The sequence below is a fragment of the Pseudoduganella albidiflava genome (assembly GCF_004322755.1).
In the GTDB taxonomy this organism is placed as follows: domain Bacteria; phylum Pseudomonadota; class Gammaproteobacteria; order Burkholderiales; family Burkholderiaceae_D; genus Rugamonas; species Rugamonas albidiflava.
This window is the reverse complement of record NZ_CP036401.1, coordinates 1541516-1656858: the sequence shown is the minus strand read 5'-3', so window position 1 is coordinate 1656858 and position 115343 is coordinate 1541516. Positions and strand designations below refer to the sequence as shown.

Below are 115343 nucleotides of genomic sequence, written 5' to 3'. Positions count from 1 at the left end.
CGATTACCTCGCCGGCCGCGCGCAGCCGTCCGATGCCGCGCTGCTGCCCGAACCGCAGCGCGCCGTGCTGGCCGCCCCGTCCGACACCGCCGCCGCCGCGGCCGTGAAAGGCATCGCCGACCCGCTGTCGCAACTGGTCGCCGCCGGCGCCCTGTTCAAGGCCAACCGCGCCACGCCGGAGCTGGTGGCCCAGGCCATCGCCACGTCTTCCGACCAGGGCTGGCGCCGCCCGCTGCTGGCCTGGCTGAACGTGCAGGCCCTGCGCGCCGACAAGGCCGGCGACCCCACCGAAGCCGAACGCATCCGCCGGCGCATCGCGCTGGTCGAAGGCCAGCCCCGCTAACCTCCCCCAACAGCCCAGCCCGCTGGTTGTTTTACAATTTCCCAAAACCGGGGTCAGACCCCGGTTTCAGGCAACATTTCCCAAAACCGGGGTCAGACCCCGGTTTCAGGCAACATTTCTCGGCAGGGCCCCGAGGTTTCAGCGGAGCAACCGGGCGACGGCGGCGCGGGCGTCGGCGGCGAGTGCGCGCAGGTCGAGGCCGGGGATGGCGTCGTGTTCGACGACCGGTTTGCCGGCCACGGTAAGCAGGCGCAGCGCCGGGCGGCCGCCGGAGGCGACGGGACCGATGGCGATGTCGTGCAGCCCGAAGTAGCGCGGGTCGTCGAGCGAGTAGACGGCGATGTCGGCGGCCATGCCCACCTCCAGCGTGCCCAGGCCATCGAGGCCGAGCACCTGCGCGCCGCCGCGGGTGCCCCAGCGCACCACGTCTTCGATGGAAGCGGCGTCGGCACCGCCTTCGAAGGTGCCGCCGCGGTGCACGGGCCGCGCATCCTGTCCGCCGCGTGCGCGCTGCATCAGCCAGGCGGCGTGGGTCTCGGAGATCATGTCGGCTGCCTCGTTGGATGCGGCGCCGTCGACGCCGATCGAGATCGCGGCGCCGGCCGCTTCCAGCTGGCGGATCGGCGCGATGCCGCTGCCGAGGCGCCCGTTGCTCTGCGGGCAGTGCGCGACGCCGGTGCCGGTGGCGCCCAGCAGCGCGATTTCCTCCTCATCCAGCTTGACCAGGTGGGCGAACCAGACATCGCTGCCCAGCCAGTCCTGTTCGGCGGCGAAGCGTACCGGCGTGGTGCCGTGCTTGCCGTGGGCCGCGTTCTGGTACTCGACGGTCTCGGACAGATGGCTGTGCAGCCGGATGCCCAGCCGCCGCGCCTCGGCCGCCACGGTGCGCAGCTCGGGCGGCGTCATCGAATACAGCGGCGTGGTCGGCGCCATCACCACGCGGCGCATCGCATCCGGCGCGGGATCGTGCCAGCGTTGCGTGATGCGCTCCATGTCGGCCAGGTAGCCATCCAGCGTTTCCGGCCGCAGGCAGGCCGGCAGGTCCGCTTCCAGCTGGCGCGTCTGCGTGGCGCCGCCGCGGCACAGCACGAAGCGCATGCCCAGCCGCTCCGCCTCCTCGAACAGGATCGCCGAGCCGTCGAACGGCATGCCGGGCCAGTACAGGTAATTATGGTCGGCCACCGTGGCGCAGCCGGAGCGCAGCAGCTCGACGAGCCCGATGCGTGCGGCGAGGCGGAACAGATCTTCGTCGAATGCCGCGCGGAAGCGGTAGGGCGTGGCGGCCAGCCAGGCCGTCAGCGGCAGGTCGATGCCGGCCGCGTCGCCCTTCAGCAGCGATTGAAACAAATGGTGGTGCGTATTCACCCACGCCGGATAGACGACGCAGCCGGTGGCGTCGACCACGCGCTCGCCGGGCAGCGGCGCGAGCCGGCCCAGCGCCGCGATGCGGCCGTTGGCGACGCGGATGTCCGGGCCGGCATGGCGCGCCGCCTCGCCTTGCAATCCGGTGACGATCGCACCGGCGTCCCTGATCAGTAAATCGTTCATCGGTTCTCCTGTTCAAAGGTCCAGCACCAGCAGCGGCGTCCGGGAACGCGAGCAGCATGGCAGGAAGCGGTCGCCCTGCGCCCGCTCGGTATCGGTGAGATAGCAATCCTGGTGATCCGGCTCGCCTTCCAGCACGGTGGTGAGGCAGCTGCCGCACACGCCCTGCCGGCACGAGACCGGAATCGCCACACCATGCTCCGCCAGGCAGTCGACGACACTCTGCCCGGCCGGCACGGCGATCGTCTTGCCGGTACTGGCCACGCGCACATGGAACGAGGACGGCGACGACGACACGTCCATCGCTGCGCCGGCGTTGGCGAAGTGCTCCACGTGGATGCGCTCCGCCGCCATGCCATGCGCCAGCGCCGCCTGCTTCACCATCGCAATGAAGCCGGCCGGCCCGCACACGTACAGGTGCAGGTCCGTACAGGCACCCGCACCGGCCAGCAGCGCCGGCAGATCGAAGCGCTGCGAAGCGGGTCCGTCATCCGCATGCACGTGTACACAGTGCGCGAACGGTGCCTCGCGCAAGCGCCCGGCGAAGGCGGCGGCGTCCATCGAACGCACACAATAATGCAGGGCGAACTGCCGGTCGAGTATGTTCAGTCGTTCCGCCATCGACAGTAATGGCGTGATGCCGATGCCGCCGGCAACCAGCAGCGAGCGCCGTGCGCCGGTATCGAGCTCGAAGGCGTTGCGCGGCATGCCGAGCGTGACGAGCGCACCCTCTTCCAGCGCATGCATGGCCCGCGAGCCGGCGCCTTCCTGCAGCAGCACCGCGATCACGTACCGCGATGTGTCGCGCGGGTCGTTGCACAGCGAGTATTGGCGCACGACGCCACCCGGCAGGTGCACGTCGACGTGGGCCCCGGCCGTGAACGGCGGCAGTGCCGCGCCGTCCGGATCGCGCAGCTCGAAGGCCTGGACGCCCTCCGCCTCGCGCCATGTACGGGCCACCCGCACCGTGAAGGTCGCGTTCATGCCTCGGCCTCGCTTTCATGCCAGTGCTTCAGCGAGAAGCGCGCCAGCGCCGACATCAAAGCGAACAGCAGCACGCCGGTCACGGTGATCATGAACAGCGCCGCGAACAGCCGCGGAATATTCAGCTCGAAGCCGGCCTGCAGGATCTGGTAGGCCAGCCCGGTGCTGCTGCCGCCCGTGCCGGCGACGAATTCGGCCACCACGGCGCCGATCAGCGCCAGCCCGCTGGCGATGCGCAGTCCGCCGAAGAAGCTGGGCAAGGCGCTCGGCACGCGCAGCCGCACCAGCACCTGCCAGCGCGTGGCGCGGTTCAGCCGGAACAGGTTCAGCAAGCCGGGATTCACGCTGCGCAGGCCCAGCACCGTGTTCGAGATGATCGGGAACACGGCCATCATCGTGGCGCAGATGGTCAGCGCGGCGGCCGGCGTCTTGACCCAGATGATGATCAGCGGCGCGATCGCCACGACCGGCGTGACCTGCAGCAGGATCGCATACGGGAACAGGCAGGCTTCCAGCAGCTTGCTCTGCACGAACAGGAACGCCACCAGCACGCCCACCACCGTGGCCAGCGCGAAGGCGAAGAACGTGATGCGCAGCGTGACCAGCAGCGCGTCGAACAGCAGCGACCAGTCGTCCAGCAGCGTGCCGGCGATCGCGGCCGGCGACGGCACCAGGTAGACCGGCACCTGCAGCGTCACGCAGACGGCCTGCCACAGCGCCAGCAAGACCAGGCCGAGCGCCAGCGGCGCGAGGGCGCGGCGCACGCGCGCATCGTCGATCAGGGGTTTTTTCAGCATCGCGGTTCTCCCTCAGTGGTGGCCATTCGCCTCGACCAGCAGGTCGGACAGCTGCTTGCAGTACGCCATGAATTGCGGCGAGATGCGAAACTCGTCATCGCGCACGCGTGGCCCGTCGATCGGCACGTCGGCGATCACCCGGCCGGGCCGCGCCGCCATCACCACCACGCGCGACGACAGGTAGACCGCCTCGTAGATGCTGTGTGTGACGAACACCACCGTCAGGTCGCGCCGCGCCCACAGTTCACGCAGGTCGGCATCGAGCCGGTTGCGGGTGAATTCGTCCAGGGCGCCGAACGGCTCGTCCATCAGCAGCAGGTTCGGCTCGGTGGCCAGCGCCCGCGCGATCGACGCGCGCATCTGCATGCCGCCCGACAGTTCGCGCGGGTAGACGTGGCCGAACTTCGCCAGTCCCACCAGGTCCAGCGCCTGTTCCACGCGCGGCGCCGCCTGGTCGCGCGGCACGCCCTTCAGGTCGAGCGGCAGCCGCACATTGTCGGCCACCTTCGCCCATGGCATCAGCGTGGCTTCCTGGAACACCATCGCCAGCGTTCGGTCCGGCGTGTCGACGGTGGCCATGCCCTCGCCCCACCAGCGCACATGGCCGGCCGACGGGCTTTCCAGCCCGGCGAACATCTTCAGCAGCGTGCTCTTGCCACAGCCGGATGGCCCCAGCAGCGACACGAACTCGCCGCGCCCGATGCGCAGCTTCACCGGGTCCAGCGCGCGGGTGCCGTTCGGGTAGGTTTTTTCCACGCCATTCGCGTACAGCACCGCCGGCTCGGGGGAGACCGCGGGCGCGGCCGGCGCCAGCAAAGGATCGTCGTCGCGTTTCATCATGCCTCCGGCGGGTTGTGCACTTCGCTTTCGCCATGCCGGCTCAAGAGGTCCATCAGCATGCGGCGCATCATCAGGCCCGGCTTGTCGGACTCCATGTGGAATTCGACGCGGCGGCGCGTGTCGACGCAGGCATCGGGATCGGTGGCTTCCAGGATGTCGCGGTCTTCCGACGTGATCGGACGGTCCCAGTCGATCAGTTCCTGCGTCGAGCAGGCTTCCTCGCTGTCGTTGCGGTACAGCCATTGCACCAGCATCAGCCTGCCGTCGTCGATCGGCGTGGCGCAGTTGTAGATGATGTGATGGATGCTTGACGCCGGGTACACGCAGCCGAAGCGCCGCGAGAACGGCATGTACCAGCGGTTGGTCAGGTGCCGCTCGGTGACCGGCTCGGTGGTGCCGGTGATGCGGAAGCTCGCCTCCGGATTGCGCACCGGCACGTGGGTCTCCGCTTCGAAACCCCAGTCGTTCGGCCGGAACTCGTATTTCGCCGGCACCGGATTGTCGATCATGCCGAAGTTCGCCTTGTGCACGAAGCTGAAGTGCGAATTGTCGAAGGAGTTTTCCATCACGCGCAGCGGCGACGTCTTCCATTCTTCGTAGAACTGCAGGATGCGCCGGTAGCCCGGCGCGCCCTCTTCCGGAAAGTACGGGATCGGCTGCAGCGGGTCTTCCAGCGCCACCCATACATAGCCATAGCGCTCGTCGCAGTGGTAGGCCGTGACGCGCGCGCCGGCCGGAATGCCGGTGTCGGGGCTTTGCGGGATGCGCACGCAGGTACCCGAGCAGTCATAGGTCCAGCCGTGGTAGCCGCAGACGATGTTGCCGTTCTCGACGAAGCCTTTCGACAGCTTCGCGGTGCGGTGGCAGCAGCGGTCGCGCAGCGCGGCCGGCTTGCCGTCCTTACCCTTCCATACGACGATGTTCTCGCCCAGCAGCGTAAATGGCTGCGGGCCGGCGTCCAGCGCGGACATCGGCATCAGCGCGTACCAGAATTTACGCAAGACTTTTTGTTGGGTGACGAGCATGGTTGACTCCTGTTACAAGGGTGGGCCGGCGTGCCGGAATGGTCGCCTTCGCCCGGGCATGGTCGAATGACATGCGGTATTGCGGTATTGCGGTATTGCGGTATTGCGGTATTGCGTTATTGCGTTATTGCGGTGGCTGGCGCGATTCAGGGCAGCACTTTCAAATCCCTGACGAACTGCGTGGTGTAGGCCTGTTTCCAGTCGGTTTCCTTCTTCAGCAGGCCGGCCGACACCATGAAGTCGTAGGTGCGCCGCCAGCGCGCATCGGTCATCGTGCCGATGCCCTGCGTGGCGGCGTCGCCGCCGGTCACGAAGGCGTACTCCTTCAGCTTGCCCACCGCATAGGCCAGCTGGTCGTCCTTCATGTTCGGGTTTTCCTGCTTGATCAGCGCATTGGCCGGCGCCGGGTTGGCCAGGTAGCTCTTCCAGCCTTCCATCGAGGCGCGCACGAAGCGGGCGACCAGCTCCGGCTTTTCCCTGACCAGCTTCTGCATGGCGACCACGGTGGTGCCGTAGGGCGGGTAGCCGTCGTTGGCGAACAGGTAGAAATTGGTCTTCGCGCCGGCCTTGGCGGCCTGGAACAGCTCGGACGACGGGTAGGCCTGCTGGGCGAAATCGGGATCGGCCAGGAACGGCTGCAGGTTGAACGTGTACGGCCGCCCCTGCGCCTCGGTCAGGCCGTATTTCGCCTTCAGCCACGGCCACCAGGTGGTGCGGCCGGACGTCGACACCAGCACCGTCTTGCCGTTCTTCAGGCCGGCCAGTCCCTTCACGTCGGTGTGCGTCATCATGCCTTGCGCATCGGTCTGGAAGCTGGCCGCGACAGTGGTGGCGGGAATGCCCTGCTCCACGCTTTTCAGTACCTGCAGGTCGTAGCCCATGAAGAAGTCGGCCTGGCCGCTGGCCAGCAGCTGCATGCCGTTCACCTGCGGGCCACCCATCCGGATGGTCACATCGAGGCCGCGCTTGCGGTAGATGCCCTCGGCTACGGCCTGATAGAAGCCGCCATGTTCGGCCTGGGCATACCAGGAGGTGAGGAAGGTGACCTTGTCGGCTGCGGCGGCATTGCCGGCCATGGCGCCGAATGCGGTGACGAGGCAGAACGCCAGCGCTGCGCGGCGCGCCGGTTGCCGGACTGGGATGGATTTCATGGGCACTCTCTGGGGTTGGAAAGGCGGAAGGACGCAATGCGGAACGCAGCCGGTCGCCTGCCGGAAGAAGGGCATGCGCGGCAATGCATTGCGGGGAGATGAAACCGGGAGGAATGCCGCGTGGCCGCGGCGGATCATGCCAAGGGGGCTGGCGAAAATGGGACTGGCGAAAAACGGGCTGGCGAAAATCGGGCTGACAAAACGGTGCGGCATGGCGTTCTCTCTTGAGGTCTGTAAAAAACCAGATGCACGTCCCGTCGGGGACGTGTCCACAAGAGCAATGCCCCATGTTTTCCGCCGGCGACATTGCGTCGCTGGAAAACACTAGCCGCTTCTACTCATACAGCAGGTAATGCAAACGCCGTGCCAGCGCGCCGTGCCAGTGTTTCAGGGCTGGCTGGCTGCCGGCCGGGCGATCCGGGCGCCAGCGGCGCACCATCGTGGAGCACGAGGGCGCCAGTGGAGCACCAGCGCGGATGAAGCGCGTCCTTATTGTGCAACTTGTTGTGCAGCTTGCCGTGCAGCCTCTTTCCCAGCCTACGACTGCTTGGCGGTGGCTTCGCGCAGCTTGTCCTTCTTGCTCTTGCGCTTGCCCTTGACGCCGCCGTTCGGGTCGCCGGCCAGCGACGTGGCGGCTGCCGCGACGGCCTCCTCCGAGGGTTCGAAGCCGGCGATGCGCTCGCGCGGCACGCGCTTGCCCTGGCGCTTCTCGATCAGCCGGAAGTGCGCCTCGGCGTCCGGCGTGATGAAGCTGACGGCCGTGCCGCTGGCGCCGGCGCGGCCGGTGCGGCCGATGCGGTGCGTGTAGTCGGCCGCGGCGCGCGGCAGGTCGTAGTTGACCACCACCGGCAGCTGCGCGATGTCGATGCCGCGCGCCGCCACGTCGGTGGCGACCAGCACCGTCATGCGGCCGGCCTTGAAGTCGGCCAGCACTTCGCTGCGCGCGCCCTGGCTGAAGTCGCCGTGGAAGGTTTCCGCCGCGATGCCGTTGCGGCGCAGCTTGTCGGCCACGTGCTCGGAGGCGTACTTGGTGGCGACGAATACCAGCACCTGCCGCCAGCCGTGTTCCTTGAGCAGGTGCCTGAGCAGCTGCAGGCGGCGCGGCCCATCCACTTCGATGGCGCGCTGGGCGATGTCCGGCTCGTGCGCCGCCTCGTTGTCCACCTGGGCGCGTTCGGGATCGTGCAGCAGCGACGTGGCGAGCGACTGCACGGCGGACGGGAAGGTGGCGGAGAAGAACAGGTTCTGGCGCTTCGCCGGCAGCAGCGCGAGGATTTCCGCGATCTCGTCGGCAAAGCCCATGTCGAGCAGCTTGTCCGCCTCGTCCAGCACCAGCGTGGCGACGCCGTCGAGCTTGACCGCGTTATGGCGTGCCAGGTCGAGCAGGCGGCCCGGCGTGGCGACGATGATGTCGGTACCGCCGCGCAGCGCCATCATCTGCGGATTGATCGACACGCCGCCGAACGCGATCGATACCTTGATGGTCGATGGCAGGTGCTGCACCAGCGCGCGGATCGCGTCGCCCACCTGGGCGGCCAGTTCGCGCGTGGGCACCAGCACCAGGCCATGCACGCCGCGGCGCGTGCCATGCCGCGCCAGCAGCGCATGCAGCATCGGCAACGCGAACGCCGCAGTCTTGCCGGAACCGGTCTGCGCCGCGCCCAGCACATCCCTCCCTTTCAGCGCGGCGGGAATGGCGGCCGACTGGATGGCGGTCGGGGTGTCGTAGCCGATGGCGGCCACGGCATCGAGCAGGGCGGGCGCGAGGCCCAGGGAAGCGAAGGACATGGAGAGACAGGCAGGTGGATGAGCGCGCAGTATAAAGCACGCGGCCGGCCGGCCCGCCGCGCGGCGATCCGGTGGCCGGTTTTTCGTTTTCGCTTTTTCGCTTATTCGCTTTTTCGCTTACATGCCCACGTCGCCGTACGGGCCGGCGATGACGACCACGTAGCCATCCAGGTCGCGCAGCCAGATCTCGCGGTGCTGCGCGTTGCGGTTTTCCTTCGGGCCTTCCAGCACCGCGGCCCTGGCGTCGGCGGCGCGGTCGACGGCATCGTCGAAATCGTCGGTCCAGAACCACAGCAGCACGCCGTTGCCGTACGGCCGGCATTCGGGGTCGCCGATGTGCGCGTGGTGATGCGCATCCCAGCGGTGCAGCTGCAGGATCATGCGGCCGTCGAACGTCAGTTGTTCATACTCGCCGCCGCCGTGGGCACTCTTGCAGCCCAGTACGGCCTGGTACCAGCGGCTGGACGCCGCCACGTCGGCGACGGCGATCAGGGGTTGCGCTTGCATGGACACCTCCCGTGAAGTTGAGGCCACAGCATAGCACCGGGCAGCCCGGCCGCGCGGCCCGTTTCGCGGGCCGCGGACCTGTGCATCAGTCCTGCCCCTACGCGTGCCGCGCCGCTGGTACGTGCCGCACCTTCGCCACATCGCGCACCGGCAGCCACTGCACGATGCCCCACGCCAGCTCGGGCACGATGAACAGCCACAGCATGGGCATGCCGGTCTGCGCCAGCGTCCAGGCCATCCACAGGCTGAAGCCGAAACGGCCGATGCCGTCGTAGCGGCCGAAACGTGGCTGCGGGTCGCCGATGCGCAGGATGGACCACAACAGCACCACGGTGCCCATCAGGCAGCCGAACAGCACGTGCACGGGGGCGAAGGCGGGCAATGGCGCGCCGCCCAGTGCCGTGTTGATGGCGGAAAGGTGCCCGTGCACCACGGCGAATGTCCATGGCGTGGCGAACGGTGCGGTGACGAGCAGGTCGTAGATGCCGCTGGCGCGGACGATGCGTGAATATGTCGCGGTGTGCATGAGGGCTCCTCGAAGATGGTCACCCGATGCTAAAGGCTGGAGTACACTCCAGGGTCAAGCATTTTCCGCATGGAGGGCTGGTGAAGATAGGCGACATCGCGCAGGCGACCGGCATCAGCCGGGATACGCTGCGCTTCTATGAAAAACGCGGTCTCCTGACGGCGCGCCGCAGCGGCAACGGCTACCGCGACTACCCGCCCGAGGCGGTGCAATGGCTGACCTATATCCGCACCGCGCAGTCGCTCGGCTTCACGCTGGCCGAGATCGAAGCCGACCTGCCGCTGCTGGCCGACCCGGGCGGCTCGCCGGAAGCGATCCGCGCCGCAATGCGTACCAAGCTGGGGGAAATCGACCGGCGCATCGAGGGCCTGGCAGCCTTGCGCGCGGACCTGGCCGCGCGGCTCGATGACGCGGGCGACTGCCCCCTGCGGCCCGCGGCCGGCGCGGCGACGATGAACGACGCAGTGGTCCCCCGGCCGGGCACCGGTTCCTGACGGCGGCCATGGTCACCGCTACCTTCCGCTTCGACGCCGCCCTGGACTTTTTCCTGCCGCGCGGCCAGCACGGGCAAGCGGTCGTCACGCCATGCGCGCGCGCCGCCACGGTCAAGCACATGGTCGAAGCACTGGGCGTGCCGCACACGGAGGTGGGCGAGGTGCGCGTCAACGGCCACCCTGCCCCGCTCGACCTGCTGCTGGAGGATGGCGACGACGTCGTGGTGCCGCCGGCACCGCCGATGGACCTGGCGCCGGCCGAGGCACGCTTCGTGGCCGACGCTCACCTGGGCGGGCTGGCCCGGCTGCTGCGCATGGCCGGCTTCGACACGCTGTACGACAACGATATCGACGACGCCGAGGTGGAAGCCTTCGCGGAACACGGCGGGCGCATCGCGCTGACCCGCGACCGGGAACTGCTGAAGCGCCGCGGCGTACTGCGCGGCGCCTACGTGCGGGCGCTGAAGCCGGAACAGCAGTTGCGCGAAGTAATGGCGCGCTTCGGCTTGCGCGAGGCGATGCGCCCGTTTTCGCTGTGCCTGGCCTGCAACGTGCCGCTGCGGCCGCGCGCGAAGAGCGACGTGCTGGACCGGCTGCCGCCCTCGGTGCGGGACAGCCAGGACACATTCCTCGGCTGCCCGCGCTGCGGCGGCGTGTTCTGGCAAGGCTCGCACTGGCGGCGCATGCGCGCGCTGCTGGACGGCGTGCGGTGACGGACAGGGGCCGGGCCCCGCCGCGCCGGCAGCGGGCGCGCCGGCCACACGCGGGCTATAATGGCCGGCTGACCGTTCATGCATCACCAGAAAACACGCGCAGCCGTGCGCCTTCCTGAGACCCGACGTGAATCCCGACGTGAATCCATTACTCGACAAGCTGCACCCGTATCCGTTTGAAAAACTGCGCCAGCTGTTCAGCGGCGTGACGCCCGATCCTGCCTGGCGCGCCATCAGCCTGGGCATCGGCGAGCCGAAGCACCCGACACCGCAGTTCATCTGCCAGGCGCTGGCCGACAACCTGTCCGGCCTGGCCGTGTATCCCGCCACCGCCGGCTCGGATGCCCTGCGCGGCACGATCGCCGCGTGGCTGGAGCACCGCTATGGCCTGCCGCCGCTGAACCCGGCAACGCAGGTGCTGCCGGTGAACGGTTCGCGCGAAGCCCTGTTCGCATTCGCGCAGGCGGTGATCGATCCCGCCGCGGACGCCGGCCACAAGGCGCTGGTGGTGTGCCCGAACCCGTTCTACCAGATCTACGAAGGCGCGGCGTTCCTGGCTGGCGCCGAGCCGTACTTCGTGAATTCGGACCCGGCGCGCAATTTCGGCTGCGACTACGACAGCGTGCCGGCGGAAGTGTGGCAGCGCGTGCAGTTGCTGTACCTGTGCTCGCCCGGCAACCCGACCGGCGCCGTGCTGTCGCTGACGGACTGGGAAAACCTGTTCGCGCTGTCCGAACGCCATGATTTCATCATCGCCGCCGACGAGTGCTATTCCGAGATCTACCATGGCGACGAGCCGCCGCTGGGCGCGTTGCAGGCCGCCCACATGCTGGGCCTGTCCACGGTCGACAAGCCGTATGCGCGGCTGGTGGTGTTCTCCAGCCTGTCGAAACGTTCCAACGTGCCGGGCCTGCGCTCGGGCTTCGTGGCCGGCGACGCCGACGTACTGAAGAAATTCCTGCTGTACCGTACCTACCACGGCGGCGCCATGAGCCCGCCGGTGCAGGCCGCATCGATCGCGGCGTGGAACGACGAGTCCCACGTCGCGGAAAACCGCGCCCAATACCGCGCGAAGTTCGATGCCATCACGCCGCTGCTGGCCGAAGTGCTCGACGTGGCACTGCCGGACGCCGGCTTCTACCTGTGGGCCGACGTCAGCCGCACCGGCCTGTCGGACACCGAGTTCGCGCGTCGCCTGTACGCCGAATATAATGTCACGGTCCTGCCGGGCAGCTACCTGGCGCGCGAAGCCCACGGCAGCAATCCCGGCCGCAACCGCATCCGGATGGCGCTCGTGGCGGAAACGGCCGAAGGGCTGGAAGCCGCGCAGCGCATCGTCCGCTTCTGCAAATCCCTCTCTACTGAAGACGCATCATGACTCAACAACTCCAGCAAATCATCGAACAGGCATGGGATAACCGCGCCGAAATCAATCCGTCGAACGCCAGCGCCGAAGTGCGCGACGCGGTCAACCACGTGCTGGCCGGCCTGGACGACGGCAGCCTGCGCGTGGCGCAGAAGGATACCGGCACCTGGGTGGTGAACCAGTGGATCAAGAAGGCCGTGCTGCTGTCGTTCCGCCTCGAGAACAACGTGGTGCTGCCATCGGACGGCACCATGCAGTTCTACGACAAGGTACCGACCAAGTTCGCCAATTACACGCCGGAAGATTTCGCCAAGGGCGGCTTCCGCGTGGTGCCGCCGGCCGTGGCCCGCCGCGGTTCGTTCATCGGCAAGAACGTGGTGCTGATGCCTTCCTACGTGAATATCGGCGCCTACGTCGACGAAGGCGCGATGGTCGATACCTGGGCCACGGTCGGTTCGTGCGCGCAGATCGGCAAGAACGTGCACCTGTCCGGCGGCGTGGGCATCGGCGGCGTGCTGGAACCGATGCAGGCCAACCCGACGATCATCGAGGACAACTGCTTCATCGGCGCCCGTTCCGAGATCGTCGAAGGCGTGATCGTCGAAGAAAACTCGGTGATCTCGATGGGCGTGTACATCGGCCAGTCGACCAAGATCTACGACCGCGCCACCGGCGAAGTGAGCTACGGCCGCATCCCTTCCGGCTCCGTGGTGGTCTCCGGCTCGCTGCCGTCGGCCGACGGCAAGTACAGCCTGTACTGCGCGGTGATCGTCAAGCGCGTGGATGCGCAGACCCGCGCCAAGACCGGCATCAACGAGCTGCTGCGCGGGGTTTAAGTCTTTTCACCCAACGGCAAATACTGGGGTCAGACCCGCCGGGTCTGACCCCGGATCTTGCTTCTGGGGTTACTTCTGGCTGATCTGCCCATTGACCTTGAAGGTTCCCGCCATGATGGACCGCCTGTTCCAGCTGATGAAAGAGAAGAACGCGTCGGACATGTTCTTCGCGGTGAATTCGCCGGTGCACCTGAAGATCAACGGCAACCTCATTCCGGTCAACCAGCAGAAGCTGGAACCGGAAAACATCGATGCCCTGCTGGCGGAGGTCTGCACGCCGGCGCAACTGAAGGAACTGGCGCAGACCAATGAACTGAACATGGGTATCCCGGTCGCCAGCCTGGGGCGCTTCCGCCTGTCGGCCTTCCGGCAGCGGGGCACCATCTCCGCCGTGTTCCGCTACGTGCCGGCCACCATCCCGGCACTGGAAGAGCTGAGCCTGCCGCCCATCCTGGCCGAACTGATCATGGAAAAGCGCGGGCTGATGCTGGTGGTGGGCTCGACCGGTTCGGGCAAGTCGACCACGATCGCGGCGATGCTGGACCACCGCAACGAACTGCGTTCCGGCCATATCCTCACGCTGGAAGACCCGATCGAGTACCTTTTCAAGAACAAGAAGGCGATCGTCAACCAGCGCGAGATCGGCAGCGATGCCAGCGATTTCGGCACCGCGCTGCGCAACTCGATGCGCCAGGCGCCGGACTGCATCCTGATCGGCGAGATCCGCGACCGCGAAACGATGGCCGCGGCGCTGGCCTATGCGCAATCGGGCCACCTGGTGCTGGCAACGCTGCACGCCAACAACAGCTACAACGCGCTGAACCGCATCATCAGCTTCTATCCGATCGAGAACCGCCCTGCCCTGCTGCAGGACCTGGCGTCGACCATCCGCGCCATCGTGTCGCAGCGGCTGGTCCGCTCCAGCGGCGGCGGCACCCGCACGCCTGCCGTCGAAGTGATGGTCAACACGCGCTACGTGTCGGACCTGATCGAGAAAGGGGAAATCGGCCAGCTCAAGGAAGCGCTGGACCGCAGCCTGTCGCCCGGCTCGCAATCGTTCGAGCAGGCGCTGTACAAGCTGGTGAAGGATGGCCGCATCACGCAGGAAGAAGCGCTGGCCAACGCCGATTCGGCCACCAACCTGCTGTGGCTCCTGAACAATGGACCCGACAGCCGGCAGGCCGATGCCGAGGCGGAGCGCAAGGCGGCTCCGCCCGAGGCGTCGTTTACCGAATTTACGCTGAACGGCTGACGGCGCTGCCCTTGCGGCGGCGTGCCAGCGCGACGATGCCAAGACCTGCGGCGAGCATGCCGCAGGTGGCCGGTTCGGGCACGGGACTCAGCAACACATTGCCGCAGCCATGGCCCAGCTGCCAGTTGCATCCCCATGCGAGAACCTGGCCCGCGTCGTTGACGTCGACGGCAAACTCGATCCGCCAGCCGGGGCCCGCCAGTTCAGCCAAGGCATAGGAGGCTTCCGGCGTTGCCAGCATCGCTACCGTGCCGTCCCGGTTCCTGCCGAGCATGTATCCTTCCGCCATGCTGGAGACAATGGCGAAGTCGCCCGTGGGTCGCCAGGCAGAGCGCTCGATGATCATGCGCGGTACCAGATTGCCGGCCGCGTCCGTTTCCCAGCGGGTGCCGAGCAATTCGCCGTTCGGCCCGATGCCGTGGATGCCAGGACCATACAGCGTATCGAGATCGATCATCGTACCGCCGCTGTAAAGGAAGGTGTGCCATTCGCCCGCGGCGGTAAAGGAAGTACCCAGCACTTCGCCTGCCTCGCTGATGCCATGGGCCTCGCTTCTCGCGCCGCCCAGCGTGCCCAGATCCTGCATGCCGCCGTCGGGCGTGTACAGGAAGGCGCGCGCCTCACCCGCGGCATTCCAGGATGTACCGACCACGGCGCCCGCATTGTTGATGGCACTGGCACCGCTGCTCAGGCCGCCCAGCGTGCCGAGGTCGCGGGTTTTCCCGTCCGCATGCACGAACGCATGCGACCTTCCGTCAAGGTGGGTGGCATAACCCGTGACTACGCCGGCATCGTTCACGGCGGCGCCGTAGACATCCGGGCCGCCGAAGCCATCGATCGCCACGACGCCGGACCGGGTGGAAAGCGAACTGGTGTAATGGCCATCCACGTAGAGATTGTTCAGTACCGCGCCGTTGTTGTTGAGGTCAGTCGGGGCGTGTGCCGCCCCGAGAAATTCGGCCTTGTAGATCGGCGTTGCCGCGCCAGCCCACGCATGCGCGGCGAGCAACAATGCCAGACACAGTTTGTTCATCGTCGTCCTCGCAGTTCGTAAATGAAGAAATTCACCGTTACCGCACTGCCATCCTTGCCGGCCAGCCGGACGGAGCCAACGGCGCTCCGCCCGCGGCTTCTTTTCCGGAACTATGCCGACCGGCTGGCGGCGGCGCCTTTCCGGCGGCGCGCCAGGGCGACGACGCCCAGGCCGGCGGCCAGCATGCCATACGTGGCCGGTTCGGGCACGGGGCTCAGCAGGACGGTGGCACAGCTGCCGCTATCCCAGCTGCAGCCGTACGCGAGGATCTGCCCGCTGTCGTTGACACCATGGGCGTCGAGGAACGTCCATTGGCCTTCCGTGAAGCTATCGAGACTCCAGTAGCCGTCCGCCGTGGCCAGCATCGTGCCGGTGCCATAGTTGTTGGTACCGACCATATAGCCGTTCGACATGTCGCTCGGTATCGCCAGGTTGTAGTTCCATTCGCCAGCCGGGGACCAGGCGGAGTTGTACAGTTCCAGGCTCCACTGGTTGCGCGTCGAGTCGTACGAGGTGCCGTACAGTTCGCCGTTCGCTCCCAGGCCGGACAGGTTGCCGCCCCAGTCATGGATATCGGTCATGACGCCGTCCTTGTACAGGAACTTGTGCCATTCGCCGCTCTCGGTCTGCGCGCTGCCCAGGATTTCGCCGGTGTCGGCCACGTCGAGGATCCTGCTCTGTGCACCGCCCAGCGTGCCGATATCGCGCATGCCGCCATCAGCGGTGTAGATGAAGCCGCGGGTGCCGCCGCCGGCAACGTCCGAGGTGCCGACCACCAGCCCGGCATTGTTGACCGCCACCGCTGAGCTGTTCAGCCCGCCGAGCGTGCCGATGTCGCGCATGGTGCCGTTTGCATAGACGAAGGCATGGGTGGCAGTGTTGCCCGCCAGGGATGAACTTCCCACGACGGTGCCGGCGTCGTTCAGCTCGAAACCTTCCACCTTGGTGCCTCCGAGCGAGCCCAGGTGGACGGAACCGGTCGTGGTCATCAGCCATGCCTGGGAGGCGCCGCCCGTCTCCAGCCCCAGGAGAGCGACGCCACTGTTATTGATATCGGCTCCCCTTCCCGCCGGGCCGTCGACGAGTACATCGAGCCGGTATTTCGGTACTTCCGCCTGCGCCGCGATGGGCAGCATGGCAAACAGCATGGCGAGCAGCTTCCTGGTCATGTTCTTGTCCTCTGTCTGGGTAGTTTTTGATTACTGGATGCGGTTGCGATACCGCAGCCAGGAGACTAATACAAACCCAGTATCCATGCAATTTTGATAATAACTATCAAACAACAAGCAACACTCTCCTGCCCGGGGCTCGCCGGCGGCGCCCGCCGGAAGACGACCGGCTATAATGGCGGACTTCGTTTTGTCCTAGCCTTCGCGCTCCCCGGTTCATGATCACTCTCTACGGCATCCCCAACTGCGACACGGTGAAGAAAGCCCGCGTCTGGCTGGCCGACCAGCAACAGGATTTCACCTTCCACGATTTCAAGAAGCAGGGCCTCGATGCCGCCACCGTGCAGCACTGGCTGAAGCACGTGGACTGGGAAATCCTCGTCAACAAAAAAGGCACGACGTGGCGCGGCCTGCCGGACGAGCGCAAGGCCGCCGTGCTGGATGCGGCCAGCGCCACCGCGCTGATGCTGGAAAACCCGTCCGTGATCAAGCGCCCCGTGCTGCAAACCGCCACCACGTGCCACGTGGGATTCAAGCCGGAGCAGTATGCCGAGATCTTCAACCATTAAAACGCCATGACCGAATCCCGTACCCTCGCGCTGACTGAAAAACTGATCGGCCGCTCATCCGTCACCCCCGAGGACAAAGGCTGCCAGGAGCAGCTGATCGCCCTGCTCGAGCCGCTCGGTTTCCGTTGCGAGACGATCGTTTCCGGCGACGTGACGAACCTGTGGGCGCGCCGCGGCACCGAACAGCCGGTGTTCGTGTTCGCCGGCCACACCGACGTGGTGCCGACCGGCCCGGTCGAGCAATGGACGTCGGAACCGTTCTTCCCCACCATCCGCGACGGCAAGCTGTATGGCCGCGGCGCGGCGGACATGAAGACGTCGATCGCCGCGATGGTGGTGGCCTGCGAGGAATTCATCGCCGCCCATCCGGACCACAAGGGTTCGATCGCCTTCCTGCTGACCAGCGACGAGGAAGGTCCGGCCACCGACGGCACCGTCATCGTCTGCAACAAGCTCAAGGAGCGCGGCGAAGCGATCGACTACTGCGTGGTCGGCGAACCCACCTCCAGCGCGCAGCTGGGCGACATGATCAAGAACGGCCGCCGTGGTTCGATGTCCGGCTGCCTGACGATCAAGGGCATCCAGGGCCACATCGCCTATCCGCAACTGGCCAGGAACCCGATCCACCAGGCCGCGCCGGCGCTGGCCGACCTGGTGGCCGAGGTGTGGGACGAAGGCAACGAGTACTATCTGCCTACGTCGTGGCAGATGTCGAACGTGAAGGCCGGCACCGGCGCGAACAACGTGATCCCCGGCCAGATGGTGATCGACTTCAACTTCCGCTTCTCGACCGCCAGCACGGCCGAAGGCCTGCAGCAGCGGGTCCATGCGATCCTCGACCGGCACGGCCTCGAGTACGACCTGAAATGGACCATTTCCGGCTACCCGTTCCTGACGCCGCGCGGCACGCTGTCGACGGCGCTCTGCGAGGCGATCAGGAGCGAGACCGGCATCGAGACGGAACTGTCGACCACGGGCGGCACGTCCGACGGCCGCTTCATCGCGCAGATCTGCCCCCAGGTGATCGAATTCGGCCCGCCGAACGGCAGCATCCACAAGATCGACGAGCATGTCGAAGTGCGCTTCATCGATCCGCTGAAGAACATCTATCGCCGCACGCTTGAAAACCTGCTCACCTGACCTGCTCGCCCGAGCTCCGGCATAAAGGAAGAACCTACCATGACGACCATCTTTGCCACGCCGCGCGACCTGCTGCGCTACGCGACCACCCGCTTCAACACGGAAAAGCTGTTCTTCGGCCACGGCAGCGCCGAGGCCTTCGACGAGGCGGCCTACCTGCTCCTGCACACGCTCAAGCTGCCGCTGGACAAGCTCGATCCCTTCCTGGACGCGCGCCTGCTGCCGGAGGAAATCCAGCGCGTGCTGGACGTGATCGAACGCCGCGCCACCGAGCGCGTGCCGGCCGCCTACATCACCAACGAGGCGTGGCTGGGCACTTACCAGTTCTACGTGGACGAGCGCACCATCGTGCCGCGCTCCTACATCGCCGAACTGATCCCCGATTACTTCGCGCCTTGGGTCAACAACCCGGAAGGCGTGGCCAACGTGCTGGAATTGTGCACCGGCTCCGGCTGCCTGGCGATCATGATGGCCGACGCGTTCCCGGACGCCCAGGTCGATGCCGTCGACATTTCGCCGGATGCGCTGGAAGTGGCGCGCCGCAATGTCGAGACGTACCAGCTGGCGGACCGCGTGAACCTGATCCAGTCGGACCTGTATGCCAGCGTGCCGCTGAAAAAATACGACCTGATCGTCACCAACCCGCCCTACGTGAACTCCGGTTCGATGGCGCGGCTGCCGCAGGAATACCGCCACGAGCCGCAGATCGCGCTGGACGGCGGCGTCGACGGCATGGACCTGGTGCGCCGCATCGTGGCCGGCGCCGCCGAACGGCTCACGGACGACGGCTTGCTGATCGTCGAGATCGGCAACGAGAAGGCGTTCGCGGAAGCGGCCTTCGGCGACATGGGCCTGACATGGCTGACCACCAGCCAGGGCGATGACATGGTTTTCCTGCTGACCGCCGACCAGTTGAAGCTTTAATCGACTTCCGTACATGCGAACGATCCTGCCTGCCCCATGGGCGCAGGCCGGACACCGGGGTCTTCCCGACCACCGACCAATTGAAGCTTTGAAAATCTAGAATGATTCGTCTCGAACAAGTAAGCCTGATGCGCGGCGTGAAGCCGCTGCTGGAAAACGTCGACCTGACGCTGAACCCCGGCGACAAGATCGGCCTGATCGGCGCCAACGGCGCCGGCAAGTCCAGCCTGTTCGCGATGCTGCGCAACGAGCTGCATCCGGACCAGGGCAACATCGATTTCCCCGCCAGGTGGCGCATGGCCTACGTGGCGCAGGAAACGCCGCCGCTGCAGCGCAACGCGCTCGACTACGCGATCGATGGCGACGTCAACCTGCGCAAGCTGCAGGCCGAGCTGGAGCGGCTGGAAGCGCTGCCCGACTCCGCCGAGCAGGGCCTGGAGCTGGGCAATGTGCACGTGGCGCTGGCCGATGCGGATGCCTACACGGTGCAGTCGCGCGGCGAACAGCTGCTGCTGGGCCTGGGCTTCACGCTGGACCAGATGCAGCAGCCGGTGGCCAGCTTCTCCGGCGGCTGGCGCATGCGCCTGAACCTGGCCCAGGCGCTGATGTGCCCTTCCGACCTGCTGCTGCTCGATGAACCGACCAACCACCTGGACCTGGATGCCATCATCTGGCTCGAGGACTGGCTGAAGCGCTATGCCGGCACGCTGATCATCATTTCGCACGACCGCGATTTCCTCGACGAGATCGTCAACGTGATCGTGCATATCGACGACCGCAAGCTGAAGCGCTACTCCGGCAATTACTCCAGTTTCGAGCGCCAGCGCGCCGCGCAGATGGTGCTGATGGCGGGCACCGCCGAGAAGCAGGCGCGCAAGAAGGCCCACCTGGAATCGTTCATCGAGCGCTTCAAGGCCAAGGCATCGAAGGCAAGGCAGGCACAGAGCCGCATGAAGGCGCTGGCCAAGATGGAAGAGCTGGCGCCGCTGCGCGCCGCCGCCGAGTTCTCGTTTGAATTCCGCGAGCCGCTGTCCGCGCCGAATCCGCTGCTGGTGCTGGAAGACGTGGATGCCGGCTACCGCAGCGAGGATCCGGCCACCTACGAGGTCAAGGAAAAGACCATCGTCCACGGCATCAACTTCAGCCTGCAGACGGGCCAGCGCATCGGCCTGCTCGGCGTGAACGGCGCCGGCAAGTCGACGCTGATCAAGACCGTTGCGGGCGAGCTGGCGCCGCTGGCCGGCACCGCGACCACGGGCAAGGGGCTGATCATCGGCTACTTCGCCCAGCACCAGGTGGAGATGCTGCGGCACGATGAGTCGCCGCTGTGGCACCTGGCAAAGATCGCGCCGACGGTGCGCGAACAGGAGCTGCGCAACTTCCTGGGCGGCTTCAATTTCCCGGGCACCATGGTGACCAGCCCGATCGCGCCGTTCTCCGGTGGCGAGAAGGCGCGCCTGGCGCTGGCGCTGATCGTGTGGCAGCGCCCGAACCTGCTGCTGCTCGATGAACCAACCAACCACCTGGACCTGGAAACGCGCGAAGCGCTGACGGAAGCGCTGGCCCAGTTCGAAGGCACGCTGGTGGTGGTATCGCACGACCGCCACTTGCTGCGGGCGACGACCGACCAGTTCATCATCGTGGCCGACGGCATGCTGCAGCCGTTCGACGGCGACCTGGACGACTACAAGGACTGGCTGTTCAAGACCAAGCTGGGCAAGGGCACCGACGTGCTGCCGGCCGCCGGCAAGGAACACAAGACGGCTTATCCCTCCACGTCGCCGGTGGCGCCGCCACCGGCCGCGCCGGCCGTCGACAAGCGCGAGCAGAAGCGCCTGGAAGCGGAACAGCGCCAGCGCCTGGCCGCGCAACGCAAGCCGATCGAGAACAAGATCAAGCGGCTGGAAGAACAGATCGCCAAGCGCAATGGGCAGAAGGCGGAAGTCGATGCGCAGTTGCAGGATCCGGCGATCTACGAGGCGGCCAACAAGCCGAAGCTGAAGACGCTGCTGGCGGACCAGGCGTTCTATGCGAAAGACCTGGCGCAGCTGGAAGAAGAGTGGCTGGGCTTGCAGGAACAGCTCGAAGCGCTGGCCGCCTGACCGCACCGCGCGGCCCGCGTGGCATGAGAAAAGCGCCGCCCTCGGGCGGCGCTTATTTTCACCGCCCCCGTCACGCGGCGGCGTCCAGCCTGTCGTCGCTGGCGCGGCGGATGGCCATCAGCTTGTCGATGTCGACGACGATCAGCCGGCGCTGGCCGGCGTGGGCGATTCCCAGCAGGTAATCGACATTCAGGCTGGCTTGCGCATCCAGGTTCGGAATCGGCCGGATATCGCCGCTGGCCAGGGTGACGAGGTCGGTCACGCCGTCGGTCACCATGCCCATCACGCAGGTGGACAGCTTCAGGATGATCACGTCGGTGCGCGGATCGTGCACCGGCGGCCGCGGGGCGAAGGCGATGCGCATGTCGACGATCGGCATGATGACGCCGCGCGAGACAGCCACGCCGCTGATGATTTCACCGTCCGCCGCGAAGCGCTCCAGTGCCCGCAACGGCCGCAGCTCCTGCACGTTGCGGTAGTCCAGTGCGTATTCCAGTCCACCGAGGCGGAAAGTCAGGTACTGCCGCGCCTCGGCATCGCCTTGCGCGCCGCCATCCTGCTTCGGCGCTTCGCGGCCCTTCAGCGCTTGCGGCGCCTTGTCCGCCGCCGTTATGTGTTGGGGTTGCATGGTAATCCTTTCATCCGTCTTGCGGTAAATTCAGGCAAGTTCCATGCTAAGGTCGCCTCGAGTGACCGCGTTGAGAACGCTCAATGTTTCCTGTTAGGATTATTCGCAACGGGGCTCCTGCTTGTCTCATGGCGTCGATGATTATTGCGTCGATCATTACTGCGCCGATGATGACTGCACCGACGACCACTCGATCGGCCCCTCGGCCGCGTGCAGCACCGGCGCATGGTTCCAGGGCGCCGCCCTCAGTCGTTCCTTGATGTCCTTCGGCGCCAGCTCATAGGGCGGCCCGGCGTCCGGGTGGTACAGCATGGTGCGCAGGACCGTGTCGCCATCGACGCGCTTGACCTTGCACGAGGCCGGGATGGCGATCTCGCTGCGGCGCCGGCGTGCCGTTTCCAGCTGCTCCTGGAATGCGTCGTGCCGGGCGCGTGCGGCGTTGCTGGCTCGCAACAGCTGGGCAAGCTCGGTCAGCGCCGGCTCGACCTGTCCGGCCATCTTCTTGTACAGCGCCTGCTGGGCGGCGGTGAGCGTGACCTGCTTCGCGCGCACGTGGGCGGACAGCGCCAGGTAGCTGCGCACTTCCTGCCGGACGGCGATGGCGTCGGACGCGGCGCGGTGCGCGCTGGCCTGCGCCGCGCAGTCGCTGGCGCGGGCCGCCAGATCGGCGATGGCCTCGTCGTAGCGCCGCGTATCGGGCACCAGCGCGAACAGCAGCATCTCGCTGCCCTTGCGGGGTCCGGCGCCGGAAAGCGTCATGTTGCGGCCGGCCACCGCGCAACCGCTGGCGCTGCCGATCGCCACTTCGTCGGCAAGGATCTCGCAATTGGCCGCCTCGCCGATGGTGACCCTGGCCGCGGTGATCACGCAGTTCTGCGCCTTGCGCACCGTGATCTCGCCGCCCTTCGCCTGCAGGACCGCGTTCGACGCCGTGCCGCCGACACGGATCGCGCCGGCGGCATTGACGATGGTGCCACCCATCAGGTTGCGCTTGAGGTGCACGGTGCCGCCACGCGATGCGATGCGGCCGAACACGTCGCCGTGGATCGTGATGCTGCCGCCTTCGACGACGCGGTTTTCCTGCACCTCGCCGAATTCCTCGTAGTCGCCGCTCAGTTGCAGGTTGCCGGTGGTGCGCACGCTGACGCCGTCGCGGCTGATGATCTTCTGCCCGATCGACAGGCGACCGCTCTTCGTGTCGACATTGATGAAACCTTCGACGGCGGACACCAGGTAGTCGTGGCCGTCGGCGTGCTCGATCACGGTGCCGTCGCCAGCCACGCGGGTCAGTTCGAGATCCTTGCCGGGGGCCGCTTCCACCGGCACGCCGGTCAGCTTGAAGCCGCGCGTTCCCATGGTGCGCGGTTCCTTGCGCAGCAGCCGCACCTGCGCCTTCACCTGCGGAAAGCGGTTCTGGAAGGTGTGCAGGTCGAGGCGGCCGTTGCCCAGGTCGCGCGGTGCGTTGGAGCGGTGCAGGTGTTCCGATACCTCGACGAAGGCCGCATCGCGCCCCGGCACCGGGTCGAGGGGCCGCGCCACCACGCGGCGCCCGGGCCTTGCGGCGGAGATCCCTTCCCGCACGGCGCCGGCATCGATGCCGAAACGGATACCCTTGACCCACATGTCGGCCACGAATTCGTCGAAGACCAGGGTGGCCGGCCGCGGTTCGCCTTCGCCGGTATCGATGAACACGGGTTCGAAGAGGTAGTCGGCGGCACCGGCGGCATACTTGACGGCCTTGTAGAGCGCCCGGCGGGCCGGCGGAAACGGCACGATGGCGTCGGCGACCCGCACCAGCGGCTGGCCCTGCAGCGCGGCCGGCAGCTGGGGCCCGGCCCCGTACAGCATGCGCAGGAACGTGCCGTAGTCCAGCCCCACCAGGCAGGCGCCGGACAGGAACACGTCGCCGGCCGCCGCCTGCAGGACCGGTGGCGGCACATCGGTGCGCATCCACACGCCATCGTCGCGCTGGACGATGGGCGCTTCCTCTTCGCCGGCTGGCAAGCCGGTCAGTTCCGTGCTGTTTTCCACTGGCATCCCCATATTGCGCAACGTCAATAAATGCAAATGGGTAATTTATAAGGTCTGCCGAGGACCGATTTGATCGGGCGCAAGGCCGGGCGCCGGGTGTGTCGGAAAAGCCTTACCGGGAACTGTCTTGATGGCTGCGCCGCGGGGTAAAGGACAGGCAACAGGCACGGAAAGAAACACCAAATGCAAAAGGCGCTGTTCGCGTTGAATAGCCTTGCCGGCGGTCACGAAACTTTTTTGCATGCCGAGCGCGACAGGAGCCGACGACCCTAGGCTGGCACCACGGCAACGCGCAACCATTGCCGCGGTGCCGTCAGCTCGGCGGCATCGAGCACACGTAGCCAGCCGGTGTAACTGGCCAGGTAGCGGCTCGCCACGCCATTGAACCGGCGCAGCCAGGTCTTGAAGCGGCTATGCCATCCGTTGACGCCCTGGATATGGACTGCACCGCGCGCTCGGATTCCGGCACGCACATTGATTGCTTCGTGCGTGATGCCGGCCTGCTTCGCGAAAGCCTGGTACGCCTTGGCGGCATCGGTGACGAGCAGGACATCGGGCGCCAGCACGGGCTTCAGGTGTTGCATCAACTGGCCGGCGCTGACCGGGCCGCGGCCGGTCACGAAGTCACACGTTTGCCGGTTGCGGTCACGAGCCACGAGGATGCAGTCCAGCTCGTTGCTGATGCCGCGCCGGCTGGCCTTGCCGCCCCGTTTACGGGGCGGCCGATCCAGGTGTCGTGAACCCTTCTGTGATTCCAGATGGTAGGTTTCATCGGCCTCGACGATGCCAGACAGCTGCGGACGGGGCGCCCGGAGCAAGGCGGCGATGAAACGGTGGCGCCATCGAAAGCTGGTCGACTTGGCTACCGCCACGCGGCTGGCCGCTGAACGCACGGGTGTCGACTCGATCAGGCATTGCAGGTATTGCAGCCACTTGTCGCGCAGGCGCAGACGGGCCAGCGGTGTACCGGTCAACGCATTGAAGCTGCGCCGGCACGCCACGCACCGATAGCGCTGCAAGCCACTGACCTGTCCGCAGCGGTGGGACCGCTGGCATCCGCAATGGGGACATGGCGGCCTCCCGGCGGCTTCCTCGATCAGGCGATGGCATTGGCCTGGCTGCGAGACGCTGGCCAGGAAGCGCTGCAACAACGTGATCTGATCTTCTGAAAGCTGTTGCTGCATCAACGCTTCGATCAGTACTCGCACATCCGCCGTGCCCATGTCGCCTCCTGATATACATGAAGTATCTCAACAGGAAGTCAGACCGTGATTCCGGCGGGAAGTTCCCCTAATTACCGCGCACAGCGCCATGCAAAACGGGCCGCTCATCTGCATGAGCGGCCCGTTGGGAGGGGATCCGGCGTACCGGCGGGTCAGCGCTTCGGCGTGTTGGAATACACTTCCATGCCGGCTTCATTGATCTGGCGACGCAGGTCGCGGCGTTCGTCGGCTGTCATGCGGCTCATGCGGCGCGACATTTCCGCGTTGTTGGCGCTTTCCTGCATCAGACGGCGCTGCTCTTCGGCGCGCGCCTCGAACGAGCGCGATTCAAGGGAGCGCGATTCGGCGTTGCCCCAGCGGGGTTCGCGGCGCTGCTGTTGCTGGGCCTGGTCGTCGCGCCGTGGCGGTCCATCGTTCGGACCGGCATGGACAATGGATGGCAACACGCCACAGACCGCGAACACGAGGGACGCGATCGCGGCGCGCGCGCACTGCGCGCTTGCCCTGCTCCGATCGTGTGCCTGCTTGCTCATGCGAATATCCTCGTTCGTGTCTGGTAACCTGTACCCGATGGACGAAGTGTATGCCCCTTTACCCCCAGGCATAAGGGTGATTGGGTAAAGTTTGTAACACTTTGTAATGGGTACTGCCGTGCGCGCCGCCCAGCGCGTTAAGACGTTACCATAGCGACATGCTTCTGACAATTCCGACAGCAATATGACCACATCGACCGACACCGGCAACAACGGCACCCCCTCCTCCACCAGCACTTCCCATGGCGGCCACCAGGCCAAGATCATGGTCGTGGACGACGACGTCCGCCTGCGCGACCTGCTGCGCCGCTACCTGACCGAACAGGGTTTCAATGTGTTTACCGCGGAAAACGCCACCGCGATGAACAAGCTGTGGCTGCGCGAGCGCTACGACCTGCTGGTACTGGACCTGATGCTGCCGGGAGAGGATGGCCTGTCGATCTGCCGCCGCCTGCGCGGCGCCGGCGACCAGACGCCGATCATCATGCTGACCGCCAAGGGCGAGGACGTGGACCGTATCGTCGGCCTGGAAATGGGCGCCGACGACTACCTGCCGAAGCCGTTCAACCCGCGCGAACTGGTGGCCCGCATCGGCGCGGTGCTGCGCCGCAAGGCCCCCGACGAAATCCCCGGCGCGCCATCGGAAACCCCGCAGACTTTCGAGTTCGGCCAGTTCGTGCTGGACCTGGGCACCCGCACCCTGAAGAAGAATGGCGAAACGGTGCCGCTGACCACCGGCGAATTCTCGGTCCTGAAAGTATTTGCCCGCCATGCGCGCCAGCCGCTGTCGCGCGAGAAGCTGATGGAACTGGCGCGCGGCCGCGAATACGAAGTCTTCGACCGTTCGCTGGACGTGCAGATCTCGCGCCTGCGCAAGCTGATCGAGCCGGACCCTTCCAGCCCGCTGTACATCCAGACCGTGTGGGGCCTGGGCTACGTGTTCATCCCGGAGGGACAGCCGCGCTGATGCGTGCCGTTCGATGAAGTTCCGACCTTTAAGTCTGGCCCGCCTGAAGAGCGGGCTGTTCTGGCGTACCTTCCTGCTGCTCGGCGTGCTGACGACGCTGTCGATGGCGTCGTGGACCGGCATGATCAGCTGGGTCCAGCGCGGGCCGCAGGCGCAGCAGCTGGCCGCCCAGGTGATCTCGGTGGTCACCATCACGCGTGCCGCGCTGACCCACTCCGCCCCCGAATTGCGCACCGAACTGCTGTTCGAACTCGTGTCGAACGAAGGCATCCGCGTCTTCCTGCTGGAAGAAAACGACGAAGTCGACCCACCGCCGGACATCGCGCTGATGCCGGACATCGAACGGCTCGTCAAGGCCAAGCTGGGCAAGAGCACCCGCTTCTCGGCGCGCGTGAACGGCATGCGCGGCTTCTGGGTCAGTTTCAATATCGGCGAAGACGCCTACTGGCTGATGCTCGAGCGCGAACGCATTCCCTGGCTGACGGGGATCCAGTGGCTCGGCTGGGCGGCTGTCGTCTCCCTCGTGTCGCTGCTGGGCGCGGCGGCCATTTCCAGCCTCGTCAATGCGCCGCTGCGCCGGCTCACGGCGGCGTTCCGCGCCATCGCGCAGGGCCGCCATCCGGAGCCGCTGCCGGAAAAAGGGCCGCAGGAAATCCGGCAGGCCAACCGCAGCTTCAACCAGATGGTGGACGACCTGCAGCAGGTGGAATCGGACCGCGCCGTGATCCTGGCCGGCATCTCGCACGACCTGCGCACGCCGCTCACGCGCATGCAGCTGGAAGTGGAGATGGCGGACCTGGCGCCGGATGCCCGCGATGGCATGAAGTCCGACCTGGCGCAGATGGACGCGATCATCGCCCAGTTCCTCGATTACGCGAAACCGACCGAATCGTCCACCTTCGTGCCGATCGACGTGACGGCCATGCTGGAGGAAGTGGCGCATGAAGTCTCCCGCCTGCCGGACGTGAAGGTCACCACCGACATCTCGTGCGCCGCCCAGATCAGGGGCAACATCACCGACCTGAAGCGGGTGTTCCATAACCTGATCGAGAATGCCCGTCGCTACGGCAAGACGCCCGGCACCGACCTTGCCGAGATCGATATCCGCTGCACCATCAAGGGCATGCACACGGCCCGGCGGGTGGTGATCGACGTGCAGGACCATGGCGTGGGCGTGCCGGAAGAGCGGATGGCCGAGTTGCTGAAACCGTTCACCCGGCTCGACGAAGCGCGCAGCCAGGCCAACGGCGCCGGCCTCGGCCTGGCCATCGTCGAGCGCGTGCTGCAACGGCATGGCGCGGAACTACAGCTGAGCAATCGGGACGGCGGCGGGCTGTCGATCCAGATCAGCATGGAAGCGGCCTAGGCGCCTGCGCGCAGGCTACTGACAGCACCTGTCAGTGGCCTGCGCCATCATGGCGGCCGCACGTGCCCACGCGCGGCCGGCCGGCGCCACGAAAAAAAATTCAGCAGCTTGTCGATCTGGCGTTTCGCCGTCCGTCGTGGGAGTATGGGAACGCGGTTCGTGTTCCTTAACCACCATCGAGGAGATAGCCATGAACGAAGCTCAAAAAATCCCTGCCGACATGCCCAGCGTGACGCCGCACCTGGTCTGCCGCGGCGCCGCCGACGCGATCGAGTTCTACAAGAAAGCCTTCGGCGCCATCGAACTGGTGCGCATGCCGGTGCCCGATGGCGGCGGCAAGCTGATGCATGCAATGATCCGGATCGGCGATTCGCCGGTAATGCTGGTCGACGAGTTTCCCGACTGGAACAGCATTGGCCCGCAGGACTTGCCCAACTCCCCCGTCACGCTGCATTACAACGTCGCCGATGTCGATGCCGCGTTCCGGCGCGCGGTCGAAGCGGGCGGCAAGGCCGTGATGGAACCGCAGGACATGTTCTGGGGCGACCGCTACGGCGTGCTGCGCGACCCGTTCGGCCACAACTGGTCGCTGGCCACGCATATCCGCGACGTCAGTCCCGAAGAGGCGCTGGAAGCGTCGAAGACGGCCATGCCCTGCCCCGAAGTCGCCCAGTAAGGAGAGCGCCATGCGATTCATGATCATCGTGAAAGCGTCCGCCGCCAGCGAAGCGGGCAAGATGCCCTCCACCGAACTGCTCGAAGCGATGGGCAAATACAACGAGGAGCTCGTCAATGCCGGTGTGATGCTGGCCGGCGAGGGCCTGCATCCCAGCTCGAAGGGCGTGCGCATCCGCTACCACGGCAAGGAGCGCACCGTGATCGACGGCCCCTTCGCCGAAACCAAGGAGCTGGTTGCGGGATTCTGGCTGATTCAGGTAAAGTCGCGCGAAGAGGCGATCGAGTGGCTCAAGCGCGCGCCGATGGAAGACGGCGATGAAGTCGAGATCCGCCAGGTCTTCGAGGCGGAGGATTTCGGCGCCGAATTCACGCCGGAACTGCGCGAACAGGAGGACCTGCTGCGCGAGCGCCTGGCGGCAGATCCGGCCTGATTTTTCCTGGACCGACGTAGAGGAGAACGGGATGCATTTCATGGTGATACGGCGCGCCGACGCCGCTTCGGAGAGCGCTGATTTTCCAGCCGCGCCGCTGGCCGCCAACCTGGCTAGCGCGGTGCCCGGCGCCCGCTGGCTGCATCCCGGTAGCGAGGCAGCGCGCCTGCACCGCCGCGCCGGCGCCTGGACGATCGAACACGGTCCGTTCCCCGCCGGCGAACTGGCGGCCGGCTTCGCCATCATCGACGTGCCATCGAAGGAAGCGGCGATCGCCTGGGCCCTGCAATGGCCCACCGCCGATGCCGAGGGCGGCGCGGTGCTGGAAGTACGTGAAACCGGCTGTTCCGGCGGCTGCGCCGGCATCGACACGCAATCGCCGCCCCAGCTGACGCCCTATGCCGTGCTGTTGCGCTCCAGCCCCGGCCTGGAAGCGGACGACATGCCGCCGCCTGAAGTCATCGCCCGCATGAATGCGCGCAACGCGCACGATGCCCAGGCCGGCGTGCTGCTGGCGGGCGATGGCCTGAAACCCACGGCGAAAGGCGCGCGCGTCAAGTTCAAGGGCGGCCGGCCGACGGTCGTCGACGGCCCGTTCACCGAGATCAAGGAACTCATCGCCGGCTTCTGGCTGATCCAGGCCGCCAGCCGCGCCGACGCCATCGCATGGGTGGAAAGCTATCCGTTCCCCTGGCCCGAAGTGAGCCTGGAATTGCGCGCGGTGGCCGCTCCGCCTCCCGGCCCGGCCGCGCATTGAACGAGCGGGTCCATCGCACCGTCGAGGCGGTGTGGCGCATCGAATCGGCGAAGATCATCGCCGCGCTGGCGCGCCTGCTGCGCGACGTCGGCCTGGCCGAGGAAATGGCGCAGGAGGCGCTGGTCGCCGCCCTGGAAACCTGGCCGGCCAGCTTTCCGGACACGGGCACGCCGGACAATCCGGCGGCATGGCTGATGGCCACCGCGAAAAACCGCGCGCTCGACCACCTGCGCCACCGCAAGCTGGCGCAGGACCGCGAACCGCAGCTCACCTATGAAATCGAAAACCTGCTCGAGGATGCCGCGCACAACCAGGAGCAGGCGCTGGACCGGGCGCTGGACGACCGCATCGGCGACGACCTGCTGCGCCTCGTCTTCATCGCCTGCCACCCGGTGCTGCCGACCGAAGGGCGGGTGGCGCTCACCTTGCGGCTGCTGGGCGGCCTGACGACGGATGAAATCGCGCGCGCCTTCCTGGTGCCCGAGCCCACGGTGGCGCAGCGCATCGTGCGTGCCAAGCGCACGCTGGCGGAAGCACGCGTGCGCTTCGAGGTGCCCGTGGGGCAGGAACTGGTCCAGCGGCTGTCTTCCGTCCTGCAAGTGATCTACCTGATCTACAACGAAGGCTATTCGGCCAGCGCCGGCACCGACTGGATGCGGCCCGCGCTGTGCGACGAGGCGCTGCGCCTGGGCCGCATCCTGGCTGGCCTGGCGCCCCACGAACCGGAAGTGCATGGCCTGGTGGCGCTGATGGAAATCCAGTCGTCGCGCGCCCGCGCCCGCCTGGCGCCGGATGGCTCGCCGGTGCTGTTGCTCGACCAGGACCGCGCGCGCTGGGACCAGATGCTGATCCGCCGCGGCCTCGCCGCCCTGGAGCGTGCGAGCCAGCCCGGTAAAAGCCTGGGACCGTACGGGCTGCAGGCCGCGATCGCCGCCTGCCATGCGCGTGCCCGCAAGGCGGCCGACACGGACTGGGAACGCATCGCCGCGCTGTATGACGGCCTGGCCCAGCTGGCGCCGTCGCCGGTGGTGGAGCTGAACCGGGCGGTAGCGGTGGCGATGGCCTTCGGCCCCGCCGCCGGCCTCGAAGTAGCCGACACGCTGGTCGACGAACCGGCGCTGCGCAACTACCACCTGCTGCCCAGCGTGCGCGGCGACTTCCTGTTCAAGCTGGGCCGGCTGGACGAGGCGCGCGCCGAATTCCTGCGCGCCGCGGAACTGACGCAGAACGAACGCGAACGCACGCTGCTGGTATCGCGCGCGGCGGCCTGTCCGGTGCTGGCGGCGAACGCCGGTCGGGACCCCGGATGAGCGCCCTTACTATGGGATGTCGCGCACGCTTTCGCCGCGCGTGCGCAGGTAGCGTGGCAGGGTATCGGCCAGCTGCAGCCAGCGCAGGTGGCTCTGCATATAGGTATGGTCGCCGGGCGGCACCAGCTCCGGGTCGTCCAGGCTGGCCGTGGTGACATCGAGTTCGCCCCGGCAGCGCGCATCCTCGAACGTGACCTGGGTGCCGCAACCGGCACAGAAGCCCCGCTGCACGCCGGCGCTCGACGCATAATAAGCCAGGCTGCCGGCCGTGAACTGCAGGCCGGCGCGGGGCACTGAAAACCATGCCACGCACGGCGCGCCGCTGGCGCGGCGGCACATGGTGCAGTGGCACAGCGTGCTGTTGAACGGTTCGGCCGTGACCAGGTAGCGCACGGCACCGCAGAAGCAGCCTCCCTGGTGCATCGCCCTCTCCTTCCAGGCCGTGTTCCAGCCTCTTGTTCCAGCCTCTTGTTCCAGCCCTGTTCCAGCCCTGTCTTGAAGCTGTCCTAGCCCTGTCCCGGCCCTGTTCCGGCGCTGTCCTGGTCCTGTTCGAGCAGCTTGGTCAACAGCAGCTCGGTGGAGCCGTAGCCGTACAGCGAATCGCTTTCCAGGCCCGCCGTTTCATACGGCACCGATACTTCGCGTTCCGGCTTGGCGGGATCGTCCGCATAGGTGGCCTGCCAGGCGCGCTTCAGCGCGTCCGAACGGCGGATGAACACCGGCACCGGCCAGTCGTTGCGTTCGAAATGCCCGGCTTCGCCCAGCACCGGCCAGCGGCCGTTGGCCAGCGCCATGTCGCCGGTGCGGATCGCCTTGACGGCGTCGCCCGCCTTCAGGCCCTGCACATCGGCCAGCGTGGGCATGGTGGCCCGTTTCGGTCCGAACAGATAGGCCAGCATGATCTTCCCCTGGGGCGACATGCGGGCAACGAGCCCGGCCGCGTAGCCGCCGTTGATCAGCGGAACGGCAAACCAGCTTCCTTCGTGGTACGGCTGCTTCATTCGATTCTCATTATGTGGACTGCCTTACATGTTCTCGTCGTAGCGGTATTGGGCCGCGATCGGGCCGGCCTTGAACAGCGCATCGCGCAATTCCTTGTCCAGCTTCGGGTCGCGCCGGCGCGCCCACTCGATCAGCATGGCCACGTGCTTGCGGGCACTGTCGCGCTGGCTGGCCAGCACGAGCTTCAGTTCCGGGTCGGTGCAGGCCGCGCAACGCTGGTTCGCCATGTCCAGCGCGCCCAGCCGGTCGATCAGCGACGTCAGCGCGCGATGCATGTCGAGGACCTGGGCATCCAGGCTCTCGCGGTTTTCAACGACATGTTCCTGCGTCATGGCGCCCTCCTGTCGGCGTGGCATGGAAAACCGGTATTGTCGGTCGGAGTCCATGTTTCCACAAGTATAACAATGGCGCCGGACGGATGGCGCACGACATTGCATTCAAATGTGATAAGCTTCCGCCTTCGCTAGGGGTCCTGGGCATGCTTGCATGATCCGGGTGAGAGATACCCTTCGTACCTGATCTGGATAATGCCAGCGAAGGAAAGCGCAGTACGGTGCTCGTCACTCTCCCCCTCGGAGCCGGTCGCAGCACTTCCCGGGTGTGCTCCTCGCTGGTTCGATAACGAACGAGAACGACAACAGCACCTCGATGAACAAGACCACTTTCGCCGTATCCGCCGCCGCGCTGGCCATCGCGCAGGCTTTCCCCGCACTTGCCCAGCAGGGCACGACCGGCACCAGTGAACCCGCGATGACGGAAATCGTCATCACCGCGGTGCGCGGGACCGCGGAAAGCGCTTCCGTCGCCGGCTTCTCGGAACGGCCCCTGCTGCTGACGCCCGCCTCCGTCAGCGTGATCACGCGCGAGCAGATGCAGGCGCTGAACATCCGCTCCACCACGGACGCGGCGCGCTACGATGCCAGCATCAGCGACGCCTACAACGCGGTCGGCTACGCCGAACAGTTCTCGATCCGCGGCTTCAAGCTGGACAATGCGAACAGCTACCGCAAGGATGGCCTGGCGATTTCGGCGGATACCCAGATCCCGTTGGAAAACAAGGAGCGCTTCGAAGTGCAGAAGGGCCTGGCCGGTATCACGGCAGGCATCGCGGCACCGGGCGGCGTGGTGAACTATGTGACGAAACGTCCCACCAACACCACGCTGCGCTCGGTGCTGTTCGAAGTGAGCGAACGGGGCAGCCTGCTGGGCACCGTCGACCTGGGCGGCCGCTTCGAGGACCGCCGCTTCGGCTACCGCATCAACCTGGCCGGCGAACGGCTGCGCTCCTACGTGGAGGGCGCGGATGGCCGGCGCAGCTTCGTTTCCGGCGCGTTCGACTGGCAGATTTCCCCGCAGGCCCTGCTGCAGGTCGATGCCGACTACCAGAAGAAATCGCAGGTGTCGGCGCCCGGCTTCCAGCTGATCAATAACGTCTCGCTGCCGGTGGTGGATCCCGCCACGCTGCTGAACGACCAGCCATGGAGCTACCCGGTGGCCACCGAAAGCATGAACTTCGGCGCGCGCTTCCAGTACCAGCTGGCGCCGGACTGGAAACTGGAAGTGAAGGCGAACCGCCACGTGTTCAAGCGCGACGACTACACCGCCTTCCCGTACGGCTGCTCGGCCCAGGAACTGTACCCGGGCTTCTGCGGCAATGGCGACTACGACGTGTACGACTACCGCAGCCTGGGCGAACAGAAGAAGCCGCTGGCCGCGCAGGCCATGCTGCAGGGCCGCTTCGCCACCGGCACGCTGTCGCACGAGCTGTCCACCGGCTTCGCCTACTACGGCAACAAGGAAAGCTGGGGCGAGGATGTCTATGAATACGCCGGCACCAGCAACATCTACCATCCGGTAGTGGTGCCGCCGCGCAGCGACCTGTCGACCGGCCCCGCATCCGTGCAGCGCAAGGACAACGAACGCGCCCTGTTCGTGCAGGACATCGTGAACCTCACCGGCGAACTGGCGCTGCATGCCGGCGCGCGCTACGTGAAACTGAAGCGCGACGAAGCCGGCGTGGCGCCGAGCAGCGCCAACTTCTGGCTGCCGAACGTGTCGCTGGTCTACAGCCCGCGCAGCGACGTGGCGCTGTATGCCAGCTACGCGCGCGGCCTGCAGCACGGCGGCATCGCGCCGCTGCAGACGGTCAACGAAAACCGCGCGCTGGCGCCGTCGACGTCGAAGCAGGTGGAGATCGGCGCCAAGGCGCTGGTCGGCGGCATCAGCTATGCCGCCGCGCTGTTCCAGATCGAGAAAGGCCTGGAATACATCGATGCCACCAATACCTTCGTGCGCAATGGCGAGGCGCAGCACCGCGGCGTCGAGTTCTCGGCACAGGGCAAGGCCACGCGCGAGCTGACGGTCGGCGTCTCGCTGGCCGCCTTGAGCACAAAACAGGGCGGCACCGGCCAGGCCATCTACGACGGCAAGCGCGTGACCAACGTGCCGGCCATCCGCTCCACCGTCTTCGCCGAGTACGCCCTGTCGCCGGCATTCAAGGTGAACGGCGACTGGCAGTTCGCCGGCAAGAAGGCGTTCGACGAAGAGAACCGGGTATTCGTGCCGAAGTACCACCTGCTGAACCTGGGCATTTCCTACGTGACGCGCGTGAACGGCATGCCGCTGATGCTGCGCGCGCAGGTGCGCAACGCGCTCGACAAGTTCTACTGGCGCGACGTGACGCCGGACCTGGGCGGCTACCTGATACCCGGCCTGGGCCGCACGTTCCGGGTATCGGCGCAGCTGGACTTCTGACGGCTCCCTCGCCTGAGCCCGCGCCAGGGCTCAGGCGCTGCCAAGCACCTCTTCCACCTGCCGCAGCCGCTGCGCCAGCGGTCCGCTGATGCGCACGTGGGCGATCGCGCGGGCGGCCAGTTCCTCCGACAGGATCGCGTTCACGGCGGCGCTCTGGTCTTCCGGTTCGCGCTGCAGGCCGTCCGGCTTCCACGGCATGTCCGGCGCGCAGACGAACGTGACGTCGTAGCCGCGCGCAGCCACCAGCGCCGCCAGGCGCGGGTCGATGCGGCCGAAGTAGTGGCGGCTGTACACGGCCGTCATCAGCGGCGTGGTGTCGCAGAACAGGAAGCGGCTGGCCCGTACCATGGCGAGGTCTTCGCGCGCTGACTGGGTTTCGGCGATATGCAGCTGGTCGGCTTCGACCGGCACGCGCTGGCGCTGTTCGACGAACTCGCGCAGGTATTCGGGCACCCACACATCGCGATAGTGCCCGGCCAGCGCCTGGGCCAGCGTGGTCTTGCCGGATGAAGCGCTGCCGACGATCGCGATGCGCATCGTCCTCATCGCAGCACCATCGCTTCGCTGGCGCGCTGTTCGGCCAGCATCGACTTGCGCCACGCCAGCAGGCCGATCGCCGCCATCGCCACGAAGAGCCCGTACAGCAGCGCGGTCAGCATCAGGCCCTTGTGCACGTAAAGCGCCACGTACAGCACGTCGACGATGATCCACACGTGCCAGTTCTCCAGTTTTTTCCGCGACAGCAGCAACTGGCCCACCAGGCTGCCGGCCGTGAGGAAGCCGTCCGCGAACGGCACGTCGGTATCGGTGAACGTCATCAGGAACCACGCCAGCGCGGCGAATCCCGCGAGCCAGCCCAGCGCCGCGACCGCCCTGCCCCGCCACGCCAGCTGCGTGACCGGCAGCCGCGCATGCGTGTCGTCGCCGTGCAGCCACTGGTACCAGCCCCACACCGAGACGGTGATGAACACCAGCTGCAAGCCCATGTCGCCATACAGCTTCGCCTGGAAGAACACCACGCCGTACAGCGCGGAAGACAGGATCGCGAACAGCCATGCCCAGTGGTTCTGGCGGATGTTCAGCCAGACGGTGGCGATCGACAGCACAAAGGACAGCAGTTCGAGCGGCGTGGTGGACAGGCCAAGGAGGTTGAGGGTTTCGTTCATGAGGCAGCGCTCTGGAGGACGGCGGATTATGCCATGGGGGTGGTCGCGGGGCCAGACCGGTCGAGGCCGGCGGATGGCTGCCCGCGCGGATCGGACTGAATTCTCACCAATTATTGCATATTGTCAACATGTGTAACTTGCGGGACAATAGCCATTTCCAGATCGCTCCTCATGCACCGCCACCTTCGCCTCTTGCCCGGCTTGCCCGCCCTGTTTGCCCTGCTCGCCCTGCCCGCCATCGCCCAGACCATCGCGCCGATCCCCATCTTGTCCTTCGTCAAGCAGGAACAGTTCTCCCAGCCCCGCCTGTCCCCCGACGGCAAGCACCTGGCCGTCACGGTGCGCATGCCGATCGGCAAGCGCGAAGTACCGACCATGACGTTCTACAGCCTGCCGGACCTGAAGATCGAAAGCGTGGTGCGGCTGCCGGCGTTCCAGGTGCCCCTTGCCTACCACTGGGTCAGCAATACCAGGCTGGTGGTGCGCAAGGGCCGCGAGGAAGGGTCGCGCGAAATCCCCACGTCGTACGGCGAAGTGATGGCGATGGATTTCGACGGCAAGAAGCAGGAATACCTGTACGGCTACGAGCGTTTCGAAAATTCCGCCCGCTCCAGTGCCTATACCGACGACTATGGCTCGGCATCCATCGCCGATATCCCCGCCAGCCTGAACGGCCGCGTTTTCCTCTCATCCCACCTGTGGCAGACCGACTTCAGCGAACTGCTCGACGTCGACACCCTGAAGGGCAAGCGCCGCTCGATCGCGCGCGTGCCCTTCAAGAATTTCGATTTCAACGTGCAGACCGATGGCCAGCCACGCTTCGCCAAGGGCTACGACGACGAAGCGCATTTCACGCTGCTGCGGCGCGACGGCGACAGTGAATCGTGGTCGCGGGTGCCGCGGGAAAAAACCGGCACGCTGCTCGATCCATTCGCGTTCTCCCGGGACGACCGCGAATTCATGGCATGGCATGCCGAGCGCGGTGGCCCGCAAGTCGTGGTGCGCGAGGAACTTGCGACCGGAACGCGCCGTGTCGTCGCATCGCACGCGGAAGGATCGGTCGACAACGCCATGTTCGGTACCAGCCGCTACCTGCCCATCGCCGCCTTCAGCGCCGTCGGCAAGCCGCAGGTGCGCTATCTCGAACCGGACAGCAATGCCGACGTCGCGCTGCACAAACAGCTTGCCGCCCAGTTCCCCGGCGACGTGGTGCGTTTCATCGATGCCACGGAAGATGGTGGCAAGATCCTGTTCGTGGTGCAGAGCGACCGCGATCCCGGCACCTATTACCTGTTCGACCGCCAGCGCGGCAGCGCGGACATGCTGTTCGCGGCGATGGAAGCGCTGGAACCGGACCAGATGGCGGAACGCAAGCCCGTGTCGTTCAAGGCGCGCGACGGCTTGCAACTGCACGGCTACCTGACCATGCCGCGCCAGCCGGCGGCCGGCAAGTTGCCGCTGGTGCTGATCCCGCACGGCGGGCCGCACGGCCCTTACGACAGCTGGTATTTCGACACCGATGCGCAATTCCTCGCGAACCGCGGCTATGCGGTACTGCAGGTGAATTTCCGCGGGTCCGGCGGCCGTGGTGAAAACTTCAAGGCGGCGGGCTACCGGCAGTGGCGCGGCCGGATCATGGATGACCTGGTCGACGGCGTGCAGTGGGCAGTGGCCAACGCCGGTATCGATGACAAGCGCATGTGCGTCTTCGGCGCCAGCTTCGGCGCCTATGCCGCCCTCACGCTGGCTTCGCGGGACCCAGGGCTGTTCAAGTGCGCGATCGGCTACGCCGGCGTCTACGACATCAAGCTGTTCTTCGAGGATGACCAGACCAAGCGCTCGAAAAGCCGCGCCAGCATCTATCGCCGCTATGTCGGCGACGACGTCAAGGAACTGGACCGCATCTCGCCGGCACTGCACGCCGATACCATCAAGGCACCGGTGCTGCTGATCCACGGCGGCAAGGACGCGATCGCACCGAAGGAACACGCATTCCGCATGCGCGATGCACTGGCCAGGGCAGGAAGCCCACCCGACTGGTACTACGTGGATTACGAATGGCATGGCTTCTACGACACCGAAAACCAGGTCGAGGTCTACCGCCGTCTCGAAGCCTTCCTGGCGAAACACATCGGTAAGTAAGAGTAGACTGCATCCTCGCCTTCGGAGGACCGCATGCCATTCGACCTCGCCCGCTTCACCACCGCCCAGGACCGCGTCTACCACGACGTGGTGCGCGAACTGCGTGCCGGCCGCAAGACAAGCCACTGGATGTGGTTCATCTTCCCGCAGCTGAAGGAACTGGGCCGCTCGGACACCGCGCAGTTCTACGGCATCGCCTCGCTGGACGAGGCGCGCGCCTATCTCGGTCATCCGGTACTGGGCGCCAGGCTGCGCGAATGCACCCTGCTCGTCAACGCCCATGCGGGCACGCCGGCCGATGTCATCCTGGGGCACGTCGATGCGCTGAAATTCCGTTCGTCGATGACGCTGTTTTCCAGCGCGGCTCCCGGCGAAGCCTGCTTCGCCACCGCGCTGGCGGCGTTCTACGACGGCAAGCCGGACCAGGCCACGCTGGGCCTGCTGGACACATGAAAAAAGCCGCCATCCTCGCGGATGGCGGCCTGCCCTGAGCGCCGCGGCGCTTACTTGCGCGGATTGTTCTTCGGATACCTGATCGTCATTTCCTTCAGCAGGTTGTCGGCACCGTCGACCTCCTTCATCACCCACAGCATGTAGCGCACGTCGAGGTGGATCGCGCGCGTGATGGCGGTGTCGAAGTACCAGTCCTTGGTGATCGATTCATACGTGGAATCGAAGTTCAGCCCGATCAGTTCGCCGCGCTTGTTGACGATCGCCGAACCGGAGTTGCCGCCGGTGGTGTCGGCGCTGGACAGGAAGTTCACCGGCACGGTGCCCAGCACCGGGTCCTTGAACTGGCCGTAGCGCTTCGCCTTCACCGCGTCCAGCAGCGGCTGCGGCGCGTTGAACGGGTCCTTGCCGGTGTGTTTCTCGACGATGCCTTCCACCGTGGTGAACGGGCCTTTCGTAATGCCATCCTTCGGCGAGTACGAATCCACGGTACCGTAGGTGACGCGCAAGGTCGAGTTGGCATCCGGGTACACCGGCTTGCCCTGCGACTTCTTCCACGCGATCACGGCGCTCATGTATTGCGGAATCACCTTCTCCAGGTTGCCTTCCGATTCCTTCGAGCGCTCTTCCAGCGCCAGCGCGGACGCGTGCATCTTCACGGCCAGCTGCATGAACGGGTCATCCGACCGTTCCAGCGTGGCGGCATCGGCATCGAGCAATGCCAGGCGGGTCTTCGTGTCGCCCAGCTTGCTCTTCCGGTACAGCGCCGGCACATCGCCCACGGCGGGCAGCAGCGCATCCAGGCCTTGCGGGTGGAACGGGGCCGGCAGTTTCGCGTAGCGCTGCAGGCCGGCGGTGAAGCGGGCCTGGTCGACACTGTCCACGTACGACTGCTCCAGGCGGGCCAGCCGGGCCTTGATCATCGCCAGGTCGCGGTCCTGGTAGCCGGATTCGCGCTGCGCATCGGGCTTCCTGCGCTCCAGCGCCAGGCGGTACAGGGTGCGGGCCGACTTGAACAGGTCGGAGTTGGTGGCCACGTTCCAGCCGAAGGTCTGCTGTTCCAGCGCCATGTCGGCGGCGATCGCCGCATCCAGCTCCGGCAGCATCGACGCCGACACGTTCGCCTGCCTTCCATACCAGGCGCGGAATTCGGCATCCTGCACGTCCTTGATGGCGGCGATGTCCTTGCGCGCGAAGCCATCGAGCAGCCCCTGCGTCTTCTTCATCCGGTTGTTGATCGATTTCGCCACCGAGGCGTAGCGCACTTCGTCGTTCTTGTTCTGCTTCGTGGCCGCCGCGATCGTGTCCAGGTCGGCCTGGTATTCGGCCACCATGGCCGGATACGAGGTGTCGCGCGCGAAGCGGATCTCGGCCGGCAGCTTGTAGCGGCTGGTGCGGCCAGGGTAGCCGGCCAGCAGGATCGGGTCGCCCGCCTTCAGGCCTTCGGCCGACACCACCAGGAAGTCCTTCGACTTGTACGGCACGTTGTCCGGCGAAGGATCGGCCGGGCGGCCGTCCTTGCCCACGTAGGCGCGCAGGAACGAATAGTCGCCCGTGTGGCGCGGCCACTCGTAGTTGTCGATGTCGCCGCCGTAGTTGCCGACCATGTCCGCCGGCGCGTAGACCAGGCGCACGTCGCGGATCATCATCTGGCGGATGCGGTAGTACTCCAGGCCGCGGTGGAACGCCGGTACCGAGCAGCGGTAGGACTTGTCGGTCTCGCATTCGGCGGTCAGCGCCTTGATGCGGCTCTCGATCGCTTCGTGGCGCGCCTTGCCGCCCGTGTTTTCCAGCCCTTTCAGCACGCGGTCGGTCACGTTCTCGACCTTCTCGGTCACGTACACGAGCGCATTCGGACCACCCGGCAGTTCCTCGGCGCGCGTCTTCGCCAGGAAGCCATTCACGATGTAGTTCTTCTCCGCCGTGGAATTGCGCTGGATCGAGCCATAGGCGCAATGGTGGTTGGTGACCACCAGGCCATCCGGCGACACGAACGATGCCGAGCAGCCGCCCAGCGACACGATGGCGCTCATCGGGTGCTTCGTCAGGTCGGCGATCCTTTCGGCGGGGATCTGGATGCCGATGCGCTTCAGTTCCGATTTCAGTTGCGGCAGCTGGTGGGGTTGCCACTGGCCTTCGTCGCCGTGTGCGACACCGAAGGCGGCCAGCAGAGCGGCCGGCAGGACTAGTTTTTTGAACAAGATATGTTCCCCTGGGGTTGATGAAAAGCCGGGGAAGTATAGGTAAAAAAACGGTGACAGGCACTATTTTTTCACCCAACGGCAGAAGCGGGGGTCAGACCCGCCGGGTCTGACCCCTGGGATCGTTTTTGGGGCGGGTTTTACTGCTGTAGCCCTCCAACGTCCCATCCGCCGCCTAGAGACTGGATCAGCGCCACAGCCGTGGTCTGCCGGTCCGCCTGCACCTGGATCAGCGCCCGCCGGGCGGACAGCGCGGTGACCTGCGCGCTGACCACTTCCGTGTAGTTCACCTGCCCGGCCCGGTAGCGGTTTTCCATCTGCTGCTCGACCTGGTCGGCCGCTTCGGAGGCTTGCCGGCGCAGTTCCTGCTGCTGGGCCAGCGCGCGGGTGGCGGCCAGCTGGTCTTCCACGTCGGCGAAGGCGGCCAGCACGGTCTGCCGGTAGCGGGCGATGGCGGCGTCGCGCGCGGCCCTGGTCTGCTCGACGCGGGCGGCGATGGCGCCGGCATCGAACAGGGTTTGCGCGGCCGACAGGCCCAGCGACCACAGGCTGTTCGACGCGCTGAACAGGCCGCCCACCTGGCTGTTGCCGTAACCGTAAGAGGCCGACAGGTTCAGCGACGGGAAGTAGGCCGAGCGGGCGATGCCGATGTTTTCGTTGGCGGCGGCCACGTCCCGCTCGGCGGCGGCGATGTCCGGCCGGCGCTGCAGCAAGGTGGACGGCACGCCGAGCGGCACCTCCGGCACCACCACGCTCCACGAGGCCGGCGCCAGCGAGAACTCGGCCGGAGCCTTGCCCAGCAGGACGGCGATGGCATGCTCGTACACGGCGCGCTGGCGGATCACGGTCAGCTGGTCGGCGCGCGCGTTGAACAGCTGCGTCTGCGCCTGCAGCAGGTCGGACTTGGCGGTGACGCCGGCGCTCACGCGGTTCTGGGTAATCTGCAGCACGCGTTCGTAGCCTTGCACCGTGGTGTCGAGGATCTGCTTTTCCACGTCGGCCTGGCGCAGGCCGATATAGTTGGCCACCAGCTCGCCCTGGGCGGACAAGCGCGCCGCGGCCAGGTCCGCCGCGCTGGCCTGGGCACTGGCCTGCGCGCCCGTCACGCCGGCCCGCAGGCTGCCCCACAGGTCCGGCTCCCAGCTGCCGCCGATATCGACCCGGTAGTTGTTCGACGGCCGGGTGTCGCCACCGCCCGACCGGCTGCCCGAGCCGTTCAGCGCCACCGTGGGGAACAGGGCAGCGCGCTGCTCGGCCACCACGGCGCGCGCCTGGGCATACTGCGCGGCCGCCAGCGCCACGTTCTGGTTGTTCACCTCCAGCGAGGCGGCCAGCTCGTTCAGGACCGGATCGCCGAACAGCATCCACCACGGGCCGCGCTCCAGCGCATCGGCGGGCGCCGCCGGTGTCCAGCCCTCGGCTTCCTTGTAGGTGGCCGGCGCGGCCGCCGCCGGCACCTCGTATTTCGGGCCGACGGCGCAGCCGCACAGCGCGGCGGCGAGAGCGAGGGTGGACAGGCGATGCATCATGGTGGTCTTCATGTGGTCAGGGGCGCGTCGCCGGCGCCGGCGCGGCTCAGGTTGCGTTCTTCGGGGTGGCGGGTGCGCAGCTTGTCGAGCACGATGTAGACGACCGGCGTCGTCAGCAGCGTCAGCAGCTGGCTGGCGATCAGGCCGCCGATGATGGCGATGCCCAGCGGCTGGCGCAGCTCGGAGCCTTCGCCGAAGCCGATCGCCAGCGGCAAGGCGCCCAGCGCGGCGGCCAGGGTGGTCATCAGGATCGGGCGGAAGCGCAGCAGGCAAGCCTCGCGCACCGCGTCGAGGGCGCTCAGCCCGCGCGCCCGCTCCGCCTCCAGCGCGAAGTCGATGATCAGGATGGCGTTCTTCTTGACGATGCCGATCAACAGGAACACGCCGATCAGCGCGATGATCGAGAATTCCATGCGGAACAGCAGCAGCGCCAGCACGGCGCCGACCCCGGCCGATGGCAGCGTGGACAGCACCGTAACCGGATGCACCAGGCTTTCGTACAGGATGCCCAGCACGATGTAGATGACGACGATCGCGGCCAGGATCAGCAAGGGTTGCTGCTTGTTCGATTCCTCCGCCTGCCTGGCCTGGCCCTCGAAGCTGCCGCGCACATTGTTCGGCATGGCGATATCGGCCTCGGCCTGCTTCACCGCTTCCTGCGCCTGGCTCAGCGTGAATCCTTCGCCCAGGTTGAACGAGATCGTCGTCGCCAGCTCGCCATCCTGGTGGTTGACCGAGGTGGGCGTGGCGCTTTCGGCGAACGAGGCGATGCCGGACAGCGGCACCATCGCCGAGCGCGCGGTCGACAGTGCCGCGCCGGTCGACGAGTCGCGCTGGCCCTGCGCATTGTTGGCCGATGCGTTGCTGCCGCCGGAAGTCGCGGAAGTGTCGGTGCCAGTGCCCGTCTCCACCGTCTCCGCGGCCTTGCCCGGCACATACACATCGCGCAGTGCCTCGGGACTCTGCGCATATTCCGGCGCCACTTCCATCACCACCTTGTACTGGTTCAGCTCATCGTAGATGGTCGCCACCTGCCGCTGGCCGAAGGCGTTGTACAGCGAGTTGGTCACGTCGCGCATCGTCATGCCGAAGCGCGCCGTGGTTTCCTTGTCGATGGTGACGAAGGTTTCCACGCCGTTGTCCTGCTGGTCGGTATCCACGTCCGTCATTTCCGGCGCGTTCTTCATCGCGTCGGCCAGCTTGACCGCCCAGTTCTTCAGGTCTTCGCGGTTATCGCTCTTCAGCGTGTACTGGTAGGTGGAATTGCTGGAACGCCCGCCCATGCGCAAATCCTGCACGGGATTCAGGAACAGCTGCACGCCGGTCACCTTCGCCAGCTGCGGGCGCAGCCGGTCGATCACGGCCTGGCCGGCCACGTCGCGCTGGTCCGCCGGCTTCAGGTTGACGAACATGAAACCGCCGCCGGCGCGCGATCCGCCCGTGAAGCCGACCACCGTGTCGACAGCCGGATCCTTGCGGATGATGTCCACCAGCTGCCGCAGTTTCTGTTGCATGGCCTGGAACGAGATGCTCTGGTCGGCGCGGATGCCGCCGTTGATCTGCCCGGTATCCTGGCGCGGGAAGAAGCCCTTCGGCGCGGCCGCGAACAGGTACACGTTGAGCGCCACCACGAAGCCCAGGATCAGCATCACCAGCCAGACGCTGTGCAGCGCCCAGTCCAGCGCATGCGCATACACCCGCTGCATCCAGTCGAAACCGGCTTCGAACGCACGCGAGATGCGGCCCGGCGGCTTGCGGTCCTTCTCGGCGCGCAGCAGCCAGGCGCACATCATCGGCGTCGTCGTCAGCGAGATCACCAGCGAAATCATCACCGCGGCCGACAGCGTCACCGCGAACTCGCGGAACAGCCGGCCCACCTGCCCGCCCATGAACAGCAGCGGGATGAACACGGCCACCAGCGACAGGCTGATCGACAGCACGGTGAAGCCCACCTCGCGCGCGCCCAGCAGCGCCGCCTTGAAACGGTCCATGCCGCTCTCGACGTGGCGCGCGGTATTTTCCAGCACCACGATGGCATCGTCGACCACGAAGCCGGTGGCCACCGTCAGCGCCATCAGCGACAGGTTGTTCAGCGAAAAACCCAGCATGTACATCACGCCGAAGGTGCCCAGCAGCGACACCACCGTGGCGATGGCGGGAATGATGGTGGCCCGCACGCTGCGCAGGAAGGCGCTGACCACCAGCACCACCAGCACCACCGACAGCACCAGCGTGAACTCGACTTCGTGCAGCGACGAACGGATCGAAGTCGTGCTGTCCGACGCGACGGAGACTGTGATGTCCTGCGGCAGCTGGGCGCGCAGCTGCGGCAGCAGCGCGCGCACGCTGTCCACGGTCTCGATGATGTTGGCGCCCGGCTGGCGGGTGATCAGCACGATCACCGCCGGCTGGCCGTTGAACAGCCCCAGGGTATTCTTGTTCTCCGGGCCATCTTCCACGGTGGCCACGTCGCGCAGGCGGATCGCCGCGTTGTTGCGCCAGGCGACCACGAGGTCGCGGTAGTCGGCCGCGGTCCGCCCGCCGGTCGCCATGCCGGGCGCGGCATAGATCTGCAGGCGCCGGCCTTCGCTTTCGATGGCGCCGCGCGGCCGGTTGGCGTTGGTGGCCTGGATCGCGGCGCGCACGTCCTCGGTGGACACGCCATACTGGTTCAGCGCGAACGGCAGCAGTTCGATGCGCACCGCCGGCAGCGAGCCGCCGCCGATCTCCACGTCGCCCACGCCCTTCACCTGCGCCAGCTTCTGCTGCACGATGTTCGACACGGCTTCATAGATCTGGCCCGGCCGCCGCGTCGGCGATGTCAGCGCCAGGATGATCACCGGCGAATCCGATGGATTCATCTTGCGGTATGTCGGGTTGCTCTTCAGCGTGGCTGGCAGGTCGGCGCGCGAAGCATTGATCGCCGCCTGCACCTCGCGGGCGGCGGAGTCGATCTTGCGGTTCAGGTCGAACTGCAGGTTGATGCGCGTCGAGCCGGACGACGAGTTCGACGTCATTTCGTTGACGCCGGCGATCACCCCCAGCCGGCGCTCGAGCGGCGTGGCCACGCTGCTGGCCATCGTGTCCGGGCTGGCGCCCGGCAGGTTGGCCGACACGGAGATGGCCGGGAAATCGACCTGCGGCAGCGGCGACACCGGCAGCACGAAGAACGCGGCAATGCCGGCCAGCGCCAGGCCGATCGTCAGCAGGACGGTGGCGATCGGGCGCCGGACGAACGGTTCGGACAGGTTCACGATGCCGCTCCGCCAGGATTCCGGTCACCCGCGGAGAGCTCGGGCTTCCGGCCGAAACGCTGCGCCAGCCGGTCGAAGCCCAGATAGATCACGGGCGTGGTGTACAGCGTCAGCAACTGGCTCAGCAGCAACCCGCCGAAGATGGCCAGGCCCAGCGGCCGGCGCAGCTCGGCGCCCTCGCCCCAGCCGAACATCAGCGGCACGGCGGCGAACAGCGCGGCCAGCGTCGTCATCAGGATCGGGCGGAAGCGCAGCAGCGCCGCCTGGTGGATCGCTTCCCGTGGTGATTTCCCGTCCTCGCGCTCGGCCTCGATGGCGAAGTCGATCATCATGATGGCGTTCTTCTTGACGATGCCGATCAGCAGGATGATGCCGATGATGCCGATCACGCCCAGGTCCTGGCCGGAGACCATCAGCGCCAGCAGGGCCCCCACCCCGGCCGACGGCAGCGTCGACAGGATGGTCAGCGGGTGGATATAGCTTTCGTACAGCACGCCCAGCACGATGTACACGCAGACCACGGCGGCCAGGATCAGCCACAGCTGGTTGGTCAGCGAGGCCTGGTAGGCGCCGGCGGCGCCCAGGAACGTCATCGTGACGGAACCGGGCAGGCCGATCTCGCTGGCCGCTTCGCGGATCGCCTCCACCGCGCGGCCCAGCGATACGCCATCGGCCGTGTCGAAGCCCAGCGTGGTGGCCGGGTACTGGGCCACGTGCGTGATCTGCAGCGGTGCCGGCCGTTCGGTGATGGTCGCCACGGCCGACAGCGGCGTGGGCTTGCCGCCGCCGGTGCGGATCTGCAGGTCGCCCAGCGACTGCGGTGTCGACAGCATGCCGGGCGCCGCTTCCAGGATCACCCGGTACTGGTTCGTCTCGGTGAAGATGGTGGACACGATGCGCTGGCCGAACGCGCTGTAGAGCGCATCGTCGATGGCCGATGCCGTGATGGACAGGCGCGAAGCGGTATCGCGGTCGATGTCGATGTAGGCGGCGGCCCCGGTGGCGCCGGCATCGGACACCACGTTGCGCAGCTGCGCCTTTTTCGCCATCTGCACGGCGAGCCTGTTGGCCCATTCGTTGACGGTGGCGGTGTCGGCACCCTCGATCGACACGCGGAACTGCGTGGGGCCGCTCTCGGCGTCGATGGTCAGGTCCTGCGTCGGCTGCAGGTAGATGCGCACGCCGGCCACGTTGGACACGCGCTGGCGCAGCCGCTCCATCAGCTCGCCCTGCTCGCCCCGGTCTTCCTTCAGGTTGATCAGCATGCGGCCGGTATGCAGCATCGTGTTGTTGGCGGCATCGACACCGACGATGGAGCTGAGCGACTGCACTTCCGGATCCTCCAGGATCGCCCTGGCGGCCTGCTGCTGCAGCTCGGCCATGCGGGCGTACGACACGGCCTGCGCCGTTTCGATGCGCGCCTGCAGCTGGCCGGTGTCCTGGGTGGGGAACAGGCCCTTCGGGATCAGCATGTACAGCACCGCCGTCAGCACCAGCGTGCCGAGGGCGACCAGCAGCGTCAGGCCCTGGCGCAGCAGCACCCACTGCAGCGAGCGGTCGTAGTGGTGGATCACCCGGTCGAAGAAGCGCTGCACGCGCGCGCCGAAGCTGTTCGGGTCGTCGTCCTTGTGCGAGGTCAGCCAGCGCGCCGACATCATCGGCACCAGCGTCAGCGACACCACGGCCGAGATCAGGATCGTGATCGACAGCGTGACGGCGAATTCGCGGAACAGCCGGCCCACCACGTCGCCCATGAACAGCAGCGGAATCAGCACGGCGATCAGCGATACCGTCAGCGAGATGATGGTGAAGCCGATCTGCTTCGCCCCCTTCAACGCGGCGGCCATCGGCGTTTCGCCTTCCTCGATGTAGCGGGCGATGTTCTCGATCATCACGATCGCGTCGTCCACCACGAAGCCGGTGGCGATCGTCAGCGCCATCAGCGACAGGTTGTTCAGGCTGTAGCCCATCAGGTACATCACGCCGCAGGTGCCGATCAGCGAGATGGGCACCGCCAGGCTGGCGATCACCGTGGCGCGCACGCTGTGCAGGAAAAGGAAGATCACCAGCACCACCAGCACCACGGCCAGCAGCAGTTCCAGCTGCACGTGGTGCACGGAACCGCGGATGCCGGTGGTGCGGTCGGACAGCACGTCCACCCGCAGCGCGCTCGGCAGGCCGGCCTGCAGCTCGGGCAGGCGCTGCTTGATCGCATCCACGGTGGCGATCACGTTGGCGCCGGGCTGGCGCTGCACGTTCAGGATGATGGCCGGTTTCATGTTGGCCCAGGCACCCAGCTTGATGTTCTCGGCCGAATCGACGACCCGCGCCACGTCGGTCAGCCGCACCGGCGCGCCGTTCTTGTAGGCGACGATCAGGCTTTTATAGTCGCTGGCGGTCAGCAGCTGGTCATTGGCGTTGATCGTGAACGCGCGCGTGGGACCGTCGAACGACCCTTTGGCGCTGTTCGAATTGGCATTGCCGATCGCGGTGCGCAGCGTGTCGAGGCCGAGGCCGTAGCTGGCCAGCGCCAGCGTATCGGCCTGGATGCGCACCGCGGGGCGCTGGCCGCCGGACAGGCTGACCAGGCCCACGCCCGAGACCTGGCTGATCTTCAGGGCCAGGCGCGTGTTGACGATGTTCTGCACTTCCGTCAGCGGCATCGTGTCCGACGTGATGGCCAGCGTGAGCACCGGCGCGTCGGCCGGGTTGACCTTGGCGTACACGGGCGGCGCCGGCAGGTCGGTGGGCAGCAGCGAGCTGCCGGCGTTGATGGCGGCCTGCACTTCCTGCTCGGCCACGTCGAGCGTCTGGCCCAGGCCGAACTGCAGGGTGATGATCGAGACGCCGGCCGCGCTGTTGGAACTCATGCGCTGCAGGCCGGACATCTGGCCGAACTGGCGTTCCAGCGGCGCCGTCACGGTCTGCGCCATCACTTCCGGGCTGGCGCCCGGGTACAGCGTCTGCACCTGGATGGTGGGGAAATCGACCTGCGGCAGCGCCGACAGCGGCAGGAACTTGAAGCCCACCAGGCCGGCCAGCATGATCGCCAGCATCAGCAGCGAGGTCGCCACCGGCCGGCGGATGAAGGGTGCCGATGGGCTCATCGTGCCGGTGCCGGCTGTTCGCGGCGTTCGCTGGCGCGCTGGCCACCGCTCATGCCGGCGGCGGTACTGGTGCCGTCCGCGGCGCTCGGCGCGCTGCGCCCGCCCGCTTCCGGCATCGAACGTTCGGGCGCTTCTCCCTGCGTGGCGCGGCGGTCCTGCATCTTTGCCGCATCGCTGCCCACCGCGCCTGGCGCCACATCGGGTGCGCCGGCCGGCCGGTTATCGGCCTGCGCCCCTGCCTGTGCCCCCGCCTCGCCGCCCTGGGCGCCCTGCCGCTGGCCGGCGTTGCGCCCCTGTCCCGCACCGCGCTGGCCCGGCTTGTCGCCCGGCAGCGTCACGTTGGCGCCTTCCTTCAGGCGGTCGGCCCCCTCGGTGATGACTTTCTCGCCGACCTTCAGGCCGGTAACGACCTGCACCTTGTCCACCGTCGCCTGGCCGCGCTTGACCGGCCGCATCGTCACCGTGCGGTCATCCTTCAGCACCCATACGTAGTCGCCATCGGTGCCGTGGCGCAGCGCCGTCACCGGCACCAGCACGGCATTGGCGATGGTGCGCATTTCCAGGCGCACGTTGACGAACTGGCTGGGGAACAGCGTCATCCTGTCGTTGTCGAAGCGGGCCTTGGCCATCACGGTACCGGTCGACGTGTCGACCTGGTTGTCCAGCGCGGCAAAGCGGCCGCTGGCCAGCACCTCGGTGCGGGTGCGGTCGAAGGCCTGCGCGACCAGCGTGGCGCCGGTGGAGGCACGGCTCATGATGTCCGGCACGCGGTCCTGCGGCACGGCGAATTCCACGTCGATCGGCGATTGCTGCGTGATCACGGCGATGCCGCTGGCATCGCTGCTCGACACGAGGTTGCCCACGTCGACCACGCGCAGGCCCACGCGGCCGGTGATCGGGGCCACCACCTTCGTGTAGCCCAGATTGAGTCTTGCCGTGCCTTCGGCGGCGCGGTCCGTCATCACCGTGCCTTCCAGCTGTTTCACCAGGGCGGCCTGGGTGTCGACGTCCTGCCGGGCGATCGAATCCTGCGCCAGCAGCGTGCGGTAGCGCTCCAGCGTCAGGCGGGCGTTTTCCAGCTGCGCCTCGTCGCGCTGGCGCTGGCCGGTGGCTTGCAGCAGCGCCATCTCGAACTGGCGCGGGTCGATCTGCGCCAGCACCTGGCCCGCTTTCACGAGCTGGCCTTCCTTGAACAGCACCTTTTGCAGGATGCCCGATACCTGCGGCCGCACCGTGGTGGTGGCGGCCGCCGTCACCGTGCCGAGCGCATCGAGCGTGACCGGCAGGTTGGCCTGCTCGGCCGTGGCGACGCCGACCGTGGTCGCCATGCCGCCGCGGCGCCCGCCCGGTCCGCCCGGACCGCCGGGGCCGCCAGGACCACCCATGCCCGGCCCGCCGGGGCCGCCAGGGCCGCCTTCGGCCGGCCGGTGCGTGAGGTACCACGCCAGCCAGCCGATGGCGACAATGGCGAGCAGGGCAATCAGGGTTCCAAGGATGCGGGTACGGCGGCGGGGTTTGTGGGGGTTCGTGAGCGCTGCTGGCGAGGTCATCGCTGATCCTTGTGGCTGTTCAGTAGAGTAACTATGCTTATCAAATCGACTCTATCACAGCGACTTCGGCGCCTTGTTTCGCTTTGCTTACATTTACACGCTGAAACACGCTGAAACGGCGGGAGGCTGGGGATCGCACCGGCACGCATGCCGGTGGAAATGCTGAACTGACGGGGTTTGCGCGGTGCCGGCCGCGCCGTGGGGAATGCCGGCGGTCGTTACAAACTGGCTACAAATCTCCGCGCCACGCTCATGCGCGCGACAGCAGCCGGGCATAGTTCTGCGGGGCGGCGACACCGGCCATCACCGCATTCGTGAAGGCGGAACCCATCAGTGTCATGGCCTCCTGGTTGGCGCCGACGATGTCGGCAAGTGAGCGCTGCTGGATATCGACGGCATTCCTGGCCAGTGCGGCCATGCAATCCTGCGACGCGTTGGCGATGGCGCGCGCGGCGTGTTCCTGGACGATGCGCATGGAGCTCATCCATATTTCCTGGGTGGTCGACTGCAGCGAGTGCGAATAGGCATTCCCGAGCTGGGCAAAGATGTTCAGGAAGTCCGCGCCCTGGCCGGCAGGCGCAAATGCAGGATACGTAGTCATGGCGGTTCCTATCAAGAGTTGCGGCGAAAAGAAGTTGCGGCGAAAAAGGGTTGCGGCGAAAAAGGGTTGCGGCGAACGAAGGGCGCGAAGGCGGTGCGAAGGGCATGCGGCGCGACCAGCATAGGCCCGCGCTTGCGCGGCGGTCAAGCGAATTCACCCCGCGCGGCGCCGCTTCCCCCTTGCAGAAGAAAAGGGGCATGCCGGGATCATATCCCCGGCATGCCCCTGCCGCTGCCCGAACCGGCTACAGCATCGCGATGGTGGTCGACATCGTGCCCGCCAGCGCGATCACTTCCGCCGCGTCGGCGAAGCCAAGCAGTACGTCGCCGCGGTCGGCCCCGCCGCTGGCCAGCGCGTCGAGCCAGTAGCTGGCTTCGCCGTCCGCCGCTTCGCGGTGCAGGCCGTTCCGGTACAGCGCTCCGGTGAATTGCGCATCGCTCATCGCCCCATGCAGGGCCATGCTCTCGCTGCTGGCCATGAAGGCATCGGCGATGTCCATCATCGACATGCCGCCTTCGTGGGCGCCGATCCAGTGGTTCAGGCCCGCCGCATCCGGCGCCCGGTCGAACAGCACGTCATACAGCCTCACGATGACCGCCACGTCGGTGGCATGGAACGCCACCTCGGCGGGCATCGCCAGCTTCTCGGCGGAATTGGCGATGCCCAGCGCCACGTCGGAGCGCGCCGTGCCGGACGCCAGGTAGCCGACCCAGAATGCCAGCCCTTGACTGTCGGGCACGCGGTCGAAGGCATTCCGGTACAGCTGGCCGACGAACGCGGCATCGTCCAGTTCCGCGGCGCCGAACTGCCCATACAGCGCGTCCGCAACGCGGGACAGGCCGGCGCCCTCCTCCGCCATCCGCACCATCGCGTCCAGCGTGGCCACGCTGGCCTGCTTGCCGGCCAGCGCTTCCACCAGGCGCGTCGCCGTGCCGGCCACCGACATGTCGGCGCCGGTGAAGCGCAGCGTTTCCACGCCGCGGATCATGTCCGTGCCATCCGCGCCGCCATCGCGATGGGTGGCCACGAGGCCGCCATCCACCACGCGGAAACCGTACTCGCCGCGCCCGGCGCCGGCCAGTTGCACGGTATCGTTGCCGCTGCCGCCGTCGACCGTGTCGTTGCCCTGGCCGCCGAACACCACGTCATTGCCGGCGTCGCCGAACACCATGTCGTTGCCGGAGCCGCTGCCGACGATATCGTTGCCGCCGCCGCCGTGCAGCACGTCGTCGCCCTCGCCCAGCATGATGTCCTGCGCCGCGCTGTCGCTCCACACGACCTGCGCGCCGGTCCCGCTGATCACCCGCACCGGTCCCACCACCACCGCGAATTCCACATCGTGCAAGGCGATGCTGGAGCCGGGCGGCAGCGCACGGGCGTCGATGACGAGCGCCGTGGGTGCCTGCCCGGCGGCTTCCGGTGCTCCGGAGATCACCAGCGTGCCGGGTGCGGCATTGCGCGCCGCGGTCGGCACCAGGGTGTGGACCAGCAACGCCGCAGCGTCATCGAGGCTGTCGATGTAGCCGCTGCCGGCCCGGGTCAGCTGCGCCTGGTCGGCCGAGCCGTCCGCGGTATGCGCACGGATTTCCCGGACCAGGTCCGTCAACGCGGCGGCCACCGGTGCCGGCCGCGCCACGCCGCTGGCTTCCAGGCCGAAGCCCAGCGGCACCTGCGCGGTCAGCAGGCTGGTACCGGCCGCGCTCTTGACCAGCGGAATGTCGGCGCGCTCCCTGTCGCCGACCTGCTCCACCCGGGTCGATGTCACGACAGGAACCGTCACGACCTGCGACACGGAACCGTCGCCGCGGGTGGTGACGACGGTCCGGACGACGAGCCCGTCGATCAGCGGATCCGCGGGTGGCGGATCGACGGGCGGCGGATCGACCGGCGGCGGATCGACCGGCGGCGGATCGACCGGCGGTGGGTCGACGGGCGGCGGATCGACCGGCGGTGGGTCGACGGGCGGCGGATCGACCGGCGGCGGATCCACGGGCGGTGGGTCGACGGGCGGCAGTGTCGTATTCACGACCGGCGTTGCCGCCAGCGGCGCCGCGTCGTTGCCGGCCGCATCCTGGATCGCGGCGGCATCGTTTCCGCCCGTCGGGTCGGCGTAGGCCACCGTCACCGGCTGGTCATGGCGCACCGCCGTGGCGAGCGTCAGCGTGACCGTGCGGGCGGCGGCGTCGACGGCGACCGCCGATACCGCGATGGCCGTGCCGCCCGCCATCACCGTGAACGCACCGGTGGCCGGGCCATGCGCGGCGTCGAGCGGGCCGGCCTCGTCGTACGTGAGCACCAGCGTGCGGCGGTTGACGGTGGCGCCGGCGAACGCCGGCGCGACGGTATCCGGCACGCTGCCCTCGACCAGCACGCCATCGAGCGGCGGTACGTGCCCGGCCAGGGCCAGCACGGCATCGTTGCCGGCGGCGTCCCTGATCGTGCTCGCGCCCAGTGCCAGCGCGCCGATCGCGATGCCGTCGGCATCGGTATCGCCGGCCTGCACCGTATAGCGGTACGTGACGGTGTTACCGCTGGCGGAGACGAAGGTGGCGGCGCGCGCGGTGCCACCCACCATCAGGCCCAGCGTGCTGCCGGTGCCGGTGACGATCACGTTCTCGTCGAAACTCACCGCGAACTCCAGCTGCCCGCCGACGGCATACGTGCCGTTGGCCGGTATGCCGACGATGGCGACCGACGGCGCCTGCGTATCCAGCGGTGGCGGGACCGTGGTATCGACCAGCACGCCGCCCAGCGGCGGCAGGTGGCCGGCCAGGTCCAGCGCCGCGTCGTTGCCGGCGGCATCCCTGAGCGTGCCGCCATGGAGCGCGATGCCGAGCACCGCGATGCCGTCCGCATCGCCGTCGCCGGCCTGTACCGTGTAGCGGTAGGTCAGCGTGTTGCCGCTGCTGGACAGTAATTGCGCGCTGCGAGCGGTTCCGCCGATCGCCAGGTCCAGCGTGCTGCCGGTGCCGCCGACGGTCACGTTCTCGCCGAACGCCACGGTGAAGACCAGTTGCGTGCCGGTGCCATAGACGCCGTTGCCGGGCACCGCCACGCCGATCACCGCCGGCGCCTGCGTGTCGACCAGGATGCCGCCGGTCGAGGGCAGCTGGCCGGGCAGCGCCAGCGACGCATCGTTGCCGGCCGCGTCGCGGATGGTGCTGGTGCCCAGTGCCAGCGCGCCGATCGCGATGCCATCGGCATCGTTGTCGCCGGCCTGCACGGTGTAGCGGTAGGTGACCGTGTTGCCGGTGCTGGCCACGAAGGTGGCGGCGCGCGCGGTGCCGCCCACCGTCACGGCCAGCGTGCTGTCGGTGCCGGTGACGATCACCGCCTCGTCGAACGCGATGGTGAAATCGCACTGCGTGCCGCTTCCATGGATGCCGCTTTGCGGTACCGTGATGCCGCTGACCGCCGGCGCCCGGGTGTCCACCGTCACGCCATCGGTCGGCGGCAGGTGACCGGCCAGCGACAGCGCGGCGTCGTTGCCCGCCGCATCGCGGATCGTGCCCGTGCCGGTGTCGATCGCGCCGACCGCGATGCCGTCGGCATCGTTGTCGCCGGCCTGCACGGTGTAGCGGTAGGTGATCGTGTTGCCGGTGCTGGACAGGAACACGGCGCTGCGCGCGGCACCACCGACCGTCAGGCCCAGCGTGCCATCGGTGCCGGTAACGATCACCGCGTCGCCGAAGGCAACCGTGAAATCGAGCTGTGCGCCGATGCCGTGGACGCCACCCTGCGGTACCGTCACGCCGGTCACCGCCGCTGCCTGCGCATCCACCACGATGCCGCCGGTCGACGGCACATGCCCGGTCAGCGACAGTGCGGCGTCGTTGCCGGCCGCGTCGCGGATGGTGCCGGTACCGGTGCCGAGCGCGCCGATGTCGATGCCGTCGGCATCGCTGTCGCCGGCCTGCACGGTGTAGCGGTACGTCACCGTATTGCCGGTGCTGGACAGGAACGCCGCGTTGCGCAGGCCGCCGCCGATCGTCAGCGCCAGCGAGCCATCGGTGCCGGCGACGGTCACGTCTTCGTCGAAGGCGACGGTGAAATCGAGATGCTCGCCCGCGCCACGGATGCCGCCCTGCGGTACCGTCAAGCCGGTCACCACCGGTGCCCGCGTGTCCACCACGATGCCGCCGGTCGGCGGCTCGTGCCCGGCCAGCGACAGCACGGCATCGTTGCCCGCCGCGTCGCGGATCGTGCCGTTGCCCAGGCCGATCGTGCCGATCCCGATGCCATCGGCATCGCCGTCGCCGGCCTGCACCGTGTAGCGGTAGGTCACCGTGTTGCCGGTGCTGGACAGGAACACCGCATTGCGCGCGGTGCCGCCGATGTCCAGGGCCAGCGAGCCGTCGGTGCCGGCGATGGACACGTCCTCGTCGAAGGCCACCGTGAAGTCGAGGTGTTCGCCGGCGCCATGGCTGCCGCCCTGCGGTACCGTCACGCCGGTCACCACCGGCGCGCGCGCATCCACCACGATGCCGGCGGTCGACGGTACCTGGCCGGCCAGCGACAGGACGGCGTCATTGCCGGCCGCATCGCGGATCGTGCCGCTGCCCAGGCCGATCGCGCCGACCCCGATGCCGTCGGCATCGTTGTCGCCGGCCTGCACGGTATAGCGGTAGGTTACGGTGCTGCCGGTGCTGGACAGGAACGCCGCGTTGCGCGCGGTGCCGCCGATGTCCAGGGCCAGCGAGCCGTCGGTGCCGGTAACGGTCACGCTGGCGTCGAAGACGACCGTGAAGTCGAGTACCGCGCCAGCCGTATGGGCGCCGTCCTGCGGCAGCACCACGCCGGTCACGGCGGGTGCCTGTGTGTCCACCGTGATGCCGGCGGTCGATGGCACTTGCCCGGTCAGCGACAGCACGGCATGGTTGCCCGCCGCATCGCGGATCGTACCAGTGCCGGTATCGATCGCGCCGATGGCGATGCCGTCGGCATCATGGTCGCCGGGCTGCACCGTATAACGGTAGGTGACCGAGTTGCCGGTGCTGGACACGAACGCCGCGCTGCGCGCCGCGCCGCCGATCGTCAGCTCCAGCGTGCCATCGGTGCCGGTAACGACCACCGTGCTGTCGAAGGACACCGTGAAATCGAGCACCGCGCCAGCGGCATGGGTGCCATCCGACGGTACCACCATGCCGCTCACCACCGGCGCCTGCGTGTCCACGAAGATGCCGCCGGTCGGCGGCACATGCCCGGTCAGCGACAGCGCGGCATGGTTGCCCGCCGCATCGCGGATCGCGCCGGTGCCGGTGCCGAGCGCGCCGACGGCGATTCCGTCGGCGTCATTGTCGCCGGCCTGCACGGTGTACCGGTAGGTGACCGTGTTGCCGGTGCTGGACAGGAACGCCGCGTTGCGCGCGGCGCCGCCGATCGTCAGCGCCAGCGAGCCGTCCGTGCCGGTAACGGTGACGTTCTCGTCGAAGGTCACCGTGAAGTCGAGTTGCGCGCCGACGCCATGGCTGCCACCCTGCGGCACCGACATGCCGGCCACCGCCGGCGCCTGCGTGTCCACCACGATGCCGCCGGTCGGCGGCACGTGCCCGGCCAGCGACAGCGTGGCATCATTGCCCGCCCCGTCGCGGATGGTGCCGGTGCCGGCGCCGATCGCGTCGATCGTGATGCCGTTGGCCCCGTCCCCGGCCTGCACCGTGTAGCGGTAGGTGATCGTGTTGCCGGTGCTGGACAGGAACGCCGCGTTGCGCGCGGCGCCGCCGATCGTCAGGGCCAGCGTGCCGTCCGTGCCGGTGACGGTGACGTTCTCGTCGAAGGCCACCGTGAAATCGAGCTGCGCGCCGACGCCATGGCTGCCGCTCTGCGGCACCGTCAAGCCCGATACCACCGGCGCCCGCGCATCGACCAGCACTCCCGCGGTCGACGGCACGTGCCCGTCCAGCGACAGCGCGGCATCGTTGCCCGCCGTGTCGCGGATCGTGCCGGTACCGGTATCGATCGCGCCGATGGCGATGCCGTCGGCGTCGCTGTCGCCGGCCTGCACGATATAGCGGTAAGTGATCGTGTTGCCGGTGCTGGACACGAACGTCGCGCTGCGGGCGGTGCCGCCGATCGTCAGCGCCAGCGTGCCATCGGTACCGGTGACCGTCACGTTCTCGTCGAAGGCGATGGTGATATCGAGGTGCGCGCCGGCGCCATGCGTGCCGTTCTGCGGCAGCGTCACGCTGCTGACCACCGGTGCCTGCGTTTCCACCACGATCCCCGCGGTCGATGGCACCTCGGGCGCCAGGTACATCCCGACCTGGTTCCCTGCCGGATCCAGGATCGTCGTGGCATCGAAGTCGAGCTCGCCGACTTCGATGCCGTCCGCATCCTTGTCCCCGGCCTGCACGATGTAGCGGTAGCTGACCGTGTCGACGTCATGGGACAGGAATGCCGCGTAGCGTACGACGCCGCCGATCGTCAGGATCAGCCTGCTGGCGGAGTCCGTCACGGTCAGCACCTCGTCGAACGTGATCGCGAAATCGAGCGCGTCCCCGGTAACATAGGTACCGTCCTGCGGTACCGTCACGCTGGTGATCTGCGCCATGGCCGTATCGACGTGGATGCCGCTGGTCGGGGGTATGTGCCCGGCCAGCGACAGGATCGCATCGTTGCCCGCCGCATCGCGGATCGTGGCGCTGCCGGCACTGAGCAGGTCGACCGTGATGCCATCGCTATCGAAGTCGGCGGACACGTAGTAGCGGTAAGTGATCGAGTTGCCGCTGCTGGAGACGAATGCTGCGTGGCGCCTGCCCTCCCCGATCGTCAGCTGCAGGAAGCTGCCGGCACCGGCACCGGCATCGCCAACGAAGACCGGCTCGTCGAAGGTCACCGTGAACATGAAGGCCGTGTTGTCCGGGTAGACGCCATCGGCCGGTACCGTCAAGCTCGTCACGACAGGCGCGCGCCCATCCACCGTGATGCCGCCGGTCGGCGGCATGTGCCCGGCCAGCGACAACGCGGCATGGTTGCCCGCCGCATCGCGGATCGCGCCGCTGCCGGTGCCGATCGCGCCGAGTTCGATGCCATCGGCATCGTCGTCGCCGGGCTGCACCAGGTAGCGGTACGTGATCGTGTTGCCGGTGCTGGACAGGTACGTTGCGTTGCGCGCGGTGCCGCCGACGTTCAGGCCCAGCGTGCCATCGGTGCCGGTGACGACCACGTTCTCGTCGAAGGCGACCGTGAAACCGAGCGCCGTGCCGGCGGCGCGGGTGCCATCGGCAGGAACCGTCATGCCGCTTACGGCAGGCGCCCGCGTGTCCACCGTGATGCCGGCGGTCGGCGGCACCTGCCCGGCCAGCGACAGCGTGGCATGGTTGCCCGCGGCGTCGCGGATCGTGCCGGTGCCGGTGCCGAGCGCGCCGACGGCGATACCGTCGGCGTCATGGTCGCCGGCCTGCAAGGTGTAGCGGTAGGTCACCGTATTGCCGGTGCTGGACAGGAACGCCGCGCTACGCGCGGCGCCGCCGATCGTCAGCGCCAGCGTGCCGTCCGTGCCGGCCACGGTCACGTTCTCATTGAAGGTCACCGTGAAGTCGAGTTGCGCGCCGACGCCATGGGCGCCGTCCTGCGGTACCGTGACGACGGCCACGACGGGTGCCTGCGTGTCCACCACGATGCCCGCGGTCGGCGGCACTTTCCCGGTCAGCGACAGGGCGGCATGGTTGCCTGCCGCATCGCGGATCGTGCCGGTGCCGGTGCCGATCGCGCTGACCACGATACCGTCGGCATCGTTGTCGCCAGCCTGCACGACATAGCGGTAAGTCACCGTCCTGGCCGTGCTGGACACGAACGCCGCGCTGCGCGCGGCGCCGCCGATCGTCAGCTCCAGCGTGCCATCGGTGCCGGTGACGGTCATGTTCTCGTCGAAGGTCACGGTGAAGTCGAGCGCCGTGCCGGTGCCGTGGGCGCCGTTTGGCGGCACCGCCACGCTGGTCACCGCCGGTGCGCGCGTGTCCACCAGGATGCTGGCCGTCGACGGCACGTGCCTGAACAGCGTCAGCGCGGCATCATTGCCGGCCGCGTCGCGGATGGTTCCCGTGCCGGCGCTCAGCGTGGTGACCGCGATGCCGTTGGTATCGTTCTCGCCCGCCTGCACGGTGTAGGTGTAGGTGATCGAATTCTGGTTTTTCGAAGCGAAGGTGGCCGAGCGCGCCGTGCTGCCGATCGTCAGGCCCAGCGTGCTGTCGGTGCCCGTGACGATCACGTTCTCGTCGAAGGTGACGGTAAAGGTCAGCGTTTGCCCGGCACGGTAGGAGCCGGCCGCGGGCACGCTGATGTCGCCGGTAATGGACGGCACGAACGTGTCAACCAGTACGCCGGAGGTGCTGGCTACCCCTTGCAGTGCCAGCGCCGCATCGTTGCCGGCGGCATCCTTCAGCGTGCCGCCGTTGCCCGACAGCGCGCCGATCGTGATGCCGTCGTTGTCGGACCGGTTGGTGGCCAGGGTGTGCCGGAAAAGCAGCGCCGTGGTACCGCTGCCGCTCACATAGTTCGCGTAGACGGTCGTGCTGCCGATGACCAGCGCGAGGCGCGGGGTGCCGCCGCTGGTGTCGACGATGACGGCTTCGTCGAGCGTGACCGTGAAGTTCAGCTGTCCGCCTTGCGCATAGGTGGCCGCCGCCGGTACGGCGACCGCGACGACAGAGGGTGCGGCAGTGTCGACCAGCACGCCGGTGGTGTCACCCACGGCCTGCAGCGTGATGTCGGCCTCGTTGTCGGCAATGTCGCGGATCGTCCCGCCGTGCAGCGCCAGGTCCGTAACGTCGATACCGTCGGCATCTTCCAGGCCACCCACCAGTGTGTAGCGGAACGTCAGCGTCGCGGTGCCGCTCCCCTCGGCGTAGAGCGCCTGCACCGTCTGGCCGCCGATGACGAGACCCAGCGCCGGCGTTCCACTGTTCGTGTCGACCAGCACGGTTTCACTGAACGTGACCGTGAAGTCGAGGTGTTCGCCGGAACTGTAAGCCCCCGGCGCCGGCACGCCGACCGATTCCACCACGGGCGCCGTGGGATCCGGAGGAAGTTCACCCAACAGCAGTTCGCCCGGCCCGATGGCGCTGAAGTTCGCGGAGCCGGTGGCGTCGGCGGCATACGTGGTGACCACCATCACGTAGGTATGGCCGGCGATCAGCGGCATGTTCGGCAGGTGCGACAGCCAGTTGACCGGCTGGTCGTTCTCATCCCTGAAGTCGATGTCCTCGTTCGCGGCGATGATATTGTCGAGAGGGCGGTCCGGATCGAAAGTGGTGTCGTACAGCCAGATCTGGGTGTCGGAGCGGCCATCGGCCACCAGGCCCACCGCGGAGTCGACCGTGAGCGTGTAGTTGCCCGAGACGGTCGGCGTCAGCACCTCCGTCGCGTAGTTGTAGAGTACGTCCAGATCCGTCTGGTCGACCGCGACGATGTCTGGTCCGTACCAGATCGCGGAATAGCCGTTGTCGTTGTCCTGGCCGAACAGGTACGGCAGGCGCGGGCGGTAGTACTGATGCTCGCCGTCCAGCACGGCTGAGAACTGGGTCGTTTCGGAACTCATCGCGATTTCCCAACAGTAATTTTGGAAATCAGATGATGCCGGTGGGATATATCGCGCCTTTGCACTGCATCAAACATGGCCGATAAGATGCGCCGGCAGTCGCACTTGAACGACAGAAACGGTGCGTTTCCTGTTGCTGGCGCAAAGCAGCGCCGCCACAGTTGTCATTCGTGTATCGGCGATATAAGGCGGCGTGCTCTTCCATACAGGCCGGCCATTCGCTTCGCCGTCGTGGCGAAAAGAATTCCCCAAATTACTTGAAGTTACGATCAGGAACTTTTCGTGGTAGTGTGGCATCGCGCATGCTTCGCCCATGAACCGGCCATCGCCGGCCACCACGGCCGCGCTCCCTGGCGCCGTTGGCCAACGGTATTGCCGGGCGCAGGCACGGCCGGGCTTCAGGAGGCGGCAACGCGCGACGCCCTCACGTGCCCGCCGAACCGGCAGCGCGTTCGATACCCCGCCGGGCCGCTACCGGCCAGCGTCAGGCGTGCGCCGAGCCTGCTGCGTGCTACTCATCGAGCCACTGCGCCAGGTGCAGCAGCACGCCGGCCGGATCCCATACGTAGGTGACCAGCGCGCCGTAAGGCTCGCGCTTCGGCGGCGCCACGCGCGCGCCGCCGAAGCCGCCGGTGTCGAGCAGCGACGCGATGTGCGCATGCGCCGCCGCGGCATCGTCCACGGTGACGTGCAGCATGGTGTTCTCGACCCACTCCTTCGCGTAGGCGTTCTGCAGGTAGAAGCGGTGGCCGCCATTGGCCAGCAGGGCCAGGTGCGTGTCCTCGTACTCGACCTGCCAGCCGAGCGCCACGTAGAACGCCTTCGACACGGCCAAGTCGGCGGCGCCGATAAAGGGCCGCACGTCGCGCACGCGAAGGCCGGTCGGCGGCGGCGTCATTCCGGCACGCCGCACAGGCAGTGCGTCAGCGCCATGAACGGCTTCTTCTGCGCCGTCATCTCGTTCAGCCAGTTCAGTTCCTTCACGACATGGCCGGCCATGCCGGCCGGGATGCCGGCCGGTGCCAGCACGCTCCCCACCTGCCGCGCCACGGCGGCGTCGACCAGGTCGGCGACGGCCTGCGGTGCGCCGAAGAAATCGAGCAGCTTGTCGAAGCGGGTGGTTTCGCGCTCGATGTAGACGATGCGCGGGTCGGCGCCCAGCTTGGCGCGGCGCGCGGCCGAACGCACCGCATCGTTGAAGCTGCCCAGCGTGTCGACCAGGCCGCGGTCCTGCGCCTGGGCACCGGTCCATACCCTGCCCTGCGCCACGGCGTCGATCTTTTCCGGCGTGCTCTTGCGGGCTTGCGCGGCCTTCGTCGTGAATTCCGCATACACGTGGTTGATCGACGATTGCAGCAGCTGGCCGAAGCGCGGGTCCATCGGGCGCGTCGGGTTGCCGGCATCGCCCAGCCAGGTGGTGGGCTGGCCGCCGCTGTGGATACCCAGCTTGTCCATCACCTTGTCGAACGTGGGGAACAGGGCGAACACGCCGATCGACCCGGTGATCGTGGAAGCGTCGGCGATCACTTCATCGGAAGCCATCGAGATCCAGTAACCGCCCGACGCCGCCAGGTTGCCCATCGAAACGACCACCGGCTTGCCGGCCGCGCGCGTCAGTTCCAGTTCGCGCCGGATCAGTTCCGAGCCGAAAGCGCTGCCGCCGGGCGAATCGACGCGCAGCACGATGGCCTTGATATTGTCGTCCTCGCGCGCCATGCGGATCAGGTTCGAGGTCGACAGGCCGCCGATCGAGCCCGGCGCGGCGATGCCGTCGCCGATCTCGCCGACCGCCATCACCACGCCGATCGCGTCGCCGGACAGCCGGGGCGCCAGGCGCGCCAGGTATTCGTCGAAGCCGACCTGGCGGAACGACTTGTTCTCCGGGTCGGGCACGCCATGCTTGAGCACCAGCACGCGGATCTCGTCGCGGGTCTTCAGGCCATCGACCAGCTTGATCCCCTGCGCCAGCCGGGCCAGGTTGCCGCCGTGCTGTTCCATCAGCGCCGGCAGGTTGTCGATGCCGCGCGCGATCGTGCCGGAGGGCAGCTTGCGGGCCTGTTCCACATCCTGCAGGTAGCGGTTCCACAAGTCGTTGTTCAGGTAGGCTTCCGCTTCCATCGCGGCGGGCGACGGCCCGTTGGCCACCAGCGGCTCGGCGGCGCTCTTGAAATTGCCCACTTTCAGCAGGTTCACCGTCACGCCCAGCTTGTCGAGGGCTTCCCGGTAATAGGTGCGGTACTTGCCGTAGCCGTCCAGGATCACGGTGCCCATCGGGTGCAGGTAGACTTCACTGGCGTGGGCGGCGATCTGGTACTGGCCCTGGTTGTAGTTCGAGCCCCAGGCCACCACCCGCTTGCCGCCGGCGCGGAAGCGGTCGATGGCCGCCGCGATCTCGCGCTGCATGGCCGGGCCGCCGCCTTCCATTTCGTCGACCAGCAGCAGCGCGCCGGCGATGTCCGGATCGCGGGCCGCATTGTCCAGCACCCGCAGCACGTCGCGCAGCTGGATGTAGCGGCGCACGTTGTCCTCGCCGAGATTGGCCAGCGCGGCCAGCTTGGCGCCGCCCGGCGCCTGCTCGACCAGCTGGCCGTTCAGGTTCAGCACCAGCATGGTCTTGTCGCCCAGCGGCTTGGCGCCGCCGCCGAAGATCGCATACAGCAAGGCAATGACGATCACCAGGAAAATCAGGTTCATCACGGCGCGGCGGCTGGCATCGATGAAGCGCCACACGCGGCCAAGGCCGCCACGGACGTAGGAAAACACGGATCGGGACACGGGCAACTCCGGAGAATGTTGAAAAGGTAACGCTATACTTGAACTGTATCAGTTTGCGTCTGTTGCCGTGGCACCGGCGGCTCCGGTGCCTTCCCGTGCACCGGCGGCTCCGGTGCCTTCCTGTGCACCGGCGGCTCCGGTGCCTTCTTTGCCCTTGCCACGCCTTCCGGGTGAGGAAACCAGCCACAGCCCGGCAAACACGAACAGCCCGTTCACGACCAGCAGTTCCAGACCCAGCCTGTACGTGCCGAAGAACAGGTGCTGCCAGTGTTCCAGCAGCGCGCACAGCAGGGGCCCGGCGATCACGACGGCGGGCACCAGGCGGTCGCGCACCACGCGGCGCGTCAGAAGGCCGAAGCCGAACAGGCCCAGCAGCGGGCCGTAGGTGTAGCCGGCCAGCTTGAGGATCACGCCGATCATGCTGGCGCTGTCGATCCACTTGAACACCATGACGAGCAGCAGGAACAGCGCGCAAAAGCCGAGATGCACGCGGTGCCGCCAGCGCATGGCCGTCCGTTCATCCAGCGCCTGGGCTGCCTGCCTGCGCTGCATGCCCAGCAGGTCGATGCAGAACGACGACGTCAGTGCCGTGATCGCGCCATCGGCGCTGGGGAACAGCGCCGACACCAGGGCCACGAAGAAGATCAGCTGCATCGCGGGCGGCAGGTGCTCCGTCACGATGGCGGGAAACAGCCTGTCGCCGGTGGCCGTCACGCCGGCCTGCGGCGCATACAGGTGCAGCAGGCCGCCCAGGAACAGGAACAGGCCCAGCACGATCACCAGGATCAGCGTGAGCAGCAGCATGTTCTTCTGCGCACCGGCCAGCGTGCGCACCGAGATATTCTTCTGCATCATCTCCTGGTCCATGCCGGTCATGGCGATGGTGATGAAGGCGCCGGCGACGACCTGCTTCCACAGGTAGCCGGGGCTGTCGACGTCGAAGTCGAACACCCGCGCCAGCCCGGCCGCCCGCATCTGTTCCAGGCTGTCCGCCACCGACAGGTCCATCGCATGCAGCAGGAACCACACGCAGGCCGCCAGGCCAGCCAGCATGCCGGTGGTCTGCAGCATGTCGGTCCAGACGATGGTCTTCACGCCGCCCTCGTAGGTGTACAGCAGGATCATCAGCAGGATCACCAGGTTGGTGGCCCAGAACGGCACGCCGAGGCGGTCGAGGATCGCCGCCTGGAGGATGTTGACGACCAGGTACAGCCGCGCGGTGGCGCCCAGGGTGCGCGAGACGATGAAGAACGCCGCGCCGCTCTGGCCTGCGCGCCGGCCCAGCCGCACCTCGAGGTAGTGGTAGATCGACGTCAGTTTCAGCCGGTAATACAGCGGCAGCAGCACGAAGGCCACCACCAGGTAGCCGATCACGTAGCCGGCGGTGATCTGCAGGTAGCCGAAGCCGTCTCGCCCGACGGCACCCGGCACGCTGACGAAGGTGACGCCGGACAGCGTGGTGCCGACCATGCCGAACGCGACCAGCGCCCAGCGGGAGTTCTTGTTGCCGATGAAAAAGCTGGCATTGTCGGCGTTGCGGGACGTGGCCCAGGCCACCGCCAGCAGCAGGCCGAAATACGCGAAGATGACGAAAAACAGGAAAGCCGGGGACATGCTTGGAACATCCAGAGTGTGAATCGGCAGCAATATACACCGGCGGCCGGCTACAATCGGCGCAGCTGAAAGAGGAACCACCATGTACAGTGCCGCAACACGACAATTCGCGCGCGAGCAGGAAGCGCTGATCCTGCCGCTGGAAGTGCGCGTCCATGCGCAGGCCGATGGCCGCGCCGAGGGCCGCGAGGAATGCATGCGCGACTACGCGCGCGTGCTGTATTCATCGTCGTTCCGCCGGCTGCAGGGCAAGATGCAACTGCTAGGCGTGGATGCCAGCAACTTCAACCGCAACCGGCTCACGCACAGCCTGGAAGTGGCCCAGATCGCCCGTTCGATCGCCGCCGACCTGGGACTGGAACGCAGCGTGGTGGCGGAAACCTGCGCGCTGGCGCACGACCTGGGCAATCCGCCGTTCGGCCACTATGGCGAACGCATCCTCGATGAACTGGGCAAGGAGCATGGCGGCTTCGAAGGCAATGCGCAGGCGTTCCGCATCCTGCGCACGCTGGAGAAGAAGCACCATGCCTACCCGGGCCTGAACCTGACGGTGCGCACGCTGGCCGGCATCACCAAGTATTTCTACCGCCGCGCCGACAATCCCCGGAAGTTCCTGTACGACGAGGATTTCCATTTCCTGTCCGGCGAGCTGGCACGCCATGGCCTGGCGATCCGCAAGACGATCGACGCGCAGATCATGGACCTGTCCGACGAGATCGCGTATGCCGCCCACGACCTGGAAGACGCGATGAGCTTCGGCATCATCACGTGGGGCGAGATCCTGCACGAGTTCCGCATCAGCCGCGACTTCGCCGATGCCTTCGAGCCGTTCTCGCGCATCGCCCACGGCGCGCACGAGGAAGCGCTGAAAAGCGAGGCGCAGGCCAGTTCGGAGGAATACTCGATCGTGCTGCGCAAGGAAATGACGTCGCAGATCGTGCACGAACTGTGCCGCGACATCGCCGTCATCGATGGCGCGCACGGCCAGGAACTCGGCTACCGCAGCATGGGGCCGCTGGCGCGCGGCCTGAAGACGCTGCTGTGGAAGGCGATCCTGCGCAAGAAGGATGTGCAGCTGTACGAGAAACGGGGCGAGAAGATCATCCGCGGCCTGTTCGAGGTGCTGACCGACCGGCGCTACAACCGCGACAACGTGCTGCTGCCGGCGGAACTGCGCTGCCTGAAGGATTCCCGCGAACGGCTGGTGCTCGACTACCTGGCCGGCATGATGGATGTGAACGCCGCCGTGGAATATGAAAAGTACTTCGGCAAGGGCAGCCTGGAGCGCATCTATGGATGACGGCACGATCGGCGGCGCCGGCGATCCCTGGCGCGAGGCCGAGCTGGCAGGCTTCCTCTTGCCGGAACAGCAGGCGCGCCTCCATGCGCACGGCTGGCTGACGATGCTGGCGCCGCGCGCCGCCGGCGGCGCCGAGCTGCCGCTGCCCGAGGTGGTCCGGCTGGAAGAGGAAATTGCCGCCACCGATGGCAGCCTGGGATGGGTGGTCACGCTGTGCGCCGGCGCCGGCTGGTTTGCCGGCTTCCTGCCCCCTGCCCTGGCACGCGGGATCATGGCCACGCCGGGCGTGTGCCTGGCCGGCAGCGGCGCGCCGACCGGCTTCGCCGATATCGATGGCGACGATGTCGTGATCACCGGCCGGTGGGACTACGCGAGCGGCGCGCCGATGGCCACGCACTTCACGCTGAACGCCGTGCTGCGCGAGCGCGGCGAAGTGCTGCGCGACGAACAGGGCAAGCCACGCATCCGCGCCTTCATCGTGCCGGCGCGGCACGTGGCGCTGGAGGCTTCGTGGCAGGCGATCGGCCTGCGCGCCTCGGCCTCGCACGCCTACCGCCTGGATGGCGCGCGGATACCGGCCAGCCACGGCTTCACGATCGACGCGGCCCATGCGACGGCCGATGGGCCGCTGTACCGCTTCCCGTTCATGGCGCTGGCCTACGTGACGCTGGCCGCCAACCTGCTGGGCATGGCCAGGCATTTCCTGGCGCTGGCCGGGCCGCTGGTCGCCGCGCGGCGCCAGCATGGCAGCGGCGTGCCGCTCGGCGAAGTGCCCGCGGTGGCGGCGCGCCTGGCCCTGGCGCGGGAGGAACTGGCCGAACACTGCACCGCCTTGTACGAAGTGCTCGACCGCGCGTGGGACGCCGTGGTGCGCCACACGCTTGCGGACGAAGCGGGCCTGCAGCGGGTATCGTTGCAGCTGGTGGATACCTGCCGCCGTACCGTCGACAGCCTGTACCCTTACTGCGGCCTGCAGGCGGCGCGCGAAGATGCGGAGATCAACCGCGTGTGGCGCGATTTTCATACCGCCACACAGCATGCGCTATTGCTGCCCGACTGAGGTGGTCAGTCGCGGCGCCTGCGCGCGTGGCCGTACAAGGCGAGGCCACCCAGCAGCAGCATCGCGTACGTGGAAGGCTCCGGTACCGGCGTGAGCATCACCAGGCTGTCGCAATCGCCGTTGATGCACCTGGCCGTCAGGATTTCGCCGTGCTCGTTGATGGCATCCACGCCGAAGGTCAGGCCGGGCGCCCCATCGACCAGGTCGGCGATGCGGGTGATGGTGTCGCCCTCGACGATCACGGCATTGAAATCGTGGTCACGGCCATAGATCCGGCCGGCCGAATCGATATGGAAGATGCGCGACAGGTAGTCGTAGTGCTCGATGCCGCCATCCTTGATGACCCAGGCCCGGCTGCCGAACCAGTCAGTTTCAGTCCCGAGTACATGGCCGAGCTCGGAAATGCCGCTGATATTATTGCTGAATTCTCCGCGGACGAGTCCACCAAGGGTGGTCATCGTGCCGTTTTCCCAGAGGAACGGCACGAAGCGTTCGTCGGTATCTCGCGTCACTCCTGCCACTTGTCCCTGGTCATTGATTGCGATCCCATACGTGTCGCCATTCGAACCCAGCATACCCAGGTCCACCGTGCTGCCGTCCGCATTCACGATGTAGCTGCCGTTTACGTCCCCTTTCCTGTCGGTACGAACATAGTTGACCAGCACCGTTTCGGCATTGTTGATGTCCCGGGCTGTGCTGAGGAGATCCTGCGATCCGCCGATATCGCGGTATACGCCGTCCCGCATCACGAAGGCTCGGTAGTGCCAGGAGTCAAGGGTTGTCGTTCCGACAAAAGTGTTCGCGTCATTGATGGCCCGCGGTGTGTGTTGCCCCGGCAACGCGATCGGCATGGCGGTAATGCCATCCCGGCTGAACATCAGCGGAGCGTTGATGCCGTAGTCATAGCCGATGCCGATCCCGCTATTGTTCATGCCCTGCACGTTGTAGGAACCGAGATCGGCGACCACCGTCATCGTATAGTCCGGTGCGGCCACTGCCGGCAGTGTCGCCAGCGAGAAACACAATGAAACTGCCAGTTTGCGCATGAGTTTCGACTCTATTGATTGAAATACATGCAATGTATGCCATAAACCTAGGTTGCTGCCTGCAAGTGTTGTCCGGACACCACCTGGCCGCTTCGCGCCAGCGCGCATGCCCGTGCGGCAGGCGGCCGCCGCTCCGCGAGGACCGCTGATAAGCTCCAGTCTTGTCATGCGTTCACCCGGAGAAGCCGATGAAACAGCACCGCTACCGCATCACCGTCGAACACCTGCAAGACCCGGGCGGCAACCCGGTCACGCGCGATCCGCTGACGTTCGAGACCGGCAACCATGACGACCTTTTCGCCATCGTCGAACGGATGCGCGGGCGCGGCGATTTCGACGCGGCGACCGCCACGTCGCTGGCCGTCGGGCTGAAGCTGTTTTCCGAAGTGATGCTGGAGAACCGGGACCACCCCTTGTTCACCGAATTGCAGCCGCATTTCAAGCAGTTCATGAAGCACCTGAAAAAAGGCCCCGCGACACCGGACGAGTCCTCTCCGGACCCCGAAACGCCTTAATGGGCTGCCGCGTGCACCGGTTTGCCTGACACGGCCGGCCGCGGGTCCTGCCGGTCCAGCCGGCCGGACAGTACCGTCAGGCCGTAAGCCACCAGCACCACCAGCGCGCCGATCCAGCCGGTATGCACGAGGCCGAGCCGGTCGACGATGTGGCCGCCGCCCCAGGCACCGCCGGCAATGCCGAGGTTGAAGGCGGCGATGTTCAGGCCCGATGCCACGTCGACGGCGCGCGGCGTGTAGTGTTCCGCCTGCCGCACCACGTAGACCTGCAGACCGGCCACGTTGCCGAATGCCACCGCGCCCCACAGCAGGACCGTCAGCACCACCAGCCACGGGTGCGGCGCGGTGAAGGTCAGCGCCAGCAGCACGGCGGCCAGGCCCAGGAAGATGATCTTCAATGCGCCGATCGGGCCACGCCGGTCGGCCAGCCTGCCGCCCCAGATATTGCCGGCCGCCACCGACACGCCATATACCAGCATCACAGCGCCGACGGCGCTCTCGCCAAAGCCGGCCACCTGCTGCAGGATCGGCGCGAGGAAGGTGAACGCGATGAACGAGCCGCCGTAGCCGACCGCCGTCATGGCATAGACCAGCAGCAGGCGGGGCTGCCCCAGCACCCGCGCCTGCGCCAGCAGCGACGCCGGCTTGCTGTGCTGGATGTCCTTCGGCACGAACAGCAGGCTGCCGAGGAAGGCGACGACACCGAGCGCCGACACGGCCAGGAAGGTTTCGCGCCAGCCGAAGTGCTGGCCGATGAAGGTACCCAGCGGCACGCCGGTGACCAGCGCCACCGTCAGGCCGGTGAACATGATGGCGATCGCGCTGGCCGCCCTGTCCTTCGGCACCAGCGAGGTGGCGATGGTGGAACCGATCGAGAAGAAGACGCCGTGCGCCAGGCCGGTGAGGATGCGCGCGGCCACCAGCGACTCGTAGCCGGGCGCCTGCCACGCCAGCAGGTTGCCGGCGGTGAACAGCACCATCAGCGCCAGCAGCAGGATCTTGCGCGGCAGCTTGCCCGTGAGCGCCGTCAGCACCGGGGCGCCGACGGCCACGCCCAGCGCATACAGGCTGACGAGCAGGCCCGCCGACGGCAGCGTGACACCCAGGTCGGCGGCGATGGTGGGCAGCAGCCCGACGATGACGAATTCGGTGGTGCCGATGGCGAAGGCGCTGATCGTCAGCGCCAGCAAGGCGATGGGCATGGATGACTCCTGTAAAGTGACGGATGCCGTGCAGTATCACGGAAGTCATTCTTTCGAAAAATACCCTTTCAAGCAGAAGTTCTTTGACTCGTACGCAACAATCTCCATGAATAGTGAAGCCCTTGCCCTGCTCCTTGTCTGCGAAATGCCCTATGGAAAATACCAGGGGCGCAAGCTGGCCGACCTGCCCGGCCACTACCTGGGCTGGCTGGCCCGCGAGGGTTTTCCCGGAGGCCAGCTGGGGGCGCTGCTGGCGCTGATGTATGAGCTCGACCATAACAACCTGCGCGGCTTGCTCGATCCGTTGAGGGCCAGCCTTCCGGCTGGCCGGTAACGGCGGCAGGCTTCGTCAGCCGGGGATCGACGGTTCGTCGCCTTCACTGCGGACGACGAGCTCGGGATAGCCGGTCGCGGGATCGACCTTCCTGCCAAAAACGTGCGCCGGCAGCACGGCCGCCAGCAACTCCACCGTGGTGCGCACCGTGCAGCCGGGAGCGACGTGGCCGCCGAGCACGCGCCCATCCGCGTCGGCGATGGTCATGTGCAGGTGCGCGCCGTCCGGCGAGACGGAACCGGCCAGCGTGAGGATTTCGATATCGCCCACCAGCTCATCGGCTTGCGCCCGGCCGGCCAGGCGCAGCCGCGCGACCGACAGCGAGCCGATGCCCTGCAATACGAAGGCGGCGCCATGCGGCCGCAGCAGCGTTTCGATGGCGCCGCGCAAGTCATTCCCGGGGCCCAGGCGCAAGGGCTGCGTCTGCATCGCGACAGGGGCCGGGCCGGCCTGGGAAGGAAGGGAAAACGCTGGCGTTGCGGAGGAAGTCATGGGGGTTCCGGCAGGGCTATGAGTGTTACATTTTCTAATTGCTGTGTTACTTTTATATGCGGCATTGTCCTACAAGGCACTGTCCTGACCTCTTATAAAAACGTCCATCCGATGGGCCTAAGATGAGCGCTCCCTTACACGACTTTGCACGCGGTTCCAGGCGTGACGACAGGTCAGGTAAAGGATGTGCAATGTTCATCACATTCAAGGAGATAACCATGGCATCTAAAGAAGGCAATAACCAGGGCGGCAACAAGGGCAACAACCAGAGCGGCGATACCAGCAATCGCGGCTTTGCCTCCATGGACCCACAACGCCAGCGCGAAATCGCCTCCGAAGGCGGCCGCGCAGCGCACGCTTCCGGCAATGCCCACGAGTTTACCTCGGAAGAGGCACGCAAGGCCGGCAGCATGAGCCACAAGAACGACGGTAATCGCCAGAGCGGCAACCAGGGTTCCAGCGGCGGCAATCAGGGTAGCCAGGGCAACCAGGGGTCGAGCGGTGGCGGCACCCGGGGCGGTACGCCCGAGCAGCATGCCCAGGCCGGCCGTCAAAGCCACAAGAATGACAAGGGCTAAGCGCTGAGCGCTTTCCCGCCGCGCCAAGGCGCAATTTCCGGCCATTCGGAAACATCGAAAGCCGCTCCACGGAGCGGCTTTCCCGTTATCCCTTCACCGCGGTGCGCGCCCTGCCACCCGCGCACGCCGCCACCCCGGCAGTTTCACGAAGCCCATCGTCAGCGCGCAGCCGGACAGGATCACGCCGCAGCAGGCCGCCATCCGCGCCGTGAAGGGTTCGTCCAGGAACACGCCGCCCCACAGTACCCCGAACGCGGGGATCAGGAACAGCGCGCTCATGGCCCGGCTGGCGCCGAGGCGCGCGACCATGCCGTAGAACAGCACGTAGGCAAAGGTAGTGCACAGCGCGCACAGTGCCAGCAGCGCTGTCCAGGCATGCGTGGACGGCATCGTGTCCGGCCAGGTCACCGCCATCGGCATGGCCAGCAGCGCGGCGGCCGCGACCTGGCTGCCGGCCGCCACGGCCACCGGCGGCACGTGCGCCAGGTAGCGCCGGGTAAAGTTGCCCGTGAAGCCGTACAGCATCGTCGCGGCCAGGCAGGCAACGCTGGCCGCCAGCGTTTGCCACAGAGGCCCCTGGCCCAGGTGCACCTTGTCCGCCACCAGCAGCAGCACGCCGGCGAAACCGATGGCCAGGCCCGCCATCCGCTGCAACGTCAGGGCTTCGCCGAGCCAGATGGCACCGATCAGCGCGGCGAACAGCGGCGTGGTCGACGACAGGATGGACGACAGCCCGGCCGGAATCGCCAGCGCGGCGAAATTGAACAGGAGGAAAGGCAGCGCCACATTGGTCACGCCGACCAGCGCGATGCCCTTCCAGTGGCGCAGCGCCGTGCCGCCCAGGCCCTGCCACAGCAGCAGCGGCAGCATCATCAGCGCCGCCAGCAGTGCCCGTGCGCCGGCCATCGCGACCGGGCCGAAGGCCGGTGCCGCGATGCGGATGAACAGGTACGATGCGCCCCAGATTGCCGCCACCAGCACCAGCTGGCCCGCGTCGGCGCGCCTGATGGCCGCGCCCGGTGCATCCATGGTTTCCATGATTCCCTCGTCTGTTATCGAAGGACCATTCTCGCCGTGCCGGAGGCGCCTTCCAAGAGCCAGCGTTCAGCGATCCGGTGGAGCCAGCGCCAGGCGATGGCCATCGCCCATCATGCGTTCGAAATCGGCGGCGGGGATCGGCTGGCTGAACAGGTAGCCCTGCAGCTGGTCGCAGCCCAGCTCGCGCAGGAAGGCCATCTGTTCCCGCGTCTCCACCCCTTCGGCGACGATCTCCTGCCGCATCTGCTGGGCCATCGTGACGATGGCCCGCGCGATCGCGCAGTCATCTTCCTCGTGCGGCAAGCCGGTGACGAAGGCGCGGTCGATCTTGAGCGTGCTGATCGGGAATTTCTTCAGGTACGCCAGGCTCGAGTAACCGGTGCCGAAGTCGTCCAGCGCCAGCGCCAGGCCCATCGCCACCAGCTCGTTCATGATCGCGATCACGCTGTCGGCGCCGCGCACCAGCAGGCTTTCGGTGATCTCCAGCATCACCTGCCCCGGGTGCACGCCGTGGCGTTCCAGCGCGTCAGCCATGCGCTGCGGCAGGCCCCGGTCGAACTGGCGCGCCGACAGGTTGATGGCGACCGGCGGCATGGCCAGGCCCGCCTCGCGCCATCGCCGGATCTGCCGGCAGGCTTCCTCGATGACCCAGTTGCCGAGTTCCATGATCAAGCCGGTTTCTTCCGCCACCGGGATGAACACGCCCGGCGAAATCAGCCCGCGCACCGGATGGCGCCAGCGCAGCAGCGCCTCGGCGCCGACGATCCGGCCGGTGCGGAGGCTGACCTTGGGCTGGTAGTACAGCAGCAGCTCGCCGTTCGCCAGCGCTTCGCGCAATTCGCTTTCGATGCGCAGGTGCTCCTTGACGCGCTGGTTCATCTCTTCGGAAAAGAACAGCAGCGCCGGTTCCATGCCGGTGCCGGCGCGCGCCGCGGCCACGTCGGCGCCGCGCAGCAGCGCGCCGGGTTCCTGCGCATCCTCGGGCCAGACGGCGATGCCCACCTGGGTGCCTACCTGCAGCGCGTGCTTGCCGACGGCGACCGGCGCGGCCAGCGCGTCGACCAGCTTGCGCGCCACCAGCGCGGCATGTTCGCGCCGGTCGATGCGCGGCAGCGCGATGGCGAACTTGCCGCCGCCCAGCCGCGCCAGGATGTCGCCCTCGCGCAGCCGGGAGCGCAGCAAACGGGCCGCCTCGACCAGCAATGCGTTGCCCACGTCGTGGCCCAGCGTGTCGGCGATGCCGCCCAGCCGCGTGACTTCCACCACCAGCAGCGCGCCGGGTTCGTGGTTGCGCCGCGCCTCGGTCATCGCCTGCCCCAGCAACTGCATCAGCAAGCCCTGGTTCGGCAGGCCGGTCAGCGCGTCGTGGCTGACCATGCGCTGCACGCGCGCCTCGGCATCCTTGCGCACGCTGATGTCGGTGAACAGCGAATAGCTGTGGCTGATCGTGCCCGCCTCGTTGCGCACGGCGCCGATCGCCACGGCCTGGGGGAACAGCTCGCCGTTCTTGCGGCGGCCGACGATTTCGCCGCGCCATGGCGCCGCGCCGCGCAGCACGGCGCGGACCTGCGCGGCAAAGCCTTTGTCATGCACGCCGGAGCGCAGCAGGTCGGGCGTGTTGCCGATCGCCTCGGCCATCGTGTAGCCGGTGATGCGGGTGAACGCACCGTTGACGGAGACGATGCGTTCGTCCGCATCGGTGACCAGAACGCCCTGGTCGGTGTCTTCGATGATGCGGGCATGCAGGCTGGCCTTGTCGGCAGCCGAGAGGCGGTCCTCGATCCGCGCCAGCGCCACGTGCATGCCGGCCGGATCGCCCATGCCATCCTTTACCAGCGTGATGGCGAGACGCACCCGGATCGTCTCGCCGGATTTCCTGCGGCGGAGCACTTCGGCGCTGGCCCGGCCGGTTTCCCCGACCAGTTCGGTGATGCTGCCTTCCTCGTCGTCGTCCGTGTACAGGCACAGGACATGCCGGCCGAGCGCTTCCCCGGCCGTGTAGCCGAACATGCCGGCGGCGCCGGCGTTCCAGGCGGTGATGTAGCCGGCCAGGTCGAGTTCCAGCGCTGCCTCGGCGGGTTCGGCCGCTTCGGCCACTTCGCCGGGCGCTGGCTGGCCCGCCGCCGCACCGGCCAGTTCGCCAAGCTCCCCCTCCAGCTCGCCCAGCGTGCTCGCCAGGGCGGCGCCCCGCAGCGAGCGGGCCGTGCGGCACAGCGCCAGGCAGCGCGCGATCACCGTGTCATCCATGGGAACCGCCCGTCACGCCGCAGGTCACGGCCAGCATCCAGTCGCTGGCCTCGACCACCATGTCGTTGAACTCGGTGGCAGGCAGCCGGGCCCGGTCGAGCGCGGCGCACACCGTATCGAACTCGGCCCGTTCCGCCGCTTCCACCAGCGCCAGCAACGCGCCCAGCTCGCCTTGGCGATGCAGCAGCGCGCGCTGCACGCCATCGTCGATGGCCAGCGGCGCCAGCACGTCGGCCAGCGGCGCGCCGAACAGCACGCCCAGCAGCGAAAACATGCCGGCCATGAATGCCAGCTCCTGGTGCGGCCGGTCCAGGCCGGTGGCGCGGGCCAGCAGTTCCATCAGCCGTGCCCGCACCGATACCCGTGCCAGCAGCACGGCCGACCGTTCATCGCCGCGGGCGGCGAACAGCATCAGGTTCAGCCAGCGGCGCAACTGCTGGCGGCCCAGCAGCAGGATGGCCTGGGAAAAGCTCAGTACCTTGCGGCCATTGACCAGGCCGAGCGAATTCACCAGCCGCAGCAGGTGATACGACAGCGTGGCATCGTGGCGCAGCAGTTCCTCGATCTCGCAGGTATCCGCATCCGCGTTCACGCGCTGCACCAGGCGCAGCGCCAGCGCGCGCGACGCCGCGCCATTGCCGGCGGGCCGCTTCGGCGGCGCCAGCGCCCAGTCGCCCTCGATCCATTGCACATGGCCGGGCAAGGTGCCGACGAGGGCCGTGTCGGCGCGCGCGGTGCGGCCGGACGGCAATTCGTGCCAGCCCGCCTGCCGCAACGGCGCGGCAAAGGACTCGGCCAGCTCGGTACGGTAGAAGCAGGCGGTTTTCGTCGCCAGGCGAAGCAGCGCTTGCGCGGGGCCATGCGGCTGGCCACCGGGCTGGCCACCGGGCTGCTCACCTGGCTGGTGGTGCGCGAGCAGCAGCAGGCCGGCGGGTTTGCCATGGCGATCGGCAAGCAACTGCAAAAAGAACATAGTCATGGGCAAATCCCTGGAAGGCGCTGAGCGACGAACAGGATCTTACCCTCGAACAATTGGCGACAGTCAACAGTTACCGCAACTCAATATCACGAAAGTTCTTGGCTTCACGCGCCTTATTGACGCATCGCAATCATGCTGCGGGAAGGTGCCGGCACATGCGGTCGAACAGCGCGCCGGCACGCATCCGCGCCAGCCACCATTGCAGCGCGGCGCCGGTTTCGCCGGTGCGCCAGGCCAGGTAGAACGTCTCGTCCGGTTTCGGTTCCTCGACCTCCTTTTCCACCAGCAGGCCGGCGGCGATCGCCGCGCGCGCGCAGGGCTCGGGCAGGAAGCCGAAGCCCAGGCCGGCCACCTGGTACTGCACCTTGGACGCCATGTCGGGAACCGTCAGCGTATCCTGCCCCAGCAGCAGGCCGACGGTGCGGGGCGCCATCTGCCGCGCCGAATCCGCCATCGCCACGGCGCGATACTGCTGCAGGTGCGTGCGGCCCAGCCGGCCTTCCACCGCGGCCAGCGGGTGGGACGGCGCCACGGCGAAGACCCAGGCCAGCGTGCCGATGGGCTCGGATACATAGCCGCCGCCGGCGGGGCCGTCGCCAGGCGCGCCGACCACCAGGTCGACGCGCCGGTCCAGCAGGGCTTCCCACGTGCCGGACAGCGCTTCGCGCACGATGCGCAGGCGGGTCTGCTGGGCGACTTCGTAGAAGGCGCGGATATCGTCGCCGAACGCCAGGCTGGAAAACATCGAATCGTGGCCGATCGCCAGCTCGGTTTCCCAGCCGGACGCCACGCGCCGCACGCGGTGTTCCAGGTCTTGCGCGGCGCGCAGCAGGTAGCGCCCTTCCTTCAGCAGTTCGCGGCCGGCTTTCGTCAACTCCACTTTCGGGCCGTTGCGCTCGAACACCTGCACCCCGAGATCGTCCTCGAGTTTGCCCACAGTGTACGAAATGGTCGAAGGGACGCGGTGCAATTCCTTGCCGGCCGCGGAAAACGAGCCACGGCGGTCGATCGCATCGACGATCTGCAGGGCTTCAAGGCTGAGTCTGAGCATATTCGATTTTTTCGATAATACAGGGGTAAATTTTCCGTTTTTTTAATCGTTTGCACCCGCCTATACTCTCTTCATCCGAGCTGACAACACACTGAACGGTGTGTTCGAAACGATCGCAAACAACAACCAAGGAGCATATCATGCAAGAAGTCCGTCGCAGTGAAGAACGCGGTGCCGCCAACCACGGCTGGCTCGATTCGCGCCATACTTTCTCGTTCGGCCATTACCACGATCCGCGCCACATGGGCTTTGGCCCGCTGCTGGTGGTCAACGAGGACAAGGTGATGCCGGGCCAGGGCTTCGGCACGCACGGCCACCGCGACATGGAAATCATTTCCTACGTCCTGGAAGGCGCGCTGGAACACAAGGACAGCATGGGCAACGGCAGCGTGCTGCGCTACGGCGACGTGCAGCGCATGACGGCCGGCACCGGCGTGCGGCACAGCGAGTTCAACCACTCGTCCACCGAGCGCGTGCACTTCCTGCAGATCTGGATCCAGCCGTCGGAAACCGGCATCGCTCCGGGCTACGAGGAAAAGCACTTTTCGCCGGACAGCAAGCAGGGCAAGCTGCGCCTGATCGCCTCGCCCGACGGCCGGGACGGTTCGGTGGTGATCCACCAGGATGCGCGGATCTACGCCACCATCCTGAACGAGGCGGACAGCGTGACGCACCTCCTGGACGATGAGCGTACCAGTTATGTGCACGTGATCCGCGGCACGGTCAGCGTCAACGGCACCGCGCTGAAAAGCGGCGACGCACTGAAGATCACCCGCGAAACGCAGGTGAAGCTGGACCAGGCCGAGGCGGCCGAGGTGCTGGTGTTCGACCTGCCGTATTGATGCCAGGCCAGGCTTGATGTAACGGCGAGCCCGTCCCCACCGCGGGGCCGGGCACGCTGGCTTGACTCCTTCGGTGGGCATGAACCCAGTTGTGATGGCTTGCAACAACAGGACGCGTGTCCACTTTCGTGCCCGGCCCCGGGATCGCCGCCCCCCCGGCCGGCCGCCGCCGGGCCGAAAGCACAATTTTTGTTATGATGAGGGGCTATACCGTCCCTATCAAAAGAGCTTAGCCATGCAGCCCGTTGCTGAAATCCCCGTTGATCCCGCCGCCGATCTCGAATACGTCACCTCGTGCGCGCTGCCCACGCCGTGGGCGGAGTTCACGCTGCATGCGTTCATCGAACATTCGACCGGCAAGGAACACCTGGCGATGGTGCTGGGCGATATCGGCGATGGCGCACCCGTGCTGGCGCGCGTGCACAGCGAGTGCCTGACGGGCGACGTGCTGTTTTCCCAGCGCTGCGACTGCGGCGCCCAGCTCGAAGGCGCGCTGCAGCGCATCGCCGCCGAGGGCCGCGGCGTGCTGCTGTACCTGCGCCAGGAAGGCCGCGGCATCGGCCTGCTGAACAAGATGCGCGCCTACCGGCTGCAGGAAGCGGGCGCCGACACGGTGCAGGCCAACGAACAGCTCGGCTTCAAGCCGGACCAGCGCAGCTACGAGCTGGTGGCGCCCATGCTGCACCAGTTCGGCGTGCGCAGCCTGCGCCTGATGACGAACAACCCCCGCAAGATCGCCGCGATGGAAAAGCTGGGCGTGCCCGTGGCCGACCGCGTGCCGCTGCTGGTCAACCGCAACGTGTTCAACCAGCATTACCTGAATACCAAGGCGCAGAAACTGGGGCACATGATGTCGCCCGTCGTGGCCACCGCCACGAGCGATGGGGAGCAGTGATCTTTCTATTAAGATCAGCAAGGAAAAAGTAACCAAGCGTAACGAGCGGGCCCGCGACGCCCCCGGCCGGATTTCCTGAGGTACACTCTTCGTTGTCGAAAAGTAGTTCAGGAACTGCATGAAACCCACCCGGCTTGCCGCAACCGTTCAATTCGCGATCACCGTGACCTGGGGTGCCGCCGCAGTGGCCGCGCCCGTTCCGCCATCGGCACCAGCGCTGCCGGGCATGCAAGCCCCGCCCGGCGCCGCGCCCGCGCCCGCGCCGCGCCGCGTGCCGGCGCCGGGCGCGCAGGGCGACTCCGCCCCGCTGCCCACGCCCTCTTCCGCCGCGCAAAAACTGTATGCGGCGGCCAAGGCCGACCTGCTGCAGGTGCGTTCGCTGCTGAAAAGCGGCCGCACGCAATCCTCGGTGGGCTCCGGCTTCCTGGTCGGCACATCGAACCTGGTGCTGACGAACTACCACGTGGTGTCGCAATTCGCGCTCGACCCGGAAACCTATACGGGCGAATGGGTCGATACGTCGGGCCAGCGCGGCAACATCGAGCTGCTGGCCGTCGACGTGCTGCACGACCTGGCGGTGGTGCGCGTGAACCGCTACGGCACCGGCTTCTTCAAGGTGCCGGAAAATGCGGTGGGCCTCACCCAGGGCCAGTACCTGTACTCGCTCGGCAACCCGCTGGACCTGGGCTTCGCCATCTCGGAAGGCGCCTATAACGGCGTGATCTCGCGCAGCTTCTACGACCAGCTGATGTTCACCGGCCCGATCAACTCCGGCATGAGCGGCGGCCCCAGCGTGACGGCCGACGGCCAGGTCGCCGGCGTCAACGTGGCGAAGCGGCTGGACGGCGAGCTGGTCAGCTTCCTCGTGCCGATCCGCTACGCACAGCGGCTGCTGAAGCAGGTCGGCGAAAAAGCCGTGGCGCCCAAGGATTTCACCGCCGTCGTCACGCAGCAGCTGCTGGCGCACCAGAAAGCGATGGTCGACCAGTTGCTGGCCGGCCCGCTGACGAAGAAGACCATGGGTCCCTACGAAGTGCCGGTGCGGGAAACCGAACAGATGCGCTGCTGGGGCAATTCCAGCGCCCAGGTCACCTCGCGCACCGAGAAGCCGTTCGCGGTCGATACCACCAGCTGCACGATGGAGTCGTCGGTGTTCGTCTCCGGTTCGCTGCAGACGGGCGCGGTCGGCATCCGCCACCAGTACCTGCGCAGCACCGGGCTCGATGCGATCCGCTTCGCGCAGCTGTCATCGAGCTCGTTCAAGAACGAATCGTTCGGCAGCTACAAGGACAGCCGGCTGACCGGCCCGCAATGCACCGAGCAGTTCGTGACGAACGGTTCGCTGCCGATGCGCGCCGTGCTGTGCGTGCGCGCCTACCGCAAGTTTGCCGGCCTGTACGATTTCTCGCTGCTGACGGCCAGCACCGACGACGGCATGATGAACCTGCAAAGCCGGCTGGATGCGCGCGGCGTGTCCTACGAGAACGGCATGCGTACCGCGCGCGCCTTCCTCGAAGCGCTGGCGCGCACGGGTGTCAAATGACGGCACCCTACTTCATCGAGATCCTGGCCCGCAATGGCGACGTGCTGTCCCGGCAGCGCTTCGAATCGCTGCCCGTCACGCTGGGCCGCGGCTACGACAATGACTTCGTGCTCGACGACGCGCATACGGCGCCGCGCCACGCGGTACTGGAACGGGACGGCGACGGCGCCCTCGTGCTGCGCGACCTGGGCAGCCAGAACGGCATCGTGCTGCACGGCCGGCGCCAGGACGCGGTGGCGCTGGACGGCACCACCGCCGTGCGGCTCGGGCACACGCGCCTGCGCGTGCGCGACGCCGCCTTCCCGGTCGAGCCGGAACTGACGGATACCACGATGCATGCGTGGGAAGGCGGCGCGCCGGCGATGGCCGGGCTGGCGCTGATCGCCCTGTTCCTCGGCGTGGACGAGGCACTGACCGATACCGAAGGCTTCCAGGCGATCCGCTACCTGCTGACGATCGCCACCGGCCTGGGCGCCGGCCTGGTGTGGAGCGGCGTCTGGGCGCTGGTCAACCGGCTGTTCGGCGGCCATGCGCGGCTCGGGCGGCACCTGTTCATCCTCGGCGCCGGCCTGGTGGCCATCGGCGCCTGGAAGGTGCTGTCGGCGGTCCTGGCATTCGCCTGGTCCGCCGAGATCTTCACGCGCTACGGCAACCACATGACGATCCTGATCGTCTGCGGCATGGTGTACTTCCACGTGCGCACCGTGCGCCCGCACATCTCGACGAGGCGGTTGCAGGTCGCCTGCGGCGTGCTGCTGGCGCTTGGCTCGGGACTGGAAATGATGAGCAACCTGCAGGGGACCGGACGCCTGTCGGATGAACTGTACATGTCGGTGCTGCTGCCGCCCGCCGTGCGCCAGAGCCCCGACCACAGCGTGGACGATTTCATGGGATCCGCCGCGCGCCTGCGGCTGGAAGCCGATGCCGAGCGCAAGCGCGATGTGCCGGGCGACGAGACGGACGAACCGGACGAATCGGACGGCGACAGTACCGAGTGAACGATACAATCACGGGATGACCGCCGAACGCATCGAGATCCTCGCCGCCTTGCGCGACGCAACCGCCACCCGCCACGCCGAGCTGGATGGCGGCATGCCGCTCGCCCGGCCGGCGCCCACCCTGCAGGACTACCGTGACCACCTGGCGCTGCTGCGCTGCTGGCTCGTGCCGATCGAGGCCTGGCAGGCCCGTTTCAGCGACGGTCCGCAGGATGCCGCACTGCTGCCGCCACAGCCCCACCTGCCGCAGATCGAGGCCGACCTGGCCCACCCGTCGCTGGCTGGCGCCGGCCCGCGGCTTGCCGCAGCGCCCTGGCATGGCGGCGACAATGCCGCTTATCGCTGGGGCGTGTCGTACGTGATCGAAGGCTCGCGCCTGGGCGGCGCGGTGCTGTACCGCCGGCTTGCGGAGCGGCTGGCACCGCATCCACTGCGCTACCTGCATCCCGGCGTGCCGCCCGGCCCGCGCTGGCAGCAGTTCCTCCGCGCGCTGCGCGAGCATGTGCACGGCGAAGCCGCGGTGGCCGAAGCGTGCCGCGGCGCCTGCGATGCCTTCGACAGCCTGATCGCGCTGCGCCGGGCCGCCACCGCCGCGCCGGCGCGGGCCGCCGCATGAGCGATGCGCCGGCTCCCCAGGCGCAACCGCCCCAGCCGGTCGGCCTGGACAACTGCGCCGACGAACCGATCCACATCCCCGGCCTGATCCAGCCGCACGGCGCGCTGCTGGCGTTCGCCGCCGACGGCACCCTGCGCGCATGGAGCGCCAACGTGGCCGGCCTGCTGGGCATCACGCCTGCGATGGGTATTCCCTACACCGGGCTGGCGCTCGAGGCGGGCGTGGTGGAGCAGTTGCGCGCCTGCCTGGAAGAAGGTGCTGATTCGCCGACCGGCATCGAAAGCCGCGGCAACGGCCACACCTTCGATTGCGTCGTGCACGGCAACGGCACCCAGGCGATCGCCGAATTCGAACTGCGCCAGGTGGCGGCCGACGCGCTGGCCGCTTTCGCCCTGAAAGCCCACGCGGCGATCGAACGGCTGCGCCGCCAGCGCTCGATCGAGGCGCTGCTGCGCCACGCCGTGGAACAGGTGCGCGAGATCACCGGTTTCGACCGCGTGATGGCCTACCGCTTCCGCCACGACGACAGCGGCGACGTCGTCGCCGAAGCGCTCCGCGACGACCTGAAGCCGTTCCTCGGCATGCGCTACCCGGCCGGCGACATTCCCGCGCAGGCCCGCCGGCTGTACACGATCAACACGCTGCGCCTGATCGCCGATGTCGGCTACACGCCGGTGCCCGTGCTGGGCGCGGCCAGCGATGCGCCGCTGGACATGAGCCACTGCGTGCTGCGCAGCGTATCGCCGATCCACATCGAATACCTGCAGAACATGGGCGTGGGCGCGTCGATGAGCGTATCGATCGTGATCAACGGCCGGCTGTGGGGGCTGATCGCCTGCCACCACATGGCGCCGCTGCGCGTGCCTTACTCGGTGCGGATGGCGTGCGACGTGATGGCGCAGGTGCTGGCCGCCGCCGTGCAAAGCCTCGACTCGCGCGAGCGGGCCGCGCTGGCCGAACAGGCCGCGGTGGCGCGCACGCGGCTGATCGAAACGCTGCTGCAGGAGGACGACGTGCTGGCCGCGCTGGAGCGCCACGCCGACGAACTGGCCGGCAACCTGGCCGCCGACGCACTGGTGTTCGCGCAACAGGGCAAGCTGACGGCGCACGGCGTCGACGACGACCTGGCCGCGGCGATCGTGGCCTCGCTGCCGCCAGATGGCGACGAGATGGTGCACCGCTTCAGCCGCGAGCAGTGGCCGGAAGCGCTGCGCGAGCGCCTTGGCCCCTGGGTCGGGCTGCTGGCGCTGCACTTCGACCCGGCCGCCAGCGGCTGGCTGCTGGCGCTGCGCAAGGAGCAGATCGAGACAGTGCGCTGGGCGGGCAAGCCCGACAAACTGGAGAAGACCGGCCCGCTGGGCCACCGCCTGACGCCGCGCGGCTCGTTCGACGAATGGGTGGAGTCCGTGCACGACAAGGCGGTGCCCTGGGAATCGGCGCGCCTGATGGTGGCCGACCAGCTGCTGGGCGAGATGCACCGGGCCAGCATGGCGCGCCATGCCGAGACGGAAAAGGCGCGCATGCAGTTGCTGGCGATGCTGGGCCACGACCTGCGCGATCCGCTGCAGTCGATCTCGATGGCCGCCTCGGTGCTGCAGCACGGCGCCCAGCCGCAGCAGCTGGGGCAGCGCATCGAGCGATCGTCAGGCCGGATGCAGCGCCTGATCAGCCAGGTGCTCGACATGAGCCGCCTCGACAGCGGCCTGGGGCTGGCCATGCGCAAGACCGACGTCGACCTGTCGAAGGCGCTGGAGGACCTGCTCGACGAAGCGCGCATGGCCCACCCCGGCACCGTCTACCATGCCGCGATCGAGCCCGAGGTGCATGGCTGCGCCGATCCGGACCGGATGGCGCAGGTCATCAGCAACCTGCTCAGCAACGCGCGCCACCACGGCGCCAACGGCCAGCCCATCCTCGTTTCGCTGCGCGCCGAGGAAGGACAGGCGGTGCTCGAAGTGCGCAACGACGGCGCGCCGATCGCACCCGAACTGGCCGCGCAACTGTTCAATCCCTTCAAGCGGATGGCGCTGCAGAACCGTGCCAACCGCAGCGGCATGGGACTGGGCCTGTACATCGCCGAGAACGTCGTCAAGGGGCACGGCGGCAGCGTCACCTACCGCTACGAAGCGCCGCACGTGGTGTTCCGGGTGGCGTTCCCGCTTCGGCCGGCTTAGCGGGCAGCGCGGCTATCGGCTGGCCGGGTACGGCGCGCCCTTCAGCTCCACCGTATTGCCCTCCGGGTCCGTGAGGTAGATCGACGGCCCCTCGCCTTCGGCGCCGTAGCGCGCTTCGGCCGGCCCGCTGGCAACGTCGAACCGCTCCAGGTGGGCGCGGATCGCGGCCTCGTCGAACGGCTCGACGCGGAAACAGAAGTGGTCGACATTGCGCCCCTCCTTCCCCGGCGGCGCGCCGCCCATCCGCCCCAGCTTGCCGTCGACGGGTACCAGGTCGACCAGCGCGCTGCCGGCGCGCAGCTGCACCAGGCCGATCTCGTCCTGCCGCCGCTGGACCGGACAACCCAGCACCTCGGTATAGAAACGCATCATGCGCTCCAGGTCGACAACGCGCAGCACGATGTGGTCGAGTTCACGAATGGCGATCATCGGGCCTCCTGTTTTCCCGGCCATGTGGCCATGACGAAATCGATGGTGCGGTAGAGCTCAATACGAGTGGCGCCGCCCGCGGCCTGCACGGCCATGCCCTGCACGATGGTGGCAACGAAGCTGGCCAGTTGCGCCGCGTCGGCGTGGGCCGGCAGGTCGCCCTCCGCGACCGCGCGTTCCAGGCGCAGGCGCAGGCGCTGTTCGCGCGCGCTGCGCAGTGCCACCAGTTCATCGCGCAGCGGGCGCGCCTCGTCGCCGCAGGCCAATGCGCCGCTGGTGCCGAGGCAGCCATGCGGGCTGTCGGGGCACGTCTGCACATCGGCAGAGCCGCGCAGCAGCCGTTCCACGACCTCGCGCGAAGTGGCCGCCTCCAGCGCCGCGTCGCAGAAGTCCAGCCGCGTGCTCTGGTAGCGCGCCACGGCGCGGCGGAACAGCCCCTCCTTGTTGCCGAACACGGCGTAGAGGCTGGGCCGGTTCATGCCCATCGCGGCGGTCAGCTCCGGCAGCGAGCTGCCCTCGTAGCCTTTTTCCCAGAACACTTCCATGGCGCGATCGAGCGCGTCGTCCTCGTCGAACGTGCGCGGGCGCCCCGTGCGCGGGCGGGCTGGCCGGGCCTGCGGCTCGCTTGCCTGATGCTTATCCAGTTCTTTCATACCGATCGGTTAAAAAAATCCTTGACGTATGCCGCGACACCGGTAGATTATAACCGGCCGGTTAAAAACTCAAGGAAAACATCATGCACGCACCTGCCACGGCCTCCTCCGATCCCCTCGTCCCCGCGCCCGACGACGGGCCGCCCGGCCTTGCCGCCTGGCTGGCCGTCCTGTCGGTGGGCATCGGCGCGTTCGCGCTGGTGACCACCGAGTTCCTGCCGGTCGGCCTGCTGCCGCAGATGGCCGCCGAACTGCATGTCACCGAAGGGCTGGCCGGACTGCTCGTCACGGTTCCCGGCATCGTCGCGGCCATTGCCGCCCTGGCGGTAACGGTCGGCGTGGGGCGGGCCGACCGGCGCCACGTGCTGTGGGCGCTGATGGGCGTGATGGTGGTCTCGAACCTGCTGGTGACGTTCGCCACGTCGTTCTGGCCGATCCTCATGGGCCGCTCGCTGCTGGGGATCGGCGTGGGCGGCTTCTGGTCGATCGGTGTCGCCATCGGCCCGCGGCTGGTGCCGCTGCGGTACGCCACCCGCGCCACGGCGCTGATCTTCGGCGGGGTCTCGATCGGTACCGTGGCCGGCGTGCCGGCCGGCGCCCTGATCGGCGAACTGTTCGGCTGGCGCACCGCGTTCGGCATCGCCGCCGGCATCGGCGTGCTGGTGCTGGCGATCCAGGTGTTCCTGCTGCCGCCGCTGCCGCCGACCAGGGCCACCCGGGCGCGCGACCTGCCGCTGCTGCTGAAGAATGCCAAGGCCAGGGTCGGCCTGGCGGCCACGGTGCTGATGTTCATCGGCCAGTTCGCCGCCTACACCTACATCACGCCTTTCCTGGTGCAGGTATCGGCGATGAGCGTGCGCACGGTCAGCGTCCTGCTGCTGGCCTATGGCGCTGCCGGCTTTGTCGGCAACATCATCGGCGGATGGGCCGCGGAACGGAGCGCCCGTGCCGCGCTGATCGGCACCGGGCTCGTCGTCGGCCTCGCTACCGTGGCGCTGCCGCTGTTCGGCCAGGGCGCGATCGCCGCCACGACCCTGGTCATGATCTGGGGGCTGGGCTTCGGCGCGATGCCGATCTCGCTGCAGAACTGGATGTTCCGCGCCGCGCCGGATGGCATGGAGACGGGCGGCGCGCTGTTCGTCGCCACCGCGCAAGTGGCGCTGGCCTCGGGCGCCGGCGTGGGCGGCCTTGCCGTCGACCACCTGGGGGTGCCGAGCGCGATGGTCGTGGGCGGCGTGTTCGCGCTGGCCACCGCCGCCGTCGGCTGGCACTTCGGCCGCGACCGGCACCGCAGCGCGCTGCATGCGGTCCCGTGAGTTGCTCCTGCCGCCGATGCCGCCATCTGTGCGCCGGCAAATGTTTCCTGAAAACCGGTGACAGGCTCCATTTTTTCTGAAACATCTGTTGCCTCAAAAACGGTGACAGGCTCCATTTTTTCTGGAACACCTGTTGCGAATTAATTGGAGCCTGTCACCGGTTTTTCTGGAACATCTGATGCCTATTAGATGGTGCCTGTCACCGTTTTTCGGGGAGTGTCAGATGCGGCCCCGCCGGAATTCGGCGAGGAATTTTCGTGCCTGCGCGGGGCTGAGGACCACCACCGGATCGCCGTGGTAGACGTACAGGAACGGCGGGCCGCCGAGGCGGTCGGTCAGCTTGGCATGCACGAGAAAGCGCGTGCCCACCGGATGGCCGGCGACCAGCGCGCGCGAGCACTGCACGCGCAGCAGCGGGTGGTAGGCCTGGCCGACAACCGGGCGCACGCGCACGGTGCCCCGGTCGTCGAACGATTCCACGGCCACCTCGCGGTAGGCGGACAGGTCGCGTGCCATGGTGCGCCCAGTCAGTCCGCGCGCAGCACCAGCAGCGCGACGGCTTCGGCATTGATGCCCTCTTCGCGCCCCAGGTAGCCCATCTTCTCGTTGGTCTTGGCCTTCACGTTCACCTGGCCCGGCTCGACGCCCAGGTCGGCGGCGATGTTGGCGACCATGGTGGCGATGTGCGGCGCCATCTTCGGCTTCTGGGCGATGATCGTCGCGTCGACATTGCCGATGTCGTAGCCGGTTGCCTTGACCCGCTCTGCGGCGACGCGCAGCAGCACGCGCGAATCGGCGCCCTTGAATTCAACGGCGGTGTCGGGGAAATGCCGGCCGATGTCGCCCAGCGCCGCGGCGCCCAGGATCGCGTCGGTGACGGCATGCAGCAGCGCGTCGGCATCGGAATGGCCATCCAGGCCCTTGACATGGGGGATGTCGACGCCGCCGAGGATCAGCTTGCGGCCCTCGACCAGGCGGTGGCTGTCGTAGCCCTGGCCGATGCGGAACGGGAGTTTTTTCATTGGGTGGATTCCATCGATAGATACATTTCAGCGATGCGGATGTCGGCCGGCAGCGTCACCTTCAGGTTGCGCGGATGGCCCTCGACCAGCCGTGGCGACAGGCCGAGCAGTTCGACGGCGCTGGCGTCGTCGGTGATCGCATCGGGATCGGGCGCTTCCTCGAGCGCCCGGCGCAGCAGCGCGTAGGGGAACATCTGCGGGGTCTGCGCCAGCCACAGGCCGTCGCGCGGCGTCGTGGTGACGCCGCCGCCGCGCGTGCTCTTCACGGTGTCGACGACCGGCAGCGCGAGCAGCCCGCCGGCCGGCTCCGTGCCCGCCTCGGCCACCAGCTTGCCGACCAGTGCCGGCGTGAGCCCGGGGCGCGCCGCGTCGTGCACGAGCACGCGGTCATCGGCGCCGACCATGGGCGCCAGCAGGCGCAGGCCGTTGCGGATGGACTCCATGCGGGTCGCTCCGCCACAGCGCAGTACCGTCACCCCCGCCAGGTCGGGCGGCAGGACGTCGGCCACGTAGCCATCCTCCGGGCTGACGACGACATAGGTATGCGCGATCAGTGGGGAACGCAGGAATGCCTCGACCGTATGGCGCAGCATCGGCCTGCCCAGCAGCGGCAGGTATTGTTTCGGATAGCCCACCGCCATCCGGGCACCCACGCCGGCGGCGGGGATCAGTGCAAAATAATTCATTTCACCTTCAACATCGTAAAAGCCGGCAGAACCGGGCCTTCCGACGACACATTTTCAGGGAAGCCGGCTTGACGCATGGCGGAATCACCGACCTGTCGCGTACCAGCTACACAATATGTTGCCAAAAATCGGGGACTGTCCCCATTTTTCGGCAACCTTTTTACTTCAAATACCGCATCCACGCCGAGATTCAGGCAAATACGTTCAACGCCAGGCGATGACTTATATCGCCGACACAAAATTTCCAGGAATCGGGGACAGTCCCCGGTTTTCAAAATATTTCCTGGATGCGGGGTGATCGGCCGCCTCATGGTGTCGGCAAAGGTCAGCGGCCAGCCCGCGTCTTGACCAGGATCTTCTGGATCTCGCCATTGCAGGCCTTCGACAGCCGGGCATATTCGGCCGGCGCGTCGATCGCCGCCTGCACCGCTTCCACCTTGGCCATCTCGGCCTTGATGTAGGGCAGCCAGCCGGAGTCGATCTCGAAGGACAGGGCCGTGCGCGCGGTGCCGCTCGGCGCGTAGAACGGCTTGCCGCCGAAGCGCTTGGCCAGCGCGGCGGCGACGGTTTTTTCCACCTTCGGCAAATGATCCATGTAGGCCTGCATGTGCCGCATCTCGTGCGCCAGGATTTCCCGGTAGCCGCAGGTACCGGCCGGGAACTCGCTGCCCACGTAGATCTTCACCGGCGCATAGGTCAGCTGCACCTTCAGCCGCGGCGCGATGCATTCGTAGCCGGTGGCCGGGTCTTGCAGCATCGCCCCTTCCGCCCCGATCTGCACCATCGATTCGGTGCGCGTCAGGCCCAGCACGAATTCGTTGCGGCGCGCGACGCCCTTCATCGTGGTCAGCATCTTGTAGGACAGCTGCGTGTTGATGGTGTAGCCGTTCTGTCTTGCCGAGAACACCGAGACGGTCTTCGTGATCGTATCCTCGCAGCGTACCTGGAAGGCGGTGCGCGCCGGGGCGGCCTGCGCCTGCGCGGGCAGCCACGGCAACGCCAGCGGAACAAGCACCAGCAAACGAGGCAGCGGACGTGGCAACAAGCGTGGCAACAAGCGCGGCAAAGGACGCGGCGGAAAGCTCCCCGGATGAAGCGGCAGCGGCGAAACACGCGGCATGGTCAGTCCAGCTTCCAGTCTCCGCGGTGCAGCTTGTCGAGCCAGAGGGTGCCGATGATCGTCTTTACATCCGTGATGCGGCCGCTGCGAACCCAGTCCAGCAGCTCGTCGAGCGTTGCGGTAATGCATTCGACGAATTCGCCTTCGTCCAGCTTGGCCGGGCCGGGCTTCAGGCCGCGTGCCAGGTACAGGTCCAGGTGCTCGTCGGAATAGGCGATGGCGTTGTGGATGGTGGTGACGAAATGCCATTCGGTGGCGGTGTAGCCGGTTTCTTCTTCCAGCTCGCGCTTCGCGCATTCCAGATGGTCTTCGCCCTCGTCGATCTTCCCGGCCGGGAATTCGATGAAGACCTGCTCGTTCGGGTAACGGAACTGGCGCTCGACCAGGATACGGCCATCGTCCAGCACCGGCAGGATGGCCACCGCGCCCGGGTGGCGGATGTATTCGCGGTGGGTGATGGCGCCGTTGGGCAGCCGCACACGGTCTTTGTGAATCTTGAGGAAACCGCCGTCGTAGGCGATGCCGCCGTCGATCTTCACTTCCTTCAGGTGAGCATCGTCGCTCATGAACGCTCCTGTGATCGTAAAAGCCACAGTGTAGCAGCGCGGGAAGGCAAGTGAAGCCGCGGTGGCGGGCCGCCGCCGCTCAGTGCTTCTTCTTCAGGTAGCGGACGACGAAGCCGGGGAAGGCGAGGACGATGAACATGCAGGCGCTGATCGCGTAGAACTCCCACGTCTGCGGGAACACGGTACCGATGCGCCCTTCCAGCGCGCGGCCGATGCCGCCGACGATGAAGAACAGCACCGTCAGTTCGAGCAGCCGCACGAAGAAGGGTTTGACGGGCGCCTGCCCTGCCGCGCCTTTCAGCGCGACCACGGAAAACAGGCGTTCGTTGAAGAACGGCAGGTTGGCCAGCACCAGTGCCAGCAGGATGACCAACCAGGCCGAGGCGCCGACGTCCATCGATTACGACGCCAGCGTCTTGCTCATCGCGTGCATGCACGCGTTCAGCAGCGGGCCGGGCACCACGCCCAGCACCACCACCATCAGGCCGTTCAGGCCCAGCACGATGTTCTTGTCGCCGGCAACGCGGATCGGTGCCGTGTCGCTCGGCTCGTCGAACCACATCACCTTCACGACGCGCAGGTAGTAGAACGCACCCACCAGCGACGCCATCACGGCGAACACCGTCAGCCACAGGTGGCCGGTCTTCAGCACCGATTGCAGCACGGTCAGCTTGGCCATGAAGCCCATCATCGGCGGCACGCCGGCCAGCGAGAACAGCAGCACGGTCATCAGCAGCGCATACCAGCCGGAACGCTTGCCCAGGCCCTTGAAGTCGGCCAGTTCCTCGGCTTCATGCCCGGCGCGGGCCAGCACCATGATCAGGCCGAAAGTGGCCAGCGTGGTCAGCACGTAGGTGATCGAGTAGTACATCGCCGAGCTGTAGGCGGCCGACGCATTGGACTGGTCGGTGCCGACCACGCCAGCCATCATGCCCAGCAACACGAAGCCCATCTGTGCGATCGTGGAGTACGCCAGCATGCGCTTCAGGTTGGTCTGCGCGATGGCGGTCAGGTTGCCGATCACCAGCGACATGACGGCCAGGATCAGCAGCATCTGCTGCCAGTCGAAGGCCAGCGGGATCAGGCCTTCCACCAGCAGGCGCACCACGATGGCGAACGTGGCCAGCTTCGGCGCGCCGCCCAGCAGCAGCGTGACGGCGGTCGGCGAACCCTGGTAGACGTCCGGTACCCACATGTGGAACGGCACGGCGCCCAGCTTGAATGCCAGGCCGGCCACCACGAACACCAGGCCGAACACGAGGATCGTGTTGTTGATGGTGCCGGCGGCGATCTTGGCCGACATCGTGCCCAGGTCCAGCGTGCCCGTCGCGCCGTACAGCATCGACATGCCATACAGCAGGAAGCCGGAAGCCAGCGCGCCCAGCACGAAGTACTTCATCGAAGCCTCGGTGGCGTTGGTGTTGTCGCGGCGCAGGGCGACCAGCGCATACAGCGACAGCGACATCAGTTCCAGGCCCAGGTAGATGGACAGGAAGCTGCTTGCCGAGATCATCACCATCTGGCCCAGCGTGGCGAACAGCGCGAGGCCGTAGAACTCGCCGCCCAGGTTACCGCTCAACATGCCGCGGTCCGTCGTGTACTGGCGCGCATACACCAGCGTGACACCCACCGACAGGTAGGTGAACAGTTTCAGCAGGTTGCCCATCGGGTCGGACACGACCATGTTGTTGAACGCATAGGTCGTGGTGCCGGCGGCGAAATCGCCGTACGTGATGAACGCCGTGCCGGCCAGGGCCAGCAGCGACAGCATGTACGTGATGTTCCGTTTCGCGGCAGGCAGGTACACGTCGATCAGCAGGATCGCCGAGGTGGCGATCAGCAGGAAGATCTCGGCGTAGATCGGTGCGAGATTGGTATCGGTCGGATTCATAAAACTAAGGTCCTATCTGCAATCATTGGGCCAGCTTGGTCTGCGACACGTGCTGCAGCAGGTCGGCCACCGAGGTTTGCATCGTGTCGGTGAACGGCGCTGGATACAGGCCCATGTACAGGGTCGCGATCGCCAGGAGACCCAGCATCAGGAATTCGCGGTTGTTCAGGTCGACCAGCTCGGCCACGTGGTGGTTCGCCACCTTGCCGAAGATGACGCGCTTGGCCATCCACAGCGAGTAGGCGGCGCCCAGGATCAGCGCGGTCGCGGCCAGGATGCCGGTCACGAAGTTGAACTGCACGGCACCCAGGATCACCATGAATTCACCCACGAAGCCGGAGGTGGCCGGCAGGCCGCAGTTGGCCATGGAGAACAGGATGAAGAACGCGGCGAACTTCGGCATCTTGTTGACGACACCGCCGTAGTCGGCGATCTGGCGCGAGTGCGCCTGGTCGTACAGCACGCCGATGCACAGGAACATCGCGCCGGACACGAAGCCGTGCGAGATCATCTGCATGATGGCGCCCTGCGTGCCCATCGCGTTGAACATGAAGAAGCCCAGCGTGACGAAGCCCATGTGCGCGATCGACGAATAGGCGACCAGCTTTTTCATGTCCTTCTGCACCAGGGCCACCAGGCCCACGTAGATCACGGCGATCAGCGACAGCACGATGACCATCGGCGCCAGGTACTGCGAGGCATCAGGCGTGATCGGCAGGGAGAACCGCAGGAAGCCGTAGGCGCCCAGCTTCAGCATGATCGCGGCCAGCACGGCGGAACCGCCGGTCGGCGCTTCCACGTGCACGTCCGGCAGCCAGGTGTGCACCGGGAACATCGGCACCTTCACGGCGAAGGCCATGAAGAACGCCAGGAAGATCGCCACCTGCTCGGTCATCGTGAGCGGCAGCTGGTGCCATTCGAGGATGTTCCACGAACCGGACTTGTTGTACAGGTAGATGATCGCGACCAGCGTCAGCAGCGAGCCGAGGAACGTGTACAGGAAGAACTTGAACGCCGCGTACACGCGGTTGGCACCGCCCCACACGCCGATGATGATGTACATCGGGATCAGCGTGGCTTCGAAGAAGAAGTAGAACAGCAGGCCGTCGAGCGCGGTGAACACGCCGATCATCAGGCCGGACAGGATCAGGAACGCACCCATGTAGTGGGCCACGCGCTCCTGGATCACTTCCCAGGCGGAGATCACGACGATGATCGTGATGAACGCGGTCAGCGGCACGAACCACAGCGACAGGCCGTCGATTCCGAGGAAGTAGTGGATGTTGAAGCGCTCGATCCACGGGCTGCTTTCGGCGAACTGGATGCCGTGCGCGGCATTGTCGAACTGCGTGAACAGCGGGATCGTCGGCAGCAGCGAGACGATCGAGCCGATCAGTGCCAGCACGCGTACCAGTCCGGCGCGCGAATCGCGGCCGATCGCCAGGATGATGACGCCGAACAGGATCGGCAGCCAGATCGACAGGCTGAGGTAAGGAGGAAGATTATTAATCGTTGACTGCATCTTTTATCTCTTTTGCGTGTGGCGTTAGGCGTGCCAGAACGGCAGGAAGTACACCAGGAAGCCCAGGATGCCGATGATCATCACGAACGCGTAGTGGTAGATGTAACCCGTCTGCGCCAGGCGCGTCAGCGACGAGAACCAGCCCACCAGCTTGGCCGAACCGTTGACGACGAAGCCGTCGATGATGGCGCGGTCGCCCACCTGCCACAGGCCGTTGCCCAGCACGCGCGCGCCCTTGGCGAACACGGCCTGGTTGAACGCATCCATGTAGTACTTGTTGTCCAGCAGCGTGTGCAGGAACTTGAACTTGTCATAGAACCATGCCGGTACGCGCGGGTTCACCATGTAGCAGTAGTACGACGCCACGACGCCGGCCAGGGCCAGCCAGAACGGTGCCGTCTGCAGGCCGTGGAGGGCCATCGCGACGGGGCCGTGCCACATCTTGTTCAGCTCGGCCATTGCAGGATGCTTGGCGGCGTCGACGGTGATGACACCGTTGAAGAAGTCGCCATGCAGCATCGGGCCGGCGGCCAGGAAGCCGATGATCACCGAAGGAATCGCCAGCGCGGCCAGCGGGAACCAGACGACGAACGGCGACTCGTGCGGTTTCTCGCCCGGTGCCAGGCCATGGTGGCCATGGTCGTCGTCTTCCTCTTCATGGTGCGCGTCCGAATCGTGCAGCGCGTGCGGGTCGCCATGGGCGGCCTTGGCCGTCGCGTGGTCGTGATGCTTGGCATGATGGTCGTCGTGGCCGTGCGCATGGGCTTTACCGAAGTTTTCCGGACCGTGGAACACGCGGAAGTACATGCGGAACGAGTAGAACGCCGTGATGAACACGCCGGCCAGCACCGCGAAGTTCGCGAAGCCGGCGCCCGGCAGGTTCGTGGCGTGCACCGCCTCGATGATCGAATCCTTCGAGTAGAAGCCCGAGAAGAACGGCGTGCCGATCAGTGCCAGGGAACCCAGCAGCGACGTGATCCACGTGATCGGCATGTACTTGCGCAGGCCGCCCATGTTGCGCAGGTCCTGGTCGTGGTGCATGCCGATGATCACGGAACCGGCGCCGAGGAACAGCAGCGCCTTGAAGAACGCGTGCGTCATCAGGTGGAACACGGCCACCGAGTAGGCCGACGCGCCCAGCGCGACGGTCATGTAGCCCAGCTGCGACAGCGTCGAGTAAGCCACCACGCGCTTGATGTCGTTCTGGATGATGCCCAGGAAGCCCATGAACAGCGCGGTGATCGAGCCGATGATCAGGATGAACGACAGTGCCACGTCCGACAGTTCGAACAGCGGCGACATGCGCGACACCATGAAGATGCCGGCGGTAACCATCGTCGCGGCGTGGATCAGTGCCGAGATCGGGGTCGGGCCTTCCATCGAGTCCGGCAGCCACACGTGCAGCGGGAACTGGGCCGATTTGCCCATCGCGCCGATGAACAGGCAGATGCAGGCCACCGTGATGACCATCCAGTCGGTGCCCGGCAGCGTCGCGTTGACCAGCAGGTCTTTCTTGGCGAACGCTTCCTGGTAATCCATCGTGCCCGTATAGGCCAGGATCAGGCCGATGCCGAGGATGAAGCCGAAGTCGCCCACGCGGTTCACGAGGAACGCCTTCATGTTGGCGAAGATCGCGGTCGGACGCTTGTACCAGAAGCCGATCAGCAGGTACGACACCAGGCCCACCGCTTCCCAGCCGAAGAACAGCTGCAGGAAGTTGTTGGACATCACCAGCATCAGCATCGAGAAGGTGAACAGCGAAATATACGAGAAGAAGCGGTTGTAGCCTTCGTCCTCGGCCATATATCCAATGGTGTAGATGTGCACCATCAGCGACACGAAGGTCACGACGCACATCATCATCGCGGTCAGCGAGTCGATCTGGAAGCCCACTTCCAGGTTGACGCCGGCCACGGTCATCCAGCGGTAGACCGTTTCGTTGTAGGCGATGCCTTTCACGTCCATCACTTGCATGAAGACCTGGAAGGAGATCAGGAACGCGACCAGCACGCCCAGGATCGTTGCCGCCGTGGCGACCTTGCGGTTGACCACGTTGCCGAAGAACTTCGTGCCCAGCAGGCCCGCGATCGCGGACCCCGCCAACGGCGCGAGGGGAACAGCGAGGAGAAGGTTAGGGTTAAGCCCCGTCATGATGAACCTATCTGTTTATTATTCGAGGGTTAAAAACTAGCCTTTGAGGCTGTCCAGGTCTTCGACGTTGATGGTGTCCAGGTTACGGAACATCAGCACGAGGATCGCGAGGCCGATTGCCGCTTCCGCCGCCGCCACCGTGAGGATGAAGAACACGAAGATCTGCCCCGCCGCGTCGCCCAGGAAGTGGGAGAACGCGATGAAGTTGGTGTTCACCGCCAGCAGCATCAGTTCGATCGCCATCAGCAGCACGATGACGTTCTTGCGGTTCAGGAAAATACCGACGATCGCGATCGCGAACAGGATCGCGCCCAGGACCAGGTAATGTGCCAGTGACAGGGTCATGGTGCCTCCTTGGTTGCTACGGTGGACGCGACTTCCTTCTTGACGGCGTCCATCTTGACGATCTTCAGGCGGTCGTTGCGCTTGACGCGCACGGCTTCGCCCGGATCGAAGTACTTGATGTCCTTGCGGCGGCGCAGCGTCAGCGCGACAGCGGCGACGATCGCCAGCAGCAGGATCACGGCGGCCACTTCGAACGCGTAGATGTATTGCGTGTAGATCAGCAGGCCCAGCGCCTTCGTGGTGCCGATCGTGTTGGCCGCTTCAGGCACCGGCGTTTCCACGCCGAAGCTGCGCCACAGCACGGAAGCCATCTCCAGCACGATGATGCCGCCGACGATCGAGGCCACCGGCAGGTAGCTCCAGAAGTTCTTGCGCAACTCGGTCTGGTCGATGTCGACCATCATCACGACGAACAGGAACAGCACCATCACGGCGCCCACGTAGACGAGCACCAGCACGACGGCGAGGAACTCGGCTTTCAGCAGCATCCAGATGCCGGCTGCCTGGAAGAAGGCCAGCACCAGGAACAGTGCCGCCGTCACGGGGTTGCGCGCCGTGATCACGCGTGCCGCGGAAACCACCATGATGGCCGCGAACACGTAGAACAAAACGGTTGTAAAAGTCATGTGTAAGTCCGATCCAGATCAGCGGTACGCGGCATCCGCGGCGCGGTTGGCGGCGATGTCCGCCTCGTAGCGGTCGCCGACAGCCAGCAGCATCTCCTTGGTGTAGTACAGGTCGCCCCGCTTTTCACCGTGGTATTCCAGCACGTGCGTTTCGACGATCGAGTCGACCGGGCACGATTCTTCGCAGAAGCCGCAGAAGATGCACTTGGTCAGGTCGATGTCGTAGCGCGTGGTGCGGCGCGTGCCGTCGTCGCGTTCGTCGGATTCGATCGTGATCGCCATGGCCGGGCACACCGCTTCGCACAGCTTGCAGGCGATGCAGCGTTCTTCGCCGTTCGGATAGCGGCGCAGCGCGTGCAGGCCGCGGAAGCGCGGCGACATCGGCGTCTTCTCTTCCGGGTACTGCACCGTGATCTTGCGCGAGAACATGTACTTGCCCGTCAGCGCGAGGCCCTTGATCAGTTCGGTCAGCATCATGCTGCCGATAAAATCTTTTACTCGAGTCATTTTTGCGCTTCCTTACTTCCAGATGTTCCACGGCGTCTGCATCCAGGTCGCGACGAGCACGAGCCAGAACAGCGTGAGGGGAATGAAGACCTTCCAGCCCAGACGCATGATCTGGTCGTAGCGGTAACGCGGGAAGGTACCACGCACCCAGATGAACAGCGACACGATCAGGAACGTCTTCACGAACAGCCAGAAGAAGCCGCCGAAGCCGCCGCCGAATTCCAGGAAGGCGAACGGTGCGGACCAGCCGCCCAGGAACATGATCGATGCCAGCGCGCCGACGAGGATGATGTTGGCGTATTCGGCCAGCATGAACATCGCGTACGACATGCCGGAGTACTCCACCATGTGGCCGGCGACGATTTCCGATTCACCCTCGACGACGTCGAACGGTGCGCGGTTCGCCTCGGCCAGGCCGGAGGTCAGGTAGACCACGAACAGCGGCAGCAGCGGCAGCCAGTTCCACGACATGAAATTGACGCCCATGTCGGCGAAGCGGCCGGTCTGCTGGCTGACCACGATGTCGATGAAGTTCAGCGAGCCGGACACCATCAGGATCACGACCAGCGCGAAGCCCATCGGGATCTCGTACGAGATCATCTGCGCCGAGGCGCGCATGGCGCCCATGAACGAGTACTTCGAGTTCGACGACCAGCCGGCGATGATGATGCCGTACACCTCCATCGAGGTGATCGCCAGCAGCACCAGCAGGCCGGCGTTGACGTTGGCCAGCACGGCTTCCGGGCCGAACGGCACCACCGACCAGGCGGCCAGCGCCGGCATGATGGTCATCACGGGGCCGATCACGAACAGGCTCTTGGCCGCCTTGGTCGGCACGACGATTTCCTTCAGCAGCATCTTGATGCCGTCGGCCATCGGTTGCAGCAGGCCCATCGGGCCCACGCGGTTCGGGCCGATACGGATCTGGATGAAGCCGATCAGCTTGCGCTCCCACAGCGTGGCGTAGGCCACCATGCCGAGCAGCGGCATCAGCACGCACAGCAGCTTGATCATCGTCCACACGAACGGCCAGGCCGAACCCAGCGCATCGGCGCCGGCGGTGTTGATGGTATTGACGAATTCCAGTGCCATTATTTGCCCTCCCCTGCTGCAGTTCCAGCTTTGGCCACGGAGATCGGGCCAAACATGTCACCCAGCGTCGCGGTCGAAGCGTGGGCCGCGGAGACGCGCACCACGTTGGCCGGCAGGCCGGCATCGACGCGCGCTTCCAGGATCGCGGAGCCGGCGCCTTGCAGCACCTGCACCATGTCACCGGTCTTCACGCCGATCTGTCCGGCCAGCGCGGCCGAGATGACCGCCTTCGGCGCCTGCGCGTCGACGGTGGCCTGCAGCGGCGGCGAACGGCGCACCAGTGCGTCGGCGAAGTAGATCGGCACGTCGGCGATGCGTTCGAGCTTGTCGCCGGCGCCGAACAGGGAAGACTTCAAAGCAATAGTCGACACGTTCGACAATTTAGCGGAGACGTCGGTCACGCCGGCGCCCAGCACTTCGTCGCGGACCGATTCCGAGGTTTCGTAGTCGAAGCCCGGCAGGCCGAGGATGTTGCCCAGCACGCGCAGCACTTTCCAGGCCGGGCGGGCTTCGCCCAGCGGTTTCACGGTGCCGTTGAAGCTTTGCGCGCGGCCTTCGCAGTTCACGAAGGTACCGGAGGTTTCGGCGAACGGCGCGACCGGCAGCAGCACGTCGGCATAGTCCGCGCCATGCTTGAAGGCGGACATCACCACGACCATCTCGGCGCCCTTCAGCGCGGCCACGGCCTGCGCCGGGTTGGCGGCGTCGAACTCGGGCTCGGCGTTCAGCAGCACGTAGGCCTTCTTCGGCGTGGCGAAGGCGGCTTCGGCTTTCTGCGAGAACGCGCCGGCGATGTAGCCGCCGACGGTGTTGGCCGCTTCGGTCAGGTAACCGAGCTTGGCGCCGGTCGCGTTGGCGATCCACTGCGCGGCGGCGGCGATGGCCGACGCTTGCGGGTGGTGCACGGCGGCGTTGCCCAGGAAGACAGCTTTCTGTTCGCCGGACAGCAGGCTCGCGGCGGCCGCCTTGGCGGCGTCATTGAACTCGCCGGAGAAGCCGCTTGGCGCCGCTTCGCCCTTGGCCGATGCGATGGCGGAGACGATGCCCGACAGCGCGGCCAGCCAGTCGGACGGCGCGGCCACGATATTGTTGGCCACCGTGATCAGGCTGTCGTCGCGGGTGGCGTGGATCAGCGTCAGCTGGCCGCCGTTCTTCACGGCGGCGCGCAGGCGCGATGCCAGCAGCGGGTGATCCTTGCGCAGGAACGAACCGATGACCAGCGCCCGTTGCAGGTTCGACACGTCGGCGATCGGCATGCCCAGCCACGGCGTGACCTGGCCGTCCAGCGCGAAGTCGGTCTGGCGCAGGCGGAAATCGATGTTGTCCGAACCGATGCCGGAGGCCAGCTTCTTCAGCAGTGCCAGCTCTTCCAGCGTGGAGTGCGCGGTGGCGTAGGCGGCGATCGCTTCGGGGCCATGTTCGTGACGGATATTCTTCAAGCCGTGCGCGACATATTCCAGCGCGGTCTGCCAGTCGACTTCCTTCCATTCGCCGCCCTGCTTCAGCATCGGCTGGGTCAGGCGTTCGGCGGAATCCAGCGCTTCGTACGAGAAGCGGTCCTTGTCGGAAATCCAGCACTCGTTGATCGCTTCGTTTTCCAGCGGCAGCACGCGCTTGACCTTGCCCTGCTTGACCTGAACGATCAGGTTGGCACCCAGGCCATCGTGCGGCGAGACGGATTTGCGGCGCGACAGTTCCCAGGTGCGGGCGCTGTAGCGGAACGGCTTCGACGTCAGCGCGCCCACCGGGCACAGGTCGATCATGTTGCCGGACAGCTCGGAGCTGACGGCTTCGCCGACGAAGGTGGTGATCTCGGCGTGTTCGCCGCGGCCCAGCATGCCCAGTTCCATCACGCCGGCCACTTCCTGGCCGAAACGCACGCAGCGGGTGCAGTGGATGCAGCGGCTCATCTCCTTCATCGAGACCAGCGGGCCGGCCTCTTTCGGCACGACGACGCGCTTTTCTTCCTCGTAGCGGGAGTTGTTCTTGCCGTAGCCCACGGCCAGATCCTGCAGCTGGCACTCGCCGCCCTGGTCGCAGATCGGGCAATCCAGCGGGTGGTTAATCAGCAGGAATTCCATCACCGACTTCTGCGCCTGAACGGCCTTCTCGCTGTGCGAGCGCACGATCATGCCCGCGGAGACGGGAGTGGCGCAGGCCGGCAGCGGCTTCGGCGCCTTCTCCACCTCGACGAGGCACATGCGGCAGTTCGCTGCGATCGACAGTTTCTTGTGATAGCAGAAGTGCGGGATGTAGGTTCCCAGTTTGTTGGCAGCGTCCATCACCATTGAACCCGGTGGGACTTCTACCTTTTTGCCGTCAATTTCGATTTCAACCATGATCAACGCTTTAGAAGGCCGACACAGGCACCAGGCAGTGCTTGTGCTCGACGTGATATTCGAATTCTTCGCGGAATTGCTTGATGAACGCGCGCACCGGCATCGCCGCGGCATCGCCCAGCGCGCAGATGGTGCGGCCCTGGATGTTGTCGGCGATCGAGTTCAGCATGTCCAGGTCGGTCTGGCGGCCCTGGCCGTGCTCGATGCGGTGGATCATCCGGTACATCCAGCCCGTGCCTTCACGGCACGGCGTGCACTGGCCGCACGATTCCTCGTAGTAGAAGTACGACAGGCGTTCCAGCGCCTTGACCATGCAGCGCGTCTCGTCCATCACGATCACGGCGCCGGAACCCAGCATCGAACCCGCCTTGGCGATCGAGTCGTAGTCCAGGTCGGTCTGCATCATGATCTCGCCGCGGATCACCGGGGCGGACGAACCACCCGGGATGACGGCCTTGATCTTCTTGCCGCCGCGCATGCCGCCGGCCAGCTCCATCAGCTTCGCGAACGGCGTGCCGAGCGGAACTTCGTAGTTGCCCGGACGCTCCACGTCGCCGGAGATCGAGAAGATCTTCGTGCCGCCGTTGTTCGGCTTGCCCAGGCCCAGGTAGTTCTCGGCGCCGATGTTCAGGATGAACGGTACGGCCGCGAAGGTTTCCGTGTTGTTGATCGTGGTCGGCTTGCCATACAGGCCGAACGAGGCCGGGAATGGCGGCTTGAAGCGCGGCTGGCCTTTCTTGCCTTCCAGCGATTCCAGCAGCGCGGTTTCCTCGCCGCAGATGTAGGCGCCGTAGCCGTGGTGCGCGTGCAGCTGGAAGCTGAACTCGCTGCCCATGATCCGGTCGCCCAGGAAGCCTTCGGCGCGGGCTTCTTCCAGCGCTTCTTCAAAGCGCAGGTAGTCCTGGAAGATCTCGCCGTGGATGTAGTTGTAGCCCACGGTGATGCCCATCGCATACGCGCCGATGGCCATGCCTTCGATCAGCGAATGCGGGTTGTAGCGGATGATGTCGCGGTCCTTGAACGTGCCCGGCTCGCCTTCGTCGGTATTGCAGACGAGGTATTTCTGGCCCGGGAACTGGCGCGGCATGAAGCTCCACTTCAGGCCGGTCGGGAAACCCGCGCCGCCGCGGCCGCGCAGGCCGGACGTCTTCAGCTCGGCGATGATCTGCTCGGGCGGGATCTTTTCTTCCAGGATGCGGCGCAGCGCCGAATAGCCGCCACGCTTCACGTAGTCGGCCAGGTGCCAGTTGTCGCCGTTCAGGTCCTTCAGGATCAGCGGATTGATGTGGCGGTCGTGGAGGGAAGTCATTTCTTCAGTTCCTCCACCAGCGCGTCGAGTTTGTCGTTGTTCATGAAACTGCACATGCGGTGGTTGTTCACCAGCAGCACCGGCGCGTCGCCGCAGGCACCCATGCACTCGCCTTCCAGCAAGGTGAACTCGCCGTCGTCGGTGGTGTCGCGGTAGTCGATGCCCAGCTTCTGCTTCAGGTGCTCGCCGGCCTTCACGCCGCCGCTCAATGCGCACGGCAGGTTGGTGCACACGGTGATCTTGTGCTTGCCGACCGGCTTCAGGTTGTACATGTTGTAGAAGGTCGCGACTTCCTGCACGGCGATGGCCGGCATGCCGATGTAGTCGGCGATTTCCTTCATCGTTTCAGGCGACAGCCAGCCCAGTTCGACCTGGGCATGAGCCAGCGAGGCCATCACGGCCGACTGGCGCTGGTCGGCCGGGTACTTGGCCAGCTCGCGGTCGATTTTTTTATAGCACTGCTCGGATAACATAATCTTTTCCTGCCTCGTTAGCGGTCGATACTGCCGAACACGATGTCCTGCGTGCCGATGATGGTGACGGCGTCGGCGATCATGTGACCGCGCGCCATTTCATCCAGGCTTTGCAGGTGCGTGTAGTCCGGCGTACGGATCTTCAGGCGGTACGGCTTGTTGGCACCGTCGGAAACGATGTAGATGCCGAATTCGCCCTTCGGGTGTTCGATGGCCGTGTAGACCTCGCCCGGCGGTACGTGGAAGCCTTCCTGGAACAGCTTGAAGTGGTGGATCAGCGATTCCATGTTGGACTTCATGTCCACGCGCGACGGCGGAGCGACCTTGCGGTTGTCCGTCATGACCGGGCCCGGGTTGTTGCGCAGCCATTCGATGCACTGCTTGATGATGCGGTTCGACTGGCGCAGCTCTTCCACGCGCACCAGGTAGCGGTCGTAGCAGTCGCCGTTGGTGCCGATGGGGATGTCGAAGTCCATCAGGTCGTACACTTCGTACGGCTGCTTCTTGCGCAGGTCCCACTGCACGCCGGAGCCGCGCAGCATGGCGCCGGTGAAGCCCATCGCCAGCGCGTCTTCCGGAGTCACCACGCCGATGCCGACGGTACGCTGCTTCCAGATACGGTTATCGGTCAGAAGCGTTTCATATTCGTCGACATAGCCGGGGAAGCGGGTCGTGAACGCTTCCAGGAAGTCCAGCAGCGAACCCTGGCGGTGTTCGTTCAGGCGGTCGATTTCCTTCTGGCTGCGGATCGACGACGGACGGTGCTTCGGCATCGCGTCCGGCAGGTCGCGGTACACGCCGCCCGGGCGGTAGTAGGCCGCGTGCATGCGCGCGCCGGATACCGCCTCGTAGCAGTCGAACAGGTCTTCGCGGTCGCGGAAGCAGTACAGGAACGGGCCCATGGCGCCGACGTCCAGCGCGTGCGCGCCCAGCCACATCAGGTGGTTCAGGATGCGGGTGATCTCGTCGAACATCACGCGGATGTACTGGGCACGAAGAGGAACCTCGATGCCCAGCAGCTTCTCGATGGCCAGCACGTAGCCGTGCTCGTTGCACATCATCGACACGTAGTCGAGGCGGTCCATGTACGGCACCGACTGCAGGTAGGTCTTCTGCTCGGCCAGCTTCTCGGTGGCGCGGTGCAGCAGGCCGATGTGCGGGTCGGCGCGCTGGATCACTTCGCCGTCCAGCTCCAGCACGAGGCGCAGCACGCCGTGCGCTGCCGGGTGCTGCGGACCAAAGTTCAGGGTGTAATTCTTAATCTCAGCCATTATTTCATCCCGTATTTTTCTTCCCGGATCACGCGCGGCACGTTTTCGCGCGGCTCGATCGTCACGGGCTGGTAGATCACGCGGCCCTGTTCGGCGTCGTAGCGCATTTCCACGTAGCCGGCGACCGGGAAGTCCTTGCGGAACGGGTGGCCGATGAAACCGTAGTCGGTCAGGATGCGGCGCAGGTCGTTGTGGCCTTCGAACAGGATGCCGTACAGGTCGAACGCTTCGCGCTCGTACCAGTTGGCGGCACGCCAGATGTCGGTGATCGACTGCACCAGGGGCATCTCGTCGTCCGGGCAGAACACGCGCACGCGTACGCGCCAGTTGTGCTTGACGGACAGCAGGTGCGTGACGGCCGCGAAGCGCGGGCCTTCCCACGTGCCTTCGCCATAGGCGGAATAGTCGATGCCGCACAGGTCGATGAAGGTATCGAATCCGAGTGCGGCATTGTCGCGCAGCGTCTGCATCACTGCGTGGTAGTCGTCGGCCTTGACGACCAGGGTGATTTCACCGAGGGCCACGCTGAGCGTGACGCGCTCGCCCAGGGCGCCGGTAATGGCGCCTTGCAAAGCTTCCAGTTGTGTTGTCATATATCTTGAGCGCCCCGTTACCGTGCAATCGTATTGGTGCGCTTGATCTTGTTTTGCAGCTGCATGATGCCGTACAACAGTGCCTCGGCGGTCGGCGGGCAACCCGGCACGTAGACGTCGACGGGCACGATGCGATCGCAGCCGCGCACGACGGAGTAGGAGTAGTGGTAGTAGCCGCCGCCGTTGGCGCACGAGCCCATCGAGATGACCCAGCGCGGTTCCGGCATCTGGTCGTACACCTTGCGCAGTGCCGGCGCCATCTTGTTGCACAGCGTGCCGGCCACGATCATCACGTCGGAGTGACGCGGCGACGGACGGAACACGACGCCGAAGCGGTCCATGTCGTAACGGGCAGCGCCCACGTGCATCATTTCAACCGCGCAGCACGCCAGGCCGAACGTCATCGGGAACATCGACCCGGTGCGTGCCCAGTTGATCAGCTTGTCGGCCGAGGTGGTGATGAAACCTTCGTTTAATACGCCTTCAATAGCCATGGCTTATTCCCAATCAAGGGCACCTTTCTTCCAGATATACCAAAAACCGACGACGAATTCAGCGATGAACACCATCATCGTCACGTAGCCCTGCCAGCCCAGTTCGCGCATGGAGACGCCCCATGGGAAGAAGAAAGCCGTTTCAAGGTCGAACAGAATGAAGAGGATTGCGACGAGGTAGTAACGCACGTCGAATTTCATGCGCGCGTCTTCGAAGGCTTCGAAGCCGCACTCGTAGGGGGAGAGCTTCGCCGCGTCGGGGCGATATGGACCCAGCAGACGGCCCAGTACCTGGGGGGCTACACCGACACCGATGCCGACCAGGATAAATAGAAGTACGGGGAAATAAGTTTCGAGGTTCACGATAGGGTCACAGCTGTTGTTGAACGACCGGTTGGCGAGGTACCACACCGTTGCGGTGCGGTCTGGAAGCTCGACCCCTATCGAATGCTGAGACGGGGACCGAACGACACATCCTCGTAAAAAAACCAGCTAGAGGCTGTGAGGACAAACTCCTGGGCCTTTTGCTGGCTTCTCAAATTTCTGGTGCCGACGACGAGACTCGAACTCGTACAGCTTGCGCCACTACCCCCTCAAGATAGCGTGTCTACCAATTTCACCACGTCGGCATTAAGGCCGCTATTCTACTCGTCTTTGCGCCGTTTGTTAATGTCAATTGCGCGATATCAAGGAGAAAAACGGCAAAAACTTCAAAATTATTCGTTTTACTTCGGTACTGCGGGCGCGGGAGCCGTTGCCGGCGCAGCGCCTTCAGTGACACCTTCAGTGGCACCCGTTGCAGCGCCTTCGGTCGTGGCAGCCGGCACGCCGGCGTTCGAGGCAGGTGGCACGCCGGCATTCGCTGCCGGTGCTGCCGGCGCAGCAGGCGCCGCCGCCGGAATGGCCGCCGAACCCTTGACCGGCACGGTCACGTTCTGCAGGATGCCGCCACCGCTGTTCGCGGTACGGCCATTGGACATCACCGCCAGCCCGAGCGTCGCACCGAAGAAGATCGCCGCCGCCAGCGCCGTCGACTTCGACAGGAAGTTCGACGAACCGCTGGCACCGAACAGGCTGCCGGACGAACCGGAACCAAACGCGGCGCCCATGTCGGCGCCTTTGCCGTGCTGCATCAGCACGAGGCCGATGATGGCCAGCGCCGATAAAACCTGTACTACCACGACCAGATTGAACAAGGTGTTCATGCTATTCCATTCTCAATTTTAAATGCGCGGGCTTGCGGCCCGCCTACCCCACCCGTTACCGGGATGTTCCTGCACTGCCGGCCGATTGGCCGTTCAGTTAATATCCATTATCGGCACGCCAACCCGGCAATTACCAGATTCGCTACCCGGCCATTGCCAGCCGATTACCAGCGATTACCGGGCAATAGCTGGTCGATAGCTGGGCAATAACCGATTCAAGCCGCGCTTACCGCCCGGTTACCACATCACCGGCAGGCAATTACCAGCCGTTACTAATCCGGCATTACCGCTGGCGTTCGAAAATCATTTGCCGCCGAATTTGCTGCTTGATTTGCTGCTCAGTTTCCTGCTTTTGCGATGCCCAGGAAATCCTGCGCCTTCAGCGATGCGCCACCGATCAGGCCACCGTCGATATCGGCCTGGGCCATCAGATCTCCCGCATTCTCGGGCTTCATGCTGCCGCCGTACAGGATCTGCAACTTCGCCGCCGCCTCCGCGCTGCGCACCGCCACCTGCTTGCGCAGCGCGGCGTGCACTTCCTGCGCCAGCGCCGGCGTGGCCGTCTTGCCGGTGCCGATCGCCCACACGGGCTCGTAGGCCAGCACGATCTTTTCCAGCGCCGGGTTTTCCAGCACGTCGAGCACCGCTTGCAGTTGCGCGCATACCACGACGTTGGTCCTGCCCGCCTCGCGCTGCTCCAGCGTTTCACCCACGCACACCACCGGGGTCAGCCCGGCGTTGAGCGCGGCAAGCGCCTTTTGCGCCACCAGCTCATTGCTTTCGTGGTGGTACGCGCGGCGCTCGGAGTGACCGACGAGCACGTAGCGGCAACCGAATTCCTGCAGCATCGAGGCCGCCATCTCGCCCGTGTAGGCACCGGCGGCATAGGCCGACACGTCCTGCGCGCCCCACGCGACCGGCGTTCCGGACAGCTCCGCCTGGCACTGCGCCAGGTACGGCGCCGGTACACACACTGCCATATCGGCATTGCCGGCGGCATGGCCTGCGACGATCCCGCGTAATAATACAGAATTGCCGGCAAGGCTGCCGTTCATCTTCCAGTTTCCGATGACGAGTTTGCGACGCATGGCTGTCCGAGTTGTTTGAGTTGTAAGGTAACCCGGGATTGTAACGTGCTCGGCAATACAGGGTCAAACCCGCAATCGTCAATTCGATGAGCAAGCCTGCGGGTCACTATAGCGCCCTGCCGTGACAGCCCGGTGACGCCGCCTTGCGGCGCTCAGGTCACCTGCAGCATGATCTTGCCGACGTGGGTGCTGCTCTCCATCAGCTTGTGCGCCTCGACCGCCTGCTCGAGCGGGAAGCTCTCATAGATCACCGGGCGGATCTTCTTCGCCTCCAGCAGCGGCCACACCTTGTCGCGCAGCTGGTGGGCGATCGCGGCCTTGAATGCCACCGAGCGGGGCCGCAGCGTGGAACCGGTGACGGTGAGGCGGCGGCGCAGCACCTGGCCCATGTCCAGCGTGCCCTTGGCGCCGCCCAGCAGCGCGATGATGGCGATGCGGCCATCGTCGGCCAGGCAGTTGATCTCGCGCGGCAGGTAATCGCCGCCGACCATGTCGAGGATGACGTCGACGCCGTTGTCGCCGGTGAGCTGCTTGACGCACGCGGCGAAATCCTCGCGCCGGTAATTGATGCCCCGCTCGGCGCCCAGCTGCTCGCAGGCGCGCGCCTTGTCGTCGGTGCCCGCCGTGGCGAACACGCGGTGGCCCAGCGCGCTGGCCAGCTGGATCGCCGTCACGCCGATGCCGGAGGTGCCGCCCTGCACCAGCAGCGATTCGCCGGGGCCGAGCCGGGCGCGGTCGAAGACGTTGCTCCACACGGTGAAATAGGTTTCCGGCAGCGAAGCGGCTTCGATCAGGGACAGCCCATGCGGCACCGGCAGGCACTGCTCGACCGGCGCGACCACATATTCGGCATAGCCGCCGCCCTGCACCAGCGCGCAGACCAGGTCGCCCGCGCGCCATTCGCTGTTGGCGAAATCACCCTCGACCACCTCGCCCGCCACTTCCAGGCCCGGCAGGTCGGACGCACCCGGCGGCGGCGCGTAGCTGCCGAGGCGCTGGAACACGTCCGGGCGGTTGATGCCGGCCGCGTGCACGCGGATCAGCACTTCGCCCGGACCGGGCTGGGGCTTGTCGCGGTAGCACAGCCGGAGTACGTCCGGCGGACCGGCCTTGGTGATCTCGATTGCGCGCATGGTCATCCTTTCAGGGAAAGGGCGATTTTAGCGCGCCGGCCGAAAAACCGGGGACAGGCTCCGATTTTTGGGAAAGATTGCCTGGAAAACTGGGTCCGTCCCTGTTTTTCCTGGAAACCGGGGACAGGCTCCGATTTTGGGAGAAGATTGCCTGGGATGGGTGTTCCAGCGTCGAATTGTCCAGAGGGCGTGATACCCGGTAGATCATTGAGTCGCTGTCCCCTGGTTGGGGATTACCCGCAAGCAGTGCTTCGCGAAGGTGCGGCCATGTAGGGCCGCACCGCTCGGCCAGCACGAAGCGTTGCTTCGCGAAACCCGACTCGAATGCTCATGCATCCAGCCGCAGCCTTGCAAGGCTGCGTCGTTCGGCGAGCGCGAAGCAGTGCTTCGCGAAACCCTACTCGAATGCTCATGCATCCAGCCGCAGCCTTGCAAGGCTGCGTCGTTCCGCAGGCGCGAAGCAGTGCTTCGCGAATTCCCTGCTTCACCCACCAGTGCGCGAGGTGCGGGGGAGTGGCTTGCCGGGGCGCCAGGCGGCGGAGAGGGCCTGGCCTTCCTCGATCTGTTCGGGCGTCATCTTCTTGGCGACGGCGGTGCGCTGTTCGGCGGCGTTGGGGTTGCCGCCAGCAGCGGCCAGGTTCCACAGCATGTAGGCGATCACGTTATCCTGCGGCATGCCGCCGATGTGGTACCGGTACATCAGTCCCAGCACCTGCTGCGCATCCGGGTGGCCCTGCTCGGCCGCCTTGCGGAACCACGTGACGGCCTGCCGGTGATCCTGGATCACGGCGTTGCCGGTGTAGTACATGGCGCCGACCACATACTGCGCGTCGGCCTTGCCCTGCAGCGCGGCGCGGCGGTGCCACATCAGCGCCTGCCGGTAGTCCTGCTGCACGCCGCGGCCCATGTAGTACATCAGGCCCAGCAGGTGCTCCGCGTCGGCGTTGCCGGCCCGCGCCAGCGGCAGGATTTCCTTGTAGGCGAGCCCGTAGTTGCGGTTGTTGTACGCGGTCGCGCCCTCGGCAAAACCGGCGATCGCGCTGCCATGCAAGGCCAGCGCGATCACGGTGGAGGCGGCGAGCGCCATCATGAAACGTCCTAGTTTTTTCATCGCGAGAATGGGATTCGTTCTTTTACTTGTTCCGTCTCGTCCGGAGCCAATGTCCGGTCACGTTGTTTTTTGTCGCTACTTCCAGCTGACCTTGCCGAGGCCATCGACGCTGACGTTGCGGTTCAGCGGCTTGCCATACACGGTGACCGAGCCGAGGCCGGACAGGTGCAGGTTGGCGTTGGTCCGCGCATTCACCGTCGCATTGCCCAGGCCGGACAGGTCGATGTCCACCGAATCGGCCTGGAACTGCTGCGCATTCAACCCACCCAGCCCGCCCAGCGACGCGCGCAGCTGCTTGCTGGTGCCGCCCAGCGTCACGTAGCCGGCGCCGCGCAGGTCGAGTTCCACGTCTTCGCCATCGGCGACCCACACGTGCATGCTGCCCATGCCGCACAAGGTCGCCCTCAGGCGCCGGTACGCGCTGACGATCTTCATGCTGCCGGCGCCGTCGAGCGTGATGTCGATCTCGTCGCCTGAAAAACCGGAGACTTCCGTGCTGCCCACGCCATCGGACACCACTTCGCGCAACTGCGGCAGCACCAGTTCGGCGCGCAATCCCGCGCGGCGAAGCTTGCCGTCATTGGTATCGCTGTCCAGCTGCAGCGTATCGCCCGTCTGCACCGCGATCGCCTTGTCGACGAAGCGCCGGTCGCCGATAATCCGCAGCGACGGTTCGGCACCCTGCATCAGCCTCAGGTCGATCACCCCGTCGAGCTTGACGCGCACCACCCTGGCGTCGATGGTCCTGGTTGCGGTGGCTTCCTCGGCGCTGGCCGCGCCGAGCATCAGCCACAGGGTCGTCATCAGGAGGGCAAGGCTGAGTGGTTTGTGCATGGTGCTTCCTGTTCTCGGGTTGATTGCTCAGCGGGCGGCGTGCGCCGGCTGGACCCGGAAGGGGCGACAGGTAATGTGTGCGGTGATCATGGCGTGCTCCTTCCGGGTATGTTGGGTCGATGCTGCCATGGTAGCCCGGACGGCGCCCGGTGGCTCGCCGGTTGCGACGAAATGCAGGAATCGCGGTGCGGACGACGAAATCGGGGCCCTGGCCGCGCCTTCCACGCCGCATGCCACCCGGCGCACCGCCATCTTCACGCAACAACGGAAGCGGGCACCACGGGGCCTTCCGCCGCCAGCGGGCGCCATTCCACCGCTGTTTAGTAAAGGCGATTAAACAGCAACGGCATTTTGGGAATTGCTTGATCTTGCTTTTTTAAAAATGAATACTCGTCTCGACAAAAAGGCCGCCCCCGGCCGATATTCCAAGGAGACGAAATGCGATTCAGAAGAACCATGATCAGCCTTGCCGTGGCCAGCGCCTGCAGCCTGGCCGCGGCAGTGACACCGCTGTCCGCGCATGCCCAGGCCGGCGCGAATGCCGAAACCGATCCCGCGGCCGCCGCCAACGCTACCCCGCCGGCCGAAGCGCCGACGCTGGGCCCGACCAATGCGGGCGACCAGATCCCCGAAGTGAAAGTCACGGCGACGCGCTACTCGACCTCGCTGCTGCGCACGCCGCTGGCCGTGTCGGCCTTCAGCCAGGAGCAGCTGACGCGCAAGGGCGCCACCAGCCTGCGCGACCTGGCCAATGAAATCCCCAACGTGGTGATCGAGAGCGGCAGCCTGGATTCGGCCGTGCAGGTGACGATCCGCGGCATCACGTCGTCCAACTTCACCGAGACCGGCGACCCGGCCGTCGGCTTCCACGTCGACGGCATGTATTCGCCGCGGCCGCAGGGTGCGCAGGCGCTGATGTTCGACATCGACCAGGTGGAGGTGCTGCGCGGGCCGCAGGGCACGCTGTTCGGCCGCAATTCGACCGGCGGCAGCATCAACGTCATCTCGGCCAAGCCGGACTTCTCGGGCACCTATGGCAAGGCCAATATCGACATCGGCAACTACCGCAAGAAGCAGGTCTCGGTGGTGCAGAACGTCGCCGTCAACGACAAGCTGGCGCTGCGCGGCACCTTCATGGTGGTGCGGCGCGACGGCTATGCGAACCAGATGCGCGACCTGTCCGAAGCCAATGCGCCGGAGTATGGCTGGGTCCCGAACGGCAAGCCGGATGTCGACCAGCGCTTCAACGCGGTGATCGGCAAGGACAAGTTCTACACCAACCAGGACCAGTGGGCGGCGCGCCTCTCGGCGCTGTACAAGGTGAACCAGGACCTCACGCTGAGGGCGGCCTACGAGCACTTCCAGGACAACGGCGCGGGCGGTGCCGACTTCCGCGATTGCGCCGCCACCGTGGGCACCCGCTACGCCTGCGCGCCGGGCACCGGCAAATGGGACCTGCTGATCAACGTGCCCGGCTCGGTCGACATGCAGATCCGCACGCTGCGCACCGGCCTGTCGTGGACGATCAATCCCGACACCACCTTCGACTACACGTTCCAGGTGGCCGACCAGAAGCGCTCGGAAATCACCGACGACGACCGCGGCATGCAGCACGCCGCGCCGTTCCAGGTGAACGGCATGTATCCGAACACGCCGACCGGCAACTGGGGCACCTGGCCGATGAAGGATGTATTCCACCGCACACTCGACTCGCGCTACCTCTCCACCGTGCATGAAGCACAGCTGAAGCAGACGTTCGGTCCCTTGCAGTACGTGGCCGGCCTGTTCTGGATGCACGAGCGGAACAGCATCGACTATGAAATGACGGAGACCATCCAGAAGCCGTTCGGCGATGTCGGCTCGGTGCTGTACCACCAGCCGAACCGCCAGGTCGACGCCAAGGCCGCGTTCGCGCAGGCCGACTGGAAGTTCGCGCCCGGCTGGACCGGCACGCTGGGCGCCCGCTACAGCCGCGACAGCAAGGAAGACCAGGGCGGCGAGGTGTATGGCGCCAACTGGATCGGCAGCCCCAATTACTACAATGGCCTGTACAGCCAGGGCACGCCGGGCACGCCGGGCTTCCATGTGCACGACGGCACCGACCTCACGCCGGCCATGGGTGGCAGCGTGGGCGCGTATCACCTGTATGGTTCGCCGACCTCGAACGACCACAAGGAAACCTGGAAGAAGGTCACCTGGCGCGTCGGCCTGCAGAAGCAGTTCACGCCGAACCAGATGGGCTACGCGTCCGTCTCGACCGGCTACAAGGCCGGCGGCTTCGCCGACAAGACCGACAGCTGCAACTACCAGATGTGCGCGGACGGCAAGCCGGGCGTGGTGACCTTCCTGCCGTACGGCCCGGAAACCGTGACCAACTTCGAGCTGGGCTACAAGGGCAAGTTCCTGGACAACCGGCTGTCGCTGTCGGCCACCGCCTTCTTCATGAAGTACAAGGACATGCAGCTGACCGGCACCTACTTCATCAACCAGATCATCCCGGCCGCCGGCCTGCCCTGCCCGTCCGACCAGCCGAAGTGCGACGTGTATGAAGGCTGGCGCACGATCAACGTCGGCAAGGTGGACATCCCCGGCCTGGAGATCGAGTGGGACTACCGGCCATGGCGCGGCGCGCGCTTCGGCGGCGGCTTCGCGTTCATCAACACCGACGTGCACGACTTCAAGGAGTTCTCCGACGACTACCAGTGCGATGTGCGCGTCGAACTGGGCATCGAGCCCTGCCCGACCGCTTACGCCGGCCCGGACAAGGCACTGATCGGCCGGCGGCTGTACAACGTCGACGGCAACCACCTGCCGAACACGCCGAAGTACCAGGTCAACCTGAACTTCTCGCAGGAGTTCGCGCTTGAAAACGGCTACCGCATCACGCCGTACGTCAAGGTGAACTGGCGCGACAAGGCCTACTTCGACATGCGCAACTCCGAGTTCGCCCACATCGGCCGCTACCAGAAGGCTTACGCGATGGGCGACATGTCCGCCCGCCTGGACGCCCCGAACGACAAGTGGTACGCCGAACTGTACGTGCGCAACGTTTCGAACAGCCACGCCGCCAAGAACCGTGACTCCGTCAACGGCGGATTCATGAAAGCCAACTTCGTCGAACCCCGCATGTTCGGCGTGCGGCTGGGCGCCGAGTATTGACCCCTGCTCCGAGGTGACTTCACAGCCGCGCTCCGCGCGGCTTTTTTGTTGCCAAAAAGCGGGGTCTGACCCCAAGACCGGGAAACATTTCCTAAAACCGGGGTCAGACCCCGGTTTTAGGAAACTTTTCGATGCCGCATTTACGTTGAGCTGAGTCAGTCGAGTCCATAGCTCCTCATGCCACAGTTGGCCCCCCGACCAAGGAGCTACTCATGGCCCGCCGCGCTCGATTGCTGTTACCTGGCTGTCCCCTTCACATCATCCAGCGTGGGCACCTTCGACAGCCATGCTTCTTTGGATGGTCGGATTACACGGTCTATCTCGAGTGGCTACGTGATTACTCGCGCTTTAACGGCGTGGCGATTCACGCATACGTGTTGATGACGAACCACGTGCATATTCTCGCCACAGCGGACGAGATCGAGCAAATTTCGGCCCTGATGAAGGGGGTATCGCAAAGATACACGCAATATCTCAACCGCCGATTCGAACGAAAAGGTACATGGTGGGAAGGCAGATTTCGATCCAGCCCTGTTCCCGTCGAAGAGTACTTTTTTACTTGCCAGCGTTATGTCGAATTGAACCCTGTCCGGGCTTGTATAGTCGACTCGGCAGGACGTTACCAATGGTCGAGCTACGCCGGTAACTCAGGAATGCGAAACGACGTTCTGCTAACGCCGCATCCGCTTTACATGGCACTTGGCACCCAGGCCGATCGGCGTCATGCCGCATACCGCGATCTCTTCTCCAATTCGATTTTGCCGTATCAGTTGGATGCCATAAGGAAAGCAATCGCTGGCAATCACCCAGTTGGCAGACCTCCAGCCCCCCGCGTAAGTCGGAGAGTGCTGGTACAGGAAACGTAGAAATTGCCAAAACGGGATACGCAACCGGCACTGAATAACATTGCCTGAAAACGGGGTCTGACCCCAGTTTTTGGAAATATTTCCTGGAATCGGGGTCTGACCCCGGTGTTTGGAAATAAAACGGGGACTGCCGGAGCGCCGTACCGCACCGGTGTTGTTTTGCTACCAGCTCATCAGTTGTCGCAGGGCTGGAACGAAATCGTTGGCCATTTGCTGGTGCTGGTCGCGGGTGGGGTGGGCGTCCTCGGTGTCGCCGGGGTAGTGGCGGGAGGGGATGTGGTGCACGCGGGGGCTGGCCGTGCGGCTGATGGTTTCGGTGATATAGGCCGTGAGTGCGGCTTTCTTGTCGCCGTCGAGGATGGCGCCTTCGGTCAGCACGATGTGCGCCTGCGGGTGGTCGCGCAGCAGCGTGAGGACGAACGCGGCATAGGTGTCGACGTACTGAGCGCGATCGGGGATGCCCTGGTTGAAGTCGTTGGTGCCGATCGCGCTGACGATCAGGTCGGGCGCGTAGCGCCGCTGGTCCCACGGCTCGGGTGCGTCGGGCGCGGCGATGGCCAGCCCGTAGAAGCGGTCCAGGTTGAATTCATCGGTGCGGCCGTTCCAGCTGCGCACCAGGCCCCGGCCGCCATGGCAGACCAGTTGCACCTGCGCGCCGAGCGCGTTGGCGGCCAGCATGCCGTACGACAGCCGCGGGTTCCACCATACGGGCTGCTTCGCTCCCGGCGGCATACGCTCGAGCGCTTCCCCGCACGTGACGGAGTCGCCCAGGAACAGCACCCGGCGCGCCGGCAGCGAAGGCGGCGCGAGCACTTGCCCGTCCGTCGCGAAGCCGTGCAGCGTGACGACGCCATGCCACGTTTCGGAACGATGCAGCACCTGCACCGTGTGCGGGCCGGGCGCCAGGCCTCCCGCCAGACGATAGGCCGAGCGGCGCGGCGACAGGTGGATGGAGCGCGCGTAGACGCCGTCGACGATCACGTCCAGGTAGCTCTTGTCTCCCGTGGTGGAAGCCTCGAGCACCAGTTCGCGCCCTGCGAAGTGGATGAACGACGACACGCCCGGATAGGCGAACCGCACCGCCCCACCGGGCGCATCGGCCATCCGCCCCATCCGCGCGACGCTGTCGCCACCGGCCAGCACCACCTCGGCGCCATGTGCCACGCCGGCGCCGCAAAGCAGCGCCGCGAGGCAGGCAAGCTTGCCCGGCCAGCGCATCACTGTGCAGGCTTGTTCTGCATCGGCTGCTCGGGCGTCGGCTGCCCGGGCATCGGCTGCTCGCGCATCAACAACTCAATGTCCGGTCCCATCGCCTCGGCCCACGTCGCATAGGCCTTCGGCGTCAGGTGCAGGAAGTCCGGCATCGTCTCCGCCGCGATATCGCCGTTCGCCTCCAGGAAGCGCGGACCGTAATCGCGGAAGAACACGTGCCGGCCATCGTCCAGGGCGGCGATCGCGCCGTTCACGGCCCTGGCCTTGGCGCGCCGTTCGTCCTGCGCCAGTTGCCCGTTCGGCAGGATGCCGTTGAGGAGGATCCTGGCGTCCGGATACAGCGTGCGCAGCTCTGCGACGACCGCCTTCACGCCGCCGCTCACCTGCTCCGGCTCCTCGTTGCACAGGCCGAAGTTGTTCACGCCGATCAGCAGCACCACGACCTTCGGCCGCAGCTTGTCCATGCCGTCGTTCTTCAGGCGCCACAGCACGTTGCCGGTGTGGTCGCCGCCGATGCCGAAGTTCGCCGCGCGGTACTTGCCGAAACGGCTGTCCCACGCGGTCTTGTCCCACATCTCGGTGATCGAATCGCCGAGGAACAGCACGTCGACATCGCCCTGCGCGGCGCGCGCCTTCAGGCCATCGTTCATTGCATGCCAGCGCGCGATCGACATCCATGGATATTCCACTGTGCGCGGCTCGACGTTCA

The 115343-nt window shown here is 66.4% G+C and carries 100 protein-coding genes, 1 tRNA gene and 1 riboswitch (2 of these 102 running past the window's edge); of the genes, 33 read left to right on the top strand and 68 right to left on the bottom strand.

Translation table 11 applies throughout. The annotated features are described in order from the left end of the window. Positions 1-343, top strand: the 3' portion of a protein-coding gene (locus EYF70_RS07095; protein WP_229420733.1) for a hypothetical protein. It extends 344 nt beyond the left edge of the window; 343 of the gene's 687 nt are visible here — the last part of the coding sequence; its start codon lies beyond the left edge, outside the window; it ends in the stop codon at positions 341-343. Between the two features lie 138 nt (positions 344-481). Here the strand turns inward: EYF70_RS07095 and EYF70_RS07090 are convergent, their stop codons facing one another. From EYF70_RS07090 to EYF70_RS07050, 9 genes are all read right to left on the bottom strand, one after another. Further along, complete coding sequence (locus tag EYF70_RS07090) at positions 482-1891, bottom strand: amidohydrolase family protein (RefSeq protein ID WP_131144784.1); 1410 nt, start codon at positions 1889-1891, stop codon at positions 482-484. 12 nt (positions 1892-1903) lie between these two features. Next, positions 1904-2872, bottom strand: a complete 969-nt coding sequence (locus EYF70_RS07085) for a PDR/VanB family oxidoreductase (protein WP_131144783.1) — start codon at positions 2870-2872, stop codon at positions 1904-1906. Then, on the bottom strand, positions 2869-3669 hold the full coding sequence (locus tag EYF70_RS07080; RefSeq protein ID WP_131144782.1) for an ABC transporter permease: 801 nt from the start codon (positions 3667-3669) through the stop codon (positions 2869-2871). Before EYF70_RS07080 ends, EYF70_RS07085 begins: the two co-directional genes overlap by 4 nt. A 12-nt stretch (positions 3670-3681) precedes the next feature. Next, positions 3682-4509 (bottom strand): ABC transporter ATP-binding protein, encoded by an 828-nt coding sequence (locus tag EYF70_RS07075; RefSeq protein ID WP_131144781.1) that lies wholly within the window; start codon positions 4507-4509, stop codon positions 3682-3684. Beyond that, a complete protein-coding gene (locus EYF70_RS07070; RefSeq protein WP_131144780.1) occupies positions 4506-5534 on the bottom strand; it encodes an aromatic ring-hydroxylating dioxygenase subunit alpha in 1029 nt (342 codons plus the stop codon). The genes EYF70_RS07075 and EYF70_RS07070 overlap by 4 nt, the downstream gene beginning before the upstream one ends. A 146-nt stretch (positions 5535-5680) precedes the next feature. Continuing rightward, a complete protein-coding gene (locus EYF70_RS07065) occupies positions 5681-6610 on the bottom strand; it encodes an ABC transporter substrate-binding protein (protein ID WP_229420887.1) in 930 nt (309 codons plus the stop codon). A gap of 612 nt (positions 6611-7222) precedes the next feature. Beyond that, on the bottom strand, positions 7223-8473 hold the full coding sequence (locus EYF70_RS07060) for a DEAD/DEAH box helicase (protein WP_131144778.1): 1251 nt from the start codon (positions 8471-8473) through the stop codon (positions 7223-7225). A gap of 117 nt (positions 8474-8590) precedes the next feature. Beyond that, positions 8591-8980 (bottom strand): VOC family protein, encoded by a 390-nt coding sequence (locus EYF70_RS07055; RefSeq protein WP_131144777.1) that lies wholly within the window; start codon positions 8978-8980, stop codon positions 8591-8593. A gap of 97 nt (positions 8981-9077) precedes the next feature. Further along, on the bottom strand, positions 9078-9506 hold the full coding sequence (locus EYF70_RS07050) for a hypothetical protein (RefSeq protein ID WP_131144776.1): 429 nt from the start codon (positions 9504-9506) through the stop codon (positions 9078-9080). Positions 9507-9586: 80 nt separating this feature from the next. Here EYF70_RS07050 and EYF70_RS07045 point away from each other — a divergent pair, with 80 nt between their 5' ends. From EYF70_RS07045 to EYF70_RS07025, 5 genes are all read left to right on the top strand, one after another. Further along, positions 9587-10000, top strand: coding sequence for a MerR family transcriptional regulator (locus EYF70_RS07045; protein ID WP_131144775.1), 414 nt, complete (start codon positions 9587-9589; stop codon positions 9998-10000). 8 nt (positions 10001-10008) lie between these two features. Beyond that, the gene (locus EYF70_RS07040; RefSeq protein WP_131144774.1) at positions 10009-10713 is read left to right on the top strand and encodes a Mut7-C RNAse domain-containing protein; all 705 of its coding nucleotides are present in this window, start codon (positions 10009-10011) and stop codon (positions 10711-10713) included. Positions 10714-10852: 139 nt separating this feature from the next. Beyond that, positions 10853-12091, top strand: coding sequence for a succinyldiaminopimelate transaminase (gene dapC, locus EYF70_RS07035; RefSeq protein ID WP_131144773.1), 1239 nt, complete (start codon positions 10853-10855; stop codon positions 12089-12091). Beyond that, positions 12088-12915 carry a 2,3,4,5-tetrahydropyridine-2,6-dicarboxylate N-succinyltransferase gene (gene dapD / locus EYF70_RS07030; RefSeq protein WP_131144772.1) on the top strand — a complete coding sequence of 276 codons (828 nt, stop codon included), beginning with the start codon at positions 12088-12090 and terminating at the stop codon, positions 12913-12915. The genes dapC and dapD overlap by 4 nt, the downstream gene beginning before the upstream one ends. A gap of 115 nt (positions 12916-13030) precedes the next feature. Further along, positions 13031-14167, top strand: a complete 1137-nt coding sequence (locus tag EYF70_RS07025) for a PilT/PilU family type 4a pilus ATPase (RefSeq protein WP_131148937.1) — start codon at positions 13031-13033, stop codon at positions 14165-14167. On the opposite strand, the gene EYF70_RS07020 is transcribed toward EYF70_RS07025, so the two are convergent. Together EYF70_RS07020 and EYF70_RS07015 are read right to left on the bottom strand one after the other, a co-directional pair. Next, positions 14151-15200, bottom strand: a complete 1050-nt coding sequence (locus tag EYF70_RS07020) for an HAF repeat-containing PEP-CTERM protein (protein ID WP_131144771.1) — start codon at positions 15198-15200, stop codon at positions 14151-14153. The genes EYF70_RS07025 and EYF70_RS07020 overlap by 17 nt on opposite strands. A gap of 110 nt (positions 15201-15310) precedes the next feature. Next, complete coding sequence (locus tag EYF70_RS07015) at positions 15311-16369, bottom strand: HAF repeat-containing PEP-CTERM protein (protein ID WP_131144770.1); 1059 nt, start codon at positions 16367-16369, stop codon at positions 15311-15313. A 218-nt stretch (positions 16370-16587) separates the two neighbouring features. Between EYF70_RS07015 and EYF70_RS07010 the strand changes: the two genes are divergently transcribed. The 4 genes from EYF70_RS07010 (at position 16588) to EYF70_RS06995 (ending at position 21104) form a co-directional block, all read left to right on the top strand. Next, entirely contained in the window at positions 16588-16938 is a 351-nt protein-coding gene (locus EYF70_RS07010; RefSeq protein ID WP_131144769.1) for an ArsC family reductase, read from the top strand. A 6-nt stretch (positions 16939-16944) separates the two neighbouring features. Continuing rightward, complete coding sequence (gene dapE, locus EYF70_RS07005) at positions 16945-18078, top strand: succinyl-diaminopimelate desuccinylase (protein ID WP_131144768.1); 1134 nt, start codon at positions 16945-16947, stop codon at positions 18076-18078. A gap of 39 nt (positions 18079-18117) precedes the next feature. After that, entirely contained in the window at positions 18118-19002 is an 885-nt protein-coding gene (prmB, locus tag EYF70_RS07000; RefSeq protein ID WP_131144767.1) for a 50S ribosomal protein L3 N(5)-glutamine methyltransferase, read from the top strand. A gap of 101 nt (positions 19003-19103) precedes the next feature. Then, positions 19104-21104 carry an ATP-binding cassette domain-containing protein gene (locus EYF70_RS06995; RefSeq protein ID WP_131144766.1) on the top strand — a complete coding sequence of 667 codons (2001 nt, stop codon included), beginning with the start codon at positions 19104-19106 and terminating at the stop codon, positions 21102-21104. A gap of 70 nt (positions 21105-21174) precedes the next feature. Here the strand turns inward: EYF70_RS06995 and EYF70_RS06990 are convergent, their stop codons facing one another. The 4 genes from EYF70_RS06990 to EYF70_RS06975 form a co-directional block, all read right to left on the bottom strand. Further along, positions 21175-21732 (bottom strand): chemotaxis protein CheW, encoded by a 558-nt coding sequence (locus EYF70_RS06990; RefSeq protein ID WP_131144765.1) that lies wholly within the window; start codon positions 21730-21732, stop codon positions 21175-21177. A 156-nt stretch (positions 21733-21888) separates the two neighbouring features. Beyond that, on the bottom strand, positions 21889-23763 hold the full coding sequence (locus tag EYF70_RS06985; RefSeq protein WP_131144764.1) for a flagellar assembly protein A: 1875 nt from the start codon (positions 23761-23763) through the stop codon (positions 21889-21891). A 269-nt stretch (positions 23764-24032) separates the two neighbouring features. Beyond that, positions 24033-24986 (bottom strand): IS1595 family transposase, encoded by a 954-nt coding sequence (locus tag EYF70_RS06980; RefSeq protein WP_229420732.1) that lies wholly within the window; start codon positions 24984-24986, stop codon positions 24033-24035. A 152-nt stretch (positions 24987-25138) separates the two neighbouring features. Continuing rightward, positions 25139-25519: a hypothetical protein gene (locus tag EYF70_RS06975; protein WP_229420731.1), complete on the bottom strand. Its 381-nt coding sequence runs from the start codon at positions 25517-25519 to the stop codon at positions 25139-25141. A 265-nt stretch (positions 25520-25784) separates the two neighbouring features. On the opposite strand from EYF70_RS06975, the gene ompR reads away from it, so the two are divergent. From ompR to EYF70_RS06945, 6 genes are all read left to right on the top strand, one after another. Further along, positions 25785-26486, top strand: coding sequence for an osmolarity response regulator transcription factor OmpR (gene ompR / locus EYF70_RS06970; RefSeq protein WP_229418989.1), 702 nt, complete (start codon positions 25785-25787; stop codon positions 26484-26486). A 13-nt stretch (positions 26487-26499) separates the two neighbouring features. After that, positions 26500-27852: an ATP-binding protein gene (locus EYF70_RS06965; RefSeq protein WP_131144762.1), complete on the top strand. Its 1353-nt coding sequence runs from the start codon at positions 26500-26502 to the stop codon at positions 27850-27852. Between the two features lie 190 nt (positions 27853-28042). After that, positions 28043-28528 (top strand): VOC family protein, encoded by a 486-nt coding sequence (locus EYF70_RS06960; protein WP_218943757.1) that lies wholly within the window; start codon positions 28043-28045, stop codon positions 28526-28528. A 10-nt stretch (positions 28529-28538) separates the two neighbouring features. Next, a complete protein-coding gene (locus tag EYF70_RS06955; protein WP_131144761.1) occupies positions 28539-28961 on the top strand; it encodes a YciI family protein in 423 nt (140 codons plus the stop codon). Between the two features lie 31 nt (positions 28962-28992). Further along, positions 28993-29718, top strand: a complete 726-nt coding sequence (locus tag EYF70_RS06950; RefSeq protein WP_165497583.1) for a YciI family protein — start codon at positions 28993-28995, stop codon at positions 29716-29718. Further along, positions 29715-31028 (top strand): RNA polymerase sigma factor, encoded by a 1314-nt coding sequence (locus tag EYF70_RS06945; RefSeq protein ID WP_229420730.1) that lies wholly within the window; start codon positions 29715-29717, stop codon positions 31026-31028. Before EYF70_RS06950 ends, EYF70_RS06945 begins: the two co-directional genes overlap by 4 nt. Before the next feature lie 9 nt (positions 31029-31037). On the opposite strand, the gene EYF70_RS06940 is transcribed toward EYF70_RS06945, so the two are convergent. The 3 genes from EYF70_RS06940 to EYF70_RS06930 form a co-directional block, all read right to left on the bottom strand. Beyond that, complete coding sequence (locus EYF70_RS06940) at positions 31038-31451, bottom strand: GFA family protein (protein ID WP_131144758.1); 414 nt, start codon at positions 31449-31451, stop codon at positions 31038-31040. An 83-nt stretch (positions 31452-31534) separates the two neighbouring features. After that, positions 31535-32029 (bottom strand): Imm26 family immunity protein, encoded by a 495-nt coding sequence (locus EYF70_RS06935; protein WP_131144757.1) that lies wholly within the window; start codon positions 32027-32029, stop codon positions 31535-31537. 24 nt (positions 32030-32053) lie between these two features. Beyond that, positions 32054-32362 carry a ferritin family protein gene (locus tag EYF70_RS06930; RefSeq protein ID WP_131144756.1) on the bottom strand — a complete coding sequence of 103 codons (309 nt, stop codon included), beginning with the start codon at positions 32360-32362 and terminating at the stop codon, positions 32054-32056. Positions 32363-32485: 123 nt separating this feature from the next. Further along, a riboswitch (TPP riboswitch) is annotated at positions 32486-32589 on the top strand. Positions 32590-32678: 89 nt separating this feature from the next. Here EYF70_RS06930 and EYF70_RS06925 point away from each other — a divergent pair. Then, positions 32679-34784: a TonB-dependent siderophore receptor gene (locus tag EYF70_RS06925; RefSeq protein WP_131144755.1), complete on the top strand. Its 2106-nt coding sequence runs from the start codon at positions 32679-32681 to the stop codon at positions 34782-34784. Positions 34785-34814: 30 nt separating this feature from the next. Here EYF70_RS06925 and EYF70_RS06920 read toward each other — a convergent pair whose 3' ends face one another. Then, positions 34815-35330, bottom strand: coding sequence for an AAA family ATPase (locus EYF70_RS06920; RefSeq protein ID WP_131144754.1), 516 nt, complete (start codon positions 35328-35330; stop codon positions 34815-34817). Continuing rightward, a complete protein-coding gene (gene pnuC / locus EYF70_RS06915; protein ID WP_131144753.1) occupies positions 35327-35950 on the bottom strand; it encodes a nicotinamide riboside transporter PnuC in 624 nt (207 codons plus the stop codon). Before pnuC ends, EYF70_RS06920 begins: the two co-directional genes overlap by 4 nt. A gap of 171 nt (positions 35951-36121) precedes the next feature. On the opposite strand from pnuC, the gene EYF70_RS06910 reads away from it, so the two are divergent. Continuing rightward, positions 36122-38092: an alpha/beta hydrolase family protein gene (locus EYF70_RS06910; RefSeq protein WP_131144752.1), complete on the top strand. Its 1971-nt coding sequence runs from the start codon at positions 36122-36124 to the stop codon at positions 38090-38092. A gap of 33 nt (positions 38093-38125) precedes the next feature. Further along, positions 38126-38545, top strand: coding sequence for a DUF1810 domain-containing protein (locus tag EYF70_RS06905; protein ID WP_131144751.1), 420 nt, complete (start codon positions 38126-38128; stop codon positions 38543-38545). Between the two features lie 50 nt (positions 38546-38595). Here EYF70_RS06905 and EYF70_RS06900 read toward each other — a convergent pair whose 3' ends face one another. From EYF70_RS06900 to EYF70_RS06850, 11 genes are all read right to left on the bottom strand, one after another. Next, positions 38596-40743: a S46 family peptidase gene (locus tag EYF70_RS06900; RefSeq protein WP_131144750.1), complete on the bottom strand. Its 2148-nt coding sequence runs from the start codon at positions 40741-40743 to the stop codon at positions 38596-38598. Between the two features lie 140 nt (positions 40744-40883). Continuing rightward, entirely contained in the window at positions 40884-42272 is a 1389-nt protein-coding gene (locus EYF70_RS06895; RefSeq protein WP_229420729.1) for an efflux transporter outer membrane subunit, read from the bottom strand. Positions 42273-42280: 8 nt separating this feature from the next. Next, positions 42281-45526 (bottom strand): efflux RND transporter permease subunit, encoded by a 3246-nt coding sequence (locus tag EYF70_RS06890; RefSeq protein WP_131144748.1) that lies wholly within the window; start codon positions 45524-45526, stop codon positions 42281-42283. Next, entirely contained in the window at positions 45523-48633 is a 3111-nt protein-coding gene (locus EYF70_RS06885; protein WP_131144747.1) for an efflux RND transporter permease subunit, read from the bottom strand. The genes EYF70_RS06890 and EYF70_RS06885 overlap by 4 nt, the downstream gene beginning before the upstream one ends. Next, the gene (locus EYF70_RS06880) at positions 48630-50183 is read right to left on the bottom strand and encodes an efflux RND transporter periplasmic adaptor subunit (protein WP_131144746.1); all 1554 of its coding nucleotides are present in this window, start codon (positions 50181-50183) and stop codon (positions 48630-48632) included. Before EYF70_RS06880 ends, EYF70_RS06885 begins: the two co-directional genes overlap by 4 nt. A gap of 250 nt (positions 50184-50433) precedes the next feature. After that, positions 50434-50784, bottom strand: coding sequence for a hypothetical protein (locus EYF70_RS06875; RefSeq protein WP_131144745.1), 351 nt, complete (start codon positions 50782-50784; stop codon positions 50434-50436). 244 nt (positions 50785-51028) lie between these two features. Then, positions 51029-60322 carry a DUF4214 domain-containing protein gene (locus tag EYF70_RS06870; protein ID WP_131144744.1) on the bottom strand — a complete coding sequence of 3098 codons (9294 nt, stop codon included), beginning with the start codon at positions 60320-60322 and terminating at the stop codon, positions 51029-51031. Positions 60323-60391: 69 nt separating this feature from the next. Next, positions 60392-60661, bottom strand: a complete 270-nt coding sequence (locus EYF70_RS06865) for a hypothetical protein (RefSeq protein WP_131144743.1) — start codon at positions 60659-60661, stop codon at positions 60392-60394. 172 nt (positions 60662-60833) lie between these two features. Beyond that, positions 60834-61220 (bottom strand): VOC family protein, encoded by a 387-nt coding sequence (locus EYF70_RS06860; protein ID WP_131144742.1) that lies wholly within the window; start codon positions 61218-61220, stop codon positions 60834-60836. Then, positions 61217-63097, bottom strand: a complete 1881-nt coding sequence (sppA, locus tag EYF70_RS06855) for a signal peptide peptidase SppA (RefSeq protein ID WP_131144741.1) — start codon at positions 63095-63097, stop codon at positions 61217-61219. The genes EYF70_RS06860 and sppA overlap by 4 nt, the downstream gene beginning before the upstream one ends. 48 nt (positions 63098-63145) lie before the next feature. Further along, positions 63146-64711, bottom strand: a complete 1566-nt coding sequence (locus tag EYF70_RS06850) for a sodium:solute symporter (RefSeq protein ID WP_131144740.1) — start codon at positions 64709-64711, stop codon at positions 63146-63148. A gap of 82 nt (positions 64712-64793) precedes the next feature. On the opposite strand from EYF70_RS06850, the gene dgt reads away from it, so the two are divergent. Together dgt and EYF70_RS06840 are read left to right on the top strand one after the other, a co-directional pair. Then, a complete protein-coding gene (gene dgt, locus EYF70_RS06845) occupies positions 64794-66011 on the top strand; it encodes a dGTP triphosphohydrolase (RefSeq protein WP_131144739.1) in 1218 nt (405 codons plus the stop codon). Beyond that, complete coding sequence (locus EYF70_RS06840; RefSeq protein WP_131144738.1) at positions 66004-67071, top strand: acyl-CoA dehydrogenase family protein; 1068 nt, start codon at positions 66004-66006, stop codon at positions 67069-67071. Before dgt ends, EYF70_RS06840 begins: the two co-directional genes overlap by 8 nt. A gap of 5 nt (positions 67072-67076) precedes the next feature. Here EYF70_RS06840 and EYF70_RS06835 read toward each other — a convergent pair whose 3' ends face one another. Next, positions 67077-68117, bottom strand: a complete 1041-nt coding sequence (locus tag EYF70_RS06835) for a PEP-CTERM sorting domain-containing protein (RefSeq protein ID WP_165497582.1) — start codon at positions 68115-68117, stop codon at positions 67077-67079. Between the two features lie 188 nt (positions 68118-68305). Here EYF70_RS06835 and EYF70_RS06830 point away from each other — a divergent pair, with 188 nt between their 5' ends. Then, positions 68306-68632, top strand: a complete 327-nt coding sequence (locus EYF70_RS06830; RefSeq protein ID WP_131144736.1) for a DUF3861 domain-containing protein — start codon at positions 68306-68308, stop codon at positions 68630-68632. Here the strand turns inward: EYF70_RS06830 and EYF70_RS06825 are convergent. Next, complete coding sequence (locus EYF70_RS06825; protein ID WP_131144735.1) at positions 68629-69834, bottom strand: MFS transporter; 1206 nt, start codon at positions 69832-69834, stop codon at positions 68629-68631. The genes EYF70_RS06830 and EYF70_RS06825 overlap by 4 nt on opposite strands. A 106-nt stretch (positions 69835-69940) precedes the next feature. Between EYF70_RS06825 and EYF70_RS06820 the strand changes: the two genes are divergently transcribed. After that, the gene (locus EYF70_RS06820; protein ID WP_131148933.1) at positions 69941-70168 is read left to right on the top strand and encodes a DUF3820 family protein; all 228 of its coding nucleotides are present in this window, start codon (positions 69941-69943) and stop codon (positions 70166-70168) included. 15 nt (positions 70169-70183) lie between these two features. On the opposite strand, the gene EYF70_RS06815 is transcribed toward EYF70_RS06820, so the two are convergent. Beyond that, positions 70184-70597, bottom strand: a complete 414-nt coding sequence (locus EYF70_RS06815; protein ID WP_131148932.1) for a PPC domain-containing DNA-binding protein — start codon at positions 70595-70597, stop codon at positions 70184-70186. 281 nt (positions 70598-70878) lie between these two features. On the opposite strand from EYF70_RS06815, the gene EYF70_RS06810 reads away from it, so the two are divergent. Then, the gene (locus EYF70_RS06810; RefSeq protein ID WP_131148931.1) at positions 70879-71238 is read left to right on the top strand and encodes a KGG domain-containing protein; all 360 of its coding nucleotides are present in this window, start codon (positions 70879-70881) and stop codon (positions 71236-71238) included. A 93-nt stretch (positions 71239-71331) separates the two neighbouring features. Here the strand turns inward: EYF70_RS06810 and EYF70_RS06805 are convergent, their stop codons facing one another. The 4 genes from EYF70_RS06805 to EYF70_RS06790 all read right to left on the bottom strand — a co-directional run bounded on the left by EYF70_RS06805 (position 71332) and on the right by EYF70_RS06790 (position 76553). Further along, positions 71332-72276 (bottom strand): DMT family transporter, encoded by a 945-nt coding sequence (locus EYF70_RS06805; protein WP_229420728.1) that lies wholly within the window; start codon positions 72274-72276, stop codon positions 71332-71334. A 66-nt stretch (positions 72277-72342) separates the two neighbouring features. Beyond that, the gene (locus EYF70_RS06800) at positions 72343-74523 is read right to left on the bottom strand and encodes a putative bifunctional diguanylate cyclase/phosphodiesterase (protein ID WP_131144734.1); all 2181 of its coding nucleotides are present in this window, start codon (positions 74521-74523) and stop codon (positions 72343-72345) included. After that, positions 74516-75502 (bottom strand): EAL and HDOD domain-containing protein, encoded by a 987-nt coding sequence (locus EYF70_RS06795; protein ID WP_131144733.1) that lies wholly within the window; start codon positions 75500-75502, stop codon positions 74516-74518. The genes EYF70_RS06800 and EYF70_RS06795 overlap by 8 nt, the downstream gene beginning before the upstream one ends. A 130-nt stretch (positions 75503-75632) precedes the next feature. Then, a complete protein-coding gene (locus EYF70_RS06790; RefSeq protein WP_131144732.1) occupies positions 75633-76553 on the bottom strand; it encodes a LysR substrate-binding domain-containing protein in 921 nt (306 codons plus the stop codon). Positions 76554-76693: 140 nt separating this feature from the next. Here EYF70_RS06790 and EYF70_RS06785 point away from each other — a divergent pair, with 140 nt between their 5' ends. The 6 genes from EYF70_RS06785 (at position 76694) to EYF70_RS06760 (ending at position 83621) form a co-directional block, all read left to right on the top strand. After that, positions 76694-77395: a pirin family protein gene (locus EYF70_RS06785; protein WP_131144731.1), complete on the top strand. Its 702-nt coding sequence runs from the start codon at positions 76694-76696 to the stop codon at positions 77393-77395. A gap of 235 nt (positions 77396-77630) precedes the next feature. Next, complete coding sequence (ribA, locus tag EYF70_RS06780) at positions 77631-78290, top strand: GTP cyclohydrolase II (protein WP_131144730.1); 660 nt, start codon at positions 77631-77633, stop codon at positions 78288-78290. 118 nt (positions 78291-78408) lie between these two features. Beyond that, positions 78409-79833 (top strand): S1 family peptidase, encoded by a 1425-nt coding sequence (locus tag EYF70_RS06775; RefSeq protein WP_131144729.1) that lies wholly within the window; start codon positions 78409-78411, stop codon positions 79831-79833. Further along, complete coding sequence (locus tag EYF70_RS06770) at positions 79830-80831, top strand: FHA domain-containing protein (protein WP_131144728.1); 1002 nt, start codon at positions 79830-79832, stop codon at positions 80829-80831. Before EYF70_RS06775 ends, EYF70_RS06770 begins: the two co-directional genes overlap by 4 nt. Positions 80832-80847: 16 nt before the next feature. After that, on the top strand, positions 80848-81447 hold the full coding sequence (locus tag EYF70_RS06765; RefSeq protein ID WP_131144727.1) for a biliverdin-producing heme oxygenase: 600 nt from the start codon (positions 80848-80850) through the stop codon (positions 81445-81447). Next, positions 81444-83621, top strand: coding sequence for an ATP-binding protein (locus EYF70_RS06760; protein ID WP_131144726.1), 2178 nt, complete (start codon positions 81444-81446; stop codon positions 83619-83621). The genes EYF70_RS06765 and EYF70_RS06760 overlap by 4 nt, the downstream gene beginning before the upstream one ends. A 12-nt stretch (positions 83622-83633) precedes the next feature. Here the strand turns inward: EYF70_RS06760 and EYF70_RS06755 are convergent, their stop codons facing one another. Further along, on the bottom strand, positions 83634-84050 hold the full coding sequence (locus EYF70_RS06755; RefSeq protein ID WP_131144725.1) for a VOC family protein: 417 nt from the start codon (positions 84048-84050) through the stop codon (positions 83634-83636). Continuing rightward, positions 84047-84703, bottom strand: a complete 657-nt coding sequence (locus tag EYF70_RS06750) for a TetR/AcrR family transcriptional regulator (RefSeq protein WP_131144724.1) — start codon at positions 84701-84703, stop codon at positions 84047-84049. The genes EYF70_RS06755 and EYF70_RS06750 overlap by 4 nt, the downstream gene beginning before the upstream one ends. An 83-nt stretch (positions 84704-84786) precedes the next feature. Here EYF70_RS06750 and EYF70_RS06745 point away from each other — a divergent pair, with 83 nt between their 5' ends. Then, the gene (locus EYF70_RS06745) at positions 84787-86019 is read left to right on the top strand and encodes an MFS transporter (RefSeq protein ID WP_131144723.1); all 1233 of its coding nucleotides are present in this window, start codon (positions 84787-84789) and stop codon (positions 86017-86019) included. A 219-nt stretch (positions 86020-86238) separates the two neighbouring features. On the opposite strand, the gene EYF70_RS06740 is transcribed toward EYF70_RS06745, so the two are convergent. From EYF70_RS06740 to EYF70_RS06615, 26 genes are all read right to left on the bottom strand, one after another. Next, on the bottom strand, positions 86239-86535 hold the full coding sequence (locus EYF70_RS06740) for a hypothetical protein (RefSeq protein ID WP_131144722.1): 297 nt from the start codon (positions 86533-86535) through the stop codon (positions 86239-86241). Positions 86536-86546: 11 nt separating this feature from the next. Continuing rightward, positions 86547-87041 carry a 2-C-methyl-D-erythritol 2,4-cyclodiphosphate synthase gene (gene ispF, locus EYF70_RS06735; protein WP_131144721.1) on the bottom strand — a complete coding sequence of 165 codons (495 nt, stop codon included), beginning with the start codon at positions 87039-87041 and terminating at the stop codon, positions 86547-86549. Next, positions 87038-87727 carry a 2-C-methyl-D-erythritol 4-phosphate cytidylyltransferase gene (gene ispD / locus EYF70_RS06730; protein WP_131144720.1) on the bottom strand — a complete coding sequence of 230 codons (690 nt, stop codon included), beginning with the start codon at positions 87725-87727 and terminating at the stop codon, positions 87038-87040. Before ispD ends, ispF begins: the two co-directional genes overlap by 4 nt. Positions 87728-88052: 325 nt before the next feature. Next, positions 88053-88742, bottom strand: coding sequence for a hypothetical protein (locus EYF70_RS06725; protein ID WP_229420886.1), 690 nt, complete (start codon positions 88740-88742; stop codon positions 88053-88055). A gap of 107 nt (positions 88743-88849) precedes the next feature. Then, positions 88850-89413: an NUDIX domain-containing protein gene (locus EYF70_RS06720; RefSeq protein WP_131144718.1), complete on the bottom strand. Its 564-nt coding sequence runs from the start codon at positions 89411-89413 to the stop codon at positions 88850-88852. A gap of 79 nt (positions 89414-89492) precedes the next feature. Then, positions 89493-89810, bottom strand: a complete 318-nt coding sequence (locus EYF70_RS06715) for a DUF2818 family protein (RefSeq protein ID WP_131144717.1) — start codon at positions 89808-89810, stop codon at positions 89493-89495. A 3-nt stretch (positions 89811-89813) separates the two neighbouring features. After that, entirely contained in the window at positions 89814-91304 is a 1491-nt protein-coding gene (nuoN, locus tag EYF70_RS06710; protein WP_131144716.1) for an NADH-quinone oxidoreductase subunit NuoN, read from the bottom strand. 22 nt (positions 91305-91326) lie between these two features. Beyond that, complete coding sequence (locus EYF70_RS06705; protein WP_131144715.1) at positions 91327-92826, bottom strand: NADH-quinone oxidoreductase subunit M; 1500 nt, start codon at positions 92824-92826, stop codon at positions 91327-91329. A 24-nt stretch (positions 92827-92850) separates the two neighbouring features. Then, positions 92851-94977 (bottom strand): NADH-quinone oxidoreductase subunit L, encoded by a 2127-nt coding sequence (gene nuoL / locus EYF70_RS06700; RefSeq protein WP_131144714.1) that lies wholly within the window; start codon positions 94975-94977, stop codon positions 92851-92853. Between the two features lie 36 nt (positions 94978-95013). Further along, positions 95014-95322, bottom strand: coding sequence for an NADH-quinone oxidoreductase subunit NuoK (nuoK, locus tag EYF70_RS06695; protein WP_131144713.1), 309 nt, complete (start codon positions 95320-95322; stop codon positions 95014-95016). After that, a complete protein-coding gene (locus tag EYF70_RS06690; protein ID WP_131144712.1) occupies positions 95319-95948 on the bottom strand; it encodes an NADH-quinone oxidoreductase subunit J in 630 nt (209 codons plus the stop codon). Before EYF70_RS06690 ends, nuoK begins: the two co-directional genes overlap by 4 nt. Before the next feature lie 18 nt (positions 95949-95966). Further along, the gene (gene nuoI / locus EYF70_RS06685) at positions 95967-96455 is read right to left on the bottom strand and encodes an NADH-quinone oxidoreductase subunit NuoI (RefSeq protein ID WP_130188321.1); all 489 of its coding nucleotides are present in this window, start codon (positions 96453-96455) and stop codon (positions 95967-95969) included. A gap of 12 nt (positions 96456-96467) precedes the next feature. Continuing rightward, positions 96468-97547 carry an NADH-quinone oxidoreductase subunit NuoH gene (gene nuoH, locus EYF70_RS06680; protein ID WP_131144711.1) on the bottom strand — a complete coding sequence of 360 codons (1080 nt, stop codon included), beginning with the start codon at positions 97545-97547 and terminating at the stop codon, positions 96468-96470. Beyond that, the gene (gene nuoG / locus EYF70_RS06675; protein ID WP_131144710.1) at positions 97547-99886 is read right to left on the bottom strand and encodes an NADH-quinone oxidoreductase subunit NuoG; all 2340 of its coding nucleotides are present in this window, start codon (positions 99884-99886) and stop codon (positions 97547-97549) included. The genes nuoH and nuoG overlap by 1 nt, the downstream gene beginning before the upstream one ends. 10 nt (positions 99887-99896) lie before the next feature. Then, positions 99897-101195, bottom strand: coding sequence for an NADH-quinone oxidoreductase subunit NuoF (gene nuoF / locus EYF70_RS06670; RefSeq protein ID WP_131144709.1), 1299 nt, complete (start codon positions 101193-101195; stop codon positions 99897-99899). After that, entirely contained in the window at positions 101192-101668 is a 477-nt protein-coding gene (gene nuoE, locus EYF70_RS06665; RefSeq protein ID WP_131144708.1) for an NADH-quinone oxidoreductase subunit NuoE, read from the bottom strand. The genes nuoF and nuoE overlap by 4 nt, the downstream gene beginning before the upstream one ends. 17 nt (positions 101669-101685) lie before the next feature. Then, positions 101686-102939, bottom strand: a complete 1254-nt coding sequence (locus EYF70_RS06660) for an NADH-quinone oxidoreductase subunit D (RefSeq protein WP_131144707.1) — start codon at positions 102937-102939, stop codon at positions 101686-101688. Next, positions 102939-103532, bottom strand: a complete 594-nt coding sequence (locus tag EYF70_RS06655; protein WP_131144706.1) for an NADH-quinone oxidoreductase subunit C — start codon at positions 103530-103532, stop codon at positions 102939-102941. Before EYF70_RS06655 ends, EYF70_RS06660 begins: the two co-directional genes overlap by 1 nt. A 17-nt stretch (positions 103533-103549) precedes the next feature. Next, a complete protein-coding gene (locus EYF70_RS06650; RefSeq protein WP_130188314.1) occupies positions 103550-104026 on the bottom strand; it encodes a NuoB/complex I 20 kDa subunit family protein in 477 nt (158 codons plus the stop codon). A gap of 3 nt (positions 104027-104029) precedes the next feature. Further along, positions 104030-104389 carry an NADH-quinone oxidoreductase subunit A gene (locus EYF70_RS06645; RefSeq protein ID WP_131144705.1) on the bottom strand — a complete coding sequence of 120 codons (360 nt, stop codon included), beginning with the start codon at positions 104387-104389 and terminating at the stop codon, positions 104030-104032. A 181-nt stretch (positions 104390-104570) separates the two neighbouring features. Next, a tRNA-Leu gene (locus EYF70_RS06640) sits at positions 104571-104655 on the bottom strand. Positions 104656-104751: 96 nt separating this feature from the next. Beyond that, positions 104752-105231: a preprotein translocase subunit SecG gene (secG, locus tag EYF70_RS06635; protein ID WP_131144704.1), complete on the bottom strand. Its 480-nt coding sequence runs from the start codon at positions 105229-105231 to the stop codon at positions 104752-104754. Positions 105232-105569: 338 nt separating this feature from the next. Next, positions 105570-106319: a triose-phosphate isomerase gene (tpiA, locus tag EYF70_RS06630; protein WP_131144703.1), complete on the bottom strand. Its 750-nt coding sequence runs from the start codon at positions 106317-106319 to the stop codon at positions 105570-105572. Between the two features lie 152 nt (positions 106320-106471). Beyond that, the gene (locus tag EYF70_RS06625; RefSeq protein ID WP_131144702.1) at positions 106472-107452 is read right to left on the bottom strand and encodes an NAD(P)H-quinone oxidoreductase; all 981 of its coding nucleotides are present in this window, start codon (positions 107450-107452) and stop codon (positions 106472-106474) included. A gap of 484 nt (positions 107453-107936) precedes the next feature. After that, a complete protein-coding gene (locus EYF70_RS06620; RefSeq protein WP_229420727.1) occupies positions 107937-108542 on the bottom strand; it encodes a tetratricopeptide repeat protein in 606 nt (201 codons plus the stop codon). A gap of 96 nt (positions 108543-108638) precedes the next feature. Next, positions 108639-109397, bottom strand: a complete 759-nt coding sequence (locus EYF70_RS06615) for a GIN domain-containing protein (RefSeq protein WP_131144700.1) — start codon at positions 109395-109397, stop codon at positions 108639-108641. A 438-nt stretch (positions 109398-109835) separates the two neighbouring features. Between EYF70_RS06615 and EYF70_RS06610 the strand changes: the two genes are divergently transcribed. Continuing rightward, positions 109836-112556 carry a TonB-dependent receptor gene (locus EYF70_RS06610; RefSeq protein WP_131144699.1) on the top strand — a complete coding sequence of 907 codons (2721 nt, stop codon included), beginning with the start codon at positions 109836-109838 and terminating at the stop codon, positions 112554-112556. Positions 112557-112768: 212 nt separating this feature from the next. After that, complete coding sequence (locus tag EYF70_RS06605; RefSeq protein ID WP_131144698.1) at positions 112769-113422, top strand: transposase; 654 nt, start codon at positions 112769-112771, stop codon at positions 113420-113422. 162 nt (positions 113423-113584) lie between these two features. Here EYF70_RS06605 and axe2C read toward each other — a convergent pair whose 3' ends face one another. Beyond that, the gene (gene axe2C, locus EYF70_RS06600; RefSeq protein WP_229420885.1) at positions 113585-114640 is read right to left on the bottom strand and encodes a bifunctional acetylxylan esterase/glucomannan deacetylase AxeC2; all 1056 of its coding nucleotides are present in this window, start codon (positions 114638-114640) and stop codon (positions 113585-113587) included. Further along, a protein-coding gene (locus EYF70_RS06595) for a GDSL-type esterase/lipase family protein (RefSeq protein WP_371861707.1) crosses the window boundary here: on the bottom strand, positions 114640-115343 show its 3' portion. It continues 91 nt past the right edge of the window; 704 of the gene's 795 nt are visible here — the last part of the coding sequence; its start codon lies beyond the right edge, outside the window — the gene reads right to left on this strand; its stop codon occupies positions 114640-114642. The genes axe2C and EYF70_RS06595 overlap by 1 nt, the downstream gene beginning before the upstream one ends.

Coding starts and splice junctions, on each gene's coding strand:
- EYF70_RS07090 (WP_131144784.1), bottom strand. CDS start 1,891: ATGAACGATTTACTGATCAGGGACGCCGGTGCGATCGTCACCGGATTG.
- EYF70_RS07085 (WP_131144783.1), bottom strand. CDS start 2,872: ATGAACGCGACCTTCACGGTGCGGGTGGCCCGTACATGGCGCGAGGCG.
- EYF70_RS07080 (WP_131144782.1), bottom strand. CDS start 3,669: ATGCTGAAAAAACCCCTGATCGACGATGCGCGCGTGCGCCGCGCCCTC.
- EYF70_RS07075 (WP_131144781.1), bottom strand. CDS start 4,509: ATGATGAAACGCGACGACGATCCTTTGCTGGCGCCGGCCGCGCCCGCG.
- EYF70_RS07070 (WP_131144780.1), bottom strand. CDS start 5,534: ATGCTCGTCACCCAACAAAAAGTCTTGCGTAAATTCTGGTACGCGCTG.
- EYF70_RS07065 (WP_229420887.1), bottom strand. CDS start 6,610: ATGGCCGGCAATGCCGCCGCAGCCGACAAGGTCACCTTCCTCACCTCC.
- EYF70_RS07060 (WP_131144778.1), bottom strand. CDS start 8,473: ATGTCCTTCGCTTCCCTGGGCCTCGCGCCCGCCCTGCTCGATGCCGTG.
- EYF70_RS07055 (WP_131144777.1), bottom strand. CDS start 8,980: ATGCAAGCGCAACCCCTGATCGCCGTCGCCGACGTGGCGGCGTCCAGC.
- EYF70_RS07050 (WP_131144776.1), bottom strand. CDS start 9,506: ATGCACACCGCGACATATTCACGCATCGTCCGCGCCAGCGGCATCTAC.
- EYF70_RS07040 (WP_131144774.1), top strand. CDS start 10,009: ATGGTCACCGCTACCTTCCGCTTCGACGCCGCCCTGGACTTTTTCCTG.
- dapD (WP_131144772.1), top strand. CDS start 12,088: ATGACTCAACAACTCCAGCAAATCATCGAACAGGCATGGGATAACCGC.
- EYF70_RS07025 (WP_131148937.1), top strand. CDS start 13,031: ATGGACCGCCTGTTCCAGCTGATGAAAGAGAAGAACGCGTCGGACATG.
- EYF70_RS07020 (WP_131144771.1), bottom strand. CDS start 15,200: ATGAACAAACTGTGTCTGGCATTGTTGCTCGCCGCGCATGCGTGGGCT.
- EYF70_RS07015 (WP_131144770.1), bottom strand. CDS start 16,369: ATGACCAGGAAGCTGCTCGCCATGCTGTTTGCCATGCTGCCCATCGCG.
- EYF70_RS07010 (WP_131144769.1), top strand. CDS start 16,588: ATGATCACTCTCTACGGCATCCCCAACTGCGACACGGTGAAGAAAGCC.
- dapE (WP_131144768.1), top strand. CDS start 16,945: ATGACCGAATCCCGTACCCTCGCGCTGACTGAAAAACTGATCGGCCGC.
- prmB (WP_131144767.1), top strand. CDS start 18,118: ATGACGACCATCTTTGCCACGCCGCGCGACCTGCTGCGCTACGCGACC.
- EYF70_RS06995 (WP_131144766.1), top strand. CDS start 19,104: ATGATTCGTCTCGAACAAGTAAGCCTGATGCGCGGCGTGAAGCCGCTG.
- EYF70_RS06990 (WP_131144765.1), bottom strand. CDS start 21,732: ATGCAACCCCAACACATAACGGCGGCGGACAAGGCGCCGCAAGCGCTG.
- EYF70_RS06980 (WP_229420732.1), bottom strand. CDS start 24,986: ATGGGCACGGCGGATGTGCGAGTACTGATCGAAGCGTTGATGCAGCAA.
- EYF70_RS06975 (WP_229420731.1), bottom strand. CDS start 25,519: ATGAGCAAGCAGGCACACGATCGGAGCAGGGCAAGCGCGCAGTGCGCG.
- ompR (WP_229418989.1), top strand. CDS start 25,785: ATGGTCGTGGACGACGACGTCCGCCTGCGCGACCTGCTGCGCCGCTAC.
- EYF70_RS06965 (WP_131144762.1), top strand. CDS start 26,500: ATGAAGTTCCGACCTTTAAGTCTGGCCCGCCTGAAGAGCGGGCTGTTC.
- EYF70_RS06960 (WP_218943757.1), top strand. CDS start 28,043: ATGAACGAAGCTCAAAAAATCCCTGCCGACATGCCCAGCGTGACGCCG.
- EYF70_RS06955 (WP_131144761.1), top strand. CDS start 28,539: ATGCGATTCATGATCATCGTGAAAGCGTCCGCCGCCAGCGAAGCGGGC.
- EYF70_RS06950 (WP_165497583.1), top strand. CDS start 28,993: ATGCATTTCATGGTGATACGGCGCGCCGACGCCGCTTCGGAGAGCGCT.
- EYF70_RS06940 (WP_131144758.1), bottom strand. CDS start 31,451: ATGCACCAGGGAGGCTGCTTCTGCGGTGCCGTGCGCTACCTGGTCACG.
- EYF70_RS06935 (WP_131144757.1), bottom strand. CDS start 32,029: ATGAAGCAGCCGTACCACGAAGGAAGCTGGTTTGCCGTTCCGCTGATC.
- EYF70_RS06930 (WP_131144756.1), bottom strand. CDS start 32,362: ATGACGCAGGAACATGTCGTTGAAAACCGCGAGAGCCTGGATGCCCAG.
- EYF70_RS06925 (WP_131144755.1), top strand. CDS start 32,679: ATGAACAAGACCACTTTCGCCGTATCCGCCGCCGCGCTGGCCATCGCG.
- EYF70_RS06920 (WP_131144754.1), bottom strand. CDS start 35,330: ATGAGGACGATGCGCATCGCGATCGTCGGCAGCGCTTCATCCGGCAAG.
- pnuC (WP_131144753.1), bottom strand. CDS start 35,950: ATGAACGAAACCCTCAACCTCCTTGGCCTGTCCACCACGCCGCTCGAA.
- EYF70_RS06910 (WP_131144752.1), top strand. CDS start 36,122: ATGCACCGCCACCTTCGCCTCTTGCCCGGCTTGCCCGCCCTGTTTGCC.
- EYF70_RS06905 (WP_131144751.1), top strand. CDS start 38,126: ATGCCATTCGACCTCGCCCGCTTCACCACCGCCCAGGACCGCGTCTAC.
- EYF70_RS06895 (WP_229420729.1), bottom strand. CDS start 42,272: ATGATGCATCGCCTGTCCACCCTCGCTCTCGCCGCCGCGCTGTGCGGC.
- EYF70_RS06885 (WP_131144747.1), bottom strand. CDS start 48,633: ATGAGCCCATCGGCACCCTTCATCCGCCGGCCGGTGGCGACCTCGCTG.
- EYF70_RS06880 (WP_131144746.1), bottom strand. CDS start 50,183: ATGACCTCGCCAGCAGCGCTCACGAACCCCCACAAACCCCGCCGCCGT.
- EYF70_RS06875 (WP_131144745.1), bottom strand. CDS start 50,784: ATGACTACGTATCCTGCATTTGCGCCTGCCGGCCAGGGCGCGGACTTC.
- EYF70_RS06870 (WP_131144744.1), bottom strand. CDS start 60,322: ATGAGTTCCGAAACGACCCAGTTCTCAGCCGTGCTGGACGGCGAGCAT.
- EYF70_RS06860 (WP_131144742.1), bottom strand. CDS start 61,220: ATGACGCCGCCGCCGACCGGCCTTCGCGTGCGCGACGTGCGGCCCTTT.
- EYF70_RS06850 (WP_131144740.1), bottom strand. CDS start 64,711: ATGTCCCCGGCTTTCCTGTTTTTCGTCATCTTCGCGTATTTCGGCCTG.
- dgt (WP_131144739.1), top strand. CDS start 64,794: ATGTACAGTGCCGCAACACGACAATTCGCGCGCGAGCAGGAAGCGCTG.
- EYF70_RS06840 (WP_131144738.1), top strand. CDS start 66,004: ATGGATGACGGCACGATCGGCGGCGCCGGCGATCCCTGGCGCGAGGCC.
- EYF70_RS06835 (WP_165497582.1), bottom strand. CDS start 68,117: ATGCGCAAACTGGCAGTTTCATTGTGTTTCTCGCTGGCGACACTGCCG.
- EYF70_RS06830 (WP_131144736.1), top strand. CDS start 68,306: ATGAAACAGCACCGCTACCGCATCACCGTCGAACACCTGCAAGACCCG.
- EYF70_RS06825 (WP_131144735.1), bottom strand. CDS start 69,834: ATGCCCATCGCCTTGCTGGCGCTGACGATCAGCGCCTTCGCCATCGGC.
- EYF70_RS06820 (WP_131148933.1), top strand. CDS start 69,941: ATGAATAGTGAAGCCCTTGCCCTGCTCCTTGTCTGCGAAATGCCCTAT.
- EYF70_RS06815 (WP_131148932.1), bottom strand. CDS start 70,597: ATGCAGACGCAGCCCTTGCGCCTGGGCCCCGGGAATGACTTGCGCGGC.
- EYF70_RS06810 (WP_131148931.1), top strand. CDS start 70,879: ATGGCATCTAAAGAAGGCAATAACCAGGGCGGCAACAAGGGCAACAAC.
- EYF70_RS06805 (WP_229420728.1), bottom strand. CDS start 72,276: ATGGAAACCATGGATGCACCGGGCGCGGCCATCAGGCGCGCCGACGCG.
- EYF70_RS06800 (WP_131144734.1), bottom strand. CDS start 74,523: ATGGATGACACGGTGATCGCGCGCTGCCTGGCGCTGTGCCGCACGGCC.
- EYF70_RS06795 (WP_131144733.1), bottom strand. CDS start 75,502: ATGACTATGTTCTTTTTGCAGTTGCTTGCCGATCGCCATGGCAAACCC.
- EYF70_RS06790 (WP_131144732.1), bottom strand. CDS start 76,553: ATGCTCAGACTCAGCCTTGAAGCCCTGCAGATCGTCGATGCGATCGAC.
- EYF70_RS06785 (WP_131144731.1), top strand. CDS start 76,694: ATGCAAGAAGTCCGTCGCAGTGAAGAACGCGGTGCCGCCAACCACGGC.
- ribA (WP_131144730.1), top strand. CDS start 77,631: ATGCAGCCCGTTGCTGAAATCCCCGTTGATCCCGCCGCCGATCTCGAA.
- EYF70_RS06775 (WP_131144729.1), top strand. CDS start 78,409: ATGAAACCCACCCGGCTTGCCGCAACCGTTCAATTCGCGATCACCGTG.
- EYF70_RS06770 (WP_131144728.1), top strand. CDS start 79,830: ATGACGGCACCCTACTTCATCGAGATCCTGGCCCGCAATGGCGACGTG.
- EYF70_RS06765 (WP_131144727.1), top strand. CDS start 80,848: ATGACCGCCGAACGCATCGAGATCCTCGCCGCCTTGCGCGACGCAACC.
- EYF70_RS06760 (WP_131144726.1), top strand. CDS start 81,444: ATGAGCGATGCGCCGGCTCCCCAGGCGCAACCGCCCCAGCCGGTCGGC.
- EYF70_RS06755 (WP_131144725.1), bottom strand. CDS start 84,050: ATGATCGCCATTCGTGAACTCGACCACATCGTGCTGCGCGTTGTCGAC.
- EYF70_RS06750 (WP_131144724.1), bottom strand. CDS start 84,703: ATGAAAGAACTGGATAAGCATCAGGCAAGCGAGCCGCAGGCCCGGCCA.
- EYF70_RS06745 (WP_131144723.1), top strand. CDS start 84,787: ATGCACGCACCTGCCACGGCCTCCTCCGATCCCCTCGTCCCCGCGCCC.
- EYF70_RS06740 (WP_131144722.1), bottom strand. CDS start 86,535: ATGGCACGCGACCTGTCCGCCTACCGCGAGGTGGCCGTGGAATCGTTC.
- ispF (WP_131144721.1), bottom strand. CDS start 87,041: ATGAAAAAACTCCCGTTCCGCATCGGCCAGGGCTACGACAGCCACCGC.
- ispD (WP_131144720.1), bottom strand. CDS start 87,727: ATGAATTATTTTGCACTGATCCCCGCCGCCGGCGTGGGTGCCCGGATG.
- EYF70_RS06720 (WP_131144718.1), bottom strand. CDS start 89,413: ATGAGCGACGATGCTCACCTGAAGGAAGTGAAGATCGACGGCGGCATC.
- EYF70_RS06715 (WP_131144717.1), bottom strand. CDS start 89,810: ATGGACGTCGGCGCCTCGGCCTGGTTGGTCATCCTGCTGGCACTGGTG.
- nuoN (WP_131144716.1), bottom strand. CDS start 91,304: ATGAATCCGACCGATACCAATCTCGCACCGATCTACGCCGAGATCTTC.
- EYF70_RS06705 (WP_131144715.1), bottom strand. CDS start 92,826: ATGCAGTCAACGATTAATAATCTTCCTCCTTACCTCAGCCTGTCGATC.
- nuoL (WP_131144714.1), bottom strand. CDS start 94,977: ATGACGGGGCTTAACCCTAACCTTCTCCTCGCTGTTCCCCTCGCGCCG.
- nuoK (WP_131144713.1), bottom strand. CDS start 95,322: ATGACCCTGTCACTGGCACATTACCTGGTCCTGGGCGCGATCCTGTTC.
- EYF70_RS06690 (WP_131144712.1), bottom strand. CDS start 95,948: ATGACTTTTACAACCGTTTTGTTCTACGTGTTCGCGGCCATCATGGTG.
- nuoI (WP_130188321.1), bottom strand. CDS start 96,455: ATGACTCGAGTAAAAGATTTTATCGGCAGCATGATGCTGACCGAACTG.
- nuoH (WP_131144711.1), bottom strand. CDS start 97,547: ATGGCACTGGAATTCGTCAATACCATCAACACCGCCGGCGCCGATGCG.
- nuoG (WP_131144710.1), bottom strand. CDS start 99,886: ATGGTTGAAATCGAAATTGACGGCAAAAAGGTAGAAGTCCCACCGGGT.
- nuoF (WP_131144709.1), bottom strand. CDS start 101,195: ATGACTTCCCTCCACGACCGCCACATCAATCCGCTGATCCTGAAGGAC.
- nuoE (WP_131144708.1), bottom strand. CDS start 101,668: ATGTTATCCGAGCAGTGCTATAAAAAAATCGACCGCGAGCTGGCCAAG.
- EYF70_RS06660 (WP_131144707.1), bottom strand. CDS start 102,939: ATGGCTGAGATTAAGAATTACACCCTGAACTTTGGTCCGCAGCACCCG.
- EYF70_RS06655 (WP_131144706.1), bottom strand. CDS start 103,532: ATGACAACACAACTGGAAGCTTTGCAAGGCGCCATTACCGGCGCCCTG.
- EYF70_RS06650 (WP_130188314.1), bottom strand. CDS start 104,026: ATGGCTATTGAAGGCGTATTAAACGAAGGTTTCATCACCACCTCGGCC.
- secG (WP_131144704.1), bottom strand. CDS start 105,231: ATGAACACCTTGTTCAATCTGGTCGTGGTAGTACAGGTTTTATCGGCG.
- tpiA (WP_131144703.1), bottom strand. CDS start 106,319: ATGCGTCGCAAACTCGTCATCGGAAACTGGAAGATGAACGGCAGCCTT.
- EYF70_RS06625 (WP_131144702.1), bottom strand. CDS start 107,452: ATGCGCGCAATCGAGATCACCAAGGCCGGTCCGCCGGACGTACTCCGG.
- EYF70_RS06620 (WP_229420727.1), bottom strand. CDS start 108,542: ATGATGGCGCTCGCCGCCTCCACCGTGATCGCGCTGGCCTTGCATGGC.
- EYF70_RS06615 (WP_131144700.1), bottom strand. CDS start 109,397: ATGCACAAACCACTCAGCCTTGCCCTCCTGATGACGACCCTGTGGCTG.
- EYF70_RS06610 (WP_131144699.1), top strand. CDS start 109,836: ATGCGATTCAGAAGAACCATGATCAGCCTTGCCGTGGCCAGCGCCTGC.
- EYF70_RS06605 (WP_131144698.1), top strand. CDS start 112,769: ATGGCCCGCCGCGCTCGATTGCTGTTACCTGGCTGTCCCCTTCACATC.
- axe2C (WP_229420885.1), bottom strand. CDS start 114,640: ATGCGCTGGCCGGGCAAGCTTGCCTGCCTCGCGGCGCTGCTTTGCGGC.